Source organism: Erythrobacter litoralis, assembly GCF_001719165.1.
In the GTDB taxonomy this organism is placed as follows: domain Bacteria; phylum Pseudomonadota; class Alphaproteobacteria; order Sphingomonadales; family Sphingomonadaceae; genus Erythrobacter; species Erythrobacter litoralis.
The window spans coordinates 2,889,736-3,001,346 of record NZ_CP017057.1 but is presented as its reverse complement, the minus strand read 5'-3'; the positions used below and the strand labels follow the sequence as shown (position 1 = coordinate 3,001,346).

The 111,611-nt window shown below is 65.7% G+C and carries 111 protein-coding genes and 1 tRNA gene (1 of these 112 running past the window's edge); 56 read left to right on the top strand and 56 right to left on the bottom strand.

From position 1 onward, the window contains the following. The 4 genes from Ga0102493_RS14300 to dcd all read left to right on the top strand — a co-directional run. A protein-coding gene (locus tag Ga0102493_RS14300; protein WP_034902167.1) for a TraB/GumN family protein crosses the window boundary here: on the top strand, positions 1-494 show its 3' portion. It extends 439 nt beyond the left edge of the window; 494 of the gene's 933 nt are visible here — the last part of the coding sequence; its start codon lies off the left edge, out of view; it ends in the stop codon at positions 492-494. Positions 495-760: 266 nt separating this feature from the next. After that, positions 761-1,279, top strand: coding sequence for a hypothetical protein (locus Ga0102493_RS14295; protein ID WP_034902166.1), 519 nt, complete (start codon positions 761-763; stop codon positions 1,277-1,279). A gap of 165 nt (positions 1,280-1,444) precedes the next feature. Next, entirely contained in the window at positions 1,445-2,335 is an 891-nt protein-coding gene (locus Ga0102493_RS14290) for an alpha/beta fold hydrolase (protein WP_034902165.1), read from the top strand. Positions 2,336-2,411: 76 nt separating this feature from the next. Next, positions 2,412-2,966, top strand: coding sequence for a dCTP deaminase (dcd, locus tag Ga0102493_RS14285; RefSeq protein ID WP_034902164.1), 555 nt, complete (start codon positions 2,412-2,414; stop codon positions 2,964-2,966). 82 nt (positions 2,967-3,048) lie between these two features. On the opposite strand, the gene Ga0102493_RS14280 is transcribed toward dcd, so the two are convergent. After that, positions 3,049-3,405: a PilZ domain-containing protein gene (locus tag Ga0102493_RS14280; RefSeq protein WP_161490077.1), complete on the bottom strand. Its 357-nt coding sequence runs from the start codon at positions 3,403-3,405 to the stop codon at positions 3,049-3,051. Positions 3,406-3,596: 191 nt separating this feature from the next. Between Ga0102493_RS14280 and Ga0102493_RS14275 the strand changes: the two genes are divergently transcribed. The 4 genes from Ga0102493_RS14275 to Ga0102493_RS16200 all read left to right on the top strand — a co-directional run bounded on the left by Ga0102493_RS14275 (position 3,597) and on the right by Ga0102493_RS16200 (position 6,013). Then, on the top strand, positions 3,597-4,064 hold the full coding sequence (locus tag Ga0102493_RS14275) for a hypothetical protein (protein ID WP_034902161.1): 468 nt from the start codon (positions 3,597-3,599) through the stop codon (positions 4,062-4,064). Between the two features lie 136 nt (positions 4,065-4,200). After that, positions 4,201-5,376, top strand: coding sequence for a saccharopine dehydrogenase family protein (locus Ga0102493_RS14270; protein ID WP_034902159.1), 1,176 nt, complete (start codon positions 4,201-4,203; stop codon positions 5,374-5,376). 101 nt (positions 5,377-5,477) lie between these two features. Further along, positions 5,478-5,690: a hypothetical protein gene (locus Ga0102493_RS14265; RefSeq protein ID WP_150132492.1), complete on the top strand. Its 213-nt coding sequence runs from the start codon at positions 5,478-5,480 to the stop codon at positions 5,688-5,690. Positions 5,691-5,779: 89 nt separating this feature from the next. Then, the gene (locus Ga0102493_RS16200) at positions 5,780-6,013 is read left to right on the top strand and encodes a hypothetical protein (protein ID WP_051697752.1); all 234 of its coding nucleotides are present in this window, start codon (positions 5,780-5,782) and stop codon (positions 6,011-6,013) included. A 36-nt stretch (positions 6,014-6,049) separates the two neighbouring features. On the opposite strand, the gene Ga0102493_RS14255 is transcribed toward Ga0102493_RS16200, so the two are convergent. Both Ga0102493_RS14255 and Ga0102493_RS14250 read right to left on the bottom strand, forming a co-directional pair. After that, entirely contained in the window at positions 6,050-8,242 is a 2,193-nt protein-coding gene (locus tag Ga0102493_RS14255) for a TonB-dependent receptor (protein ID WP_034902155.1), read from the bottom strand. A 166-nt stretch (positions 8,243-8,408) separates the two neighbouring features. Next, positions 8,409-8,483 (bottom strand) — tRNA-Gly (locus Ga0102493_RS14250). Between the two features lie 228 nt (positions 8,484-8,711). Between Ga0102493_RS14250 and trxA the strand changes: the two genes are divergently transcribed. From trxA to Ga0102493_RS14235, 3 genes are all read left to right on the top strand, one after another. After that, entirely contained in the window at positions 8,712-9,644 is a 933-nt protein-coding gene (gene trxA / locus Ga0102493_RS14245; RefSeq protein ID WP_034902153.1) for a thioredoxin, read from the top strand. A gap of 7 nt (positions 9,645-9,651) precedes the next feature. Further along, the gene (locus Ga0102493_RS14240; RefSeq protein WP_034902151.1) at positions 9,652-10,263 is read left to right on the top strand and encodes an LON peptidase substrate-binding domain-containing protein; all 612 of its coding nucleotides are present in this window, start codon (positions 9,652-9,654) and stop codon (positions 10,261-10,263) included. 179 nt (positions 10,264-10,442) lie between these two features. Then, entirely contained in the window at positions 10,443-11,657 is a 1,215-nt protein-coding gene (locus Ga0102493_RS14235) for a vanadium-dependent haloperoxidase (RefSeq protein WP_034902148.1), read from the top strand. Positions 11,658-11,761: 104 nt separating this feature from the next. Here the strand turns inward: Ga0102493_RS14235 and Ga0102493_RS14230 are convergent, their stop codons facing one another. The 5 genes from Ga0102493_RS14230 to argB form a co-directional block, all read right to left on the bottom strand. Then, a complete protein-coding gene (locus tag Ga0102493_RS14230; RefSeq protein WP_034902250.1) occupies positions 11,762-12,400 on the bottom strand; it encodes a MarC family protein in 639 nt (212 codons plus the stop codon). A gap of 52 nt (positions 12,401-12,452) precedes the next feature. Next, a complete protein-coding gene (locus Ga0102493_RS14225) occupies positions 12,453-13,220 on the bottom strand; it encodes a hypothetical protein (protein ID WP_034902146.1) in 768 nt (255 codons plus the stop codon). Next, positions 13,217-14,113: a bifunctional methylenetetrahydrofolate dehydrogenase/methenyltetrahydrofolate cyclohydrolase FolD gene (gene folD / locus Ga0102493_RS14220; RefSeq protein WP_034902144.1), complete on the bottom strand. Its 897-nt coding sequence runs from the start codon at positions 14,111-14,113 to the stop codon at positions 13,217-13,219. The genes Ga0102493_RS14225 and folD overlap by 4 nt, the downstream gene beginning before the upstream one ends. 7 nt (positions 14,114-14,120) lie before the next feature. Next, positions 14,121-14,417: a YggT family protein gene (locus Ga0102493_RS14215; RefSeq protein ID WP_034902142.1), complete on the bottom strand. Its 297-nt coding sequence runs from the start codon at positions 14,415-14,417 to the stop codon at positions 14,121-14,123. Positions 14,418-14,534: 117 nt separating this feature from the next. Beyond that, positions 14,535-15,458, bottom strand: a complete 924-nt coding sequence (gene argB, locus Ga0102493_RS14210) for an acetylglutamate kinase (protein WP_034902140.1) — start codon at positions 15,456-15,458, stop codon at positions 14,535-14,537. A gap of 175 nt (positions 15,459-15,633) precedes the next feature. On the opposite strand from argB, the gene Ga0102493_RS14205 reads away from it, so the two are divergent. Further along, on the top strand, positions 15,634-16,149 hold the full coding sequence (locus Ga0102493_RS14205) for a thermonuclease family protein (RefSeq protein ID WP_051697750.1): 516 nt from the start codon (positions 15,634-15,636) through the stop codon (positions 16,147-16,149). 78 nt (positions 16,150-16,227) lie between these two features. Further along, positions 16,228-16,611 (top strand): DUF4870 family protein, encoded by a 384-nt coding sequence (locus Ga0102493_RS14200; RefSeq protein WP_034902138.1) that lies wholly within the window; start codon positions 16,228-16,230, stop codon positions 16,609-16,611. A 7-nt stretch (positions 16,612-16,618) separates the two neighbouring features. Here Ga0102493_RS14200 and Ga0102493_RS14195 read toward each other — a convergent pair whose 3' ends face one another. The 5 genes from Ga0102493_RS14195 to Ga0102493_RS14180 form a co-directional block, all read right to left on the bottom strand. Beyond that, positions 16,619-17,545, bottom strand: coding sequence for a sulfotransferase domain-containing protein (locus Ga0102493_RS14195; RefSeq protein ID WP_034902137.1), 927 nt, complete (start codon positions 17,543-17,545; stop codon positions 16,619-16,621). Positions 17,546-17,596: 51 nt separating this feature from the next. Continuing rightward, positions 17,597-17,875 carry a hypothetical protein gene (locus tag Ga0102493_RS14190; RefSeq protein ID WP_069297566.1) on the bottom strand — a complete coding sequence of 93 codons (279 nt, stop codon included), beginning with the start codon at positions 17,873-17,875 and terminating at the stop codon, positions 17,597-17,599. An 81-nt stretch (positions 17,876-17,956) separates the two neighbouring features. After that, positions 17,957-18,214, bottom strand: a complete 258-nt coding sequence (locus tag Ga0102493_RS14185) for a hypothetical protein (RefSeq protein WP_034902246.1) — start codon at positions 18,212-18,214, stop codon at positions 17,957-17,959. A gap of 212 nt (positions 18,215-18,426) precedes the next feature. Continuing rightward, the gene (locus tag Ga0102493_RS16195) at positions 18,427-18,573 is read right to left on the bottom strand and encodes a hypothetical protein (RefSeq protein WP_161490076.1); all 147 of its coding nucleotides are present in this window, start codon (positions 18,571-18,573) and stop codon (positions 18,427-18,429) included. Then, positions 18,566-18,841 carry a YdcH family protein gene (locus tag Ga0102493_RS14180; protein WP_034902134.1) on the bottom strand — a complete coding sequence of 92 codons (276 nt, stop codon included), beginning with the start codon at positions 18,839-18,841 and terminating at the stop codon, positions 18,566-18,568. The genes Ga0102493_RS16195 and Ga0102493_RS14180 overlap by 8 nt, the downstream gene beginning before the upstream one ends. A gap of 166 nt (positions 18,842-19,007) precedes the next feature. Between Ga0102493_RS14180 and Ga0102493_RS14175 the strand changes: the two genes are divergently transcribed. Then, positions 19,008-19,568 carry a thermonuclease family protein gene (locus tag Ga0102493_RS14175; protein WP_236922241.1) on the top strand — a complete coding sequence of 187 codons (561 nt, stop codon included), beginning with the start codon at positions 19,008-19,010 and terminating at the stop codon, positions 19,566-19,568. Between the two features lie 218 nt (positions 19,569-19,786). Here Ga0102493_RS14175 and Ga0102493_RS14170 read toward each other — a convergent pair whose 3' ends face one another. Both Ga0102493_RS14170 and Ga0102493_RS14165 read right to left on the bottom strand, forming a co-directional pair. Then, complete coding sequence (locus Ga0102493_RS14170) at positions 19,787-20,080, bottom strand: DUF1294 domain-containing protein (RefSeq protein WP_034902133.1); 294 nt, start codon at positions 20,078-20,080, stop codon at positions 19,787-19,789. Positions 20,081-20,286: 206 nt separating this feature from the next. Further along, complete coding sequence (locus tag Ga0102493_RS14165; RefSeq protein ID WP_034902132.1) at positions 20,287-21,333, bottom strand: ribonucleotide-diphosphate reductase subunit beta; 1,047 nt, start codon at positions 21,331-21,333, stop codon at positions 20,287-20,289. Positions 21,334-21,699: 366 nt separating this feature from the next. Between Ga0102493_RS14165 and Ga0102493_RS14160 the strand changes: the two genes are divergently transcribed. Continuing rightward, positions 21,700-22,068: a hypothetical protein gene (locus tag Ga0102493_RS14160; protein ID WP_034902129.1), complete on the top strand. Its 369-nt coding sequence runs from the start codon at positions 21,700-21,702 to the stop codon at positions 22,066-22,068. Between the two features lie 4 nt (positions 22,069-22,072). Here the strand turns inward: Ga0102493_RS14160 and Ga0102493_RS14155 are convergent, their stop codons facing one another. The 11 genes from Ga0102493_RS14155 to Ga0102493_RS14105 form a co-directional block, all read right to left on the bottom strand. After that, a complete protein-coding gene (locus Ga0102493_RS14155; RefSeq protein WP_034902127.1) occupies positions 22,073-22,363 on the bottom strand; it encodes a hypothetical protein in 291 nt (96 codons plus the stop codon). A gap of 2 nt (positions 22,364-22,365) precedes the next feature. Then, a complete protein-coding gene (locus tag Ga0102493_RS14150; protein WP_034902125.1) occupies positions 22,366-22,548 on the bottom strand; it encodes a hypothetical protein in 183 nt (60 codons plus the stop codon). A gap of 158 nt (positions 22,549-22,706) precedes the next feature. Further along, complete coding sequence (locus tag Ga0102493_RS14145; RefSeq protein ID WP_081845573.1) at positions 22,707-23,057, bottom strand: PilZ domain-containing protein; 351 nt, start codon at positions 23,055-23,057, stop codon at positions 22,707-22,709. Positions 23,058-23,680: 623 nt separating this feature from the next. After that, on the bottom strand, positions 23,681-24,514 hold the full coding sequence (locus Ga0102493_RS14140) for a hypothetical protein (protein ID WP_150132490.1): 834 nt from the start codon (positions 24,512-24,514) through the stop codon (positions 23,681-23,683). Continuing rightward, complete coding sequence (locus tag Ga0102493_RS14135; protein ID WP_069297565.1) at positions 24,511-24,693, bottom strand: hypothetical protein; 183 nt, start codon at positions 24,691-24,693, stop codon at positions 24,511-24,513. Before Ga0102493_RS14135 ends, Ga0102493_RS14140 begins: the two co-directional genes overlap by 4 nt. Positions 24,694-24,866: 173 nt before the next feature. Then, positions 24,867-25,352 carry a hypothetical protein gene (locus Ga0102493_RS14130; RefSeq protein WP_034902119.1) on the bottom strand — a complete coding sequence of 162 codons (486 nt, stop codon included), beginning with the start codon at positions 25,350-25,352 and terminating at the stop codon, positions 24,867-24,869. Beyond that, positions 25,339-26,523: a hypothetical protein gene (locus tag Ga0102493_RS14125; protein ID WP_034902118.1), complete on the bottom strand. Its 1,185-nt coding sequence runs from the start codon at positions 26,521-26,523 to the stop codon at positions 25,339-25,341. Before Ga0102493_RS14125 ends, Ga0102493_RS14130 begins: the two co-directional genes overlap by 14 nt. Continuing rightward, entirely contained in the window at positions 26,445-27,335 is an 891-nt protein-coding gene (locus tag Ga0102493_RS14120) for a hypothetical protein (RefSeq protein WP_034902115.1), read from the bottom strand. The genes Ga0102493_RS14125 and Ga0102493_RS14120 overlap by 79 nt, the downstream gene beginning before the upstream one ends. After that, positions 27,332-28,867 carry a hypothetical protein gene (locus Ga0102493_RS14115; protein WP_150132489.1) on the bottom strand — a complete coding sequence of 512 codons (1,536 nt, stop codon included), beginning with the start codon at positions 28,865-28,867 and terminating at the stop codon, positions 27,332-27,334. The genes Ga0102493_RS14120 and Ga0102493_RS14115 overlap by 4 nt, the downstream gene beginning before the upstream one ends. A 175-nt stretch (positions 28,868-29,042) precedes the next feature. Further along, a complete protein-coding gene (locus tag Ga0102493_RS14110) occupies positions 29,043-30,314 on the bottom strand; it encodes a tyrosine-type recombinase/integrase (RefSeq protein ID WP_069297564.1) in 1,272 nt (423 codons plus the stop codon). Between the two features lie 124 nt (positions 30,315-30,438). Further along, complete coding sequence (locus Ga0102493_RS14105) at positions 30,439-32,475, bottom strand: ribonucleoside-diphosphate reductase subunit alpha (RefSeq protein ID WP_034902111.1); 2,037 nt, start codon at positions 32,473-32,475, stop codon at positions 30,439-30,441. 617 nt (positions 32,476-33,092) lie between these two features. Here Ga0102493_RS14105 and Ga0102493_RS14100 point away from each other — a divergent pair. Together Ga0102493_RS14100 and Ga0102493_RS14095 are read left to right on the top strand one after the other, a co-directional pair. Continuing rightward, positions 33,093-35,096, top strand: a complete 2,004-nt coding sequence (locus Ga0102493_RS14100; protein WP_161490075.1) for a TIR domain-containing protein — start codon at positions 33,093-33,095, stop codon at positions 35,094-35,096. Positions 35,097-35,128: 32 nt separating this feature from the next. Further along, positions 35,129-35,401 carry a hypothetical protein gene (locus tag Ga0102493_RS14095; RefSeq protein ID WP_069297563.1) on the top strand — a complete coding sequence of 91 codons (273 nt, stop codon included), beginning with the start codon at positions 35,129-35,131 and terminating at the stop codon, positions 35,399-35,401. Between the two features lie 45 nt (positions 35,402-35,446). Here the strand turns inward: Ga0102493_RS14095 and Ga0102493_RS14090 are convergent, their stop codons facing one another. Then, positions 35,447-37,714: a trypsin-like serine protease gene (locus Ga0102493_RS14090; protein WP_081845572.1), complete on the bottom strand. Its 2,268-nt coding sequence runs from the start codon at positions 37,712-37,714 to the stop codon at positions 35,447-35,449. Positions 37,715-37,890: 176 nt separating this feature from the next. Between Ga0102493_RS14090 and Ga0102493_RS14085 the strand changes: the two genes are divergently transcribed. After that, entirely contained in the window at positions 37,891-39,855 is a 1,965-nt protein-coding gene (locus Ga0102493_RS14085) for a hypothetical protein (protein WP_034902106.1), read from the top strand. 30 nt (positions 39,856-39,885) lie between these two features. On the opposite strand, the gene Ga0102493_RS14080 is transcribed toward Ga0102493_RS14085, so the two are convergent. Together Ga0102493_RS14080 and putA are read right to left on the bottom strand one after the other, a co-directional pair. Next, a complete protein-coding gene (locus tag Ga0102493_RS14080) occupies positions 39,886-40,347 on the bottom strand; it encodes a hypothetical protein (protein WP_236922240.1) in 462 nt (153 codons plus the stop codon). Between the two features lie 124 nt (positions 40,348-40,471). Continuing rightward, entirely contained in the window at positions 40,472-43,591 is a 3,120-nt protein-coding gene (gene putA, locus Ga0102493_RS14075) for a bifunctional proline dehydrogenase/L-glutamate gamma-semialdehyde dehydrogenase PutA (protein ID WP_051697745.1), read from the bottom strand. A gap of 297 nt (positions 43,592-43,888) precedes the next feature. Between putA and Ga0102493_RS14070 the strand changes: the two genes are divergently transcribed. The 4 genes from Ga0102493_RS14070 to Ga0102493_RS14055 are packed head-to-tail and all read left to right on the top strand — an operon-like array spanning position 43,889 to position 46,535. Continuing rightward, positions 43,889-45,103, top strand: a complete 1,215-nt coding sequence (locus tag Ga0102493_RS14070) for a class I SAM-dependent methyltransferase (RefSeq protein ID WP_034902102.1) — start codon at positions 43,889-43,891, stop codon at positions 45,101-45,103. Further along, entirely contained in the window at positions 45,100-45,468 is a 369-nt protein-coding gene (locus tag Ga0102493_RS14065; RefSeq protein WP_034902243.1) for a hypothetical protein, read from the top strand. Before Ga0102493_RS14070 ends, Ga0102493_RS14065 begins: the two co-directional genes overlap by 4 nt. 48 nt (positions 45,469-45,516) lie before the next feature. Continuing rightward, positions 45,517-46,209, top strand: a complete 693-nt coding sequence (locus Ga0102493_RS14060; protein WP_034902101.1) for a hypothetical protein — start codon at positions 45,517-45,519, stop codon at positions 46,207-46,209. A gap of 11 nt (positions 46,210-46,220) precedes the next feature. Beyond that, positions 46,221-46,535 carry a DUF1330 domain-containing protein gene (locus tag Ga0102493_RS14055; protein WP_034902099.1) on the top strand — a complete coding sequence of 105 codons (315 nt, stop codon included), beginning with the start codon at positions 46,221-46,223 and terminating at the stop codon, positions 46,533-46,535. On the opposite strand, the gene Ga0102493_RS14050 is transcribed toward Ga0102493_RS14055, so the two are convergent. From Ga0102493_RS14050 to Ga0102493_RS14020, 7 genes are read right to left on the bottom strand one after another with little or no spacing between them, the layout of a single operon-like run. Continuing rightward, the gene (locus Ga0102493_RS14050) at positions 46,516-47,106 is read right to left on the bottom strand and encodes a VOC family protein (protein WP_081845571.1); all 591 of its coding nucleotides are present in this window, start codon (positions 47,104-47,106) and stop codon (positions 46,516-46,518) included. The genes Ga0102493_RS14055 and Ga0102493_RS14050 overlap by 20 nt on opposite strands. Further along, positions 47,103-48,284 (bottom strand): CaiB/BaiF CoA transferase family protein, encoded by a 1,182-nt coding sequence (locus tag Ga0102493_RS14045; RefSeq protein WP_034902094.1) that lies wholly within the window; start codon positions 48,282-48,284, stop codon positions 47,103-47,105. Before Ga0102493_RS14045 ends, Ga0102493_RS14050 begins: the two co-directional genes overlap by 4 nt. Continuing rightward, positions 48,281-49,201 (bottom strand): hydroxymethylglutaryl-CoA lyase, encoded by a 921-nt coding sequence (locus tag Ga0102493_RS14040; protein ID WP_034902092.1) that lies wholly within the window; start codon positions 49,199-49,201, stop codon positions 48,281-48,283. Before Ga0102493_RS14040 ends, Ga0102493_RS14045 begins: the two co-directional genes overlap by 4 nt. Then, the gene (gene leuD, locus Ga0102493_RS14035; RefSeq protein ID WP_034902090.1) at positions 49,198-49,848 is read right to left on the bottom strand and encodes a 3-isopropylmalate dehydratase small subunit; all 651 of its coding nucleotides are present in this window, start codon (positions 49,846-49,848) and stop codon (positions 49,198-49,200) included. Before leuD ends, Ga0102493_RS14040 begins: the two co-directional genes overlap by 4 nt. Continuing rightward, positions 49,845-51,224, bottom strand: a complete 1,380-nt coding sequence (locus tag Ga0102493_RS14030) for a 3-isopropylmalate dehydratase large subunit (RefSeq protein ID WP_034902089.1) — start codon at positions 51,222-51,224, stop codon at positions 49,845-49,847. Before Ga0102493_RS14030 ends, leuD begins: the two co-directional genes overlap by 4 nt. Positions 51,225-51,232: 8 nt before the next feature. Continuing rightward, positions 51,233-51,739: a hypothetical protein gene (locus tag Ga0102493_RS14025; RefSeq protein WP_034902087.1), complete on the bottom strand. Its 507-nt coding sequence runs from the start codon at positions 51,737-51,739 to the stop codon at positions 51,233-51,235. Beyond that, positions 51,740-53,122, bottom strand: coding sequence for an alpha/beta fold hydrolase (locus tag Ga0102493_RS14020; protein ID WP_051697744.1), 1,383 nt, complete (start codon positions 53,120-53,122; stop codon positions 51,740-51,742). Between the two features lie 189 nt (positions 53,123-53,311). On the opposite strand from Ga0102493_RS14020, the gene Ga0102493_RS14015 reads away from it, so the two are divergent. Genes Ga0102493_RS14015 through Ga0102493_RS13975 form a run of 9 tightly spaced genes read left to right on the top strand, consistent with a single transcriptional unit; the run spans position 53,312 to position 60,664 of the window. Then, the gene (locus Ga0102493_RS14015) at positions 53,312-53,995 is read left to right on the top strand and encodes an isochorismatase family protein (protein WP_034902085.1); all 684 of its coding nucleotides are present in this window, start codon (positions 53,312-53,314) and stop codon (positions 53,993-53,995) included. Continuing rightward, positions 53,995-54,888 carry a polysaccharide deacetylase family protein gene (locus tag Ga0102493_RS14010; RefSeq protein WP_034902083.1) on the top strand — a complete coding sequence of 298 codons (894 nt, stop codon included), beginning with the start codon at positions 53,995-53,997 and terminating at the stop codon, positions 54,886-54,888. Before Ga0102493_RS14015 ends, Ga0102493_RS14010 begins: the two co-directional genes overlap by 1 nt. Next, on the top strand, positions 54,885-55,799 hold the full coding sequence (locus Ga0102493_RS14005) for a polysaccharide deacetylase family protein (RefSeq protein WP_034902078.1): 915 nt from the start codon (positions 54,885-54,887) through the stop codon (positions 55,797-55,799). Before Ga0102493_RS14010 ends, Ga0102493_RS14005 begins: the two co-directional genes overlap by 4 nt. Then, positions 55,781-57,214: an aldehyde dehydrogenase family protein gene (locus Ga0102493_RS14000; RefSeq protein ID WP_034902076.1), complete on the top strand. Its 1,434-nt coding sequence runs from the start codon at positions 55,781-55,783 to the stop codon at positions 57,212-57,214. Before Ga0102493_RS14005 ends, Ga0102493_RS14000 begins: the two co-directional genes overlap by 19 nt. After that, a complete protein-coding gene (locus Ga0102493_RS13995; protein ID WP_034902074.1) occupies positions 57,214-57,675 on the top strand; it encodes a hypothetical protein in 462 nt (153 codons plus the stop codon). Before Ga0102493_RS14000 ends, Ga0102493_RS13995 begins: the two co-directional genes overlap by 1 nt. Further along, the gene (locus tag Ga0102493_RS13990) at positions 57,672-58,199 is read left to right on the top strand and encodes a DUF1330 domain-containing protein (RefSeq protein ID WP_034902072.1); all 528 of its coding nucleotides are present in this window, start codon (positions 57,672-57,674) and stop codon (positions 58,197-58,199) included. Before Ga0102493_RS13995 ends, Ga0102493_RS13990 begins: the two co-directional genes overlap by 4 nt. After that, the gene (locus Ga0102493_RS13985; RefSeq protein ID WP_051697741.1) at positions 58,196-59,380 is read left to right on the top strand and encodes a class I SAM-dependent methyltransferase; all 1,185 of its coding nucleotides are present in this window, start codon (positions 58,196-58,198) and stop codon (positions 59,378-59,380) included. Before Ga0102493_RS13990 ends, Ga0102493_RS13985 begins: the two co-directional genes overlap by 4 nt. After that, positions 59,377-59,628, top strand: coding sequence for a hypothetical protein (locus tag Ga0102493_RS13980; protein ID WP_034902071.1), 252 nt, complete (start codon positions 59,377-59,379; stop codon positions 59,626-59,628). The genes Ga0102493_RS13985 and Ga0102493_RS13980 overlap by 4 nt, the downstream gene beginning before the upstream one ends. Position 59,629: 1 nt before the next feature. After that, positions 59,630-60,664, top strand: coding sequence for a zinc-dependent alcohol dehydrogenase family protein (locus Ga0102493_RS13975; RefSeq protein ID WP_034902070.1), 1,035 nt, complete (start codon positions 59,630-59,632; stop codon positions 60,662-60,664). On the opposite strand, the gene Ga0102493_RS13970 is transcribed toward Ga0102493_RS13975, so the two are convergent. The 7 genes from Ga0102493_RS13970 to Ga0102493_RS13940 form a co-directional block, all read right to left on the bottom strand. Further along, the gene (locus Ga0102493_RS13970) at positions 60,661-61,386 is read right to left on the bottom strand and encodes a DUF3108 domain-containing protein (RefSeq protein WP_034902069.1); all 726 of its coding nucleotides are present in this window, start codon (positions 61,384-61,386) and stop codon (positions 60,661-60,663) included. The two genes, Ga0102493_RS13975 and Ga0102493_RS13970, sit on opposite strands and share 4 nt — an antisense overlap. After that, a complete protein-coding gene (locus tag Ga0102493_RS13965; RefSeq protein ID WP_236922239.1) occupies positions 61,386-62,444 on the bottom strand; it encodes a nitrilase-related carbon-nitrogen hydrolase in 1,059 nt (352 codons plus the stop codon). Before Ga0102493_RS13965 ends, Ga0102493_RS13970 begins: the two co-directional genes overlap by 1 nt. A gap of 98 nt (positions 62,445-62,542) precedes the next feature. Continuing rightward, complete coding sequence (locus Ga0102493_RS13960; RefSeq protein WP_034902068.1) at positions 62,543-64,105, bottom strand: FAD-binding oxidoreductase; 1,563 nt, start codon at positions 64,103-64,105, stop codon at positions 62,543-62,545. Further along, positions 64,105-65,403, bottom strand: coding sequence for an MFS transporter (locus tag Ga0102493_RS13955; RefSeq protein WP_051697737.1), 1,299 nt, complete (start codon positions 65,401-65,403; stop codon positions 64,105-64,107). Before Ga0102493_RS13955 ends, Ga0102493_RS13960 begins: the two co-directional genes overlap by 1 nt. After that, positions 65,404-66,600, bottom strand: coding sequence for a serine hydrolase domain-containing protein (locus tag Ga0102493_RS13950; RefSeq protein ID WP_051697735.1), 1,197 nt, complete (start codon positions 66,598-66,600; stop codon positions 65,404-65,406). Continuing rightward, the gene (locus Ga0102493_RS13945) at positions 66,590-67,633 is read right to left on the bottom strand and encodes a VOC family protein (RefSeq protein WP_034902067.1); all 1,044 of its coding nucleotides are present in this window, start codon (positions 67,631-67,633) and stop codon (positions 66,590-66,592) included. Before Ga0102493_RS13945 ends, Ga0102493_RS13950 begins: the two co-directional genes overlap by 11 nt. Continuing rightward, on the bottom strand, positions 67,633-70,197 hold the full coding sequence (locus Ga0102493_RS13940) for a TonB-dependent receptor (protein ID WP_236922238.1): 2,565 nt from the start codon (positions 70,195-70,197) through the stop codon (positions 67,633-67,635). Before Ga0102493_RS13940 ends, Ga0102493_RS13945 begins: the two co-directional genes overlap by 1 nt. Positions 70,198-70,437: 240 nt before the next feature. On the opposite strand from Ga0102493_RS13940, the gene Ga0102493_RS13935 reads away from it, so the two are divergent. Together Ga0102493_RS13935 and Ga0102493_RS13930 are read left to right on the top strand one after the other, a co-directional pair. Next, on the top strand, positions 70,438-71,115 hold the full coding sequence (locus Ga0102493_RS13935; protein WP_034902065.1) for a hypothetical protein: 678 nt from the start codon (positions 70,438-70,440) through the stop codon (positions 71,113-71,115). Between the two features lie 145 nt (positions 71,116-71,260). Continuing rightward, entirely contained in the window at positions 71,261-73,774 is a 2,514-nt protein-coding gene (locus Ga0102493_RS13930; RefSeq protein ID WP_034902063.1) for a TonB-dependent receptor, read from the top strand. A 72-nt stretch (positions 73,775-73,846) separates the two neighbouring features. On the opposite strand, the gene Ga0102493_RS13925 is transcribed toward Ga0102493_RS13930, so the two are convergent. Further along, positions 73,847-74,791 (bottom strand): DUF1838 family protein, encoded by a 945-nt coding sequence (locus Ga0102493_RS13925; protein ID WP_034902061.1) that lies wholly within the window; start codon positions 74,789-74,791, stop codon positions 73,847-73,849. Positions 74,792-74,949: 158 nt separating this feature from the next. Here Ga0102493_RS13925 and Ga0102493_RS13920 point away from each other — a divergent pair, with 158 nt between their 5' ends. Genes Ga0102493_RS13920 through Ga0102493_RS13900 form a run of 5 tightly spaced genes read left to right on the top strand, consistent with a single transcriptional unit; the run spans position 74,950 to position 79,856 of the window. Continuing rightward, entirely contained in the window at positions 74,950-75,774 is an 825-nt protein-coding gene (locus Ga0102493_RS13920) for an HpcH/HpaI aldolase/citrate lyase family protein (protein WP_034902059.1), read from the top strand. Further along, positions 75,767-76,276 (top strand): MaoC family dehydratase, encoded by a 510-nt coding sequence (locus Ga0102493_RS13915; protein ID WP_034902057.1) that lies wholly within the window; start codon positions 75,767-75,769, stop codon positions 76,274-76,276. Before Ga0102493_RS13920 ends, Ga0102493_RS13915 begins: the two co-directional genes overlap by 8 nt. Positions 76,277-76,302: 26 nt before the next feature. Beyond that, the gene (locus Ga0102493_RS13910) at positions 76,303-77,487 is read left to right on the top strand and encodes an acyl-CoA dehydrogenase family protein (RefSeq protein ID WP_034902055.1); all 1,185 of its coding nucleotides are present in this window, start codon (positions 76,303-76,305) and stop codon (positions 77,485-77,487) included. A gap of 14 nt (positions 77,488-77,501) precedes the next feature. Beyond that, positions 77,502-78,734, top strand: coding sequence for a CaiB/BaiF CoA transferase family protein (locus Ga0102493_RS13905; RefSeq protein ID WP_034902053.1), 1,233 nt, complete (start codon positions 77,502-77,504; stop codon positions 78,732-78,734). A gap of 21 nt (positions 78,735-78,755) precedes the next feature. Beyond that, on the top strand, positions 78,756-79,856 hold the full coding sequence (locus Ga0102493_RS13900) for a CaiB/BaiF CoA transferase family protein (RefSeq protein WP_034902051.1): 1,101 nt from the start codon (positions 78,756-78,758) through the stop codon (positions 79,854-79,856). Between the two features lie 8 nt (positions 79,857-79,864). Here Ga0102493_RS13900 and Ga0102493_RS13895 read toward each other — a convergent pair whose 3' ends face one another. After that, positions 79,865-80,620, bottom strand: coding sequence for a GntR family transcriptional regulator (locus Ga0102493_RS13895; RefSeq protein WP_236922237.1), 756 nt, complete (start codon positions 80,618-80,620; stop codon positions 79,865-79,867). 38 nt (positions 80,621-80,658) lie between these two features. Here Ga0102493_RS13895 and Ga0102493_RS13890 point away from each other — a divergent pair, with 38 nt between their 5' ends. The 10 genes from Ga0102493_RS13890 to Ga0102493_RS13845 are packed head-to-tail and all read left to right on the top strand — an operon-like array spanning position 80,659 to position 89,636. Then, a complete protein-coding gene (locus Ga0102493_RS13890) occupies positions 80,659-81,885 on the top strand; it encodes an MmgE/PrpD family protein (protein ID WP_051697733.1) in 1,227 nt (408 codons plus the stop codon). After that, the gene (locus Ga0102493_RS13885) at positions 81,882-83,180 is read left to right on the top strand and encodes an MmgE/PrpD family protein (protein WP_034902049.1); all 1,299 of its coding nucleotides are present in this window, start codon (positions 81,882-81,884) and stop codon (positions 83,178-83,180) included. Before Ga0102493_RS13890 ends, Ga0102493_RS13885 begins: the two co-directional genes overlap by 4 nt. After that, positions 83,177-84,544 carry a phenylacetate--CoA ligase family protein gene (locus Ga0102493_RS13880; protein WP_034902047.1) on the top strand — a complete coding sequence of 456 codons (1,368 nt, stop codon included), beginning with the start codon at positions 83,177-83,179 and terminating at the stop codon, positions 84,542-84,544. Before Ga0102493_RS13885 ends, Ga0102493_RS13880 begins: the two co-directional genes overlap by 4 nt. A gap of 4 nt (positions 84,545-84,548) precedes the next feature. Then, a complete protein-coding gene (locus Ga0102493_RS16295) occupies positions 84,549-85,694 on the top strand; it encodes an amidase (protein WP_051697730.1) in 1,146 nt (381 codons plus the stop codon). Positions 85,695-85,697: 3 nt separating this feature from the next. After that, the gene (locus tag Ga0102493_RS13870) at positions 85,698-86,006 is read left to right on the top strand and encodes an REDY-like protein HapK (protein WP_034902045.1); all 309 of its coding nucleotides are present in this window, start codon (positions 85,698-85,700) and stop codon (positions 86,004-86,006) included. Position 86,007: 1 nt separating this feature from the next. Further along, positions 86,008-86,808 carry an SDR family NAD(P)-dependent oxidoreductase gene (locus Ga0102493_RS13865; protein ID WP_034902043.1) on the top strand — a complete coding sequence of 267 codons (801 nt, stop codon included), beginning with the start codon at positions 86,008-86,010 and terminating at the stop codon, positions 86,806-86,808. Continuing rightward, the gene (locus Ga0102493_RS13860; protein WP_081845567.1) at positions 86,808-87,680 is read left to right on the top strand and encodes a polysaccharide deacetylase family protein; all 873 of its coding nucleotides are present in this window, start codon (positions 86,808-86,810) and stop codon (positions 87,678-87,680) included. Before Ga0102493_RS13865 ends, Ga0102493_RS13860 begins: the two co-directional genes overlap by 1 nt. Continuing rightward, entirely contained in the window at positions 87,677-88,435 is a 759-nt protein-coding gene (locus tag Ga0102493_RS13855; RefSeq protein WP_034902042.1) for an enoyl-CoA hydratase/isomerase family protein, read from the top strand. The genes Ga0102493_RS13860 and Ga0102493_RS13855 overlap by 4 nt, the downstream gene beginning before the upstream one ends. Beyond that, positions 88,432-89,334 (top strand): VOC family protein, encoded by a 903-nt coding sequence (locus Ga0102493_RS13850; RefSeq protein WP_034902040.1) that lies wholly within the window; start codon positions 88,432-88,434, stop codon positions 89,332-89,334. The genes Ga0102493_RS13855 and Ga0102493_RS13850 overlap by 4 nt, the downstream gene beginning before the upstream one ends. Further along, the gene (locus Ga0102493_RS13845; RefSeq protein ID WP_034902038.1) at positions 89,331-89,636 is read left to right on the top strand and encodes a YciI family protein; all 306 of its coding nucleotides are present in this window, start codon (positions 89,331-89,333) and stop codon (positions 89,634-89,636) included. Before Ga0102493_RS13850 ends, Ga0102493_RS13845 begins: the two co-directional genes overlap by 4 nt. On the opposite strand, the gene Ga0102493_RS13840 is transcribed toward Ga0102493_RS13845, so the two are convergent. The 3 genes from Ga0102493_RS13840 to Ga0102493_RS13830 are packed head-to-tail and all read right to left on the bottom strand — an operon-like array spanning position 89,587 to position 91,738. Beyond that, complete coding sequence (locus Ga0102493_RS13840) at positions 89,587-90,138, bottom strand: YybH family protein (protein WP_081845566.1); 552 nt, start codon at positions 90,136-90,138, stop codon at positions 89,587-89,589. The genes Ga0102493_RS13845 and Ga0102493_RS13840 overlap by 50 nt on opposite strands. Then, entirely contained in the window at positions 90,135-91,112 is a 978-nt protein-coding gene (locus Ga0102493_RS13835) for a quinone oxidoreductase family protein (protein ID WP_034902034.1), read from the bottom strand. Before Ga0102493_RS13835 ends, Ga0102493_RS13840 begins: the two co-directional genes overlap by 4 nt. Next, positions 91,109-91,738, bottom strand: coding sequence for a hypothetical protein (locus Ga0102493_RS13830; RefSeq protein ID WP_034902032.1), 630 nt, complete (start codon positions 91,736-91,738; stop codon positions 91,109-91,111). Before Ga0102493_RS13830 ends, Ga0102493_RS13835 begins: the two co-directional genes overlap by 4 nt. 64 nt (positions 91,739-91,802) lie before the next feature. Here Ga0102493_RS13830 and Ga0102493_RS13825 point away from each other — a divergent pair, with 64 nt between their 5' ends. Continuing rightward, a complete protein-coding gene (locus tag Ga0102493_RS13825) occupies positions 91,803-92,555 on the top strand; it encodes a hypothetical protein (protein ID WP_051697729.1) in 753 nt (250 codons plus the stop codon). Positions 92,556-92,558: 3 nt separating this feature from the next. Here Ga0102493_RS13825 and Ga0102493_RS13820 read toward each other — a convergent pair whose 3' ends face one another. The 3 genes from Ga0102493_RS13820 to Ga0102493_RS13810 are packed head-to-tail and all read right to left on the bottom strand — an operon-like array spanning position 92,559 to position 97,463. Beyond that, positions 92,559-94,445 carry a hydantoinase B/oxoprolinase family protein gene (locus Ga0102493_RS13820; RefSeq protein ID WP_034902030.1) on the bottom strand — a complete coding sequence of 629 codons (1,887 nt, stop codon included), beginning with the start codon at positions 94,443-94,445 and terminating at the stop codon, positions 92,559-92,561. 4 nt (positions 94,446-94,449) lie between these two features. Next, entirely contained in the window at positions 94,450-96,501 is a 2,052-nt protein-coding gene (locus Ga0102493_RS13815) for a hydantoinase/oxoprolinase family protein (protein WP_034902028.1), read from the bottom strand. Positions 96,502-96,542: 41 nt separating this feature from the next. Continuing rightward, positions 96,543-97,463: a hydroxymethylglutaryl-CoA lyase gene (locus Ga0102493_RS13810; protein ID WP_034902027.1), complete on the bottom strand. Its 921-nt coding sequence runs from the start codon at positions 97,461-97,463 to the stop codon at positions 96,543-96,545. A 156-nt stretch (positions 97,464-97,619) separates the two neighbouring features. Here Ga0102493_RS13810 and Ga0102493_RS13805 point away from each other — a divergent pair, with 156 nt between their 5' ends. Beyond that, positions 97,620-98,801: a CaiB/BaiF CoA transferase family protein gene (locus Ga0102493_RS13805; protein ID WP_051697727.1), complete on the top strand. Its 1,182-nt coding sequence runs from the start codon at positions 97,620-97,622 to the stop codon at positions 98,799-98,801. Positions 98,802-98,804: 3 nt separating this feature from the next. On the opposite strand, the gene Ga0102493_RS13800 is transcribed toward Ga0102493_RS13805, so the two are convergent. Continuing rightward, complete coding sequence (locus Ga0102493_RS13800; RefSeq protein ID WP_034902023.1) at positions 98,805-99,476, bottom strand: GntR family transcriptional regulator; 672 nt, start codon at positions 99,474-99,476, stop codon at positions 98,805-98,807. A 253-nt stretch (positions 99,477-99,729) separates the two neighbouring features. On the opposite strand from Ga0102493_RS13800, the gene Ga0102493_RS13795 reads away from it, so the two are divergent. Next, complete coding sequence (locus Ga0102493_RS13795) at positions 99,730-102,264, top strand: TonB-dependent receptor (protein WP_034902021.1); 2,535 nt, start codon at positions 99,730-99,732, stop codon at positions 102,262-102,264. Positions 102,265-102,310: 46 nt separating this feature from the next. Next, positions 102,311-102,949 (top strand): isochorismatase family protein, encoded by a 639-nt coding sequence (locus Ga0102493_RS13790; protein ID WP_034902019.1) that lies wholly within the window; start codon positions 102,311-102,313, stop codon positions 102,947-102,949. Here Ga0102493_RS13790 and mtnP read toward each other — a convergent pair. After that, positions 102,946-103,818 carry an S-methyl-5'-thioadenosine phosphorylase gene (gene mtnP / locus Ga0102493_RS13785; RefSeq protein WP_034902018.1) on the bottom strand — a complete coding sequence of 291 codons (873 nt, stop codon included), beginning with the start codon at positions 103,816-103,818 and terminating at the stop codon, positions 102,946-102,948. The genes Ga0102493_RS13790 and mtnP overlap by 4 nt on opposite strands. 43 nt (positions 103,819-103,861) lie before the next feature. Further along, on the bottom strand, positions 103,862-104,569 hold the full coding sequence (locus tag Ga0102493_RS13780; RefSeq protein WP_034902016.1) for a glutathione S-transferase family protein: 708 nt from the start codon (positions 104,567-104,569) through the stop codon (positions 103,862-103,864). 204 nt (positions 104,570-104,773) lie between these two features. Here Ga0102493_RS13780 and Ga0102493_RS13775 point away from each other — a divergent pair, with 204 nt between their 5' ends. The 3 genes from Ga0102493_RS13775 to Ga0102493_RS13765 all read left to right on the top strand — a co-directional run bounded on the left by Ga0102493_RS13775 (position 104,774) and on the right by Ga0102493_RS13765 (position 109,054). Continuing rightward, positions 104,774-106,201 carry an aldehyde dehydrogenase family protein gene (locus Ga0102493_RS13775; protein ID WP_034902014.1) on the top strand — a complete coding sequence of 476 codons (1,428 nt, stop codon included), beginning with the start codon at positions 104,774-104,776 and terminating at the stop codon, positions 106,199-106,201. A 214-nt stretch (positions 106,202-106,415) separates the two neighbouring features. After that, positions 106,416-107,756 carry a phosphotransferase gene (locus tag Ga0102493_RS13770; RefSeq protein WP_034902012.1) on the top strand — a complete coding sequence of 447 codons (1,341 nt, stop codon included), beginning with the start codon at positions 106,416-106,418 and terminating at the stop codon, positions 107,754-107,756. Next, positions 107,756-109,054: an acyl-CoA dehydrogenase family protein gene (locus tag Ga0102493_RS13765; protein ID WP_034902010.1), complete on the top strand. Its 1,299-nt coding sequence runs from the start codon at positions 107,756-107,758 to the stop codon at positions 109,052-109,054. Before Ga0102493_RS13770 ends, Ga0102493_RS13765 begins: the two co-directional genes overlap by 1 nt. Here Ga0102493_RS13765 and Ga0102493_RS13760 read toward each other — a convergent pair. Together Ga0102493_RS13760 and Ga0102493_RS13755 are read right to left on the bottom strand one after the other, a co-directional pair. Next, positions 109,051-110,331, bottom strand: a complete 1,281-nt coding sequence (locus Ga0102493_RS13760) for an APC family permease (RefSeq protein WP_034902008.1) — start codon at positions 110,329-110,331, stop codon at positions 109,051-109,053. The genes Ga0102493_RS13765 and Ga0102493_RS13760 overlap by 4 nt on opposite strands. A 118-nt stretch (positions 110,332-110,449) precedes the next feature. Then, on the bottom strand, positions 110,450-111,085 hold the full coding sequence (locus Ga0102493_RS13755; protein ID WP_034902006.1) for a sigma-70 family RNA polymerase sigma factor: 636 nt from the start codon (positions 111,083-111,085) through the stop codon (positions 110,450-110,452). Between the two features lie 103 nt (positions 111,086-111,188). Here Ga0102493_RS13755 and Ga0102493_RS13750 point away from each other — a divergent pair, with 103 nt between their 5' ends. Continuing rightward, a complete protein-coding gene (locus Ga0102493_RS13750; protein ID WP_034902005.1) occupies positions 111,189-111,506 on the top strand; it encodes a hypothetical protein in 318 nt (105 codons plus the stop codon). Positions 111,507-111,611: the final 105 nt, after the last annotated feature.

The window sequence follows — 111,611 nt, the reverse complement described above, 5'->3', positions numbered from 1 at the left end:
ACCTGCTCGCCCGCCAGCTCGATTTCGACGACGACACATTGGACGATGCGACCGAGGTGGTCGAGGAATCCGCCGAGGATGCGGACGTCGAAATCATCCGCCCGCCGCGGTTTCGGGGTGAGGATCTGCTCGACAGCCTGTCCGAAGCCGACCCGCGCACGCAGATCCCCTGCCTCGAAGCGGCCATGACCGCCGCCGAGGCGGGGCCGGAGATCATCGAGGCGCGGGGCAATGCGTGGCGGCGGTTCGACATTCCCGGCGTGATGCAGAACCCCCTCGAGGTCGCGCTCGGATCATGCTGGCCCTGGGCCGATCCGCAACTGGGCGAGGAAATCCGCGGTATCTGGGTCGAATCGATCACCCAGGCAATGGGCGAGGACGGAGTAAGCGTCGCAGTCGTCCCCCTGCGCGTGCTGGCCGAGCCGGAGGGCGTGCTCGACATGCTCGAAGGGGAAGGCGCGATCATCATGGGGCCGGACTGGCGGAGCGAGTGAACCTTGCGCTCTCTGCGCTCGTCGAGAGCGGTGTGTCATTTATCGTCGACAGATAGGGTTCCAGCGAAATAAAACGTCGCTCGGCGATCTTTCGTTGATTGATCCGTGCGACGTGCGAGATTCATTGTTGACGTCACGGCGTCCGGTGAAACGGAGGCGCGACGTCGGATCGACCATTGCCGCCGACGCTTGCGGGTATGGGCTGATGCCCTGCTGCTCGACGCTGAACGGCCGATCCTCCTGAACGAACCGAGGAGGATGATCCAATGACCCGATATACCTACAAACCCCTGCGGCATCTCGCCGTCCCCGTTCTCGCGCTCGGCCTTTCGCTGCCGATGGTCGCTTCACCGGCGCTGGCCGGCGACCAGGAGCAGATCGAGGTCACGTCCAAGAGCGAAATGAAGCGCTGGCAGGACAAGGCGACGCGCAAGCTCAACAATGCGCTGCGCCAGGCGCCCGGTCGCCACAGCGTCGTGCCCGGAAACGGTATAGTGCAGATCGCTTTCCGCATGGGCGCTGACGGGCGGCCAGAACAGTTGGAGGTCCATTCCAACAGCGCCGACTGGAAGGCGGAGAGAATGGCGAAATACGCGGTGAAGCGGCTCGGCAACATTTCCGACGTGCCGGTCGGCAACGCGGACGGTGCGCGCTTCGTGGCGAACATCATCTTCGCCGCCGACCAAATCCAGCACAAGGAGCTCAAGCTTGCGCTTGCCAGGTCCGAGCGCGCCCGGCTCGCTGCCGGTGAGGCGGAGAGCGAGACGATCGTTCTCGGGGGTTAGCAGCCCCTTCCCCCTGACGCCGACAACCGGCTGGAGCGGCCGTCCCTCCTCTCCGGGCAACCCGCCCGGGGCAGGCAGGGGCGGCTCGCGCGCAGGTGGAGCGCTTGCGCCGGCGGGTGCGCGCCGATAGGCACATGGCAACCGAGCCCTGCATACGGACCAGCCATGCCCGCGATCACCACGCCCAATACGCAAATCGAGCTTTTCTACGAGGATCACGGCGACCCCGCGCATCCGCCGATCCTGCTGGTGATGGGACTTGGTGCGCAGCTGACCTTGTGGCCGGACGAATTCGTCGAGGCGCTGGTGCAACGCGGTTTTCGCGTCATCCGTTTCGACAATCGCGATATCGGGCTTTCACAGAAGATGGCGGGCGAGCGGCCGCCCAAGGTGGTGTGGCAGGTGCTGTGGACGAAGCTCGGCTTTCCCCCGCGCGTGCCCTACACGCTCACCGACATGGCCGACGACGCGGCCGGGCTGCTCGATGCGCTGGCGATCGATCACGCGCATGTCGTGGGCGCCTCGATGGGCGGGATGATCGCGCAGCTGATGGCGGTGCACCATCCCGAACGCCTGCTTTCGCTCACGTCGATCTTCTCGACCACGGGCAATCCGAAACTGCCCCAGGCGGAAAAACACGCGATGGAGGCGCTCACCGCGCCGCTGAAGTCGCTCGAGGAGGAGGCGGTCGTCGCCCACGGCATGCGGGTCCAGCGCGCGATCGGCAGTCCGGCCTATCGGCCGAGCGATGAAAAACTGCGCGAACGGGTGCTGAAAACGGTCCGTCGCAGCGTCTATCCCGACGGCCTGCCACGCCAGCTCGCGGCGATCATCGAGGATGGCGACCGGCGCGGGCGACTCGGCGCGGTCACCGCGCCGACGCTGGTGCTGCACGGCGAGGACGATCCGCTGGTCAAGGTCGAGGCGGGGGAGGATACCGCCATGGCGATCCCGGGCGCACGGCTGGTCACGATCCCCGGCTGGGGGCACGATCTGCCTCTCGAACTGACGGACCGGCTTGCGCAAGAGATCGCCGCTCACGCGAAGGCCGCCTGATCGACGGCAAGACTATCGCCGGATAAATCGCCGCGCCTGCTTGCCGCCCGGTCGCCCATGGGGAATCACTGGCATCATGGCGATTCTTTCCGACAAGTGGATCCGCGAGCAGGCGCTCGAAAATGGCATGATCGAGCCTTTCGTCGAGGCGCAGCGGCGCGAAGGCTGCATCTCCTACGGCCTGTCCTCCTACGGCTATGACGCGCGCGTCGCGCCCGAGTTCAAGATCTTCACCAATGTCGACAGCGCGATCGTCGATCCGAAACAGTTCGATGCAAACAGCTTCGTCGACCGCGAGACCGACGTCTGCGTGATCCCGCCCAATTCCTTCGCGCTTGCCCGCACGGTCGAATATTTCCGCGTGCCCGAGGACGTGCTGGTCATCTGCCTTGGCAAGAGCACCTATGCGCGCTGCGGGATCATCGTGAACGTCACCCCGCTGGAGCCGGGCTGGGAGGGGCACGTGACGCTGGAATTCTCTAACACCACCCCGCTGCCCGCGCGCATCTATGCCAATGAAGGCGCGTGCCAGTTCCTGTTCCTGAAAGGCAACGAACGCTGCGAGACGAGCTACAAGGACCGCGCGGGCAAATACATGGGCCAGCGCGGTGTGACGCTGCCGCGTCTTTAGAGCCTAAGCGCCGATCTGCAGCATCGCAGGCGCTTTCGACCCAGCATCCGTTGGTCAGCCTGGTGACGACTATCTAGGCCGGCTAGCGGCCCGAAGCCGTCCGACGAATCCGGATTGTGCGTCGGCTCACCTCGATTGGTTCCTCATCCTCCGGAATCAGATCGGGCCGGTAGTTGCGCGGCGCTCCGACCCGCAGACCCATGGCCGCGAATTCATTCCATGTTGCATTCTGGAGCGGCCGTTCGAAGCGGATGCCGGCCCAAGCGCCCCTCTGCCAGAGAACCTTGCCTGCGAGATCATGGCCGCGGCACGACAGACGCACCTTGTCTCCCGTCTTCGGGGTGTCGGTCGTCTCTATCAGCGCTCCGCCCTCCGAGATGTCCCTGACGCGCACGGCGAGCGTGCCCTCGGCCCCTTCAAGCGTGCCGTCGATGAGCACCCGTACCCGCTTGGGTTTCCGCTTCGGTTTCGTAATCAGCATCGCCGACCTCCGTTGCCCGGCGCAAGTTTCCAACCCTTACCTTTAATTATCTTTAACGCACCCCGGAGGCGCTCTTTTCGCAACGTTCCGGGGCGCTTGCGGCAAGCATTCTCACTGGACAAGGTTAATTTACAGATTAAGCTTCACCAATGGGGGATTGGAGCCTGCTTCGCCTCACCTTTGCGGCTGCGCTGAGCTGCGCTTTTGCGCTCGCCTCCGCGCGTGGCGAAGCAAATCCCATTTCGGTCGAATATATCGGAGGCGATCGGATCGGAACGTTCCTGGCCCACGAAGTGACCGAGGAAATCGCCGGCAGCGCCGCCCTCTCTGTCGGCCAGGCGGATGAGGACGGGTGGAAGCTCGTCCTCCTTACTACTGAGAGCGGACGGGTCGCCTTCTATTCGGTCATTCTGGTCAGGAAGAGATTCGCGGAAGTGTTCGACCAATACGTGGTCGCCTTCAACGGGTTCTGCAGCGCCACCAGGTTGAGATACTGCGCGCGTGAGATCGTCGGCCGAGTGAAAGACCCAATCGATCAATTCGAAAGCAACTGGCGCGAATTGACGCTGCCTGAGAACACGGCGGCTCCAGAAGAGGCAAGCGAGAAAGCCGGTTGATCCGTCCAGCAGTGTCGGTGAGCCTTCTCTCCGCAGCGCTCCGTGAAGCCAACTCGCGCTGGCATCTCCGGCGGAATGGCCTTACCCGTTCCCGCAGGTCCAGTTGAAGCTGGAGTAACGCATCGAGAGGACTGTCATGGCTGAAACCGACTTTGACATCATCGTCTATGGAGCGACCGGCTATACCGGCCGTCTCGTGGCGGAATATCTGAGCAATCACTATGGCGAGCGCGAAGATGGTCCGAATTGGGCGATGGCAGGTCGCAGCCTCGACAAGCTCGAGGCCGTGCGCGACGAAATCGGTGCACCCGCCGATACCCCGCTGGTGGTGGCCGATGCCGACGATCCCGCTTCATTGAAAGCGATGTGCGAGCGCACGAAGGTCGTGCTGACCACGGTCGGGCCTTACCAACTGTATGGCGACAACCTGCTCGCCGCCTGTGTGGAGACCGGAACCGATTATGCCGACCTGTGCGGCGAACCGGCGTGGATGGCCGAAAAGATCGAACAGCACCACGCGAAGGCGAAAGAGACCGGCGCACGAATCTGTTTTTCGTCCGGTTTCGATTCGATCCCCTTCGACCTTGGCGTGATGATGGCGCAGGAAGCTGCGAAGGCGCGCTTCGGCGCTCCCGCCCCGCGCATCCGGGGCCGGGTGCGCTCGATGCAGGGGACGTTCTCGGGCGGCACTGCGGCGAGCCTTGGCGCGACAATGCAGGCCGCGATGCGCAAGCCGGCGATCATCTCGCTGCTGCGCGATCCCTTTGCCCTCACCCCCGGCTTTGAGGGGCCGGACCAGCCTTCGGGCATGGTCCCGCGGCACGAGGAGGACCTCGGCAAATGGGCCGCGCCCTTCGTCATGGCGCCGATCAACACCAAGAACGTGCACCGCACCAATTTCCTGCTCGGCCACCCCTATGGCGAGGATTTCAAATATGACGAGATGGTGCTCACCAGCCCCGGCGAAGCGGGCCGCAAGATGGCCGAGGCAGCGCAGGAGATGATGAAGAACCCGTTCGGTTCGAAACCGCCCAAGCCGGGCGAAGGTCCGACAAGGGAAGAGCGCGAGAACGGGTTCTACGACGTGCTGTTCGTCGCTGAGATGCCGGGCGGCGAGACGCTGCATTACGCGGTCAAGGGCAAGTATGACCCGGGCTACGGTTCGACCAGCCGGATGCTGTCCGAAACCGGCATGGCGCTGCTCGACTGCAAGGCGGATGGCGGGATCGGGACGCCCGGCTCCTTCCTCGGCAAGGCGCTGGTCGACCGGCTCCAGGAACATGCCGAGATCAGTTTCGCGGCGGAGGACTGAAAGGGGCGGGAACGCGCGGGCGGCCTTGCGGATTGATCGGCCGGAGGGAAACGAGCAGCGGAGACAGGCGCATTTCACTCCCTTCGGTCCAGGCGATGCTGATGATCTTCAGCGCGACGTCCATCCTGTCCTCGGCCTGGCTGGTCCTGCATGCGCGCGACGTCGCGCTGATCCTGCGCCACATCTTGCCGATCGATCCGGGACTGGGAAAACGCCTCGCGAGCTTCCGGCAGGTCTGCGCGATGATGACGCTGTTCGGCTTTTCGGTCAGCGCCGAAGTCCTGATCGTGCTGCGCGTCTCGCTCGGCCGCTGACAGGCGCGCGCGGCCGCACATTTCGGAACCGGGCGGGCAAGAGCGCCATTGAATCTCCGTAAGCAACGGAATTGCCAACGGAGGCGAACATGCCGCTCATCTACATGCAGGCCGGAATCTTCCTTATCGGGTTCGTCACGCTCGTCAGCGGGGCGTGGCTGCTTATTCATGCGCGCGACGTCGCGCGGCTGTTCCGGCGGGAGCCCGACGTCGCCGTCGGGCCCGGACGCAAACAGGCGAGCAAGGCCACGACATGGGCCATGCTCGCCGTCTTCAATGCGGGCTGGATCTTTGCCCTCATTTTCTGGTCACTGACGATCTAGGCGTCAATCCAGACGACCGTCAGGAGTCGATGCGATTTAGAAGGACAGTCGCACGCTTGCACGGAAATTGCGCCCGATCAGCGGCACGAAGTCCTTTGTGAAGCTCGCATGGCGGCGGCCGTTGACGTCGAAGATGTTGTCCGCTGCCACCAGTACGGTAACGTTGCGATTATCTGCCAGCGGACGCCACGCCACCATCGCATTGACGAGGGTGAAGCCATCGGTGGGGGTTTCGAAAGTGGTCACGTTGTCCTGATCGTCAAACCACTGCACTTCGCCGCGCACGTCGAAGGCGCCGGTCTGCGCTTCCAGTGCGCCTAGCAGACTGAGCGGCGGGATACGCGGAACGGCGGTGCCATCGGCGAGATCCGCCTCGATATAGGAGCCGCGCAGGTCGGTCAGTAGGCGGAAGCTGCCGGTGTCGATGACCGGATAGGAAAAGTCCGCCTCGATCCCGAAGAAGTCGGCATCCCGCTGTAGATATTGGAAGGCTGGCAGACCGTCTTCCTCAAACCCGGCGTCCTCGAGAAAAATGTAGTTGTCGAACCACTGCTTGAAGACAGTCAGGTTAAACGTTCCGGCACCGATGCTGCCGCGGGCATAGGCCTCGAGTCCGAGGGCGCTTTCGGTGTCGAGGTCGGGATCGCCGATTTCGAAGGCCTGGGTTGCGATATGCGGGCCGTCTGAGAACAGCTCCTCCGCACTCGGCGCGCGTTCGGCGCGCGAGCCGTTGAGACCGATGCGAATGCCCTCGATCCCTTCATAGACCACGCCGAGTGCGCCCGAGAAGGTATCATAGTTGCGCGCGATACCGAGGGTCTGGGCCTCGACGTCGGTGAACTCGGCGCGGCCGGCAGCTTCAATCTGGATCGGTCCGGTACCGAATTCCTGGAGCGTGAAGATCGCCACCTGGTCGGTCAGGTTAGGCGGAACGTAGGCTTCCGCACCCACGGCGCTGAAATCGCGGTGGAGATACTGGATCCCGGTCGCGCCGCGCAGCATGCCTTCGGCATTCTGCACCAGTTCGGCGCGGGCTTCCACGCTTGTGCTGTCGAACACCGTGCCGACTTCGCCGGGGCCTTCGAATTCGGTGTGGGTGTAGTCGGAATAACCGACCCTCAGCTTGAGCCGCTCGAACGCGCCGTCGCCCAAATAGATGTCACCCTTGAAGTCGGCGCGGAACTGCTCGAGGTCGATGCGGACGTTCTCCTCCTCCGCTTCGCCTTCGCCGCCTTCTTCCTCCTCTTCCTTTTTGAGGCCGGGCCGTTTGATAACACCATAGTTGGTGTCGTAATAGCCGAGCGAGGCGCCGAAGGTGCTTTCGCCCAAGATCAGGCCGAGGCCAGCATTGACGGTCCAGCTGCGCATATCGCTGTTCGGAATGAAACCGCGCTGGGCGGCCGTTTCGCGAAACTCCTCGGCTTCCGCAGGCTCGCCGTCGGCCTCCTTTTCGGCCGCTTCCTCGAGTAGTTCCTGGCGCAGTTCGGGCGCGATCTGGAAACCGCCGATGTCCACGTTCCCGGTATCGCGCCACGAACCGTCGACGTGGAACACGAGATTGTCGGTGAAGCCGACATCCAGCGAGGCCGCGCCGGTGAGAAGGTTGCTTGCGCTATCGACCCCAGCGAAGGCATCGAGGTGGAAATCTTCCTCGGGCATGCGGGTCGGAATACGCTTGTCGATCACGTTGACCGCGCCGCCGATCGCTTGGCTGCCGTAGAGCAGGACCGCCGGACCGCGGAGTACTTCGATCCGCTCGACCGTGATAGGTTCGATGGTGGTGGCATGGTCGACCGAGGTGTTCGAGACGTCCGCTGTGCCGACCCCATCGACCAGCACGCGCACGCGCTCGCCCTGCTGGCCGCGCAGGACGGGCCGCGAGGCGCCGGGGGCGAAACTGGTCGCCGAGACACCAGGGATTTTGGTCAGCAGTTCGCCGATCTGGCCGGTCACCGCCTCGCGCTGAATTTCGGGCGCTTCGAGCACGTTGGTGCCGGCCAGCACGTCGAGTTCACGAAGGCCCGAGGCGCTGACGATGATGTTGTCTTCGCTCTGGCGGTTATGGAGATCGTCCTCGACCTGCGCCGCGCCACCGGTGGGCTGGGCTGCGTCCTCGGCCGCTTCGTCGGCATTGCCTTCGGCAATGGCAGGGGTCGCCGTGACGGCCAAGCCGAGCGCGGCGGCAAGGGCGATATGGGAGGGCGCGATGCGCGAGGTGTGAGAGATCATGGAGTCTTCCGTATATTATATGAGATAACGTCTCACGCAGCTAGCAGCCATTATGTTGGATGCAAGGGCCAAAGCATGGCGCGCAGGATTTTGGCTGGCCGAGTGCGGCACAATTGCGACAGCCACGCGCCGCACAAGGCGGTAATCTGGGCAACTTCTTGAAAACTGGAGCGGGCGAAGAGATTCGAACTCTCGACCCCAACCTTGGCAAGGTTGTGCTCTACCCCTGAGCTACGCCCGCTCACTGGCGCCGTGACAGGAGGGCGGTGCCGCAACCTCTCTGCCGTGGAGGCGGCGCGATTAGCAGCGAGGTGCGGCGCCTGCAAGCCCAAAAATGGAGCATTTAGCACTTGATCGCATGCGCGCGAGGCTCCAGCGCAAATGGGCGCTTCACAATCCCCCAAAACGTCCCACATTGTGGCATACAGCCACGATCCAGCCAGACGACAGGAGCAATCACTTGGCCAGCATGGGTCTCAATCTCGACGAACAGAAGGCGGTCGACCGCTTCCGCAAGAACGTGGTGGAACCATCCCAGTCGAAGCTCGTCATTCTCGATTTCTGGGCCGAATGGTGCGGTCCGTGCAAGGCGCTGGCGCCGATGCTCGAAAAGGTCGCCGCCGAATACGCCGACAAGGGCGTGGTGCTCGCCAAGGTCAATGTCGACGAGGAACAGTTCATCGCGAGCCAGTTTCAGGTTCGCTCGATCCCGACCGTCTACGCGATGTTCCAGGGCCAGCCGGTCGCCGACCTGACGCAGGCGCGCAGCGAATCGCAGATGAAGCAGGTGCTCGACCAGCTGCTCCAGCAATTGCCGGTGCAGGCCGGCGCGGACGGCGCCGACGGGCAGCAGCAGGGGCCTTCGGCCGAGGAAATCGCCCAGTTCGTCCAGATGGGCGAGGATGCGCTCACCGGCGGCGATGCCCAGCGCGCGGCGGGGATTTTCGGGCAGGTGACCGAATTCGCGCCCGACAATGCGCAGGCCGCCTCGGGGCTCGTGCGGGCGCTTGTCATGCTCGACCAGGTGGACGAGGCGCGGCAGGTGTTCGAGGCGATGATGAACGATCCGCGCCTCGCCAATGATCCGGCGATGGGCGCGGCCAGGAGCGCGCTCGACCTGGCCGGCACCAAGGTGGACGAGGGCGAACTCGCCGACCTCAAGTCCAGGGCCGAGGCGTCGCCGGACGACATGGACGCCCAGCTCGCCTATGCCGAGGCGGCCTTCGCCGCGGGGCGCCGCGACGAGGCCGCCGACACGCTGCTCGCCATGGTGGAGAAGGACCGCGAATGGAACGAGGGCGCGGCGCGCACGCAGCTTCTCAAGATGTTCGAGGCGATCGGGCTAGAGGATCAATGGGTCGTCGCCACCCGCCGCCGCCTTTCCAAAATCCTGTTCGGGTAAGGCGCGCATGCCCCTTCGCCTTTCCATCTTTCCCCTGCCTGGCGCGGTCCTTTTCCCGGGGCTGCAATTGCCGCTCCACATCTTCGAGCCGCGCTACCGCGCGCTGGTGGGCGATGCGCTGGTGCGCGACCGGCGGATCGCGATGATCCAGCCGCAGCGCCCGCTCGAGGGTGCGCCCCTCTACACCGTGGGCTGCGTCGGGCGGATCGGCGAGATCGAGGCAATGGATGACGGGCGCTACAACCTCATCCTCGAAGGCGAATCGCGCTTCCGCCTGATCCGCGAACTCGACGTGACCTCCGCCTTTCGCCAGGTCGAGGGCGAATTGATCGAGGACGACGAGGACGAAACTCTGACCCACGCCCAGCGCGGCGGATTCGAGCGCGAGGCGCGCCACTTCGCCGACAGCCAGGGCTATTCAGTCGACTGGGATTCTGTCGAGCGGCTCGACGACCAGTCGCTGATCAACGGCGTATCCCAGATCGCCCCGTTCGATCCGGCCTCGAAACAGGCGCTGCTGGAGGCGGAGAACCTTTCGGCGCGATGCGAGCTGCTGGTCCAGCTGATGCAGTTCTACGGCCGCCGCGACGGGGGCGAGGAGATCATGACGCTGCAATAGGATGAGGCTGACCGAGGCCGGCTGCGGATAACAATGGGCGCGATCGGGCGGTAGGTCGATCGGCGACATCGGGAATTCTGCCGATAACTCTCCAACGCTGCCACTGCCCATGATGTCTTGCGCCGCTATCGGGCGCCTCTATGGTGCGAGCGATCAAAGAGCGGGACCCGGGGGGCATAATGGTGAAAACGGTCGTAGGTGCGCTGCTGGCGTCATGTTTTCTCGCGATGCCGGTGCGGGCCGAGGTCGTGACTGACTGGGCCGGACTGGCACAGGAAATCGCCGCCGTGGACAGGACCCCGTGGTCGGTTGAACGCCACCATATCAACGTGCGCCTTGGTCTTGCCATGTTCGAGGCAGCCAACGCGATCGATCACAAATACGAGAGCTTTCTCGCACTTGATCGGGAAACGGGCGAAGCCTCAGTCGAGGCCGCCGTCATGACCGCGGCACGTGAAGTGCTCTCGACCTATTACCCAGATCACAAGCAGGAAATCGATCGCAGTTACGAGCTCGCGCTTGCCACCTTGCCGGATGCCGGGAAATCAGCGGGCGCTGCAATCGGAATTGCAGCCGCAGAAGCGGCGATTGCCATGCCGGCTACCCGCGAAGGCGCGACTTTCGTGCGATATCGACCTGTCACGACCCCGGGAACCTACGTGCCCGGGGCCTTGCCAGCCTACGCTGACGAAATGTCTACCCTTGTGACCTTGTCCTATGGCAATTTCGAGGAATTGATGCCGCCGCCCCCTCCCTCGCTCACTAGCGTGATCTGGGCGCGCGATTTCAATGAGGTGAAATCGCTCGGAGCGCGAGACAGCACGGCCCGCGATCCGGTGCAGACGGTGATGGCGCGCTATCGCATAACCCCGGTGACCATTCCCGCCCTGCGCAGCATCGCCGATCGCCCCGGCCGCAGTACGGTCGACAATGCGCGGCTCTATGCGCTCATCAACATTGCGGATGCGGACACATCGGTTGTCACCGGGATGGCCAAGCTGCGCTACAATTTCTGGCGACCGATCACCGCCATTCGCAATGCGGACAGGGACGACAATCCGGGAACCGAGATCGACGCAGATTGGCAGCCATTGCTCAACACCCCCAATCACCCGGAATACCCTTGCGCCCATTGCAGCTGGACTGCAGCCGTCGCCGAAGTGTTCAAGGCCGAGGTCGGCAATGCTCCGGAAGGCGGTGTGAAGGTGGGTTCGCGCTCCCTTGAGCTTGCTGCCACGCAGACCCTTCCGACATTCGACAAATGGGTCGAAGAAGTGTCTTACTCGCGCATATTGGGCGGGGCTCACTTCCGGTTTTCGAACGAAGCGGGTGAGCGTCTGGGGCGCCAGGTAGCGGCACGCACGCTTACGCTGTTACCGCCGATCGAACCCTGACGGTCTGGCCTTCCAGAGGGCACTTGGTCGATAGTCCGCTCAAGGGACGGATATCGGGCGGACGCGCTTCGGGGGTCGTCACGGAAATGTCGGCCCGTGGTCACTCAGCCGCCAAAGCTGCCCTTCACACCGTCGATCACGTATTGCGCCGCCAGTGCCGCTAGAAGCACGCCAAGCAGCCGCGTGATCACCGCCTCGACCTTGTCGCCGAGCAGACGGATGATCGGCCCGGCCGCGACCAGCGCCGCCGCGGTGATCGCCAGCACCGCGCCCAATGCCACAAATACCTCGATCCGCTCCGCCGCGCTTTCCGCCTCGTTCATCAGCAGCATGATCGCCGCGATCGCGCCCGGCCCCGCCAGCATCGGCATCGCCATCGGAAAGACCGACACGTCCTCGATCTCGGGTCCGGAACCGCTTTGCGCGGCGATCTTCTCGGCGCGTTCCTCGCGGCGCTGGGTGCGCTTCTCGAACACCATGTCGAACGCGATCCAGAACAGCATCAGCCCGCCAGCGATGCGAAAGCTGTCGAGCTCGATATGGAGCGCGGAAAGCAGCGGCTCGCCGAAAAAGGCGAAGATGAGGAGGATGATCGCGGCGATGAAGGTCGCGCGCAGGGCCATGCTTCGCGACTGCGCTGCGCTCGCCTGCTTGGTCAGGCCGGCATAGATCGGCGCACAGCCGGGCGGGTCGATCACCACGAACAGGGTGACGAAGGCCGAGATGAAGAGTTCGGAAAAGATCACGTCGGTTCGAACCTATCGGGAAGGAAGGCGGCGGGCGAGCCGCCCCTCATCATTCCTGAGCCGGAGATGCAAGGCTTTCCTCGATCGCGGTGACCCATTCGCCTTCGTAGAAATAATCGACCGCGACCTGTTTGGTGCCGTCGGCGCCGTGCTCCCAGCGCCAGCGCAGGGTCCCGTCGGAGGACAGCCGTGCATCGCCTGCGCCCTCGCCGATAGACACCGCGGGCGGCGCGGGCACCTCGAGCCCCCTCGGCGGGCAGCTCGCGACGAGGCCAAGGATCGAATCCATCGCGGTGACGACGATGTCGCCTTCCTCCGGCTCCGGTTTCGGCGGCGGCTGCGGATCGTCGCGCCCGGCGACGTCATAGGCCCATTTGTAATCGCCGTCGGATTGCCGGACCCAAGTCGTGACGTAATTGCCGACGAAGCCTTCCTGATCGCGGAAGCGGCCCGCACTGACGGCGAGCGCGCCGTCGCAGCTGATGACGACCGTGCGCGGGGCCCATTGCACCGCCTTGGGAGGATCTTCGAGCGCACCGGAGATGGCAGCGAACGATACCGGCCCGTTGCGCCCATGGAGAAGCGCGGTTGGGGCGGCGAATTCGCTCATTGCGGTATATTGGCCTCTTTCGCGGGCGGCGCGCGCATAGGCGACCTCGGTCGCGACGACGAGGCTCGGCTGCGCTTCGCCCGGCGCACCGGTGAGCACCCGCTTGATGACCTCCGGCGAAGGTCCGCGCCGCTGGCCCGATGCGCAGCCGGCCACGGCGAGCGCGGCGGTGGCGAGAAGCAGTGCCGCGGCGGTGCGCCTTCTCACAGGCCCTCCGGCGGGGCGAGCCCTTCATTGCGATGCGCCGCGACGAGCGTGTTGCGCAGGAGAACGGCAATCGTCATCGGCCCGACCCCGCCCGGCACCGGGGTGATCGCCCCTGCGACCTCTGCCGCCTCGTCATAGGCGACATCGCCGACCAGCCGCCCCTTTTCCCGGCCCGGCTCGGGCGGGAGGCGATTGATGCCCACGTCGATCACCGTCGCACCGGGCTTCAGCCAGTCTCCCCGTATGATCTCGGGCCGACCGACCGCTGCGACCACGATATCGGCGCGGCGCACGGTTTCGGCGAGATCCTTCGTCCGGCTGTGGGCGATGGTGACGGTGGCGTTCGCATCGACGAGAAGCTGCGCCATCGGTTTGCCGACGATGTTCGAGCGCCCGATGACGACCGCGTCCATCCCCGACAGGTCGCCGTGAAGGTCCTTGAGCAGCATGATGCAGCCGAGCGGCGTGCAGGGGACGAAGCCCGCCTGCCCGACACTCAGACGCCCGGCATTGATGACGTGAAAGCCGTCGACGTCCTTGTCCGGGTCGATCGCGGCGATGACGGCCTGTTCGTCGATGTGATCGGGCAGCGGCAGCTGGACAAGGATGCCGTCGACCGCGTCATCCGTGTTGAGCGTCTTGACCAGCGCGACGAGGTCCGCCTCGCTCGTGTCGGCGGGCAGGCGATGTTCGAAGCTTTCCATGTTGGCGGCAAGGGTCGCCTTGCCCTTGCTACCGACATAGACCTGGCTCGCCGGATCCTCGCCCACCAGCACGACGGCGAGCCCCGGCTTGCGCCCGGTCCTTTCGGCGAAGCGATGTGCATGTTCGCCGACCTTTTCGCGCAGGCGCGCGGCAAAGGCCTTGCCGTCGATGCGGGTAGCTTGCGTCATGCCGGGGTCAGTATGCGCTTTGAATCAGGGCCTGGATCACCCGCAGCAGGATCTGCAGCAGGATGATCAGCACCAGCGGCGAGAAATCGATCGTGCCGGTATCGGGCATGATCCGCCGGATCGGCCGCAGGATCGGATCGAGCAGGTTGTTGATCGAGGTGTAGAACGACATCAGGAACTGGTTGGACGGGCTCACCACGTTGAACGCGAAAAGCAGTCCGATCACGAACTGGATGATGATCAGCATCACCAGCGCGCTGGTTAGGATCGAGATGATGTCGTAGACTGCGAGTAATCCTTGCATGGGTCTGCCTGTTATCCGTTTGGCGCGCATCGCAGCGCGGATGGTCGTCCCTCGGGGCGTGTTAGACGGGCAATACAGCTTGCGCCAGTCCCGCGAAAGGGGGGATGCATCTCCTAGTTAGGGATTGCCCGCCGCGCGCACCAGCGTTCCCGCACCGCGTGCGGTGAAGAATTCGAGCAGCATGGCATGCGGAACCCGCCCGTCGAGCACCACCGCTGCCTCGCAGCCGGATTCGACCGCCGCGACGCAGGTCTCGAGCTTGGGCACCATGCCGCCGCTGATCACGCCGTCGTCGCGCAGCCGGGCTATGGCGGGGGGAGTGAGATCGGTCAGCAGTTCACCCTCCGCATCGAGCACGCCCGGAACGTCGGTGAGGAGGAACAGCCGGGCCGCGCCCAAAGCGGCGGCGATCGCTCCGGCCATGGTGTCGGCATTGATGTTGTAGGTCGCCCCGTCCGCTCCGGGCGCGATCGGGGCGATCACGGGGATCATCCCCGCGGCGACCGCGGTGTCGATGACGCTGGTGTCGACCGCCTCGGGTTCACCGACGAAACCGAGATCGACGACGCTTTCGATTAGGCTGGTCGGGTCCTTGGTGGTGCGCTCGACCTTGCGCGCGATGACGAGGCCGCCATCCTTGCCCGACAGGCCGATCGCCTTGCCGCCCGCGCCTGCGAGCCAGCCGACCAGTTCCTTGTTGATCGCGCCCGACAGGACCATTTCCGCGATCTTGGCGGTGGCCTCGTCGGTCACGCGCAGCCCGTCGACGAAGGTGCTTTCCACCCCCAGCCGGCGCAGCATGTCGCCGATCTGCGGCCCGCCGCCATGGACCACGACCGGGTTGATACCGACCGCCTTCAAGAGCACGATGTCCTCTGCGAAATCGCGCGCGGCCTCGGCGTTGCCCATGGCGTGGCCGCCATATTTCACCACGAAGGTGCGCCCGGCATAGCGCTGGAAATAGGGCAGGGCTTCGATCAGCACTTCGGCCTTGGACAGGCCCCGGGCGAGGTCCCCGCCATTTTCCCCATTCGCGCTCATCGTGCCGCCTCTCAACCTGCCTGCGAGCGCGCCGCTTAGCGGCTCGCGGGGCCGATGCAAAGCGCTGATGAGGCGCGAGTGGCGGGAACCGGCGCGCTTTGCTAGCCCGTATTCCCAAATGCCGCCCCGCTTCCGCTCACCGCTGCGCCGCGATCCTTCCGGCCCATCTGGCCGCATGCTGACATGGTGGATGCTGTGGCGCGTGCCCGCTCTGCTCGGCATCGTCATGGCGGCCTGGTGGTTCGGCGTTCGCCCGGTGCTGGAGGAGCGCGGCTGGGTCGCGATCGACGCGACGTTTGCGCTTTGTGGCGACGATAGGGGCGGCGGCGATATGGGCGGCCGCACTGGCTGCGTGGTCGATGGCGATACCGTCGTTCTTTTCGGCGCCGGGGACGCACTGCGCCGCATCCGCCTCACTGGCTTCGATGCGCCCGAACTCGACGGTGCGTGCCAGGCGGAGCGCAAGGCCGCGCTGCGGGCGAAGCGGGCTTTGCACGAATGGCTCGCCGAGGGTGCGTTCGAATGGAACGGCGGTGCCGAGCCACCGCGCGACCGATTCGGCCGGGAACTGCGCCGGGCGCGCCGGGTGGCGCCCGACGGCACCACGCAGAACCTCGCCGAGGCGATGGTCGCCCGGGGTCTTGCAGCGCGCGACGGATGGGGCGAAGCGCCGACCGATTGGTGCGCCTGAAACCGCAACCGGGCTTGCCCCTGAGGCCCGCCCGTCCCTAATGTCTCCTGCATCGCAACAAAGCAGGGGGATCCGCGCATGACCACGACCGAACCGACCGAACCGTCAAGCGGCGGCCCGCCCCAGGGATCGGGATTCGATTTCAACCAGCCGACCGTCATCGCGCTGCTCTACCTGCTCAGCTTCGCGACCGGTATCTCCGGGCTGATCGGCATCGTGCTTGCCCATGTCTGGCGCGGCGACAACCGCGAGGCATGGGCGGATTCGCATTTCGGCTATCTCATCCGCACCTTCTGGTTCGGCCTCATCGCGAGCCTGATCGCGGGCCTGCTCAGCTTCGTTCTGATCGGATTCCTGCTATTCCCGGTCATCGCCGTCTGGGCCGGGGTGCGCAGCGTGCTCAGCCTCGTCAAGGCGCAGAAGCGCGAACCCATGCCGGACCCGGCGACGCTGCTGTTCTGACCGCCTGTCAGCCGTGAGCGGCATCGACCTCGGCGGCGAGCGAGGCGAAGTCGGCATGGCCTGTGACCGGCGCGACCCGTTCCGCCCACATCGCGTCGATCGTCTCGGCGATGGCGGGCGGAAGCGCATCGAGAGTGCTGCCCGTCGCCTGCACCTTCGTTGAATCGCTTGTCGCCGGAACGCCCGCCTTTTCCTCGAGGATCCGGCAGATCATTCCGTCGTCGAAGCGGTCGCGGTGCGCCGCCATGAATTCGCGCGAGGTCCGCTCGTACACCAGCGCTTCCTCGGTCGGCCCGATCGCGATGTCGCAGAAATCCGCGAGCCGCCGGATCGCCGCCGCGCGGTCCCGCACCACGGCGCGGTAGGTCATCACCAGCGAATCCGCTTCGCCAAGACGGGCATGCCAGCTCAAAAGGTGCGTGAAACAGTCGCAACCGCCCGGCCCGCCGCCCAGCCAGAGCGGCATGAAATCCTCCATCGTCACCGCGCCGCGTTCCAGATGCCAGCCATCGAGGAAACGGTAATGCGAGACGAATGTCTCTTTCGGATCGCGCAGGGTGACGACGTAACGCTGGCCTGCGGGCAGGCGTTCATATTCCCTGTGCGACTTGAATCCCCGGGGGGCGGCGCGCTGGGGCGCGGTCATGTCGAAATCGAGCAGATAGGCGGTGTCGTCCCACGGCACGACGCGGCTGATGTCGTCGAAATCCATGTCCCCGCCCGCAGACGCGGTGCGCAACTGGTGGAACATCTGCTGCATCAGCGTGGTGCCGCTTTTCGCCCAGCTGGTGATGAAGACGTCCTTAGGCCCCTGGCCGAGCGGTTCGTAAGCGCGGTGGTGGGGCCGTTCGCCCCGCATGGCGGCATCCATGATCGCCCCGACCCCATCGGTGCTGCGCGCCGGGCCGGGCAATGCTGCGGCGTCCTGTGTCATATCCCCCCCTTCGGCGCCCGGGAAGGCGGGACGCTCTCCAGCCGGATATGCCTATTCGATTTCCACGTCTATCCCGTCGTCGCGGTCGGGACCGGTCTGGTTGATGAGCGGCGGCCCCTCATTCGTGGGATCGTTGATCGCCTCGGGCGATTCGCCCTGCTCGTGGTCATCGACCGGCTCGGACCCGACGATGTCCGCCTCGGCGCTTTCACCGAGCGGCGCGGTCTCTTCGGTTTCGGGACCGCAGGCGGCGAGCGCCAGGATCGAGGCCAGCGCCAGGGGAACGAGCGCAGCGCGCTTCGTTTCGGTATCGTTGCGGGCGTGGTTCATCGTCATCTCCTTCGATGACCTTACGCGCCTCGCCGCTGCCCGTTCCGATCCGCGGCCCCCGCATAGGGGGATGCGGGCGGTCTATTCGTACGAAGCTCCCTGTTCCATCGCCCCCTGTTCCATCGCCTCGGCTTCCTCGGGCGGGACATTGGTCATTTCGACCTCGGGCACATCGACCGGGACTTCGTTCGGATCGGGTTCGCGAACCTGCAATTCGCCGCCCGACAGGTCCTCGGCATCGACTTCGTAATTGCGTTCCTCTTCTTCCCCGGCGCAGGCGGCGAGCGCGAGCGCAAGTGCGGGAACGAGCGTCAGGGCGGGGCGGGCATTATAAGTCATGGCGGCATCCTCCTTGCTGCGCGCGAATGGGTAACGCAGCGCAAGGGGGGAGCGAAAGGGGAATCTGCGGATTGCGGGCACGAAAATGGGGCGGCGCATCGCCTCATGCGCCGCCCACAGGCCTGCCGCTCCGTGGGATCTTCGGAGTGCAGACCCCCCGTTTCTTCAAAGGCGACGGGGAAGGGATGTTCTTTCGCGCGCGCCCGGCGGGCCTAGGCGCGGGCGCGTTTCATGACCGTGCGCGCCAGCATCGCGCTGCCGACGAGCGCCATCATCGCCGCGCGGCGGCGGTTCTGGCGGCGGATGCGGCGTTTCAGGCCCGATAGCGGCCCGCGCGCACGGCCAGGCAGGCTAGGCATGGGCGGTTTCCGGGGCGAACCTGCCCTCTGCCCTTTCGACCATCAGCGCGATCTCGTCGAGCAGGGCAAGGCGCCGGCGCTTGAGCTGTTCGGTGTATTCATCGCTCGCCGGTTCGATCTCGCTTTCGACCCGGTGGATCGCCCGGTTTACCGCGTGATAGCGCGAGGCAAGGCTGTTGAAATGCGCATCGCCCAGCTTGAGCCGGTGGAGCACGTCGGCATCGTGCGGAAATTCGTCGGCGAGTTCGTGCGGCGTGTGAGCGGACATGCGTGTTCTCCCCTATTGGTGGTGATGAGGATGCTATGCCGGGGCTGGCAGGGCGTCTTTGACATGGGTCAAGCCGGTGCGCCGAATATCCGCCTTGCGAATGCTCCCGCATTTCGCGTTCAGTCAATCTTGAGGATTTCGCGGCCAGACCCAAGCCATGTCGGACATGGGATCATTCGGCAAAGGTTCGCGGCGCAGCCACCTGCGCCTCGTGACCTCGAACAGGCAGCCTCGCGGGCGCTGGTTCGGGGCGGTGATGGTGGCGCTTCCCGGAGCGGCGTTCCTGGGCCTCTTCTTCGCCCCCGGCCCGGGCGGGTCGAACGATGCCGGGGCGCAGGTTTCGGCGGGCATGCCCGGTGCTGCCCGCGGGGCCGAGCGCGCCTTCTTCCCGATCTGCGCCGGATCGAGGCGCGTCACCTGCGTCGTCGACGGGGACACGATCTGGTATCGCGGCACGAAGATCCGCATCGCCGACATCGACGCGCCCGAGGTTTCCCGCCCCTCCTGCCCGCGCGAGGCGGCGCTGGGCGAGCGCGCGACGCGGCGGCTGCAGGAATTGCTCAATGCGGGCGAATTCACCCTCGCCCCCAGCCCCTCGGGCCGGGAGACGGACCGTTATGGCCGCGCGCTTCGCGTGGTGCTGCGCGATGGCAAAAGCCTGGGCGAAGCGCTGGTGCGCGAAGGCCTCGCCATGCGCTGGGGCGGCCCGCGGCGCGAATGGTGCTGAAGGCGCGTTCTAGGCCCCCGCGCGGCGGAGCTGTTGGGCGTTGGTTCGCGTCGGTCATGCGCCCTGCCGAAGGGGGTGGTACGGGCCGCGCCGCGTGCGGGAGGGGTGCCGGGTTGGATTGGACTCTCGGGGAGTCCGACAGGAGGCTGTGTAGGGTTTCGGGGTGGGTTGGACGATGCGTTGAGGCGATTGGCGCGTGGCGGGCGTGGTGTTGAGCGCTACCACAGGTAGACGGTCATGAACGCCGCCGCGCACAGCTGGAGCCCGGCGATCATGTGAAGCTGGTTGCTGAACGGCTGCTTTCGCGTTTTGTGCCGGAACAGCTCCCGCCCGGCATAGGCCCCCGCGACCCCGCCGAGGAAGGCCAGCTGGAGCAGCGTATCCTCGGAAATCCGCCGCATCCCCTGCCCGGCGGGCGCCTTGTTGATCCCGAAGGCGGCGAAGGCGAGGACGTTCACCGCCACTACGGCGACGGGGATATTGGCCGGCGTGAGCAGCGCGGTGAGGTCCATCGCCGGGATTTTCGGGCGAAGCGGTTTAGGAATGGTTGCGCGTGGGATGGTGCCGCAATCTCCCTTCCTCGCGTGAAGGGAGGACTGTGCCGCTCCCACCAACGTGATCCGCGCGAAAGCGGGAAGGCCGGGGAATGAGGTTCAGCCGAAAAGATGAACTTTGGGCTGCCCTGTCTGATTCAATATAATGCTTTGTATACAAAGCCCTACTCCGCAGCCTCAACTCCGAACATGTCCGGGCCGTCGCCCTCGACGCCGTCCTCGTTGACCGCCTTTGCCTTCTGGCGCTTGTCGAAGCTCGACCACACGTCGTTCCAGTTGCCGCGCGTCGCGCCCTTGGAATATTCGGTCGCGCGCGTTTCGAAGAAGTTGGCGTGCTCGACCCCGTTCAGCAGCGGCGCGAGCCACGGCAGGGGGTGGTCCTCGACCATGTAGATCGGCGGCAGGCCGAGCTGGTTCAGGCGCCAGTCCGCGATGTAGCGGATGTACTTCTTGATCTCTTTCGGGCTCATCCCGTCGACCGGGCCCATCTCGAAGGCGAGGTCGATGAAGGCATCCTCCAGCCGCACCGTCTTCTGGCAGATGTCGATGATGTCCTCCTTCACCGCCTTGGTCAGGCAGCCGCGTTCCTCGCAGAAGGCGTGGAAAAGCTTGATGATGCCTTCGCAGTGGAGCGATTCGTCGCGGACCGACCAGCTGACGATCTGGCCCATGCCCTTCATCTTGTTGTGGCGCGGGAAGTTCATCAGCATGGCGAAGGACGCGAACAGCTGCAGCCCCTCGGTGAAGCCGCCGAACACGGCGAGCGTGCGGGCGATGTCCTCGTCGGTGTCGACGCCGAACTGCTGGAGGAAATCGTGCTTGTCCTTCATCTCCTCGTATTCGAGGAAGGCGCTGTATTCGCTTTCGGGCATCCCGATCGTGTCGAGCAGGTGCGAATAGGCGGCGATGTGCACCGTCTCCATGTTGGAGAAGGCGGCGAGCATCATCTTGACCTCGGTCGGCTTGAACACGCGGCCGTACTGGTCGTGGTAGCAGTTCTGCACCTCGACGTCGGCCTGGGTGAAGAAGCGGAAGATCTGGGTGAGCAGGTTGCGCTCGTGATCGGTGATCTTCTGCGCCCAGTCGCGGCAATCCTCACCCAGAGGGACTTCCTCGGGCATCCAGTGGATCTGCTGCTGGCGTTTCCAGAAGTCGTATGCCCACGGATATTCGAACGGCTTGTAGGTCTTGCGGGCTTCGAGCAACGACATCTTGTGTCCCCTGAGTTTGAGTGCGCTTCCTATGTAGGGAAACAAACTACGGAATCGAAGGCAAGCGCGTATGATTCGGTGGGGATAAGCCGTGCATTTCCTGAGTCGAATCGAGTCCGGGTAAAGCGGTGCGCCTCGTCCGATGCAGGGCACGCATCATCGCGCGGTGCGCGGCGTGCAAGTGAGCGGTCGGATCGGCGCGGATCGGGCGCTGCCCATGCGCTGGCCATGCGCTGGCCATGCGCCGGGCCTGCGCACTTGCGCCGCGTTCATGGCCGATATCCATGATCGCAAGCGACTTTCTCGGAACGCCGTCCTCCCCTGCCGGATTGATTCGACGACAAACACATCGACAGGAGAACACCAATGGCGAAGAACGATCCCGTAACCGGCCCCTTTCCGGATGGGGATTCGCGCAACATCACGCTGACGCCTTCGACCCATCCGATGGAGCCCGAGCGCAGCGGTCCGGCCGAACCGGGCTATCGCCGCGAGGGCGCGCCCGACAGCGTCATGGGCGATCTCGCGCCCGGCGAATACAAGCCCGGATACAGGCAGGAAGCCCGCGACGACGGAGACCCCGACCGACAGGATGCCGCAGACGACGCCCCGGCGGCCGAAATGGGCTTCGGTTCGGTCGGCGGAGCGATCGATCCGGTCGCCCTGGGCAACAGCGAAGACGACCCCGCGACCCGCGTGCGCACCGATGCGGCGCGCCCGCTCGGCGGGAAATAGGCATCTAGTCCTTGCGGGAGCGGGAGCCGAAGAAGCTCCCCCCGCCAAGGACGGTGATGCCGACGAAGAAGCCGAAATCGTACCACCCGCCCCGGTTGGGGACGGCGTAAACCGCGATCTGGTCCGAGAACAGCGAGCCGATCCACGCCCATGGGAAGATGAAGCCGTGCCACAGGCCCCACCAGAAACCGGGCGTGCCGGCGGCTTCGCTGACCCCCGCATCGACCTGCCGCGCGCAGGCAGACACCAAGAGTGCAAGCGCCAGGGCGGCGATCAGGCGGGGGGCGGCGCGCATGGTCACATGTAGGCGAGAATGATGACGAGGCAGGCGGGAAGGAACAGTCCCGCCATGCCGACATGGATCATCGCCGCGTTGCGCAGGTGACCTTCGCGGTTCCGGCGCAGTTCGAGCCATGCGCGGATGAGAAAAACGATCGAGACGACAGCACCGAAAACACCCGCCCAGAACGGCAGACCCATGGCATTCCTTCCCCTTTGTCACGCCGCGCAATTTCAGCGGCGGCGAAACTATGTCACAGGCCGCAGGGCTTGGCGAGTGCATGCGGCGCATCGCGAATTGCGCGCCTTTTCGCGGTGATCCCGGAAAGGCAGGCGTAAGGGCAGGCCTGGAGGCAGGCCTAAAGGCAGGAACGCCGCGCGAAGCCGAAATGGCGCGGATCGGCGAGGGCGTGCTTTGCATCGTCCCAGCGTCCCTCGGCGAGGAGGGCGAAGATCCGTTCGGGCAGCGGGGTCTGGAATTCCAGCCCCACGCGGCTGCCCTGTCGCCATGCGACTTCGGCGATATGCGGCCCGGTCCCGGCGATGAACAGGCGGACGAATTCCCCGAGAGCCATCCCGCCGCGCGGGTCTTCCACCCGGCAGCCGCCGCAGGACAGGTCTTCGAGGTGGATGTCCCACTGCATCCCGCGCGCCGTCCGGCACGAGCCGGTGGCGCTTGTCGGAACGCGCTGGGAACGGCGGTTTCTCATGGCGCGCGATCCTAGCAGGTGATGGTAAACAAAAACCCCGCCGGGCCATGCGGGGCCGGGCGGGGTTTTGGTTGCCGAGGGCAGGAGCGCAATGCCTACTGCCCGATGCTTACTGGCAGCTCTTAGTTAGAATGTGAGGGTATCTCACTGCGCAATTGCGCACCTGCCGGGTGCATTTGTGCAACGGGGTGTTCATTGATCTTTCTCCTGTCATTCGATCGGTTGGGCGGAGAATGACTTTCATCCTGATTCTAGGACAAGGTCGCCAGTTCTCCAAGGTTAAATCATGGCTTCTCTGTCTCACTCCGCCCTCCGGAATTCGTCGGGAAACGGCAGTGAAGTCCGGCGAGAGCGAAGGTAGAGAACGCTTCTTCCGTCGGCATCGGTCGTGATGTCGTCGACGGTCACATCATCGATATCGGCCAGATCGGGTTGATCGAGGACTTCGAGGTGGGCACGTCGAAGCACCGCGGAGGCGAGGGCCTCCGCGGGAAGACGCGATGTGTGTTGTTGGGGGCGGTTCGCTCCGATCCTCGCGGAGAGTATACGGAGCCGACTTTCAAGCGAGTGTTATGCGGTCAGACAGCCCGGAACTGAGACCGCCGTCGATCTCGCACTTATGGTTATCGAGGAATGCCTTGCCCCATGGCGACCGCTGCCATCTGGTTGCGATCCCTTGCCTGACGGGCGGAAATGTCGGTGATCATCCGTTTGAGCTGATTTTCTCGATAGCGTTCGTCCAGCCTCGGATCGCCTTCAAAGGCCCTTATGACACCTAGCGGGTTGTTCTTCATCCGCATATGTAGACGGCGACCTACGATATCGGTCTGGAGGTATGCGTCGAGGGACTTCAGGACCGACGTGGCAACGCGCGTTCGATTAGGGTCCGACCCATCGCCCAAGGCCTCGGAGATGTATTCGCGAAGCACGATTGGTGCGGCATTCAGCTGGCGTTTTGCGACATCGTATTTTCTTCCCAAGGTAATCACGTTGGCAGCCCTGCTCTGGAGGCAGTGTAGAGGATGCATGACTGCGAGGGCTATGGCGGTCTCATCGCCGCCGGACCGCATTGGAAAGTCCATGATCACCATCTGCTTGAGTAGCTTGTCGGCAGGTGGACCTATGACGTTCGACAGGATGTCGATCTCGAGTTCGTGACCCTCGATTGTTGCATGCACGACTGCTGCATTCGGTGTATGGTCGTTCTCCTTGGGATACTGGACGCGGCCACCGAGTCTTTCGGCGATCTTTGCCGCGACGGTCCCGGTTCCGAAGAAATCGATATCCTTCGAAACGAATGGAGCATAGTCCGACAGTTCGGGAGCCTTCTCGCTGTAGCGCTCGGCCCAGAAATTCAATGCCTGACCTCCGACCAGCAGCGCGCCCTCCACGGGAGCGGTCAGGTCCATGACCTTCTCCACGATGCTCTGTGGAAGGACGTCAGGCATGGCGATCAATCGATCTCATTCCATTGACGGACTCTTGCGCGCCGAGCGAGGTTACGAGGGATGAAACCGTTGCGCTCTTGGAGCGAAGCTACATCGATGCGTCCGGCGACGAGATCGCGTTCATCGAGGTCGCGCGCGGCCTGCTTTTCCCTGGCCCTGTCGGATTGGCTGAAACTCTGATCCGCCATGTGAGAGCCTCCTCTTTTCTACGTTGCGTTCTTCATCACGGATATAGGGCGATGAACTGGAATCTTCTATGTCTGGATTCCCCACGGCACCCCTTCGGTACTGACGTCAGGCTGCAGGGGTGCCTTTTCCCTCCTCCTAACCTTTTACCCGTGACATCTCCTGCGATCCGGTCTCATTCCGGAGGCTTTCTAAGCTCGATCATGCGCGGCAGCGAATCCTCTCCCATTGCCGAAGCCACCAGTAGGGATAGCGCATGGATGCGCTCCACGAGGACGGCTTCGGTATTGCGGTGTCGCGCGCGTTCCGCCTTCGCCGCTTCGCGTTCTGTTGCCAATTCGCTCCGTAGGCGTTTCAGCTCTTCGCGCGCGCCGCCGTGCGGAGCCGATGCGCCAAGATTCTGGAAGAGTTCGAGTTCGCGCTTGTAGCGATAAAGCGTTGGTCGGGGAACGCCGGTCTCCTCGACCAAGTTCACGACCGTCCAGGAGCCGTCCGTCTGCGTCGTCCCGCGGCAGAAGCGATCGATGCCGGCCCGGATCGTCCTTTCGGTCGATTCCGTTCCGCGAAGGTCGCCTCCTCCCGCCAGGACATCGAGTTCGTGAAGGCGGTCCGCATTGTCCTTCCTGAGGTCCTCGAAGGAGGTCTGGTCAATCTTTTCCATTCTCACCTCCCTGTGCCTTGGCGATCACCCCTTCGTATCTTTCGATGGCGATCCTGAGTGACTGTTTCTGCGGCCCGCTCCGGGCGGTTCCTGACAGTCTCTGGACCTCCTCCAGCAGTCCCTGCCACTTCGGAACGTGACAGGGCGCGATCACTGCGTTGGCGCATTTATCCGGAGAGCACATACTTATCGCCGGGGATGCGCCCGGTGAGGACTTTGCCCGTTCCGTCAGGCAGAGCGCGTTGCTCACGTTGAACACGCAGTAGCTCAGGCTGCCGACATGGACCGTCTGGACGAGCTTGCGCACGCTGTTGTCGAGAACCGCCCCCTTCGAGGACGTGTCAACCACGGCCGCAGCGAGCCCCACTTCGCGCACGTCCTCCCATTCAGCCAGCACGCGGCTGGCGCCCGGACCGGCCCGCCAACCTGCCTGGGCATCGCTCCTCATCTCCTCGAGAATGTCGATGCCCGCGAGGATGCGCTCGTCTTCGACATCGAGCGCGAAGGTGTCGGAGATGGAGCCCGCGTATCCTTCGAAGACGGCCGTGGAGACATGATGATAGTGGAGGCGCCCTGCGATGATGCCGAAGGGCTGCCTCGCGATGAACCTCGCGAGCGTGCGCCGGAACTGGCTCGGCTTGATGTGATAATCGGGTGCCTGGGTGAGGCTCGCGTCTGTCTGGGCGATCGCGTCCCGCTGCCATCTCGCCCGTTCGTAGAAGAGGTTGATCAGGCTTCCGATGGACGTGACGGACAGTGGATAGCCGGTCTTCGATGAACGCAGCAGCTTCCTGTCTCGCGGCTTGGGCTTGCGTAGGGCATCCTTGCTCAGCATGAGCAGATCCGACCCGTGCATCGTGCGGTATGGCGCCAGTAGCTTCTGCAGCATCTGCACGGCCTGGGCGACGATATCGGGGACCACCCAGTCGACGGGTGGCGGCTTGCCCTCCTTGCCCTTGCCGCGTTTCTTCAGCGGAATGCCGCTTATGCGCCAGCGGTCGCGGAGGCCGGTAGCCTTGTCGACTGGACGGTCGAGGCAGTCGGAACCGAGGTTGCTGGCCTCCCCCGGCCTCATTCCGGATAGGTAGAGGATCACGACGAGGCAGGCGGCGACGAGATGGCCGAGTTCCTCGCGGTAGAGATGGTGCGCCGCCTTCTTGCGGTCCGGCATCCAGGTGATGCCCGTCTCAGGGCAGGTGCCAGGTGATGTCTTCCAGCCGGAAAATCGGCTCTGCCATCATCCCAGAATGCGTGCATCTCCATCCTCATCGCAAGGACGGTGGGGGCATAGTGCTCGAGATAGCGTCGCGCACAGTCGATGAGCGTCGCGATGACCTTGTCCGGAAGGGGTTCGGTCGTGTTCTCCTCGCTGGTCTCGCCGGCGCCGAGCATCTTTGCGGTCAGGTTGCCGTCATAGGGAGAGAATGGCAGCGGGGAACTCAGGCGTTCACGGAAGACGTCGAGCGCCTTGATCGGGAGGAGATAGCTCCAGACGGTCTGCGGACTGCAGGAGGAACCCGTCCGCACGTTCGCGCCGGATGCGGGGACCGCATCTTCCGGTACATGGTTTTCCAACCATACCCGATATTCGTGGACGTGCCGCTGGCGGAGGTCCTGAGGACCCGCGACATCGGGATGCTTGACGTCCAGCCAACGCAGGAACCGCTTCATTCTCAGCTGTTCGCGGGAGGCATGGTAGCTGCCGATCGTCTTCTGCGTCGCCAACGGCGTGTTCAGCCGGTGCCAGCACAGTTCCTTGCAGATTGCGAGCCAGCCCGGGTGGTTCGCGCCGACGTCGTTCCAGTCGATCCGGCAGATCGATTCGGCACGGCCGGAATGGTGATCCGTCTCCGTCAGATCCCAGATCATCGCTTGGAACCGACCAGTGAGGTCGGGACGACGCAGGAGGATGGGCGATTCGCTGTAGGGCGACCGCTGGCCTCGCTCATCGTGAGCCCGGATATGGCCGGAATGCGCGTTCATTGCAGCATCTCGGGAGGAAGATGCATATCCAGACCCTTGGCGATCGTTTCCGCCTCTGCGACGGTGCGTTTGTCGAACTGGGGTAGGATGGCATGGGTGATCTCACGCCACGCAGCGCCGTAGAGGGCCTCCCACTCGGGCGACCCCATCTCGTCGCGGCGCCGCTCCACGTGCGCCCGAAAGCCGAGGATCGCGGGCAGGGATCGACGCGTGATCAGAGCGTTGGGACAGACCACGCAGCCGAAGAAGGCCTTCGAGCAGGGTGTCCCCGGCTTGTCGAACGGGGAATTCGTGAAGTCGCGGCAGCTGGCGAGCCACAGGTCCTGCTCGCCGGACAGCGCGGTTGCGATGTCGTTCTCGGCGACTTCGGCCTTCCGTGCGGCTGCGGATACCTGGTCGTCGGATGCGTCGTTCGGAAGATCGATGACCCTCCTGGAAAGCGCATGGTCCCAAGCCTGCGCCTGCGCGTCCAGGACCGCGTTCTCGAGGAAGGGTCGGATACGGTCGTTGTCGAGATAGTGCTTGGCGCGCACGTCGGCCGAGTTGTCCGACCTGTCGATTGACAGTCGGCCTCCATGCCTGATCGTGCGCTGGGTGCGCCATGTCGGGCGCAGCCTGTTCCTAACGATCGGCAATCGCCCGCCGTGATCGTCTCGTAGGCCGCTTTCGTTGAGATGGTCGCTGATTGCCCTGAAGGCATCGGCGGCGCAGTGGAAAGTGAACAGCGGTGTCGCGTCGTCGGTTCCGCCATCCTCGGCCTGCCTCTCTCTGGCTCGATCCCGTAGGAGAGCGAGGACCCCAGCGGCTTCCCGAAACGAGGTCCCGTCCGCGATGGCCTCCTCCTCGGTGTCGAGGCCTCCGTCGCTCGGGTTGGTTGTCCGGCTCTTGCGGAAACCGTTCCCGCCACCGCCGCGTCGCTTGATGTAGCGCACCTTGATGCGCCGCCCATCGGTCTTGAGGTTCGCAAGGGTGAGCGCGGGAAGGCATTCTAGTTCGATCCCGAGCTTTAGGCCGATGATGACGAAGGCGGCGATCTCCATGACCGCCCTGTCCCCGGGGTCACCACTATCGTGGGTTCGGTGCAGTATGGCCGCGCAGGCGCTGATGATGCGCTGCGATTCGGCGAGCGAATAGGGCGCGTTGGGCTTCGTATCGTCAATCCGCTCGCCGGGAAGGAAGTCCTCGTCGCGCCAGCCCGGGCCGAATACTGCCGGGTCCTCGAGATAAAGCTGTCGCAGGATCCGCAGCGGCGCGGCCTTGTAGGCATAGGCGGTGGTGCCGGTGACTTCCCCCAGCGTCGCACGCAGGTCCATGGCTATGCGGAAATCTTCGACGATCTGGGGACCGAGGATGGTGTCATCCTTGCCGGGCTCCTGACCCCGCGCGTCCTTTTCGGTCTCTGCCAGCCAGAGGAAGAAGGGCTTGCTCTGTGTCTGGTAGGCCAGGGCCGTCGATCCGGTGGCGATGGCCTTGCCGGGTCCGGACATCCTGTGGACCGCATCGAGCATGGCCCTGCCGAGGGCGGGACGCACCGAAGCGAAGTCCCAGTTCAGTGGGTTCTTCCGTTCGAAATGGCGATGCCGCCAATCGCTTGGATTTGATCGGGTGGGGAACTGGAGGACTCCACCCCGGTCGAGCGTCGGGACTTTTCGTCGCGGCCGCCCGAGCCTCGGCGGGAGACTGTCATCGGACGCTTCGTTCCTGTGGTCAGCGGATGAGGTCAAGGTAGTCCTCCTCCGATCCGAGGGTGTCCTCGAAGATCCGCAGCGCCTCGTCGATGACGAAATCGTCGGCGCTGAGGATGTCGAGGTAGATGAAGGTCGTCTCGTAGTGCTTGTGGCCCAGGAGACGCTGGAGGGCGCGGAGGGGGTCTCCGAAGATCGTCGCGTAGACATCGCTGCGACCGCCTTCTGTGAGGCGCCTGACGTCGTCCTTGATCTTCATGCTGTCATGATGACGACGCAGGAGCGCACAGAGCATGTAGACCGCGAAGGTGTGCCTGAGGGTATGCGGCGTCACCTTGACGCCCGATCGTTCGGATGCGTTCTCGAAGACCTTCTCCCAGCCGCCGATCCCCATGAGGCCACCGGATTGGTTGAGCCACAGCGGAGTTAGGGACGCCGAAAGCCCCTTGCGTTCGAGCGCCGGCAGTCGCTCGAGTTGCTGATATGCTTGAAGACGGCGGAAAGCGTGGATGCCGACTGGCACTTTCCGGGCGCGGTGGCCCTTCCCGTCGATCGCAGGGACCGGATAGGTGAAAGCTCTACCGCCATTGTTATCGTTGCGAGGAGGAACAGCCGTGGCAGGCATCCTGCTGCATTCGTAGAGACGCATGCCGGACGTCAGGATGGTTTCGGCGAAAGCGGCGTTGCGCAACGGCGATCTGGTCACCATCAGACCGTCGTCCCGGAAGATGCGGAAGCGGTCGAGCGTGATGAACTTCGGTTCTTCGAACATGGCTCCGGCCCCCTTGTAGGACCACTGCAACGCCGGATGCTCTGTCGGGTTATCCGGACGCAGACGCAGGAGGACGGCCGCATCGAACATGGTCTTCAGCGCGGCAGCCTCGGAGTTCCAGGAAACAGGATCCAGGGACTTTCCCTGAGGCGTTGCGCTCGCCAGGCGGCGAGCCCGGTATTGGGAAAGGTATCCCGGATCGACAGTCGCCAGATCTCCACCATCCTCGGCTAGCGTAGCGACGAATCTGAGGACGTGCTGACCATAGGTCCGCATGGTGGTCCGCCCGGGCACTTGTTCGGTCATCTTGCGTAGGACGCTGGAGGACTGAGGATGGATTTGAGGAGGATTGGAATACTGGTCGAGGACGAAGGGGACTCGTTCAGTGATCCCGATCCTGGCGTAGAGTGACTTCGCCAACGGGCTGGCCCGATCATGCCAGAACCGTTCGAGCTCATCCGGCATGAGCGCCTCGTCGACCGATTGATCGAGAAGATCAGGATTGACGAAAGCCAGACGCAAGACGGTGTGTCCTCATGGGTTACGGGGTTTCCCGCTTCATGAGGACACACTCTCTCACTTTTTCAAGTTATTTATTGACCGCAGTCCCATCCTGTTCCATAGAATGAGACACAGCACAACATTACTATTGACAGCTCAGGCACTCCTCGTAATCGGTCTGTTCGCCGGCCGCGTTCAGTTCGAACTTCGACAGTTCGGCGGTGTTGTCCGCTTCGACCCCGCCGGCGAAGCCTGCGCGCTGCACGCTCTTCGACCGCAGGTAATAGAGCGACTTGATGCCCTTCTCCCACGCCTGGAAATGCAGCATCATCAGGTCCCACTTGTCGACGTCGGCCGGGATGAACAGGTTCAGCGACTGCGCCTGGTCGATATAGGGCGAACGGTCGGCGGCGAATTCGAGCAGCCAGCGCTGGTCGATCTCGAAGCTGGTCTTGAACGTCGCCTTTTCCTCAGCGGTGAGGAATTCGAGATGCTGGACCGAACCGCCCCGCTCGAGGATCGAATTCCAGACATTGTTCGAATTCTTGGATTTCCGGTCGAGCAGCTTTTCGAGATAGGGGTTCTTCACCACGAAGCTGCCCGAAAGCGTCTTGTGGGTGTAGATGTTCGCCGGGATCGGTTCGATGCACGCGCTTGTCCCCCCGCAGATGATCGAGATCGACGCGGTCGGCGCGATCGCCATCTTGCACGAAAACCGCTCCATCGCGCCCATTTCGGCGGCGTCGGGGCAGGGTCCGCGCTCCTGCGCGAGCAGCATCGAGGCTTCGGATGCCTTGGCCTGAATGTGCTGGAACATCTTCAGATTGTGCGCCTTGGCCATGGCGCTTTCGAACCCGAGCCCCTTCGACTGGAGGAAGGAGTGGAAGCCCATCACGCCGAGCCCGACCGAACGTTCGCGCATGGCCGAATACTTGGCGCGGGCCATCTCTTCGGGGGCGCGGTCGATATAGTCCTGCAGCACGTTGTCGAGGAAGCGCATGACGTCCTCGATGAAACGCTTGTCGGAATTCCACTCGTCCCACTTTTCAAGGTTCAACGAGGACAGGCAGCACACCGCCGTGCGATCGTTGCCGAGATGGTCGATGCCCGTCGGCAGGGTGATTTCCGAACACAGGTTCGAGGTCGAGACCTTAAGGCCGAGATCGCGGTGATGCTTGGGCATCATGCGGTTCACGGTATCGTTGAAGACGATGTAGGGCTCGCCCGTCGCGAGGCGGGTTTCTACCAGCTTCTGGAACAGCGAACGCGCATCGACGGTGGCGCGCACTTCGCCGGTCTTGGGGCTCTTGAGGTCGAACTTGTCGCCCGCGCGCACCGCTTCCATGAATTCGTCGGTGACGAGAACGCCGTGGTGCAGGTTCAATGCCTTGCGGTTGAAGTCGCCCGAAGGTTTGCGGATTTCGAGGAATTCCTCGATCTCCGGGTGGCTGATGTCGAGATAGCACGCCGCCGATCCGCGCCGCAGGGACCCCTGCGAAATCGCGAGCGTCAGGCTGTCCATCACCCGCACGAACGGGATGATGCCGCTGGTCTTGCCGTTGAGGCCCACGGGCTCACCGATGCCGCGGACATTGCCCCAATAGGTGCCGATGCCGCCGCCCTTGGAGGCGAGCCAGACGTTCTCGTTCCAGGTGCCGACGATCCCGTCGAGGCTGTCGGACACGGAATTGAGATAGCACGAAATCGGCAGGCCGCGCGCAGTGCCGCCGTTCGACAGCACCGGGGTCGCGGGCATGAACCACAGGTTCGAGATGTAGTCGTAGAGCCGCTGGGCGTGTTCCTCGTCGTCGGCATAGGCATCGGCGACGCGGGCGAACAGGTCCTGGTAGCTTTCGCCGGGCAGGAGATAGCGGTCGGTCAGCGTTTCCTTGCCGAAGGCGGTTAGGTTCGCATCGCGGGCTGGATCGGTGCGGATCGTGAAACGGCGCGGATTGACGCTCTTGCTGTCGGGTTTGGCGGCCTGCTTCATCGCATTGGCGACGGCGCCGGCCATGGCTTCGCCCGCCTTTTCGGCGATCAGTTCGTCGCTGCCGGTGTCGGCTTTCTTCATGCTCACGGCCTTTTCATTCGCCTGTTTATTCGCCTGCGGGTGTTCCGCAGTGCCGGTTTCGGTGTCGTCGATAACTTCGTTCGGCACGCTGTCGCTCGTCTTGAAATCCATTGTCACCCCGTTGTCCCCCGAATCGCCCCATGGCCGCAAGGGCCAATGTTCCAATTCTGTTCTTTACCGGCCCATCCACAGGCTGTCCCCGGTCCGGCCACAGGCCTGTCCTCCGGATACAGCTCTTCTGGTCTCCTGCCAGGTTCATCCGGGACCCTTCGCCGGAGACTCCGAACCCATGCCCGACCCGAAGGGCCGGAGGGGGGATTCACCATGGCTGGGGGGTCCGCCGCAGACCTAACCACTAGATCATGAATCGCACGCGGGTCCGCGTCAACGGGCGATTAACCCTTAAAACGGCGCCTTGCGCATGTTCGGAGCGCAGCGAGACCGCGCGACGCGTGGACCAAGCTTGAGTCGTGGAACGCGCAAGGGGCAAAATGAATCTGTGAAGAAAAATTTGGTGATTGAATCATGTGAATCAATGCCTGAATCTTTCGCTCGGGCGGCGGCAAGATTGTTGCGCCATCGGGCCCGCAAAGGCCGGCGGCGGGCGCCGCAACGTCCGGCGTTTTCGCCCTTCCGGCCCGCCACGCACACGCCACTAGCCAGTCCGGGCGAACCCCTCTAGGTTCGGCCTCGCAGGCGCTTCAGGGGCGATGGACATGGCAGAGGACATGGCGAACGCTCACGAGCCACCGGACCAGCGCCAAGCCTCCGCTCCACGGCTGTTCCTCAGTTACACCCGCACCGATTCCGAAGCGGCGAAGCGGATCATCGCGGTGCTCGAAGAGGCCGGGTTCGATGTCTGGTGGGACGGCCTGATCGAAGGCGGCGTCAATTACCTGCCCATGACCGAGGCCGCGTTGGAGGAAGCGGATTGCGTCGTCGTGCTGTGGTCGCGGCAGGCGGTCGAATCCGGATGGGTCCGCGACGAGGCGCAGCGCGGCCGCGAACGCGGTTGTCTCGTCCCGGTTTCGCTCGACGGCACGATGTCGCCGCTCGGTTTCCGGCAGATCCAATTGCTCGACATCAGCGGCTGGTCCGGCACGCCCGATGCGCCCGAAATGGCGCGGGTGCTGGCGGCGGTCAGGCGGACGGTCTCGGGCGATGGAGATCCCCCGGACCGCCGGGCCATGCCCGCGCAGGCCGCGCCGCCGGCAGCGCCGCCATCGCCGCGTGCCGCCCTTGCAGGCGGCGTTTCCCGGCGCGGGCTGGCGATCGGTGGCGGGGCGGCCCTGCTGGCGGGCGTCGGCGTGCTGGGCGCATGGCAGGCCGGCCTTTTCGGAGGCGCTGGAGGCGGTGCGGTTTCGATGGCTGTCCTGCCCTTCGCCAATCTCACCGGCGACGAGGAGCAGGGCTGGTTTTCCGCGGGTCTTTCCAATGAACTGCGTCAGGCTCTCGCGCGCAATCCGCGCCTCAGGGTGTCGGCGCCGACCAGTTCGGCAGCGGCCGCGGACGGCGACGAATTCGCGCTTGCCTCACGGCTCGGCGTCGAGAACATCCTGCGCGGATCGGTCCAGCGCGCCGCCGACATGGTGCGCATCTTCGTCGAACTGGTCGAGGTCGACGGCGGTGTCGTGCGATGGTCGGAAAGCTATGACCGGTCCTTTGCCGACGTGTTCGCGATGCAGTCCGAAATCGCCGAGACCGTTGCGCTTTCGCTGGTCGCGCGGATTGCCGGACGCGAAGGCGCGCTTCGGAGCGTGGAGCAGCAGCGGGGCGTGGGCGGGACCGAGGATCCTGCCGCCTACGAGGCCTATCTGCGCGGACTGGCGCTTTCCACTCTTTCTGCCGGGATCAACAGCGATCGCGCCGCGCTGACCCAGTTCGAGGCGGCGATAGCATCCGACCCTGCCTTTGCAGCGGCCCATGCGATGCGCGCGAGAATGCTGGCCGCGGTCGCCAATGCGAGCGCGTCCGCCGAGGAGGTCGAGCGCTTCTACGATCTTTCCATCGCCGCTGCCGAACGCGCGATCGCGCTCGCGCCCGAGCTCGCTCGCGGCCATCTCGCGCTCGGCTTCGCGCTCAATAACGGGCGGCTCAACCGGGCCGGGGCCGCTCCGCATTACCGTCGCGCGCAGGAGCTTGCACCGGGCGATGCCGACGTGCAGGCCTCGGTCGCGATCTTTTATGCCTATGGCGATAAGCAGCCGCTCGCCATGCAGATGATCGACCGCGTGCTCGAACTCGATCCGCTCAATCCCCTCGCCTTTCGCACTGCCGGGTTCATCGCGCTTTTCGCGCGCGATTATTCCGCCACGATCAGCCGCATGATGCAGGCGCTCAAGCTCAATCCGGGGCTTGCCAGCGCCCATTTCGCGATCGGCAATGCCCGGCTGATGCAGGGCGATCTTGCAGGGGCGCAGGCGGCGTTCGAAAAGGAACGCGTGCCGATTTTCAGCCAGGTCGGGCTTGCGATCACGTTCGCGCGGCTCGGCGATGATGCGCGGGCGCGCGCGGCGCTGGCGGAATTGGTCGGGACCTATGGCGATGCCGGGCTCTACCAGCAGGCGCAGGTGCATGCGCAATGGGGCGATGCCGACCGCGCGCTCGATCTCCTCGAGAGGGCCTATGACATGCGCGATCCCGGGATGCTGTTCGCGCGCAACGATGCGCTGCTCGACCCGCTGCGATCCTCGCCCCGGCTCGAACGATTGCTATTGCGGCTGTCCTCGTGATAATCGACCGTTCCACTGTGGGGGAAATCGAGATGAAGACCTATTTCACGGCGCTGCTCGCGGCGGGCTGCGCTCTGGCGCTTGTCGGTTGCAATGGCGGCGAGGAAGCGGCCGAAGAAACCACCGGAGCCGAGGCCCCGATGGAAGAGGGCGCGATGGAAGACGGCGCCATGGAAGACGATGCCATGGAAGACGGCGCCATGGCGGGCGAGGCGGAAATGACCGAAACCCCCGAGGAAGACGATCCTCTCGAAGGCACGGGCAATCCGATCGGCCCGATGGCGCCCGCTTCCGACGAATCGTGATGCGAAGCCCGGCGGACCCTTGAGGGGGCGCCGGGCCGGGTCGTTTCAGCGCGCGGCGGCGATTGTCCGTTCGATCCACTCGCGCGCCCGGGCGACGCGGGTGTAACGGCTCGCCTCGCCCGTCGTGCCGCATTTCCGGCCCGAACTGACCACACCGATCACGCGCGCCCGCCTGTCGGCATCGCCGTAATAGATCAGCGGCCCGCCGCTGTCCCCGTAGCACGCCTGTTCCCCCTCGCTGCCCGCCGCGCACAGCGCCGCATTGAGCAGGTTGCCGGTGTAACCGGTAATCTCGGTGCATTTCTCGAGCGTTTCGAGCTGCATTTTCGCGCCCATCAGCACGGTCGGCATGACCACTCGTTCGACCTCGGTGCGCCCCCAGCCATAGGTGTAGACGTCCATGTCGGGGGCGATCCTGCGCCGCAGCAGCGGTGTCTCGTCGAGGCCGATCAGCCTGATCGCATTGGTCGCAGCGCCGCTCTGCCCGCGACTCGGGTCGTAGCGGATGAGCGCGATGTCGAAAGCGTAGGTGCCCAGATCGAAGAACGGATGCTCGTGGACTTCGAGGATCGGGTAGCTTATCCCCTCATCGCCCGCCGGTCGGTGGACGCCCAGCCTGATGCGATAATCGGCGCTGCGGATCGGAAATTCTTCGCCCGTCTCCAGCCTGTCGACGAGGCAATGCGCCGCCGTCAGCACCCAGCCGCGCCGGATCAGCGCTCCGCCGCACAGGACACGCTGCTTGGCCGACAGGGGACCAAGACCGTTCGGCAGGGTCCGCGGACGCCACAGCAGCGCCTGCCACGGCGCCTGGCCGGGTTCCAGCGGATAGCCCCTGTAGACCCGCCGCTCCGGATCGCACACCAGATCGCTGTAGAGCTGGCCGCGAAATTCGAGCGTGCTGGTCGAACAGGGCGAATATTCCATCTGGGCCCGGCTTGCCTCGGGGATATGGGACAACAGGGTCTCCCGGTCGTCGGGCTCTATCGGCGGGACGAAGTTCCGGCCTGCCACGGCGAGCGGCAGGTCGGGATATGTGGCAAGGTTCTGGCGCAATGTCTTGCAGGCGGACCACCATTCCGCTTCGCACAGGCGCACATAAAGCGCCTGGGCGCGCGCGATGTCCTGCGCCAGCGCATCGCCCCGGTCGAGCGCACTGGCGAGCCGGTTGCACGCGGCAAGGTCGCCCGCATCGCAGCCCGTGACGAGCAGGGTCTCCGCCTTTGCGGGATCGACCGTGAGCGCAAGATCGCCGGCACGCGCGCATGCATCGCTTATCCCGGCAAAACAGGCAGCCGCCAGCAATTCGCGGGCCCTGTTGGCGTCTTCGAGGGGCGTGGCGGTGCTGTCGTGAATCTCCCCCAGCCTCGCGCAGGCGGCCATGTCGCCGCTCTCGCAGCCTTCGGTCAGGCCGGGCCATTCGCGCAGCATCGCGGCGGTTTCGCATTGCACCTCGTCGAGCGCGCAGGCGCGGTCGTAGAGCGCGAACGCGTAATCGCGGTCCTGAACCGTTCCATTGCCGACAAACGCGCGGTCGCCGAGCTGCTTGCAGCTCCAGTCGCTCCCGCCCGAGCAGGCATTGTGTAGGATGATTGCCTCCGACGGCCTCCCGGCGGTGCCTTCCTCGAGGCGCAGCAATTCCTCGCATGCCTCGGTATCGAGCGCGTCGCATTGCCCGGTGAGCAGTTCCAAGGCTTCGGCCATGCGTTCGCCCGTCGGCTGCGTCGCAATCATCGCGGCGCCGAGCTCGCGGCACGCCGCGCCGGCGCCTGACCGGCAGGTTTCGCGCCACAGGGCCTCGGCGCGCTGTTCGTCGCGCGGCACGCCGACCCCCCTGTGGAGGAGCCGCGCATAAGCGATGCAGCCCCCCGCCGAGCCGAGTTCGCACGCCCGCGCGAAAGGCGCTGCCGCCTGTTCCGATGCGCTTTCGTCGCGCAGTGCGGTCGTCACCCGGCCGAGCCCTTCGCAACCCCGGGCCACATCCGCCTCGCAGGTTTCGCGGTAGAGGATGGCGGCGATCGGGCGGTTCTGCGGCGTGCCGAGGCCAAGCTCGTATGCTTCGCCCAGATCGCTGCAGGCCGCGCGATCGCCGCTGTCGCAGGCGGCCTCGAGCATGCGGAACCGCGCCGCTTCGCGCTCGATTTCGGCGGCCGGCTTGTCCTGCGGCGCGCGCGGGGTTCCGGAGGTTTTGTAGACAGGGTGGTCGGCGGCCGGGATTTCCGGTTCCTGCGCGCGCAGATCCGCGGGACAGGTCATGGCCGCGGCAAGGAGGCTCGCCAGCATGGCCATCGCCCCAACGGTCCGGTGTGTCATCGCCCGCCTCCCTCGCGAGCGGAGGGTTCTGCCACTCGCACCCCCCTGTCAAGGGAGGCGGTGCCGCCCTGGGCGCACAAACCGTGCTTGTGCCCGTCTTTGCCTTGCGGTTAAGGTCCGCGGTGCAGGGGGCGCTGTCCCTGCCGCGAACAGCAGGCTGGGGGAAGACGCAGGACATGGCCCACGACCCGGCCCACGACCCGGCTGCCGGCTGGAAACCTCACGTCGCCATCGGGATCACCGGCCACCGGCCGGACAATCCCGCCCTGTCCGGCAATCGCGAGGCGGTGCTGCGCGCACTCGAAGACGCTCTCGGGGCGATCGACCGGCTGGCCTGCGAAGCGGCGGGCGAAGGGCGGGAGATCAGGCTCTTCACCCTGCTGGCGGGGGGAATAGACCAGTCCGCCGCCCGCATCGCTCTTGCCAGGCGATGGTCGCTGGTCGCGCCTCTGCCGTTCGGGGCGGGCCTCAATTGCGCGATCAATGCGGGCGCTGCGACGCGCGGGGACGTGGCCGCGCTGTGCAGCGGCGGACAAGCGGCCGATCCCGAGGTCGAAGCGCGCGCGGCGGCGATCCGCACGCTCGCCGACAGCGCGCACCTGTTCGAAATCGCCGACCGCGACGAGGAAATCCGCGCCGCGCTCGAATGCAGTCTCGCCGATCCCGCGGACGGCCAGGCCGCGCGGCGGCTGGACGCGCTGTGTTCGGCCAATGTCGAGCTTGCCGGGCGCGTGATGATCGAACGGATCGACCTTCTCGTCGCGGTCTGGGATCGCACGCGGACCGACCTTGCGGGCGGCACGGGGCACACCGTGCTTGCCGCGCTGGAGACCGGGACACCGGTCCTTGTGATAGACCCGGCGCGGCCCGAAAGCTGGACGATCCTCACGCGCCCCGAAGAGCTCGGCCATCTCGACCCCGGCGCGGCGGCCGGCCCGGATCTTGTCCGGCTCGAGGCGATCGTCGCCGGCGCGCTCGCCCCCATGGCGCACAGCGTCGAGCGCATGCGGCGGGAAAAATGGCGGCCCAGATCGTCTTTCGGTTTCGGGATCTATCGCTGGATCGAATGGCTGTTCGGCGGGCGCACCGCGAAATCGGGCACGATCCAGACCCGTTTCGAAGCGCCCGGCAGCATCGCCGCGGGAAGCGCCGCCGGATTGCTCGATGTCGCGCGCGCCGCGCTCGGGCCGGAGGATCGCGTCGTCGCCCGGATCGAACGCGAATTGCTGCCGAACTTCGCCTGGGCCGATGGCGTGTCGAGCCGCCTTTCGGATGCCTATCGCAGCGGCATGTCGGTCAATTTCATGCTCTCCGCGCTCGCGATCATAATCGGCATCGCCTATCTGCCGCTCGGCCTGCCGGAGCTCAAATGGGTCTTTGCGCTGATCGAGCTGGGACTGCTGCTCGCCATTCTCGCGATCACCTATGTCGGGCACGCACGGGCATGGCACCGCCGCTGGTTCGAGACGCGGCGCGTGGCGGAATATCTGCGGTTCGCGCCTGCCATCGCGATCACGGGCGTCGCCCGTCCGGTCGCCCGCTGGCCGCGCGGGGGGCGGGGCGAATGGCCCGAACGCTTCAGCCGCGATGCGCTGCGCGATGCGGGGCTGCCCGAGGCCCGGATCGACCGTGCCTTCCTGCGTCGCGCGCTCGAGGGGATCGTCCTGCCGCACATCACCGGCCAGCGCCGCTATCACGAAGCCAAGGCCAAGCAGCTCGCGCGGGTCGACCGCCGCATCGACCGGGCGGCGGAGAGCTGTTTCCTCGCCGCGGTGGTTTCGGTCTCGATCTGGCTCGCCATCGCGGCGGCGGCGGCGGCCGGGCTGGTCCCGGCGTCATGGCCCGATGCGACCGCCAAGCTGTTCACCTTTCTCGGCGTTGCTTTCCCGACGCTTGGCGCGAACCTTGCCGGGCTGCGCTATTTCGGGGATTTCGAACGCTTCGCCGCGATCTCGCGCGCGACTTCGGGCAAGCTTTCCTCGGTCGAGGAGCGGACCGGCCTCCTGATTTCCGGCGACGAGCAGCGCCTGACCTTTTCGTCCGCGAGCGACCTCGTGCGTGCCGTCGACGAGATCATCGTCGGCGAAATCGAAAGCTGGCAATCGGTCTATGCCGCAAAGCATCTCGGCCTGCCGGCGTGATCTGCCGGGCATTCCGGAAGACGCCGCTTCTCAGTCGATGATTTCCGCGTCGAGCTCGGGATTGAGCACGGTGACGCGGTTGAGCCATTTCTTGGGCCGGCGCAGCATGTCGCCGGGATATTCGACCTTGAGGCCGAGGATTTCCGCCATCCGCCCGACGAAGTGGATGCAATTGCGCTTTTCCAGGTCGTTATACTTGCCCGGCGCGTTCTGCCAGGCGCGCACCTCGGCGACGATGCGGCGATATTGCCGGTCGGTCAGCGTCAGGGTGAAATGGCGGTTGGTGTTCTTCACGTTGCGTTCGGTTTCGGCCAGCACCATGTGTTCGACCGGGCCGGACAGGATCGTGGGCGTCACCGTGCGCGCGGAAAAGCCGTAATTCTCGTTCACCGCCTCGCCCGTCTCATCGAGCGTGCCTTCGAGCACGATTGAGGTGTGCGGATAACGCCCCCACAGGACCGAGCCGTCGAAGCTGTGGAAATGGATCCGCACCTCGGCAAGCGCCGCACTGCTCTAGGCGAGCATGAAAAGCGCGAGGAAATGGACCGCGAGACGGGGGAGGCGCGTCAGCATGGGAAGCGACATACCGCCCCTCTCGCGCGGCTGGCAAGCGCCGTCAGGCCTGGAGCAGGGTCGCATTGCCGCCCGCCGCCGTCGTGTCGATACAGACCGCGCGCTCGACCGCGAAACGGGCGAGGTAATGCGGGCCGCCCGCCTTGGGACCGGTTCCCGACAGGCCCTCTCCGCCGAAAGGCTGGCTTTCCACGACCGCGCCGATCTGGTTGCGGTTGACGTAGAAATTGCCCACGCGCACGCGCGCCTCGACGAACCGCCGGGTCGCGGCGATGCGGCTGTGGAGGCCCAGTGTTAGGCCGTATCCGGTCGCGTTGATGTCCGCGATGACCTGCCCGAGATCCTGCGAGCGGAATCGCGCGACGTGGAGCACGGGACCGAAATTCTCGCGGGTGAGCTCTAGGATCGAATCCACCTCGATGATGGTCGGCGCGACGAAACAGCCCCTGGCCGTATCGTCGGGCATGGGACAGCGCATGACGTGCCTCCCGCTCGCCTCGCTGCGCGCGACGTGCCGTTCGAGCGCGGCCTGCGCGTCGGGATCGATCACGGGCCCGACATCGGTCGAGAGATGCGCGGGGTCGCCGACATTCAACGCCTCGAACCCGCCGCGGATCATCTCCAGCATCGAATCCGCCACGTCCTCCTGCAGATAGAGCACGCGCAGCGCCGAACAGCGTTGACCCGCGCTCTGGAAGGCGGAGGCGACGACATCGCGCACGACCTGTTCGGGCAGCGCGGAGGAATCGACGATCATCGCGTTCTGCCCGCCGGTCTCCGCGATGAAGGTCGCGATCGGACCTTCGCGCCCGGCGAGCGTGCGGTTGATCGCGCGCGCGGTCTCGGTCGACCCGGTGAAGGCGACGCCCGCAAGCCGCGGATCGGCGGTGATGAGCTGGCCGACCTCGCCCGCGCCGGGGAGAAGCTGGAACGCTTCGGGCGGGATGCCCGCCTCGTGGCACAGCTTCACCGCGAGTGCGGCGATCAGAGGGGTCTGTTCGGCGGGCTTGGCGATCACCGCATTGCCCGCGGCCAGCGCGGCCGAGGCCATGCCGGTGAAGATCGCGAGCGGGAAGTTCCACGGCGAAATCGTCGCGAACACGCCGCGCCCGTGAAGCGAGAGCGTGTTTTCCTCTCCCGTAGGCCCCGGCAGGCGGATCGGCGGGCCGAACTGGCGGCGCGCCTCGGATGCGTAATAGCGCAGAAAATCGACCGCCTCGCGCACTTCGAGCACGCCGTCGAGCAGGGTCTTGCCCGCCTCGCGCGTGGCGAGGCTGAGGAATTCGGCCGTATGCGCCTCGAACAGGTCGGCCGCTTCCTCGAGCAGGAGCGCGCGCCTTTCCCCGCCGAGCGAATCCCAGCCGGGCTGGATCGCGCTCGCCCGGGCGAAAGCGTCCTCGACTTCCTGCGGGGTCGCATCGCGGCGCTTGCCCACTTCGACCGTCAGGTCATGCGGCATAGTAATCGGGGCGATCTCGCCGCTTTCGGGGCCGGGGAAGGTCGGTCCGGCGTAATATTGCCTGTCCGCCAGCCGGTCGATCTCGGCCTGCAGGGGGCCAAGCACCAGCGGGTCCGACAGGTCGGTGCCCGCGCTGTTGAGCCTGCCGCCGCGATCCGCGCCGAAAATGTCCTTGGGCAGCGCGATCGCCGGATTGCGGCGCGGCTTCATCGCGGCGAGTTCGGCGACCGGATCGGTGACGAGCTCTTCGGCCGCCACGTCGGCATCGCCCATGCGGTTGACGAAGCTGGTGTTCGCCCCGTTTTCCAGCAGGCGGCGCACGAGATAGGCGAGCAGTTCCTTGTGCCCGCCCACGGGGGCGTAGATGCGCACCGGGGTCCGGGCATTGCCTTCGACTTCGTGGAGCGCCTCGAACACTTCCTCGCCCATGCCGTGGAGACGCTGGAATTCGAAGGGTCTGGATTGTGCCAGCTCCTTCACCACCGCCACGGTGTAGGCGTTGTGGGTCGCGAAGGCGGGGTAGATCACGTCATCATGTTCGAACAGGCGCGCGGCGCAGGCGAGGTAGGACACGTCGGTCGCGATCTTGCGGGTGAAGACGGGGTAATCGTCGTAGCCGCCGACCTGGCTGATCTTGATCTCGCTGTCCCAATAGGCGCCCTTGACCAGCCGCACGAACAGCTTGCGGCCATGGCGGCGGGCGAGCTTGGCGATCCAGTCGCACAGCGGCACGCCCCGCTTCTGGTATGCCTGGATGGCAAGGCCGAAGCCTTCCCAGCGGCTCCCGTCGGCGCGCGTGAAGATGTCGTCGTCGCGAATCAGCGCCTCGATTATGTCGAGCGAGACTTCGAGCCGTTCGGCCTCTTCGGCGTCGACGGTGAAATGGATGTTGGCATCGCGCGCCTTCATCGCCAGCGCCTTGACGATCGGCGTGATCTCGGCGCGCGCCTGTTCCCTGTGGAAATGGGTGTATTTGGGATGCAGCGCGGACAGCTTGACCGAAATGCCGGGAGAGGAGCCGATTGCGCCGGTGGCTTCGCGCGCAAGGCGTTCGATCGCGCGTTCATAGGCGACGCGGTAACGTTCCGCATCGGCATAGGTCATCGCCGCCTCGCCCAGCATGTCGAAACTGTGGGTGAGGCCCTTTGCGCGTTCGGGCGCGGCGCGCTTCAGCGCTTCTTCGATCGTGCGGCCGAACACGAATTGCCCGCCCAGAATGCGCATCGCCTGCAAGGTGGCGCGGCGGATGACGGGTTCGCCGAGCCGGTTCATCGCGCTTTTCAGCGTGCGGCCCATGCCCTTCTGGTGTTCCTCGGGCCGCTCCAGCACCTCGCCCGTCAGCATCAGCGAGAAGGTCGCGGCATTGACGAAGGTCGACGAGCTTTCGCCGAGCCGCTCGCCCCATTCGATCTCGGCGATCTTGTCGCGGATCAGCGCATCGGCGGTGCGCGCGTCGGGCACGCGCAGCAGCGCTTCGGCCAGGCACATCAGCGCGATGCCTTCATCCGTGTCGAGCCCGTATTGCTGCAGGAAGGCGTCGATCCCGCTCGCGCTCTGGGCGCGCGCGCCCTCGATCAGGCGGATCGCTAGCGCGGCTGCCTCGCCCGACAGCTTGCGCGCGGGGGCGGCCTGTTCGAGCCGTTCGGCGATGCAGGCTTCTTCCTCGGCGCGATAGGCGCGGCGAAGTTCGGCGCGGTCGAGCATGTGGGTCGTGCTTTGCGGGATGTCGGGCGTAGTCAAGTCGTGGGGGATCCTTCATTTCGCGAAGATTCGCGGTGTTGACAGCAAAATCGCATAGGGGCGGGGGCGCGATCAAGCTTTGTGGAAGAGAAGCGTTTGAGCGCGATCAAGGTTTCCGGCACCGGAACGCGCGATGCAGGCCCCGCATTGATAGGGCGCCCCCGGCAAGCCGCATCGCGAATACGGGCATCGGACAGGCGATCATTGACAAAGCCAGCGCTTCGGGCGAAATTTGTCCGGACAAATTCAAAGGGTGACATCATGGCCAGCGATCTTCCTCCCCCGTATACCGCGCTCACCCGGCACGAGATGATGCCGCGCACGACCCATGACGAGGCGGCGCGGTTCAATTTCCTCACCCATTTCAATCGCTACCTTTCGGGCAGCATCGGAAGCGGCAACAAGCTCGCCTATGAAAAGCGCGTCCTGCCCGCCTTTCGCGCCGAACACGGGCGCGATCCGGACCATCGCTATGAAATCCGCGATGCCATGAACCGGGATCAGTGGCACCGGATGTGGTCGGCGCTGAAGCGCAATTCGATGGAGATGCGCCAGCATTTCGGGCGGCAGGTGGTGCTGCGCCAGCTCGACGAACTCGATGCCATGGCGCGGCAGTACAACGAACATTCCGGGATGCTCGAACTCGATGCGAGCGTGGAGCAGCCCTCTTACCAGACCGCGGTCGACATCCACTGCCAGCCCGGCGGCTATCACGGCGGGGAGCGCGCGGGCGATGTCGCGGTCGGCGCGAATTACGATGTCGGCCTGTTCGCGACTGTCGGCGGCGCATTGGGCGGGCTCAACGATGGCGGCGGTCAGGCCGTGGTCGACTGGGTCAAGGCCGAGCGGCCCGATTGGAAGCCGCGCCGCATTCTCGATATCGGCTGCACGATCGGCCACAATGCCGTGCCGATCGCGCAGGCCTTCCCCGAGGCGGAAGTCATCGCGATCGACACCGCGGCGGCGAGCTTGCGCTATGGCGCGGCGCGCGCGGCGGCGCTGGGGGTGAAGAACATCCGTTTCGTCCAGGCTTCGGGGGAGGACCTGTCGCGCTGGGCCGACGGGCATTTCGACTGGGTCCAGACGACGATGTTCCTGCACGAGCTTTCGGCCAAGGCCATGCCGCGCATCATGGAAGAGGCGAACCGCGTGCTCGCGCCCGGCGGGCTGATCCTGCATATCGAGCAGCCGCAATATTCCGATGACATGCCGCTGTTCGAACAGTTCATGCGCGACTGGGACGCCTTCAACAACAACGAGCCGTTCTGGTCCGCCATGCACGGGCAGGATCTGAAGGAGGTCATGGCGAAGGCCGGCTTCCCGCGCGATGCGCAATTCACCGCCGGGGTGCGCGCGGTGGTCGATCCGGAAATCTTCCCGCCCTCGCCCGATGACGGGGAAGAGGATTTCGGCCGCGCCGCGATCTGGAACGCCTATGGCGCGTGGAAACCGATCGCGCAGGAGCAGGCCGCGTGAGCGAGGACGGCGAGCCGTTCGACTGGGTCGCGGCATCGGGGCGCAAGGCCAGGGGCAAGCGGCCCGAATATTTCGACGACCCCGCGCTCGACCGGCTCTATTCCACCGTCTTCGCGCTCGCCGCAGAGGTATCCGCCCTGCGCGAGAGGCAGGATACGGTCGAACGCCTGCTCGATGAAAAGGGCACGATCAGCCGCGCGGACATCGAACGCTACGAGCCCGACCGCACCGCCGCCGAAGAGCGCGGCCTTGCAACGCGCGCCTATGTCGCGCGGATCATGCGCGGTTTCCAGCAGGAGGTCGAGGCGATGGAAGCCTCAGACCCGCCGATCATGGACATCGTGGAGAAGCTTTCGCGCGAATAGTCCCCCGCGGCCCGGCCGCTCTTTCATCGTTCACCTGGGGAGGGGGACATGGAATTCCTGTATCTCAATGAGCTGTCCATCCTCAGGTGGATCCACATCCTCGCCATGGTCTACTGGCTGGGCGGGGAATGGGGCGTGTTCCAGACGAGCTATCACGTCACCAATCCCGCGCTTTCGCTGGAAGAGCGGCGGCGGCACATGGAAACCGCCTATCGCATCGACATCCTCGCGCGCACCGGCATCGTCCTGCTGCTCCCGCTGGGGCTGCACATGGGCAAGATCTACGGCTTCGTGCCGCTGCTCGAAGGGGCGGGCGTGTGGCTCATGTGGCTGTTCTTCGCCGTCTGGCTGGCGATGACCTGGACCGCCTTCATCAAGCGCGAGACCGATATCGGCATCAAGGTCACCCGCGCCGAGGAATTGCTGCGCTACCCGCTGATCGCCGCCCTGTTCATCTTCGCCGCGATGGCCTTTGCCGGGACCGGGCCGATCCAGTCGGGCGAGGGCAATGACTGGTATCCGGCTAAGATGGCGCTTTATGCCTTCGCGCTCGTCATCGGGCTGTTCCTGCGGCTTGTCATGCGGCGCTGGACCGAAAGGTTCCGGGTGCTCGCCGCCGGTCCGGACGCGGCGCAGGAGGCCGCGCTGGCGCAGGAGATCGGCCTCGCGCGGTGGTCGGCCTATGTCTACTGGATCACCATCGCCTCGGTGTGTTTCCTCGGGGCCGTGAAGCCCTTCTGAAGGAGAGAGCAATGCCCGCCTACATGATCGTCACCGCCTCGATCCGCGACCGCGAGGCCTTCGTCTCGGGCTATGGCGCGCGCGCGGCCGAGCTGATCGGGCAGTTCGGCGGTGAATATTTGCTGCGCGGGCCGGGCGCCGAATGCCTCGAGGGCGATTTCGGAGAGGGCGCGAGCATGGTCATCTCGAAATGGCCCGATCGCGAGGCAGCCAGGCGGTTCTGGAATTCGCCCGAATACGCCGAGGCGAAGAAGCTGCGCGAGGGCCTCGCCGACGTGCAGGTGCTGCTGATCGACGGGCCGGATATCAGTCCAGTATCTGATTGAGCTCGATCAGGATGCCGTCCGGGTCGAAGAAATTGCACCCCATCACCCGGATCTCCGCACCCCCGTCGCGGCCCGGATAGACCTGCAGGCGCGGTTCGGCGGTGAAGGTGACGCCGGGAACGTCCTTGGCCGCGGCGCAGCGCCCCTCGACATCGTCGGTGTTGAGCACCAGCACGACATCGCCCGGCCCCATGCGCTTGGGGTAATCGTCCGCCGGGATGGGGGGGCTGGTCCATTCCATCAGGCCGATCCAGCCGACCCACGGGTCATTGGCGTTCAGCAGGACGAGCCGAGCGGTCGCCCCCGGCTCACCTGCGGGCAGGGCGACGCCGCTGGTGGTGACGGTGGTGTCGTAATTGACCTCGAGCCCGATCACGTCGCGATAGAGGCGAAGCGATTTCTCCATGTCGCGCACGATGATCGTCGCACGGCGCACATCGGTCGGCAGGCGCTCTTGCGGAGCCTCCACCCCGGCGGCGCGCGGGGCGCTGGCTGGCGGCGGCGTTTCGTTGCCGATATTGACGCTGCATCCCGCCAGCAGCGTGGCACAGCCCAGCACCACCATCCTCATGCGCTCTCTCCCACTGCGCCGCCCGCGATCAGCGCGGCGATCCTGTCCTCGTCATAGCCGAGGCCTGCCAGCACCTCGCGCGCGTCGCGCCCCGGTTTGGGCAGGTGCTGCGGGGCGCCGATCCTCTTGCCGTCCATCTCGAGCGGGATGGTCGGCAGGCGGACCTCGGTCCCGTTGTCGAGCGTCACGTCCTCGAGGCCCCCTTGGGCAAGGTGCGGATCGTCGAACATGTCCTGAGGCTTGCCGATCGGCGCGAAGGGCAGGCCCGATCCGTCGAGCTTCGCGATCACCTCTTCGCGCGTCATCGTCGCGACCAACTCGCGGATGACGGGCAGGATGCGGTCGCGCGCATCGACCCGCGCGTTGTTTTCGCGCAAGCTTTCGTCCGCCCACAATTCGTCGAGGCCGAACAGCTTGCAGAACTTCTCCCACAGCGCATCGGTGACGACGCCGATGAAGACGGGCTCGTCCTTCGTCTCGAACACGTCGTAGATCGCCCAGGCGGAAACGCGCGCGGGCATGGGCGCGGCGGGCGTGCCGGTCACGGCATACTGCGCCATGTGCTGGCCGACGAGGTAGATCGTCGTCTCGAACAGGCTCGCGGTGACTTTCTGCCCGCGTCCGGTGCGGTGGCGTTCCTCCAATGCGGCGAGAATGCCGATGACGCCGAACATTCCGCCGGTGACGTCGATCACGCTCGCCCCGGCGCGCAGCGGCTTTCCGGGAGGGCCGGTCATGTAGGCGAGCCCGCCCATCATTTGCGCGACCTCGTCCAGCGCCGTGCGCTGTTCGTAGGGTCCGGGGAGGAAGCCCTTTTCGGAAGCATAGATCAGGCGCGGATTGGCCTTTGCGCAGCTTTCGTAATCGAGGCCCAGCCGGTCGAGCGCGCCGGGGCGGAAGTTCTCGACCAGCACGTCCGCCCCCGCGACGAGGTCCTTCGCCACCGCGATGCCCTCCTCGCTCTTGAGGTCGAGGCAGATCGAGGCCTTGCCCCGGTTGTACATCGGGAAATAGCCCGCGCCCGAACCCTTCAGCCGCCGCGTGCGGTCGCCTCCGATCGGCTCGATCCGCACGATCTCGGCGCCGAGGCCTGCGAGGATGTGCCCCACCGTCGGCCCCATCACCATGTGGGTGAATTCGACGACCTTGATGCCCTTCAGCGGCTGGGGAGCGCTCATGCCGCGGCCCTCTGCTTGTAATCGAGCATCGGCCCGGCATCGGGGGTGAAGCCGTAGAGCGGCTCGCCCGGCAGCGCCTCTTCGACGATTCTGCGCACCTCCAGCAGTTTTTCGAGGTCGATCCCGGTCTTCAGCCCCATCGCATTGAGCATCAGGACGAGGTCCTCGGTCACGAGATTCCCGCTCGCACCGGGCGCAAACGGGCAGCCGCCGAGCCCGCCCAATGAGGCATCGAAGGTGGTGATCCCTTCCTCCAGCCCGGCCACCACGTTCGCGAGGCCAAGCCCGCGGGTGTTGTGGAGGTGGAGCGTTGTCAGCCTGTCCGCGCCCACCGCCGCGCGCACCTTGCGGGTGAGCCTGCGGACCTGCGCCGGGTCGGCATAGCCGGTCGTGTCGGACAGGGAGAGTTCCTCGGCCCCCGCTTCCACCGCCTTTTCGGCGAGGCGCACGACCTGATCCTCGGCAACCGCGCCCTCCATCGTGCAGCCGAATGCGGTGGACAGGCCGACCGCGAAATGGATGTCATGTTCGCGCGCGATGGCGGACGCCGCCGCGATCTCCGCGATCATGGCGGGATGGTCCTTGCGCACGTTCTTGATCGAGTGCGTCTCGCTCATCGAGAAGGGGATGGACATGGCGTGCACCCCTGCCTCGGCGGCGCGGCTCGCACCTTTGGCGTTGGGGACGAGCGCGACGACGTTCAGCCCCTCGATGCCGCGTGCAAAGGCGACCAGTTCGGCGGTGTCGGCCATCTGCGGGAGCAGCTTGGGCGGCACGAAGCTGCCGACCTCGATCTCCTTCACGCCCGCCGCCGCTTCGGCCGCGATCCAGCGTTTCTTGGCTTCCAGGGGCATCACCCGGTCGATCGATTGCAGCCCGTCGCGCGGGCCGACCTCGGATACGAGGATGTCGGTCATTGCGTTCTCTCCAGGTATACCCACGGGCGCGCCTTGCGGTCGGCCCCGGTCCATGCATCTATCGCCGCGCCCTGCGTCAGCGTGAGGTCGATCGCGTCCAGCCCATCGGCCAGCATCCGCTTCGCTTCCGGGTCGATCTCGAAGGGGTGGACCTCGCCCCGGCAGCGCACTTCCTGCGCGGCGAGATCGATTTCGACCACTTGGCCCGCGATGCTCTCCAGCACCTCGCGCGGGAGGGCGACGGGGAGGACGAAATTGCGGATGCAATTGCCGCGAAATATCGGCGCGAAGCTTTCGGCCAGAACCGCGCGAAAACCGTATTCGGCAAGCGCCCAGACCGCGTGTTCGCGGCTCGACCCGCAGCCGAAATTGCTGCCTGCGACGAGGATGGTCGCGTTGCAATATTCGGGGCGGTTGAGGACGAAATCGGGATCGGGCGTGCGCGCATCGGCATCGCTGTAACGCCACGGCGCGAACAGCCCGTCCGCCAGCCCGGTGCGCCCGGTCGAGCGCATTTCGCGGCTGGGAATGACCGCGTCGGTGTCGACATTGTCGGCGAGCCCGCCGACGTGATTGGGGTTGTCGGCGAGCCTGTCGAGATGGAGCGGCGCGGCAATGCCCGTCAGCGGTTGGGGGAAGGCGGTCATGCCGGTTCCTTCGCGCGCGCATATTCGCGCGGGTCCGCAATGACGCCCGCAATCGCGCTCGCCGCGACGGTTTCGGGCGAGGCGATGTGGGTGCGGATGCCGGGGCCCTGACGCCCTTCGAAATTGCGATTGGTGCTTGAAATCACGCGCGATCCTTCGGGGAAACCCTCGCCGCCGGCATAGAAGCACAGCGAACACCCGCTCATGCGCCATTCGAACCCGGCCGCGGCGAAGATCGCGTCGAGCCCCTCCGCCTCGGCCGCGCGCTTGACCGAAAGCGAGCCGGGGACGACCAGCGCCTTCCTGATCGAGGGGGCGATATGGCGGCCCTTCAGGATGGCGGCGGCCCGCCTGAGGTCGCTGAGGCGCGCATTGGTGCAGCTGCCGATGAAGGCGGCATCCACCGGCGTCCCGGCGAGCGCTCTGCCCGCTTCAAGGCCGATATAATCATGCGCGCGCGCCGGGCCCTGCGGGACGGCGGCGGTGACGGGGATGGTATGTTCGGGGCTCGTCCCCCAGCTCACCATCGGGGCGATGTCGGCGGCCTCGATCACGATCTCGCGGTCGAAGGTCGCGTCCTCGTCCGAGCGGAGCGTCTGCCAATAGGGATCGTCGAAATTGTCCGGCGCATAGGGCCGCCCCGCGAGATATTCGAAAGTCGTCTCGTCCGGCGCGATCAGGCCGGTCATCGCGCTGAATTCGGTCGCCATGTTGCACAGGGTCATGCGCGCTTCCATGTCGAGCGCGGCGACCGCTTCCCCGGCGAATTCGACGACATGGCCCGCGCCCCCGCCCGCGCCGTGGCGGGCGATCAACGTCAGGATCATGTCCTTCGCCGTCACGCCGGGCGCAAGCGCGCCCTTGAAGGTCACGCGCATGGTCTTCGGCTTTTCGAGGCGGAGCGTGCCCGTCACCATCGCGTGTTCTGCCTCGCTCGATCCGATGCCCCACGCCAGCGCGCCGAAGGCTCCTTGCGTGCAGGTGTGGCTGTCGGGCGCGACGAGCGTCAGGCCGGGCAGGACGATCCCCTGTTCGGGCGAGATCACGTGGACGATGCCCTGCGCGCTGTCATTGACGTCGAACAGGGTGATGCCAGCCGCGCGGCAGGCGGCGCGGGTTTCGGTGATGAAGCCCTCGCCGCCCGGCATCAGCGTGCCGTCGCCGCGCCCGGGGCGGGTGTCGACGATGTGGTCCATCACGGCGAAGACCCGCGCGGGGTCGCGCACGGTGCGCCCCATCTCGGCCATGCGGGCGAGCGCGGCGGCCCCGGTGCGTTCGTGCAGGAACACCCGGTCGATCGCGACCAGCGCCGCTCCGCCCGCCGTGTCGGCGACGAAATGCGTGTCCCAGACGTGATCGAACAGGGTGCGTCCCATGACTGTCCTCAGGCGCCGTGTTTCGCCTTCATTTCCTCGTCAATTGTCTTCCAGTCCTTCGTCACGAAATGCTCCTGGATCGCGGTGCGCGTCTCCAGCTTTCCGTCGCGGATCCAGTGCCAGGTGCGGCAGCGATTCTTGCCGTCGTCGCTGATCTGGATCTGCTCGTAAAGGTAGAGCGAGGGATCGCCGGTGCGCTGCCAGTAGAGCATCATCGTGCGGTTCTTATCATCCAGCGGCACTTCGGCGGCCCAGCCCTGGATCAGTTCGTTGTCCCACCAGATGCGCCCGTCGCGATAGGACGCGGGGAAATCGCGCACTTCGGTCCTGCCGTCGGGCCAGGTGTAGTAATTGGTCTGGTGATAGGGGATCTCGTCGTCGCCCGTCATGCGGCACAGCAGGCGGCTGGCGTGTTCGTCCACCTTTTCGTTGTCGGCGTTGAAATAGGTGTAGGTCCCGTCCCACACCCCTTCGTGGCGGGCGAGGAGCGGCATTTCCTTGGCCATGTCGATCATTCACGTCTCTCCTTGGATTTGGGCAAGTGTGTCGTGCCAGCGGCGCGCGGCATCCCCGGCCCTGACCCGGGCGAGGGAGCGGGCGTGGACCGCCGGGGTGGCGATGGCTTCGGGGCTGAGCGGGACCGCGTGGGTCGCATTCGCTTCGTACCATGGTTCGAAAAAGGCCTCTGCCCGCGCGGTCTGCCATGCCCGCTGGAGATAGAGGCCGAACCGGTCGGGCGTCATGTCGGGATAGAGGGCTTCGGGGTCGCCCGGCGGCGGTGCGGGCCAGTCGATCCCCTGCGCGCCGAGCGCGTCGGCGGCGGCTTTGACGGCGGCGCGCATGTCGGCGAAATCGCTCGACTGGCCGTGGCCGGGCACATCGATGGCGAGCGCGCCTTCGCCCGGATCGGCCAGTTCGCGCGCCGGAGCGTGGAGCTGGAGCCGCCCGCCGCGCTTGCCTTTCCAGTGGATGAGGCCGTCATCCAGATGAAGCCAGCCTTCGTCCGCGTCCTCGGGCAGGGCGCCGCAGGGTGCATCGCCGACATGCTCCTGAAGGAAGGCGAGGCTCGTGTCCTGGTGTTCCTTCGGCGTCGCGACCTTCCGCGCGCTCCAGCTCGCGGGCATTTCGCCCAGCCGGTCGATATGCGCCTGGAGCGGGTCGCCGCCATAGGCGCTGATGAGGCAGGGCGGCACGTCTTCCCCTGCGGGCGGAATGTCGCGCGGCGCGCGCAGCACCGCGCCATAGCCCGCGCGGTAATGTTCGCCCGCGTCGAGCATTTCCGAAACCGTCTGCGCCACCTGCGCGACATCGGCATGGGCGATCGGCAGGCGCGCTTCCTCGCGCGTGTCGAACCACGGGAAGACCCAGCTCTGTTCGAGAATGCGGTTCCAGATCCAGGCCAGGTGTTCGCCATAGGGTTGCGGCACGAATTCGGGCAGGTAGCTTTCCCCGAAGATGCGCATTTCCTCCGGCGTCCAGATGGCATAGCCGCCGACCGCGAGACAGCGGAACGCCTGCGGCCTGCGCTTGATCGCGGTGACGAGGATGATGCCGCCCGAATGGAAGCCGTAAGCGGGGCAGGGCGCGATGCCGAGCGCGTCGGCGAACTCCATGATCGCATCGGCGAAGTCGCCGATTTCGGGGTTACCGGGGAGCGGATCGGACTGGCCGAAGCCGGGCGTGTCGGGCGCGATGCAGGTGAAATGCGCGCCCCATTCGCGCATCAGTTCGGCGTATTCGGCCGATGAGCGCGGGCTCTGGTGGACCATCAGCAGCGCCGGGCCGCTGCCGCAGCGGCGATAATGCACCTTTCGCGCCGGTTTCGGTCCGCGCGCAGGAATGGTGAGGACGTGACGGGTGATCTGGCGGGTGATCTGGCGGGTGATCTGACTGGGCAAGGAATCCCTCTCGCGGCTCGCGGGCTCAAGTTGTCCGGACAAATTTCACTCGACATGGCCTTACGCGGCTTTATTGTGCGCTGTCAAAGCGTAAAAACCGCCAGTCGGACACGTTCGTGGCGAGCCTCGTTCGCGTGTCGGATACGCGCCTATCGCGCCGACAAGGCACTGACCGCAGAGGGGAGCTTCATGACGGAACTCGTGGGAACCAAGATGGTCGAGGACGGGCGCACGGCGCGCGCGATCTTCGAAGAGGTGATGGCGAACCCCGCGCGCAAGAAATTCGGCTTCGGAGAGAAGCTCGCCATCGTCAATGTCGACGTGCAGCAGGCCTATACCCGCACCGACCTGTTCAAGACCGCCTACGAGACCGATCCCGATCAGATCGAATACATCAACACGATCAGCCGCCTTGCCCGCGAAAAGGGCATGCCGGTGATCTGGAGCCGCGTCGCCTACAAGGCGGACGCGGGCGATGCGGGCGTGTGGGGCACGCGCACCGATACCGAGGATTCCTTGCAGAACATCAAGTACGAAAGCGAACGCCACCAGTTCGACCCGCGCTGCGAGATCGACGGGCACGACCTGCAATATACCAAGCGCATGCCGAGCGCGTTCTTCGAAACCCCGCTCGCCAGCTATCTCGTCTGGCACAAGGTCGATACCGTAGTGGTGACGGGCGGCAGCACGTCGGGCTGCGTTCGGGCGACCGCGGTCGATGCGCTCTCCCACGGATATCGAACCATCGTTCCGATCGAGACCTGCGCCGACAAGCACGAAAGCTATCACTTCGCCAATCTCACCGACCTCCAGTTGAAATACGCCGATGTCGAGCCCGTGCAGGCGGTGATCGACTGGCTGGAGGCGCGCTGATGCAGGAAGGCGCGCCCGATCCCGGGCTCTACGATTACCACCCCAACAAGGGCCGCCCCAAGATCGAGTGGCCGGGCGGCAAGACCTGCGCCGTATGGGTCGCGCCCAATCTCGAATATTACGAGATCGACCCGCCGATCCATCCCAAGCGCAATCCCTGGCCGCATCCTGCCCCCAGCGTCGTCGGCTATTCCCACCGCGACCATTCCAACCGCGTGAGCCACTGGCGCATGGCCGAGGTGATGACCCGCCACGGCTTTCCCGGCTCGGTCAGCCTTTCGGTCGCCTTGTGTCAGCATCACCCTGAAGTGGTCGCCGACGCAGTCTCCCGCGGCTGGGAGTTCTTCAGCCACGGCATCTACAACACGCGCTATTCCTACGACATGACCGAGGAACAGGAGCGCGCGATCATCGAGGATTCGATTGCGACGGTCGAGGCCGCGACCGGCCAGCGCATCCGCGGCTGGCTCGCGCCGGCGCTGACGCATACGCCGCGCACGCTCGACCTACTCGCCGAATACGAATTCGACTATACCTGCGACCTTTATCACGACGATCAGGTGCAGGAGGTGAAGGTGGCTGAAGGCCTCTTGGCCTCGATCCCCTACAGCCTCGAGGTCAACGACCATTACGGCTTCTTCGTCTACAACATGAGCGGACGCGAATATGCCGAGACGCTGGTCAAGCAGTACGAAAGGCTGGCGGAGGAAGGCGCGAATTCGGGCACCGTCATGTGCATTCCGCTACACGCCTACCTGATCGGCCAGCCGCACCGGATCGGCCCGTTCGAGGAGGCACTGGAACACATCGCGAAGGACGGCCGCGCATGGCTCGCCACCGCGGGCGAGATCGTCGATGCGTGGCGTGAACAAATGGGGAGGGCCCAGCAATGAGCACCTTGCCCGAAAGCTACACCCAATACCCGAAGCGCCGCGAGGGCTATGACCACGACCTTTACGAATGGTCGAACCTGCATGAACGCCCGCCGGTCAAATGGCCCAAAGGCTCGGTCGCGGTGTGGCTTTGCGTCAGTCTCGAATGGTTTCCGATTGTCCCCGGCGGCCCGTTCAAGGCGCCCGGCCACATGGTCACCCCCTATCCCGATTACCGCCACTACACCGCGCGCGATTACGGCAACCGCGTGGGCGCATGGCGGATGCTCGAGGCGTTCGAGACAACGGGCGTGAAGGCGAGCTTCGCGACCAATGCCGCGATTGCCGAACGCTATCCCGAACTCATCGAGGCGGTGCAGGCCGGCGGGCACGAGATCATCGCTCATTCGACCGACATGAACGGCACGATCGATGCGAGTCTCGGCGACAAGGCCGAGCGCGAGCTGATCGGCGATGCGATGACGCGGCTGGAGACAGCGACCGGTGCGAGGCCAAAGGGCTGGCTTTCCATTGCGCGCCAGCAGAGCTTCCATACGCTCGACATCCTCAAGGCCGAGGGGCTGACCTATTGCTGCGATTGGGTGAATGACGAAATGCCCTATCGCTTTTCCAATGGCCTCATCGACCTGCCGCTGAACCACGAACTGTCCGACCGCCAGATCGTCACCGTCCAGCAGAAAAGCGCCGACAGCTGGGGTGAAAGCATGCGCGACGCCTTCGACTGGCTCGCGCGGGAAGCGAAGGAGAAAGGCGGCGGGCGGATGCTGCCGATCCACCTCACGCCCTACATCATGGGCCTGCCCTATCGCATCCATGCGTTCGAAAGCCTGCTTGCCGACCTGACGGGACGCGAAGAAGCATGGTTTGCGCGGGGCGAGGATATCGTGTCGGCATGGGAGCAGCAGCAATGAAGGCCCGCAATCCGCGCACCGGCGAGGAGGATTACGACTTCCTCGAAAGCTCGCGCGAGGAAATCGCCGCGACCGCCGCCCGGCTGCGCGAGGCGCAGGGCGAATGGGATACGATCGGCCCCGCCGGGCGCGCGGTGGTGCTCACCCGCTTTGCCGATGCGATCGACGCGCATGCCGCCGAAATCGCGGGCGCGCTCGCCGTCGATACCGGGCGCGGGACTGTCTCGATGATCGAGGTGCAGGGCTGTGCCGGGAACATCCGCCGCTGGGCGCAGCGCGGGCCGGAGCTGTTCGACCGGCTCGATGTCGAGGCGCATCCTTCGGCCACCCCCGGCGTGGAGATCGTCACCAATTACTCCGCCTTCCCGCTGTTCGGCGCGATCGCCCCGTGGAATTTCCCGGTGATCCTCAGCCATATCGACGCCGTGCCCGCTCTGATGGCGGGCTGCGCCGCGCTGGTGAAACCGTCCGAGGTTACGCCGCGCTTTGTCGAGCCGATGCGCAAGGTCCTTGCCGAAGTGCCCGAATTGCCGCTCGCCTATGTCATGGGCGCAGCCGATGTGGGGCAGGCATTGATCGAGGAGGTGGACTATGTCTGCTTCACCGGATCGACCGCGACCGGGCGCAAGGTCGCCGAGGCCGCGGCGCGCGCGCTGATCCCGGCCAATCTCGAACTCGGCGGCAAGGACCCGATGATCATCACCGCCAGTGCCGAGCCGGACTGGGCGGCAGGCGTGGCTTTGCGGGCAAGCGTCGTCGCGACAGGACAGGCCTGCCAGTCGATCGAGCGGGTCTATGTAGCCCGCGAAATCGCCGAACCTTTCCTGAAAGCGCTGGTCGCCGCGGCGGAACGGGTCGAACTGACCTGGCCCGATGCCGCGAAGGGCCATCTCGGCCCCTTCATCTTCGCCGCGCAGGCGGACAAGGTGCAGGCCCATATCGACGATGCGCGCAATCACGGCGCGCGGGTGCTGACCGGCGGCGAGGTCGAGGTGCTGGGCGGCGGCAAGTATCTGCGCCCGACCGTGCTCGCCGATGTCACGCCGCAGATGACGGTCATGCGCGAGGAAACGTTCGGCCCGGTGATCCCGGTGACGATCTATGACGATATTGAGGACGCGATCGCGCAGGCGAACGACACCGAATACGGCCTTTCGGCGGCGGTGCTGGCGGGTTCGCTCGACGAGGCGACGGCGGTGGGCGTGCGGCTCGATGCGGGTGCGATCTCGCTTCAGGACGGGGCGATGACGAGCTTTGTCGGCGATGCCACCAACCAGTCGCGCGGGTGTTCCGGCCTCGGCCCGAGCCGCATGGGCGACACCGGCATGCTGCGCTTCCTGCGCGAACGGGCGCTGATCCGCCAGATGGGCGATCCCCTGCCGATCGATGCCTATGCGGAGCGCGGGGAAGGCTGATGGGCAACCGCGCGGCGCTCGAAGCGGCGATGCCCGCAATGATGCTCCACGAAGGGTGGTGGGACGGCTGGTATCGCCATTACGACGCCGACGGCGCCTTGATCGACGCTCACAAGGTGAAGACCCATTGCGAATTCCCCGATGCGGGCGAGTGGCATTACATCCAGCACAACTGGCTGAGCTGGGAGGACGGGCGCCAGGCGACCTACGAATTCGGCGGCAGGCTGGAGGGCGAACGATTGTTCTGGGCGACCGACCGGTTCTCGGGCCATGGCTGGCAGACGGACGAGGACACGCTGATGCTGAAGCTCGACCGGCTGGACGTGCCGGGCGCCTGTTATGTCGAGATGATCAACATCGCCCCGGACGGACAGAGCCGCGCGCGGACCTGGCAATGGTTCCGCGATGGCGCCCCGTGGAAACGCACGCTGTGCGACGAGGAAAGGATCCCCGCCCCATGATCGCCGCCGCCTTCCTTCTCATCCTGCAATCCGCCCCGGTCGAGGCGGGCGTCGATGCGGGCGCTGCCCCGCCTCCGCCCGCATCGACATGCGATGCGCCCGTCTACATGGTGGTCGAAGGCCGCACGCTCGATCGGACACGCATGATCGCCTATGGCCGTGCGATTGCCGAAAGCCGGCTCTACGAACAGCTCGGCGGCTATTACGTCACCGTGCCGCGCCCGCTGGAGGTGTTCGAGGGCGAGGTCGCGCCGGACTACGTCAATCTGACCGTGCGCTTTCCCTGCATCGAGAATGCGCGGGCCTTCTGGAACAGCCGCGCCTATCGCGAGGATATCCTGCCGATCCGACAGGATCCCCCGGCGGGCGATTACACCGTCACCATCTATGCCGAGGCGCCGCTGCGCGAGGATATGGTAGGACGCGTGGGCGACAACCGTTTCACCGCCGATTTCTCGGGCGCCGAAATCGAGCAGGTGGATGAGCCCGTGGTCGGGCCGGAAGCAAGAGGAGACAGCGAATGAGTGTCGAACTCCAGCACCCGATGAAGGCGCAATCGACGCCGGACGAGATCGCGCGCGGGCGCTTCGTGTCGGGGATGCGCAGCCTCATATTGAACGACCTCGCCGCCGACATGGGCGCGGCCTATGAACGCCGCGCCGCCCCCGCGTTCCGAAAGGCGCACGGGCGCGATCCCGAAACCAGCCGTGAGGCGCACGAGGCGCTGCGCGGCGATCCGGCCTTCAACATCTATTCGGCTATGCGGGTGCAGGCGCAGAAGATGGTCTGGGCAAGCGTCGCCGACAGCGTCGAGCGCGAGGCGGAGCGGCTCGCCGAGGAGGCGCGCAAGGCAGAGGGGCCGGGCTCGCTCACGCTCGATCCCACGCTCGAGGTTCCCAGGAACGTCCACGCGATCGACGTCCACCTCATGCCGGGAAGCTATGTCCGGGGCGAGGACAGCCTAGAGGCGGGCGCGGTATACGACCGCGGGCTTGCCGTGTTCTCGATGGGGCTGATGGGGGCCAATCTCGACGATATCGGCCTTTCGATGAGCCGGTATGTGCAGCAGCGCTTTCCCGATTTCGCGCCCTCGCGCATCCTCGATACCGGCTGCACGATCGGCCACAACACCCTGCCGTGGAAACAGGCCTATCCCGAGGCGCAAGTGATCGCGATCGACGCCGCGCCCGGCCCGCTCGCCTATGGTTCAGCGCGGGCCAGGATGCAGGGCCAGGAAGTGCATTTCCAGCAGATGTGCGCCGACGATCTCGCTTTCGAGGACGAAAGCTTCGACGTGGTGTGGTCAAGCATGTTCCTGCACGAATTGTCGAAGAAGAGCCGCGCAAAGTGCTTTGACGAAGCCTATCGCGTGCTCAGGCCCGGCGGACTGATGATCCACATGGAATTGCCGCCGAACGAACAGATGGGCGCGTTCGAGGGATTCTATCTCGACTGGGACAGCTATTACAACAACGAGCCCTATTACAAGGGCTACCGCGACGAGGTCCCGCGCGACTTGTGCACCCGCGCCGGGTTCGGCGAGGAGGACTTCTTCGAATTCGTCGTGCCCTCGATCGGCATCTATGGCGAACAGGCGGTCACCGATGCGGCGAAGGGCGACCGCGCGGAGGGCGTCGGCCAGCAGACCACCGGGCGGCTTGCCGAAGGGGTGATGTGGTACGGTTTCGGAGCGTTCAAGAAGTGAGCGACGAACAACTCCGCCCCGAGGATGCCCCGCCGAGCCTTTATGACGAGCACGGCAACCCGCGCTTCTTCGCCGATCCGGCGATGGACCGCTTCGTCGCGGTGGTGATGAACCTCGCGCAGGAGGTCTGGGTGCAGGAGGAACGCCTGCTCGCGCTCGAGGAAGCGAAATCGGGCGAGACGGTGGATCGAGACGCGAAGGCGAAGGAATTCATCGACCGCGTCTTCGCGCCGATCCGGGGCGCTTGAGATGAAGGCCTGGGAAATCGGACCGCGTGGAGGCGTCGGCAGTCTGCGAATGGTCGACCGCGCCGATCCGGTCGCCGGGCCGGGCGAGCTGCTGGTCCGCGTGACCGCCGCCGGGCTCAATTACCGCGACCTGATGATCCTGCGCGGACACTATGGCTCCGACCTGCCCGAAACGCGCATTCCCCTGACCGACGGGGTCGGCGTGGTCGAGGCGCTCGGCGAAGGCGTCGAGGGCTTCGCGCCCGGCGACCGGGTCGTCGCGGCGAATTTCGTCGACTGGGATCCCGAAACGGGTTTCGGCTTCCACATCTTCGGGCGCGATATCGGCGTGACGATGGACGGCTGGCTCGCGGAAAAAATCGTCCTCCCGGCCAAGGCGATGGTGAAGCTGCCCGATGCCGTGTCCGACACGACCGCCGCGACGCTTGCGGTGGTCGCGGGGACCGTGTGGCACGCGATGATCGCCTTCGGGAACGCCGGGTCAGCCGACCTAACGGGCAAGCTCGTCCTCGCGCAGGGCACGGGCGGGGTCGCGGTCTTCGCGCTCCAGCTGGCAAAGGCGCTGGGGGCCGAATTCGCAATCACCTCGTCGAGCGACGACAAGCTCGCCCGCGCGCGCGAAATGGGCGCGGATTACACCGTCAATTACCGCGAGAGGCCCGATTGGGGCGCGGCGCTGACCGAGGCGACCGGCGGGCGCGGGGCGGATATCGTGGTCGACACGCTCGGCTTCGGCGCGTTCGAACAGACGCTTGCCGCGACCGCGCCCGAGGGGCGGATCGGGACATTGGGCGCATTGTCGGGATCGCCGCAGGACAAGGCCGATTTCGCGCAAGGGCCGATTCTGGGAAAGAACATCACGATCAAGGGCATCACCAGCGGCCATCGCGGCATGTTCGAGGCGGCGCTTGCGGCCATGGCCGAACACGGCGTCGAAACGCTGGTGGATGCCGATTTCGCGTTCGAGGACGCGCCCGCCGCCTATCGCCACCTCGAAGCGGGCGCTCACATGGGCAAGGTCATGGTGCGGGTCTAACGCTCCAGCTCGACCAGTTCATAACGGTTCATCATGTAACCGTCGATCGAGCCGTAGACGAGCACGTTGTCCTCGTCCGCGGTGACCCACATGTCGTAATCGGGGTGGGTTTTGCCGCCCATTCCGTCGGGCGCATCGTCGATGAAGCGGAAATGGCGGCAGGCGAAGGTCCCGGCGGCGACGGTCTTCTCCTCCTCGCCGACATATTCGAGCGTGATGAACACCTCGGAAATCTGCGGCGGGGTCGCCCCGCGATGGTCGGGTGAGGGGAGAAAGACGCGCAAGCGGCGCTTGTGGGGGCCTTTCGAGACATCCATGATCTTGGTCAGGAACCCGTCGCCCACGACCGGGTGCGTGCCGAAGCCGTCGAATTCGCCCACATCCTCGCGCACTTCCGAATTGCGCCCGATCGAAGGGCCGTAGCTTTCGCAGGAAATCGTGCCCGCCTGCGCATCGTGCCGCATCCAGCCCGAGCCGAGGAATTCATCGCCCAGCGTCAGGTGCACCAGCAGGTTCTGCGGCACCATGCCGGGGCCGATATGATAGGTGATGTTGCGCAGGACCGTGGGATCGGGCTCCTCGATCTCGCATTGCGCGCTCATGATGATCGAGCCGTCCGAATGGTGCGAGAAATTGAACCATTCGCGCCCGCGTTCCTTGCCCTGCCATTCGGGCTTGGTCGAGGTGTAGCTGATCCGCCCGCGAACGTTCCTGTGCTTCATCAAATCACTCCTGCCTTCATCAGCCGCTCGATCACCTCTTCCTGCGCGCGGGCGAAATAGTCGCGGTTCGGGATCGCCGGTTTGCCGTCCTCGATCATGCCGTCCGGCCCCTGAAAGGGTTCGGCGGCGGCGGCGTAGGCGGCGGCGAAGAGCGCGGGGCGCTGGCGGGCGAGGTAATTCGTCATCGCGGGCGTGCGGCGGGCATCTCGCAGGGAACCGAGGTCGATCGGCGCGAAGGCGGTGAAGGTTTCCCCGTCGCCCGATTGCGCGACCACGCGGCCCTTCCAGTCGACCACCTGGCTGTTCCCTTCAGCGCTCGACAGCGGCATCGCCGTGCCCGAAATTCCCGCCGTGTTGGCGCTGACGACAAAAGCGAGGTTCTCGAAGGCGCGCGCCCGTTTGGCGATGTCCTTGTTGGTCGCGAGCGGGGAGCCGATTTCCGACGAGCAATGGCAGAACACTTCCGCCCCGCGCAGGGCGAGCGCGCGGGCGATTTCGGGATAGAGGATTTCCTCCGACGCGATGGCGGCAAGGTTGCCGATCTCGGTGCGGGCGACGGGGAAAACGCCCTCCAATCCATACTTGTCGAGATAGGCCTCCCATACGTCGTGCGGGCTGGGCGCGAACATCGAGAGCAGGCGGCGATAGCGCAGCACCACCTCGCCATTGGGGGCGACGATGAACGAGGTCTGGAAATAGAAATCCGGGAAAGCCTCGTCGGTCTCGTAGGAATTGCCCGCAAGGAAGACGCCGAGCCGCTCCGCCACGCCGCCCAGCGCCTCGTATTCGGGGCCACCTGCGGCAAAGCCGACCTTGGCCGCGAAATCGGGGATGGAAATCCGAACCGGATAGGAGGTGAAGAGATATTCGGGCAGCACGACCAGCTTCACCGGCTTTCCGGCATAGCCCGCGACGAAGATAGCGCTGGTCCTGATCTGCCCCTCGATCTCGGCGATATGGTCGAGGATCGCGGCGCGCGCATCGTCGCTGCCGAGCCGTTCGAGCGAGCGCGCGGTCAATTGCATCGCCATGGCCGTATAGGTGCCGGTCTCAGTCACTTCGTGTCCTTCTGCTGCCCCGAACGGCATGGCCGCTGCCACGCCTGCGCACAATCCTGCGGCCAATGCCCGCCTGCGGTCGAGGTCGGGCCCCATTCCTAAAGTTCGAGCGAACCCGGGTTCATCATGCCCCTGGGATCGACCTGCTGCTTCAGCGCCTCGAGGATCGCCCAGCCTTCTGGCGAATGGCTCGCCTTGAGCGGATAGGTCCGCGCCACCTGCAGGTGGATCGCGCCCATTTCGCGGAAGATCGCGATCACTTCGCCCTTGAGCCTGTCGACCAGCGCGTTCGCCTCCGGACTGTGCGGCGCGGGGCTGAGTTTGGCGAGGTGGTCCGGCTCGACCGCGTGGCGGTGAAGCGGATTGTGCTCGCCCGGCCAGAAGAACACCGGTTCGATCAGGCAGGAGGTGCGCCCCGTCGCCGCGATCAGCGCGCCGGTCTCGACGCCGAGCCGTTCCATCTCGCCCGCATTCGCCGCCCACAGGTCCTGCAACCGCTCCCACGCCGCGACCAGTTTCGAATGCGGCAGGAAGCCGTGGACCGGAACCCAGCGCTCGCCTTCGGGGCCGAGCATGGAATTGGGCGGGGGGAAGGGATTGGCGCGCAGGATCTTGGGTATCGAGTTCTCGACCGGCTCGCCGCCCTGGTCGCGCACGATTTCGGTGATGCGCTTCATGTCGGCATCGACGCCCGGCTGGTGCCGCCCTTCGGCGATGCAGTGGAGGCTGAAAGGCACGTCGTCGAGGAAGGAGCGCCCCGCCAGCGCGACCTTCGCGCCTTCCTTCAGGGCCTTCAGCACCCCGCCCGATTTCGCCTGCGACATCATCATGTTGCCGAGCTGTTTCGCGTCCTTGGTGAGCGTGTCGCGCTTCATCCGCTGGGCCTGGAGGAAGGGATCGAAGGCGAAGCTTTCGCTTGCGAGTTCGGCCCGCGCGATCTCGCTCATCGCGCCGAGCAGCGCAGCGTGGTCGGCGAAGCTGAACGAGCCATAGGCGAACGCGTTCGCCTCGCGCACCAGTTTCAAGGTCACGCGCGCCTTGACCCCGAAGGCGCCGCAATCGGCGGCGAACAGGCTGGTGAGGTCGGGGCCATAGGGGCGGAAGAAATCGGAGCCCGTCGAAAGCACCGTCCCGTCCGCCAGCACCACGTCGAAGCTCACCGCGCTGTCCACCGCGGTCCCGTTCCTTGCGCCCCAGAACACGCCGTTCTGGCTCATCCCCCCGCCGACGCTGGCGCGGATGCCCGACAGCGTGCCCCATGCAAGGACGCGCAGGCCCTTGGGTGCGAGGGTGCGGTGGAGCGCGTCCCAGCTGATCCCGGCCTCGACCGTTACGGTCATGTCGGTCTCGTTCACCTCGATCACGCGGTCGAGCGAGGCGGTGTCGACCAGCAGGAACGGCCCGCCTTTGTAGAGGTATCCGCTGGTATAGCTCATGCCGCCCCCGCGCGGGACGATCGCGATGCCCGCCGCCGTCGCCGCACCGATCCCGGCGGCGAGCTGATCGACGCTTTCGGGGCGGAACACGGCGAGCGGTTCGGCGCCCTTCGACAGCACGTCATGGCTGTAGAGCGCGAGGCTTTCTCTATCGGTCAGCAGCGCCTCGTCGCCGACCGCCTTGCGGACCGGGGCGAGCGGATTGTCTGAGGCGAGCGTTGCCATCAGGCGGGCTCCATAGTGGCTCCGGGGGTGTCGTCTTCGGCTTCGGGAAAATCGGTCGGATAGCGCCCGAGCAGCAGCAGCAGCGCGCCGCCGGCGATGAACATGAAGATCGAGATCTCGAGGATCGGGTCGTAGCTTCCCGTGCGGTCATAGACCTGCGCGTAGATCACGGGCGAGGCGGCGCTGAACAGGCCGAAGGGCATGTAGAGCATCCCGTAGATCTTGCCGTAATTCGCCATCCCGAAATAGCGCCCCGTCAGGTAGGCGATGAGATCGCTTTCCGCCCCGGCCGCGAAACCGAGCAGGAAACCGGCCAGCGCCGCAGCCGGAAAGGCAAGGCTGTCGCCGAGCAGCAGCCACGCCGAAATCGCCGGCAGGCAAAGGAGCGGGAAGGCGACGAAGCCCTGCCAGAACCGGTCGAGCAGCGCGCCCGTCGCCAGACGGCCGACGAAGATGCCGATGCCGAGAATGCCCATCACGGTCGCGGCTGTCTGCGCCTCGACACCGCGCAGGCGCAGCATTGTCGGCATGTTGATGAAGGCCCCGCCGAACGCCGCCGCGATCAGCCCGATCGAAACCCAGATCACCCAGAAGCGGTAATTGGTGAGCGCCGATCCCAGCGTCACCCCGGTCAGCCGCCCGCTCGCGCTCTCGATCGCGCTGGGCCGTTCCTCGGGGCGCGGTTCGCGGAACAGGAAGAAGGCGACAACCAGCGCGACCGCGGGGAACAGGGCGACGGCCGCGAACATCGAGCGCCAGCCATAGGTCTCGATCACGAAGACCGCGAATTTCGGTACGACCATCGCCGCAATGCTGGTCCCCACCAACAAGATGCCGAGCGCGAGCCCGCGATGCTTGAAGAACCACAGGTTGATCGCGCGGCTCCACGTCACCGGGGTCGATCCGATCCCGACCAGCCCGACCACGACCCAGAAGCCGTAATAGATGTAGAGCGTTTCCGGCTCGTTCGCGGTCGGGGTCAGCGCAATCGCGGCGAAGGCGAACGCGAAGGCGGCCAGTGACCACAGCGCGACGGGCCTTACCCCGTAACGATCCGCCATCCAGCCGAAGACAGGGGCAAGGAAGCTCGCGATGACGCCGAACAGGGTGATCGGCACGAGAACCTGCGTCTGGCTCCAGCCGAATTCGGCCTTGAGCGGCTCGGCGGTGAAACCTATCACGTTGTAGGGGATGGGCGATGCGCCGCACATCACCCCGATCACGCCGGCGAAAAGGACCGTCCAGCCTTTCGAGAACTCGCCGCTTGTGGCGGCGTCTGGCGCGGGGCTGGAACTCACTCAGGTCTCTCCCTTGGCGGACGTGCCCCGCCATATCACGTTTGGCAGCAGCGCGTCGTCCCAGCTTTCGGGCCATTGGCGCGCTGCTCGCACAATGACCAGCCGCTTGTCCGGCATGGCATAGACGCGCTGGCCGCCATGGCCGTGGAGAAGCACGACCCGCTCGGCTGCGAACGCCTCGCTCTGCCACGGCACCAGCGGGACGCGCGGCGGGCGTTCGCCGCCGATCTGCTGATTGCCGGTCCACACCTGGTAGCCGTATCCGGGATAGCCGGGCGAGGGTTCGAGCATTTCCTCGATCCAGTCCTCCGGCACGACCTGCTTGCCGTCATGCCGGCCGCGGTTCACGAACAATTCCCCGATCCTGAGCCAGTCGACCGCGCGCGAGAGGATGCAGCAGCTCGTGATGGCCATTCCGCCTTCGCGGTCCAGCGGCATGGCGGCATCGGCAAGACCGAGCGGCTTCCATAACCGTTCGGAAAGCAGCGCCTCGTAATCCGCGCCGCCCGCGCGTTCGAGCACGATGCCGAGCAGCTGGTTGACGTTGTTGTTGTAATCGAAGGTCTCGCCCGGCGCGGCCACCGGCTCCAGCGAAAGCGGCAGCCGGGTGTAATCGCTCCCCAGGCTGTGGCGCACCACCGGGTTTTCGGGGGTGACCTCATAGCCATAGCCGTCGTCGCCCTGTTCGAGCCCCGAGGCCATGTGCAGCATCTGCCTGAGCGTGATCGCGCCGCGCTTCTCGCCCGCCCATTCGGTGAGGTAATCCGAGACCGGATCGTCGACCGAGGTTACCTCGCCGCGCTCGATCGCGATGCCCATGAGGAGTGCGAGCACGGTCTTGGACATGCTCTGCGGGTTGAAACGCGTGTCGCGGCCCGAGCCCTGCCAATAGCGTTCGAACACCAGATTCCCGTCGCGCGCCACCAGCAGCGCGGTCGAATTCTGCGCCTCGGCCCAGACCGCCGCCGCCGCGAGCGCGGTCGGGGCGATGCCGGCCTCCTGCGGTGTCACGGTCGCGACTGGGCTGGGCGCGCCCTCGACCTCGGCCACCGGATCGTACCAGTCGACGGGGATGGTGAGCGGTTCGTATCCGCCGGCAAGCACGCTTTGCCAGCGCCTCTCGAACAGCGGATCGTCTTCGGCCGCGAGCGGCACGGCGAGAACCGCGAGCGAAAGGGCGACGAGGCTAGGGCGCATCGTAGAATTCGGTCAGATTGCCGTCGGGATCGCGGAAGGCGGCGATCGCCACGGTCCCGATGCCCGCGATCGCCACGGCCTTGCGTTCAAGTTCGGGTTCCAGCCCGCGCGCGGCCAGTGCCTCGAGATAGGTGCCGAGATCCGCCACCGGATAGCGCAGCGAGACGATGCCGAGATTGGGCGGCGAGGCGTGCTGCGAAAAGTCGCGGCCTGAAAAGCCCTCGAATTCCATCACTTCCACGCGCCCCGTCTCGCCCGGCTGGACCGGTTGAAGCGCGGCGGCACGGCGCACCAGCGAGGTCGCGAGATTGGCGGGGACGGAGAAATTGTTCGCCCGCGGCTCGGGATCGGTGAAGGGCGCATCGAACAGCACGCCGAAACCGAGCAGGTCGCGGTAGAAGGAAACACTCGCCGGCTGGTCCCTGACCATGCGCATGGCGTTGAAAGCCCGGCTCAGTGGGCCGACCGGGAAGGCATCGAAAGGCGGCGCCTTGCGTTCGTAGAGCGCATAGCCCACGCCGTGCGGGCCGCGCACCACGACATTGACGAGATCCGAATCCCCGAACGTGAAGGCATAGGGCTGGCTTTCCGCCCACCATCCGCGCGCGATCGCCGCGTCGAAGGCTTCCTGCGCGTCCTCGGTCCGCAGCATGATCGAGAAGATGCCGCCGGTATCCCATGGCCGCGCGGCAAGGCGGATCGGGCGCCGGTCGCCGGCGCCGTCGAAGCGGACATAGCGGATGCAGCCTTCCTCGGCCCCGGGCGCGCAGATTTTCAGGAAGGCGCCGGAAACGCTTTCGGGGAGGTTCCAGTATGCGATTTCGGAGGGGTCGAGCGGGCCGCGCGCCACTTCGCGCCAGCCGCCGTGATCGACCAGCCAGCCCGCGCTTTCATCGAGGTCGGTGACGCTGACGATAGCCTCGCTCCACGGGCCCACGCCGTCATCGGCAGCGGGCTGGGCGGCGAGCGGCGGGAAAGGGAGAAATGCGGCGGCGACGGCAAGGACCGCCGCCGCCGCCGTTTGTCGAAGCATCAGAAATCGTACCTGGCCCTGACCATCCAGGTGCGCGGAGGGTTGAGATAGGCGTAGTTCGCAAGGCTGCTTTCGACCGCTTCCTCGTCGAAACAGTTGCGGCATTCCGCGACCAGCGCCCAGCCGGCAACGCTGCGCAGCGTGAGCGTGCCGTTGACGATCCAGCGCGCCGGGCTGAACGATCCGGTCGCCGGGTCGATCGGATCGCCGAGGCCGAGCGTGTTGGTCGGATAGACCGTGCCCGAATTGCCCGTCACCGGTTCGTCGAAGAAGGTCACCTCGCTCGTCCCGACTTCGCTGTCGCTGCGCCAGTTGGCGTTGACCGCCGGGATCAGCGAGAAATCGCTGCCGAGGCCGATTTCGTAGCTGCCGCCGATCGAGACCGTCCAGTCCGGCGTGCGGACCGGGGTCGAGATCGAACCGTCGGGCGAGACGATGCCGACCCCGCACGCGCCCGCCTCGTCCGCGCCGCCGCCGACATTGGGCAGCAGTCCGGCGGCGAGCTGGGCAAGGCAGTCCTGCTGCTGCGCGGCGACCGATTGCACGCCGAATTCGTCGAGCGCGGCGGCATTGGGATCGATGTTGTATTCATCGTCCTGGTACCCGATCGCGGCGAACAGGTTGAGCCCTTCGACAGGCACCGTGGTGATCTCGACCTCGACGCCCTTGTTTTCATAATCGGCGAAGTTGCGGGTGATGAAGGTCAGCGACCCGTCTGGCGCGACGAAGGCCGACGGGGTCTGCAGGTCCGCCACGTCGAGCCAGAAGCCCGTGACGTTGAAGCGCACGAGATTGTCGAACAATTCGGTCTTGGCGCCCGCTTCATAGCTCCACGCGGTTTCCGGGCCGAACGGGAAAAGCAGGCTCGGCGTCGTGCCGCGCGCGTTCCAGCCGCCCGACTTGAAGCCGCGCGTCGCGCTCGCGAAGAGCAGGATCTCGTCGGTCGGCGCGTAATTGATGGCAAAGCGCGGGGTCCACAGGTCGACCGATTGCTCGGTCGGGATCGGCGTCCCGTTGCCCGCGACGAGATTGGCGTCCTCGATGCAGGGCGTGGGGCCGAACTGGTTGGCCGCGATGCACAGATTGCTCGCGCCCACGCGGCCGCGATTGTCGCGGATCGAGAACGTCTTGGTCTCGTCGGTGTAGCGGACGCCCGCCGTCAGCGTCAGCTGGTCGGTGATGTTGAGGTCGGCCTGGAGATAGCCCGCCCAGGCTTCCGCCGTGTTGGTGAGTGTGCGATCGGCCAGCAGGAACGGGAAACCGTCAGGCGGCGGCGCGAAGGGAAGCGTGAAGATGTCGGCGACATCGGTCGTGTTGTCCTCGTGGAAGTAGAACACGCCGCCCACCACGTCGAGCAGGCCGTCGGCGATCGAGCCGGTGAACTTCACTTCCTGCGTGAACTGGGTGTGGTCGCCGTCATTGACGATGCTGAAGCCGCCATAGGTCCATCCCACAACCGGCGGGACCGGGTTGGCGGCGGTCGGCAAAGCGCGGCCATCGGCAAAATCGAGCGCGAATTGCTGCCCCAGATCGACGAAGCCGGTGATGAAATTGACCGTCCAGTCGGGCGACAGCTCGACTTCGAGATTGGATGAGATGAAATCCATCCGCGCCCGGTTGCCGAGCCCCTGATTGGCCTTGTCGCCCGCGACCAGCGGACCGAAGGCGGGGCTGATGAAATTGCCGCCCTGCGTCAGCCCGGTCGCGGTGAAGCGTCCGTCGCAATTGGTCGGATTGGTGGGGTCGCAATCGAAATTGAGCAGGTTTACCGCCTCGGAGACGGTGTGGATGTACGACCCCGTCCAGCGCACGCTGTCCGACAATTCGCCGCGCATGCCAAGACGCACGCCCCAGCTGTCGCTTTCATTGGTGCGTTCGCCGGTGAGATTGTTGATCGCCCAGCCATCGTCGTCCTGCCAGTAACCCGACACCTTGACCGCAAAGCTGTCCGACAGGGGAAGGTCGATCGACGCGCGCCCCAGTTTCATGTCGTAGGAGCCGTATCCGATCTCGGCATAGCCGCCGATCTCGTCGCCCGGCTCCGAAAGGAAGACGTTGATCGCGCCGCCCGTCGTGTTGCGTCCGAACAGCGTGCCCTGCGGCCCGCGCAGCACCTCGATCCGCTCGACATCGAACAGCGACAGGTTGTTGGCGTTCTGGCGCGAGAGGTAGATGTCGTCGACATAGGTGCCGATCGGCGGGTCGAAGGTCGCGATGCTTTCCGAATTGCCGATCCCGCGCAGGTAATAGGAATTCGCGGTGCCGATCCCGGTGTTGTTGAGCCCGACGAGGTTGGGCACGAACTGCGCGACGTCGAGCGCGGTGAACGCGCCGCGGGTCTGGAGTTCCTGCTGATCGAAGGCCGAGATCGCGATCGGCACGTCCTGAACGCTTTCCTCGCGGCGCTGGGCGGTGACGATGATCGAGGACACGCCGCGCTGGGGCTCTTCCTCGGCGACCTCCTGGTCCGGGTCCTGCGCGTGGGCGGTGGCGGGAAACGCGGCAAGGGCGAGACATGAAGTCATGCCGAGCAGCGCGAGCTTCTTCGTGTTGCGAGAAGTCATGCGGATTTCCTCCGTGGGCAAGGGCGTGGGCAAAGGGTGATGCCGGCCTCCCGCCAGTCTGTTGTTCCCAACCTGCGGGGGAAAGTTGTCCGGACAAACTCTTGCTTGTCAAGCGCGGAAGTGCAAATTGTCCGGACAAATTGTCCGAATCTGTCAACATGCGTGCCGTTTGAGCAACAGTTTTGCGGGGCGGATGTCGCCGCGAGAGTTTTGCTGCGAGGGTTCGCTGGAAGGGGCCTCATGTCCGAATTTGCCTATCCGGTTCTGGTTTATGTCCACCTGCTGCTGTTCGTGCTGTGGCTCGGCGCGGATGTCGGGGTGTTCGTGCTCGGCCAGCATTTCAGGAAGCGCGACAAATGGTCGCTCGACCAGAGGATCGCCCTCCTCACCCTTCTGGTCGAGATCGACATGGTCCCGCGCAGCGCCTGGGCGCTGATGGTGCCGCTTTCGCTTTCGGTCGTGGACACGGGCGGCTGGTGGGACGTGCCGACCTGGCTGCTGGCGGGCGCGTGGCTGGTCGGCCTTTTCTGGCTCGCGCTGGTGTGGGATTCGCACATGCACGACCAGACCCCGCGCGCGGCGCGCAATCGCCGGATCGAAGGCATCTTGCGCTGGCTGATCGGGGGGTTCTACCTCTGGCTCGGCGGGCAGAGCCTGGTGCTGGGCGCGCCGCTCGCGCCGGACTGGCTGGCGTGGAAGGCGCTGATGTTCGGGCTCATCTTCGTTGCCGCCATCATGATCGACGTGACCTTCAAGCCGGTCGGCGCGCAGCTTGCGGCGGTTATGCAGGAAGGGTCGAGCGATGCGACCGAAATCCCGCTCAGGCGCACGATGGACCGCACCAGGATCTGGGTGTGGACGGTCTATCTCCTGCTGCTGGTCACCGCGTTCCTCGGCAACGTGAAACCGTTGCCCTGATTCCTCACATGCCGGGGTCTTGCCGGCCTCCCGCAAAATTTGTCTGGACAAATTTCGGCCGATTGGCAGGAATGGGGAGCAGGGACGGTAAGAAGAGTTTCGCGCCGGCTGCGCTGCGGCCCGCGCATCCAACGGGAGGGTATCGATGAGAAAGCTTGTCAGTTCGGCACTGCTGGCCGCGACCATGCTCACGCCGAGCGCGCTCGCTGCGCAGGAGATCGACGAAAGCGAAGAGGAAATGCAGGAAGTGGCGGGGGTCGGCCAGACCATCATCGTCACCGCGCGCAAGCGCGAGGAATCGCTCCAGTCGGTTCCCACCAGCGTCGCGGTCGCCACCTCCGAGACGATCCAGCGATTGAACCTCAACAACCTGACCGACATCGCCAACACGACGCCGGGGCTCATTTTCGATGAAAGCTTCGGGCGCAACGGCAATCGCCCGGTGATCCGCGGCCAGGCGAACATCCTTGGCGAAAGCGGCGTCGCCTTCTTCATCGACGGGATCTACTACACCGGCAGCCTCGCCGATTACGACGTCGACACGATCGAACGGATCGAGGTGGTCAAGGGGCCGCAGAGCGCGCTTTACGGACGCAACACCTATTCGGGCGCGATCAACATCATCTCCAAGATGCCGGGCGACACCTGGGAAGGCCGGGTCACCGCCGACATCGCCGAACATGACCGCTACGAGCTTACCGCCGGCATTCGCGGACCGATCAGCGAAGGCCTCTCGCTCGGCGTGAACGGGCGTTTCTACGATTTCGGGGGCGAATTCACCAACCAGTTCGACGGGACCAAGATCGGAAAGCAATCCTCCTGGTCGGCTTCCGGCGTGCTCGACTGGGACAATGGCGGACCCTTCACGGCCACCCTGCGCGGTTATTACAACCGCACGGATGACGGCCAGCCCGCGATTTTCCACCAGAACGCCAACCAGAACAACTGCCTGTTCGACGACGGATCGCTCTATGCCGGGCGCGGGCGGTATTTCTGCGGCGTGATCGAGCCGGGCGAGGTCAATTCGGACTACACCGTCCAGTTCGGCGATGCCGACATGGTCGGGATCGAGGCGGACACCTACAACGTCTCGCTGCGCATGGAATACGAACTTGGCGACAATCTCACGCTCGTCTCGCTGACCGGTTTCAACGATCGCTCCGAGACGCAGCTGACCGATGGCGATTACAGCCCGAATAGCTTTCAGACCGCGGTCTTCGCGCGTTTCCCGGCAGGGGCGCCGATCGGGTTCGGTCCGGCCGGTCCGATCTTCCCGTTCGGCTTCGTCGGCTCGACCATTGATTTCTCCTTCGCCAATCTGCGCGAAACGCAGGACTGGTCGCAGGAACTGAAGCTGCTCTACGAAAGCGACGCCTTCGACCTCATCGTGGGCGGCTATTACTTCGACCAGAGCGACGACAATTTCGTGATCCGCGACGTGCCTGCCAATGCGGCCGCGCTTGCCGGGGCCAGCTTCGGCGCCCGGCTTGCGCAGGAACAGGCGCGCTGCGCGGCGAACCCGATCTGCGGCACCACTTTCCCGCTGTTCGGACCGTCGACGCCGAACGATCGCAGCGAGAACCTGCTCGATATCCAAAACGTCGCCGTCTACGGCGCGATCAACTGGCACATCACCGATACGCTCAATCTCGGGATCGAGGGACGCTATGCTGAGGAATCGATCGACCAGACCGTCTTCAGCTTCGCCGAGGGCGATGCGCGACCCGCGCCTGTCCTCGCCGATGCGACGTTCAAGGCCTTCACCCCGCGCGTGACGCTCGACTGGCAGTTCACGCCCGACAACATGTTCTACGCGATCTATGCCGAGGGGCAGAAGCCGGGCGGGTTCAACGGTGCGCTGGCCATCACCGCCAATGCGATCGATCCCAATCTGGGGATCGAGACCTTCGCCGAGGAAGAGAACAAGTCGTACGAAATCGGTTTCAAGAACAGCTTTTTGGACGGCGCGGTGATCTTCAACCTCGCGGCCTATTACACCGAGATCGACGGCTATCAGCTGACCCAGAACGTGTCGGTGCCGCCCAACCAGATCAGCGTCGTCACCAATGCGGGCGAGGCGGAGATCTGGGGGATCGAGGCCGAGCTGGTCGGCGAACTCTCGCGCGGGCTGACGCTGACGGCGAACTACGCGCTTGCCGATACCGAGTTCACCAGCGGGGTGGACGAGAACCAGGGCGTGCTCAACGATGTCGCCGACGATGGCCTCGTCAATTGTTCGACCGGGGACCAGTTTCCCGACATTTCCGGCTGCCAGAGCCTGTTCGGATCGATCGCCGGGCAGTCGATCCCGCGCGCCCCGCGCCACCGTGCCTTCGCCGATCTCGACTACCGTTCCTCGACCGGCATTGGCGGGGGGACGTGGGACTTCTTCGCGGGCGGCAACATCACATACACATCCTCGAGCTTCGCGCAGGTCCACAATCTCGCCCGGACCGGCGATGCGACCGAGGTCGATGTTCGCATGGGGATAGAGAACGACCAGTTCCGGGTCATGCTCTACGCCAACAACCTGTTCGACGAGGACGCGATCCAGCAGATCATCCGCTATGCCGATGCGAACAACGATCTGCGCCGCAGCTTCATCGGGGGCCTGCGTCCGGGCCGCCGGCTCGGCATCGTGCTGTCCGCCGGGTTCTGATTTTTCGCGATCATTCACGAAAAGGGGGCGGGAAGCGCATCGCTTCCCGCCCCCTTTTCGTTTCGGTCGGGTCTACTCGCCTTCGGCCATGCCCGCAGCTGCGCCTTCGCCGCGCTTGGCTTCGGTGAGCTTGCGGAACTTGGTCCAGGTCGTTTCATTGCGGCGCATGTCGTCCTTGGGCGGAGCGCTTTCGTAGATCGGGTAGTTCTCGCGGATCTCGTCCTTGAGCACGTCGGGCAGTTCCTCGAACCCGCCCGGCAATTTCCGCCCCATCGCGTTGAAGACCATCTGCCCGGGCCGCCCGCCCATTTCCATCCACGGCGCCCAGGGCGAAATTCGCACCCAGCTGATCATCGGATAGGCGGTCGGCGTCGAGGCGTCGAAGAGCTCGTCCTTGAGCGCGGCGAAATCGAAGATCTCCATGGCGTGATACATGTTGCCGACATATTGCTGATACTCGCCCGCAAGCGGGTTGGGATAGAACAGCGGCGCCTCGAACGGCATGAAGACGTAATCGCCCGCGATCCGCATCGAGGACAGGCGATAGGGTTCCCCATCTGCGCCAACCGCGAAATTGGGGCGGCCGTTCACCGGATCATTGTGGATGTGCATCACCTCGACCGTCTGGCCGGTATAGGGATTTTCCCAGCTGTCGAGCACCTCGCCCGTTTCCGGGTCGAGCATCAGCATGACCTCGCGGCTGATGAGCCGCCAGCCCTTGCCGCGCGTCGGATCCTCGACCTCGACGCAGCGGCGGATGTTCATGCCCTCGCCCTTGAACAGCAGCGTGTCGCGCACGCCGGGCGAGCGGCCATAGATATTGCCCGACCAGTGATAGACCGCCGGCTCGTCGGCCGAGATGCCGCATTGCAGGCGCTTCGAAATCTCGAGCGCGTCCTGCGGATCATCGGGGTCGAGCATCTGCGCCGAAGCGGGGGCGGCCCCCGCCATCCCGGCGAGCCCGATCGTGCCCGCAAGCATGCTGGCTGCAACCAAAAGCGACTTCATCGATTTCATGAACTTGACCTCCCGCGCTGTTGTCCGCTCTACGGATAGGCCGGCGCGATTGTCCGGACAATTCCGCAATTCGTCCTTGACTTTAGATTTGTCCGGACAAATTGTGAAGCCTCAAATTGCCCGTCCGCCGGGCCGCAACCGGGACATCCCTTTTCGCCATGTTCGTCGCCGCCAGCCTCCTGTTCGTGCCCGGTTCGCGGCCCGACCGTTTCGCCAAGGCGAAGGCGGGCGGGGCGGACCTCACCGTCATCGATCTGGAGGATGCTGTCGCGGCCGAGGACAAGGCCAGCGCGCGCGGCGCCGCGCTGGCGCAGGTCGCGGAAGGCCCGGCGGGATGGGCGGTGCGCATCAACGGCGTCGCGACGGCATTCGGCGTGCGCGACCTTGCCGCGCTCAGCGAATGCGGGACCCTGCCCGAAACCGTGCTCGTGCCGATGGTCGAGACCGCCGCCGAGCTCGACGTGGTCGCGGGCGCGCTGGGCGATGACTGCCCCGATCTCGTCCCCCTGATCGAAACCCCGCGCGGGCTTCGCCATGCGCTCGAGATCGCCGCGCATGCGCGGGTTGCGGCGGTGATGTTCGGCGGCGGCGATTTTTCCGGCGAACTCGGCGTCGATCTCGCCTGGGAACCGCTGCTTGCCGCGCGCCACCACGTCATCCTGGCCTGCGCCGAGGCGCGCAAGCCCGCGATCGACGTGCCATACATCTCGCTCGACGACGAGACGGGGCTTGCCGATGAATGCGGCCGCGCGCGCCGCCTGGGCTTTTCGGCCAAGGCCGCGATCCACCCGCGCCAGGTGCCCGCGATCAAGGGCGCCTTCGCCCCCAGCGCCGCCGACGTCGCCGAGGCTCGCGAGGCGCTGGACGCCTACGAGGCGGGCGGCGGGCGCGCGATCCGGTTCAAGGGCCGCATGCTGGAGGCGCCCTTCATCAAGAAATACCGCGCGGTGCTGGCGCGGCATGAGGAGCAGACGAATGCGTGACAGCTATATCGAGGTATCGCCGGGCCGCTTCCGCGAGGTCCAGGGGCGCTATTTCGACGATTTCGTGGTCGGCCATGTCTATGAACATCGCCCCGGGCGCACGATCACCGATGCCGACAATGTCTGGTTCACCCTGCTGACCATGAACACCCATCCGGCGCATTTCGACTACGAACTGTCGAAGGACACCGAATTCGGCAAGCCGCTCGTGGTAAGCCCGCTTACCATCGCGATCATGACGGGCATGAGCGTGTCCGACACCAGCGGCAAGGCGATCGCCAATCTCGGCTGGGACGAGGTGCGCATGGTCAAGCCGCTGTTCGTCGGCGACACGATCTATTGCGAAAGCGAAGTGCTCGACAAGCGCGAGAGCAAGAGCCGGCCCGAACAGGGCATCGTCACGTTCAAGACCACCGCGATGAACCAGCACGGCGATGTGGTCGCGCATTACAAGCGCACCGTGCTCGTGTGGAAGCGCGGGCACGGCAATCTCGACAACTGAACACCCGAACCTTCAAGGAACCCGTCATGGCCACCGCCGCAAAGATCGACCAGATCCGCACGATCGACCCCGAGGAAGAACGCGCCTTCATGGATGCGATCGACCGCTGGATGGAGCGCGAGGTGATCCCGGTCATAAAGCACCACGATCACAACGACCTGTGGCCCGCCGAACTGGTCGAGCAGATGGCCGAGATGGGCCTGTTCGGCGCCACCATCGGGCAGGAATATGGCGGGCTGGGCCTGCCGGCGACGACCTATGCCAAGATCGTTATGAAGATTTCCAGCCACTGGATGGCGATCACCGGCATCTTCAATTCGCACCTCATCATGGCCGCCGCGGTCGAACGTTTCGGCACGGCGCAGCAGAAGGCGAAATGGCTGCCCAAATTCGCCACCGGCGAGATTCGCGGCGGGCTTGCCCTGACCGAACCGAACGCGGGGACCGACCTGCAGGCGATCCGCACGGTCGCCCGGAAGGACGAGAACGGCGACTACATCCTCAACGGCACCAAGACCTGGATCTCGAACGCGCTCAACGGGTCGTGCTTCGCCCTGCTCGCCAAGACCGATCCCAAGGCCGAGCCGCGCTACAAGGGGATGAGCCTGTTCATCGCCGACAAGCGCGACGGCCTGAGCACCGGCAAGAAGTTCGACAAGCTCGGCTACAAGGCGATCGACAGCGCCGAACTCGTGATGGAGGATTACCGTATCCCCGCCGACCAGCTGATCGGCGGCGAGGAAGGGCAGGGCTTCTTCCAGGCGACCGGCGGGCTCGAACTGGGCCGCATCAATGTCGCCGCGCGCGGGGTTGGCCTTGCCGAGGGCAGCCTCAGGCTCGCCACCGAATATTCCCAGCAGCGCGAAACCATGGGCAAGCCGATCGCGCAGCACCAGGCGATCCAATTGAAGCTCGGCGAGATGGTGACGCGGGCACGCGCCGCGCGCCTCCTCACGCTCGATGCGTCGGAAGCCTATGACCGGGGCGAACGCTGCGACAAGGAAGCGGGCATCGCCAAGTATTTCGCCTCCGAAGCCGCGGTCGAGAACAGCCAGGAGGCGATGCGCATTTTCGGCGGCTATTCCTATTCCAAGGAATACGACATCGAACGCTTCTATCGTGATTCCATGCTGATGTGCATCGGCGAGGGAACGAACGAGATGCAGCGCATCATCATCGCCAAGCAGCACCTGAAAGAGAACCAGATCTGAGCGGGGTCGGCGCGGTGCATTGTCCCCCGGATCGCCTGCCCCTCAAGGGCTTTCGCGTCATCAGCGCCGAGCAATATGGCGCAGGGCCCTATGGCACGATGTTCCTCGCCCAGATGGGGGCGGAGGTCATCAAGATCGAACCGCCCGGCACGCCCGGTCCCGACGGCAAGCGCCGCGGCGGGGGCGATACCGCGCGCGCGGTCGGCCCGCATTTCCTGCGCCCGGGCGAAAGCACCTATTTCCAGAGCTTCAACCTCAACAAGCGCTCGCTAACGCTCGACATGCGGACCGACGAAGGGCAGGCGATCCTGAGGAAGCTCGCCGCTTCGGTCGATGTCGTCGCCAACAACATGCGCGGCGACCTGCCCGCGCGGCTGGGGCTCGACTATGCCTCATTGAAGGACGTGAACCCCGCGCTCGTCTGCGCGCACCTGTCCGCCTACGGCCGCGACAACGAGCGCGCGAAATGGCCCGGTTACGATTACCTGATGCAGGCCGAGGCGGGCTATTGCCAGATCACCGGAGAGCCGGGCGGCGATCCGCAGCGCATGGGGCTTTCCATGGTCGATTTCATGACGGGCACGATCTTCTGCATCGGCCTGCTCGGCGCGCTGGTCGATGCGCAGCGCACGGGCGAGGGGCGCGATGTCGACACCGATCTTCTCGCCGCCGCGATCCACCAGACGAGCTATCCCGCCCTGTGGTACATGAACCACGGCGACGAGACCCAGCGCACGCCGAGAAGCGCGCATCCCACCGCCACGCCGAGCCAGATGTTCAAGGCGGCCGATGGCTGGATGTTCGTGATGTGCCAGCTGCCAAAATTCTGGGACATCCTCGTCACCCGCATGGGACGCGGCGATCTGAAGGACGATCCGCGCTTCGCCGACAATGCCGACCGGCTGGCGAACCGCGAGGATCTGACCCGCATCCTCGACGAGGAATTCGCACGGCAGCCCATGGCCCATTGGCAGGAACTGCTGGCGGGCCATGTGCCGGTCGCGCCGGTCTACACGCTCGGCGATGCGCTCGACAATCCGTGGCTGCGAACCGTGGGCATGCGCGAGGAGATCGAGCATCCCGACAAGCCCGATCTCCAGATCCTTGCGAGCCCGCTGAAATTCGACGGCAAGCGACCGCCGAACCGCGCTGCTCCGCTGCTGGGAGCAGACAACGATTCCATCCTCGCCGATCTCGGCTATGACCCCGAGGCAATCGCGGACCTGCGGACCCGCGGCGTGGTCTGAGCGCAGGCGAGAGGGGAGGAAATGGGCAAGCTTTCAGGGATCAGGGTCGTCGACCTCACGCAGTTTCTCCCGGGTCCGATGATGACGGTTATGATGGCCGATCACGGCGCGGAGGTGATCAAGGTCGAACCCGAAGCCGGCGATCCGGCGCGGGTGCAGGCCCCCTTCGACAGCTATGGCGGGAACGAACACTCCGTCTGGTTCGCCAATCTCAATCGCGGCAAGAGCAGCGTCGTGCTCGATCTCAAGAGCGAGGACGGCAAGGCCGCCCTGCGCGATCTGATCGGCGGGGCCGACGTCTTCGTCGAGGGCTTCCGCCCGGGCGTGATGAAGCGCCTCGGTTTCGATTACGAGGCGGTGCGCGCGATCAATCCGGCAATCGTCTATTGCTCGATCTCCGCTTTCGGGCAGGAGGGCGCGCTCGCGCACCATCCCGCGCACGACATGGCGGTCCAGGCGCTCGCCGGGTTCCTCAGCGTCAATGACGGGCCGGACGGGACCCCCGTTGTGCCCGGAGCGCCGAGCGCCGATCTCGCCGCCGGGCTGACCGCGCTTTCGGGCGTCCTGATGGCGCTGGTCGGGCGCGAGCGGACGGGCGAAGGCGCCTATATCGACTGCGCCATGTTCGACAGCCTGCTGCCGTGGTGCGCGCACACCGCCGGCAGCGCGATCGCAGGCGGAGAAAGCCCGAAATCCGCCTCGCAGCGCAGCCTCGGCGGGGCGGGCTTCTACCAGGTCTACAAGACCGCCGACGGGCGCCATGTCGTGCTGGGCGGGCGCGAGATCAAGTTCGCGAAGAACCTGCTGACGGCACTGGGTCGCGAGGACCTGCTGCCGCTTGCCGAGGCACCGGCGGGCGAACAGGGCGAACTCATCGCCTTCCTGCGCGAAACCTTTGCCGCGAAGACCCGCGGGGAATGGGTCGAGTGGTTCGAAGACAGGGACGTCGCCTTTTCCCCCGTGCTCGATTTCCGCGAGGCCTTCGACGAACCGCATGTTGCCGAACGCGGCCTGATCGTCGAGGCCGAAGGCGGCGGGCGGCACATCGCGCCCCCGATCCGCTTTGCAGGCGAGGTATGGAAACCCGCCCCGGTGCCCGCGAAAGGCGGACATCCGGGATGAGAGAAGCGCTACCCTTCGACGTCGATATGCATCGCGTAGGCGAAGCGGTCGCCGGGGTGGTGGCTCACCGAAATCTCGAAGATGCGCCCGTCGGGGTCGTAATAGCAGCGCAGGATCCTGAGGACCGGGCTTGCCTCGTCGATCTTGAGGGCGCTTGCCGTCGCCTCGTCCGCCGGGATCGCCTGGATGTCCTGCGTGACCTTGCCGATGCGCACGCCGGCGAGCCGCTCGATCTGGCTGAACAGCGTTCCCGCCGAAAGATCGAGCTCGCGGGGCGCTTCGCCCAGATATTCGTGGAAATAGGCGTCGGTCACCGCGATCGGAAGGTCGTCTTCGGAATGGCGCCGGGTGCCGCGAAAGCACATCCAGTCGCCTTCGACGCTTTCGCCGATCTGTTCGGCGACATCCGCCGGAAGCGCGCCGCATTCGACCTCTTCATAGATCACTTCGCTGTCGCGGGCATATTGCAGCAGCTCGCCCACGTTCGAAAGCGGCTGGTGCAGCGCCCCGCCGCGCGCGGCCGCCGGCTGGACGGTCGTGCCCGAACCGCGGCGGCGCTGGATCAGACCTTCGGCCTCGAGGCGCCGCAGCGCCTCGCGCACGGTGAAGCGGCTGACATCGTATCGGGCGCACAGCGCGGTTTCGGTCGGGAACTGCTTGCCGCCCGAAAACTCGCCCGCAAGGATCGCCTCGCGCAATTCCCCCGCCAATTGCAGGTAGCGCGGCGTGCGCCGGGCTTTCTTGTCCGTGGCAGTGATTGCCAAGTGCTGCTCCATCGACCCTTCATCGGCCAGGCGGCGTCATGAGCGAGCCGCTGCTGACCTTGCTTGCCGCGACACTAGCGCGGCCTCCCGGTAAAAGCGAGCGAGAGCGCGCGCGGTTCCACCTGCTCGACTGGCTCGCCTGCGTCGCGGGCGCGAGGCAGGAGGAGGCCGGGGCGCTGGGCGCGACGATCTCCTCGCGCGGGTGGGAAAAGGCGACCTATCTCGGCAACGTGCTCGAGATGGACGACGTGCACCGCACCAGCCTGCTCCATCCCGGCCCGGTCGTGTGGCCTGCCGCGCTCAGCCTCTCGACCGCGGACATGGAAACCCGGCTGGATGCCGCAGTGCGCGGATACGAGGCGATGATCGCGGTCGGCGCGGCCTTCGATGCGCATCATTACGCCCACTGGCACCCGACCGCGACGATGGGCGTGTTCGGCGCATGCGCCGCCTTCGGCTCGCTGCTCGGCTTCGCTCCGGTCGAATACGCCAATGCGCTGGGCAATGCGGGTTCGGTCGCGGGCGGGCTGTGGCACATGCGGCACGACGACGTGCTGACGAAGCAATGGCACATCTTCCACGCGGTAAGCACGGGCCGCAATGCGGCGCTGCACGTGCATTACGGGGCGACGGGTCCGCAAGGCTTGCTCGAAGGGCCGCAGGGGCTGTTCGCCGCGATGACGAAGGAACCGGGCGAGCTTGCCCGCAACGGCGAAGGCTGGCTGATCGACACGGTCAGTTTCAAGCCCTTCGCCGCCTGTCGCCACGCCCATCCGGCGATCGACGCGGCGATGGAATTGCGCGCGCGCGGCAGGCTCGATCCGCCCTTTGCGGTCGAGACCTTTCGCGATGCGCTCACCTTCTGCGACAGGCCCGATCCGAAAACCGAGCTGGAGGCGAAATTCTCGCTTCAGCACGCGGTCGCCGTGGTCGCCGACGGGCGCGAGGCGGAGCCTCAGGATTTCACGAAAGAGGCCATCGCCGCGCTCGCCGATCTGCGCGCGCAGGTGACGTTGGCCGAGGGGGAGGATTTCACCGCCCGCTACCCGGCGCATTTCGGCGCGCGGGTGAACGGGCTCGAACTGGTCGATACGCTCGGCGATCCCGAAAGGCCGGTGAGCGAGGAGCGGATCATCGCCAAGATGCACAGCCTCGCGCGCTGGGGCGGCCTGCCGGAAAGCGAGGCGGAGCGCGCGGTGCATCTCGCGCTCGAAGGGGATGACGCGGCGGCGATCGACACCATGCTCGAGGACTGGATCCGGTGAGCGCTACCTTGGACCTTATCGCCTTCGCGGGCGCGGACCACGTCCTGCCCGAACGGGTCCGCGCCGATGCCGAGCGCCTGCTGGCCGACACGCTCGCGGTCGGCGCGGCGGGAGCGATGGCTCCCGGCGCGGAGGCTATCCGCGAGGCCGCCGAAGCGATGGGCGCGGGCGGCGACGCGCGGCTGATCGGATCGCCCGGTCGCCTTCCCGCACCCGCCGCCGCCTTCGTCAATGGATACCGCGTCCACTGCCTTGAATGGGACGCGGTGCACGAACCCGCCGTGGTCCATGCGCTGAGCACGGTGGTCGCCGCACTGGGCGCGGCGATCGACCGGCGCGGGGGATGCGAGGCGGACGAGGCGCTGGCAGCGCTTGCCGTGGGCGTGGACATCGCCTCGGGCCTCGGCCTTGCGGCGACGAGCGGGCTGACCTTTTTCCGCCCCGCCACCGCCGGGGTGATCGGCGCCGCGCTCGCCGCCGCGCGGATCGACCGCGCGCCGCTCGCCGACACGCTGGGCCTTGCCTATTCGAGCGCGGCGGGCACGATGCAGCCCCATGTCGAGGGGCTGGCGACGCTGCCCTTCCAGATCGCCAACGCCGCCCGCGCCGCGGTGACGGCGAGCGATCTTGCGAAAGCGGGCTTCCCCGGCCCCAAGGACGCGCTGGAAGGCGAATTCGGCTATTTCCGCCTGTTCGATTCCGGTGACCTTTCGACCTATACGAAGGACCTCGGCACGATCTGGCGCATCAGCGAAGTCAGCGTCAAACCCTTCCCCTCGGGCCGGGCGAGCCACGCCGCGCTCGGCAAGCTGCAGGACCTCGCGCTCGATACGGGCGCGGTGGAGCGGATCGAGCTTGCCTGCCCGCCGCTGATCCGCAGGCTGGTCGCGCGCCCGTTCCAGCCCGACATGACCCCCGCCTATGCAAGGCTTTGTTTGCAATGGCTGGCTGCGCTGATGCTGGTCGACGGTGTCATCGACCCGCGCCGCTTCACGCCGGAGCACATGGCGGACGAACGCCTCGCCGACCTCGCCCGCCGGATCGCGCTGGTGCCGGATGCGAACGAGGATCCCAACGCGCTTTTTCCGCAGCGCCTCACGGTGAGCTTCACCGATGGCCGCAGCGAGAGCCACGAGATCGCCCACACGCTCGGCAGTCCGGGCAATCCGCTTGCCCCCGCGCAGAGCCAAGCGAAGCGCGACCTCGCCCGCGACCTCGCGCCCCATGATGCCGACCCGCGCATCTTCGATGATCCGCTCGCCTATTTCACGGGCCAATCCACGGGAACGCCATGACCTATCCGACCTATTTCGAAGCGCTCGATCACCGGCAGCTGCTGAAGGATTACCCCATCGGCGATGCCTTCACCGCGCGCTACAGGGCCATGAGCCGCGACGAGCTTTTCGCCATCCAGGACGCGCAGTTCCGGCGGCTGATGGAGCGCGGCTGGCAGGTGCCGTTCTACCGCCGGCTGTGGGGCGAAAAAGGCATCGAGCCGGGCGATATCCGGGGCCTTGCGGACATCGGGAAACTCCCCGTTTACGACAAGAGCGACCTGATGGCCTCGATCGCCGAGTACCCGCCCTATGGCGACTTTCACGGCATGGGCGATCCCGCGACGCGCGCGCCCACCATCTTCCACACCACGTCCGGCACCACCGGCAAGCCGCAGACGCTCATGTTCGGTCCCAAGGGGCGCGAGGTCGGCAACCTGCTGGTCGGGCGGATGTATCGCTGGATGGGGCTCGAGCCGTCCGACGTCGTCCATTCGGTCTATGGCCACGGCATGATCAATGGCGGGCATTACATCCGCGAGGCGGTGACGCATTTCACGAACTCGGTGTTCCTGTCGGCCGGCACGGGGATCGAGACCCGCAGCGTCAACCAGGTCCGCCTGATGGCCGATTTCGGGGTCACCACCATCGTCGGCTTCGTCGACTACATCCGCAAGCTCGCCGAGACCGCCGAGGCCGAGGGCCTGTTCGATCAAATAGACATCCGCATGATCATCGGCCACCTCGGGACCGAGGACCGCGCGTCGACCGAGGCGGCCTGGCACGGCGCGAAGGCCTATGACTGGTACGGCGTCGGCGACACCGGGACCATCGCGGGCGAAGGGCCGGAACGCGACGGGATGTATGTCTGGGAGGACGCGCAATTTCTCGAACTGCTCGATGTCGACACGGGCGAGCCGGTGGGACCGGGCGGGACCGGGGACATGGTCGTCACCTGCCTCTACAAGGACGACATCGCCCCCTGCATCCGCTTCAACACGCATGACGTGACGCATGAACTCGATGGCCGGGGCGAGATCGTGTTCAAGCGGATCGCGGGCTTCAAGGGCCGCAGCGACAACATGGTCAAGCTGCGCGGCATCAATGTCTTCCCCCACGCGATCGGCGCGATCATCGAGAACCGCAGCGACCTGACGGGCGAATATGTCTGCCATTTGAGGCGCGATGCGAGCCAGAAGGACACGATGACCGTGACCCTCGAAAGCCGGGGCGGGAGCGACCGGGGCGAACTCGTGGAGACATTGCGCCGCGGGCTGGGGGTCGAGGTCGATGTGGTGCTGGTCGAACCGGGCGGCACGGCGAAGGCGACCGAGATCGACACCCGCCAGAAACCGCTGCGCCTGATCGACGAGCGGGGGCTCTAGAGCCGTGTCCGACCGCTACAACGCCTTCCTCTATCGTGACGAGACCGCGACCGGCGGTGAGGGGCCGCTTTCGGGCATGAGCGTGGGCGTGAAAGCGAACATCGCGGTGAAGGGAATGCCTTTCCATGCCGGGATCGGCGCCTGGAAGGACCGCGTGGCGGGCGAGGATGCAGAAGTGGTGAAGGCGCTGCGCGAGGCGGGCGCGGCGATCACCGGCATTCTCAACATGGAGGAAGGCGCGCTTGGCGCGAAGACCGACAACCCGCATTTCGGCCCTGTCCAAAACCCGCACCGCCACGGCTTTTCGCCCGGCGGATCGTCGGGCGGCAGCGGCGCGGCGGTCGCGGCCGGGCTGTGCGATGTCGCGCTCGGCACCGACACGATGGGTTCGGTCCGTATCCCGGCGGCGCATTGCGGGGTCTATGGTTTCAAGCCCGCCACCGCCCGCGTGAGCCAGCAGGGCCTCGAACCGGCCGACCTGTCATTGGATGCGATCGGCCCGTTGGCGCGCGATCTCGACACGCTCGAACGGGTCGCGCGGGTCATGAGCGATTTCCGGGAAGGCGCTATAGACGGTCCCGGCGCGACACTCGCCGGGCACGGCGTCGAGATCGACCGCGAGGTTCTGCGGGTTTTCGCCAAGGTCGTGCACGACATGGACGCCGAGCCGGAGGTCGAGAGCCTTTCCGAGCCGTGCAGCCGCATCCGTTTTGCAGGCTTCATCCGGGTGTCGTGGGCGATGGCCGTCCATCTCGAAGGGGTGGCGGTCTCCGATCACCTCGCCAGGCTGCTCACCTATGGTCCCGACCGGCCGGAGAAGAAGCTGGCGGAGGACATGGACGTGCTCAACCAGGCGCTGTTCGAAGTCCGCCACATTGTCGCAAAGCACGGCTTCCTCATCCTCCCCACCGTGCCCAACCCGCCTTTCCCCCGTGCGACACGCGAACCCGCCGCGCAGGCCGATTTCACTTGCCTTGCCAATATCGCGGGGCTTCCCGCGCTCAGCCTGCCCGCCGGATGGACCGAGAACGGCCTGCCCGTCGGCGTGCAGATCGTCGGGCCGGAAGGGGCGGAGGCGGGGCTGTTCGCGCTCGCCCGCACACTCGACCAGAAAATGGGTGCATACCGCCCGCCCAAGCAAGGAGCCTGAACCATGCGCATCATCTGCCTGTTCAACCTGAAGCCCGGAGTCGACGTCGCCGAATACGAGGAATGGGCGAAGACCCGCGACCTGCCGACGGTGAACCGCCTCGGCTCGGTGACGAGCTTTACCGTGCACAAGTCGGTGGGCGTGTTCGGCGACGAGAATGCGAGGCCGCATTTCGACTATATCGAGATCATTGACGTGACCTCCATGGACGTATTCGTCGCCGATATCTCTACGCAAGATTTCCAGGCCGCCGCCGCGCCCTTCCAAGGCTTTGCCGATGCGCCGCAATTCATCCTGACCAAGGACCTGTAGAATGGCGCGCTTCGACGGGAAAACGGTCGTTGTCACCGGATCGGGCAAGCACAAGGGGCTCGGGCAGGGCATATTGCAGGCCTTCGCCGACGAGGGCGCGAACTGCGTCGTCTCGGACGTGACGATCGACGCCGAGGCCGAGGAAGTCGCCGAGGAACTGCGGGGACGCGGGGCCAAGGTCCTGACGGTCGCCTGCGACGTCTCCGATGCAGGGCAATGCCGCGCGCTGGCCGCCGCGGCGGTGAGCGAATTCGGCGGCGTCGATGTCTTCGTCAACAATGCCGGGATCGGCTTCAAGATGAAGCCCCTGCTCGAAGTCGACACGGCGGAGGAATGGGACAAGGTCATCGCCGTCAACCTGTCGGGCGCGTTCTACGGCACGCAGGCCGCCGCGCGCGCCATGGTCGACCGCGGGCAAGGCGGGCGGATCATCAACATTGCCAGCCAGGCGGCGAAATCGGGCTTCCCGCACCTGCCCGCCTATGTCTCTTCCAAGCACGGCATGGTCGGCCTGACGCGGGCGAGCGCGGTCGAACTCGGCGCGCACGGCATCACGGTGAACGCGGTGTGCCCGAACCATGTCACGACAGGCCTCGGCGCCAAGCAGAACGAATACTTCTCGAAGCTGCTCGGCTTCGAGACCGTAGAGGCCTACCTCGCCAACATGAGCGCGAAGAACCCGATGGGCCGTCCGGGCCTTCCTTCGGACACGGCGGCGGCCTGTCTGTGGCTCGCGAGCGAGGATGCCTTCTACGTGACGGGCGAGGCGCTCAACGTCTCCGGCGGGGAGGAGATGCACTGATGCCGCTCACCGAGGAACGAATGGACTGGCCCGCCGGCGCGAAGATGGCGCTTTCGGTGGTCGTCAATGTCGAGGAAGGCAGCGAGATGACCATCGCGCGGGGCGACCGCGGGATGGAGCCGGTCGACGAGCTGGGCGTCTTCGTGAAGTCGAAGATGCGCAACTATTCGAATGAATCGAACTACCTCTACGGGATCAAGGCGGGCGCGCCGCGCATCGTCAAGCTGCTGAAACGCTATGACATCATGGCAAGCTGGACGGTCGCCGCTCTCTCCCTTGAAAACCACCCGGAGATCGCGGAGGCCATCGTCGAACTCGGCCACGAACCGGTCAGCCATGGCTGGCGCTGGGTCCACCAGTTCAAGATGGACGAGGAGGCGGAACGCGATTTCATCCGCAAGGCCGTGACCAGCATCGAGACAACCTGCGGGCAGCGTCCGCATGGCTGGTTGTCGCGCTATCTCCTGACCGACAACACGCGGCGGCTCCTGAGCGAGGAAGGCTTTACCTACCACATGGACGATTACAGCGGCGACGTTCCCTACTGGGACCGCGACACGGTGCCGGGAAGGCCCATGTGCATCGTCCCCTACCAGCTCGACAACAACGACATGAAGATGTGGACCGACCCCGCGCTCACCCCGCATCAATGGCTCGATTATGCCAAGGCCAATTTCGACCAGGTCTACCGCGAGGGCGAGGAAGGGAACCCGAAGATGATGAGCCTCGGCCTGCATTTGCGGATCATCGGACGCCCCGGGCGGGTCTGGGCGCTGGAGGAATTCTTCCGCCATGTCCGCAAGCATGACGGCGTGTGGGTGACGACGCGCAAGGCCATCGCGGATCACTTCATGGAAACCCACCCGGCATGAACGTGCGGCTGGAAATCGAGGGGCGCGTCGGCCACCTGCTGATCGACCGTGCGGACAAGCGCAACGCCTTCGACATGGCGATGTGGGAGGCGCTGCCGGGCCTGCTCGATGAAGCGGCGGCGAACCCGGACCTGCGCCTTGTCGTGGTGCGCGCGGCCGAGCCGGACGGGGCGTTCTGCGCGGGCGCGGACATCCGCGAGCTTCTGGCGAACAAGGACGATGCCGGTTGGCGCGCGGCGAACCAGCGCGCTATCAACCGGGTGCAGTACGAACTTGCCCGCCACCCCCTGCCCACTCTCGCCTTCATCGAGGGCGACTGCATCGGCGGGGGCTGCGGCATCGCGCTAGCCTGCGACCTGCGCGTGGCGACGGACAGGGCGCGTTTCGGCATCACACCTGCAAAGCTCGGCCTCGTATACCCGCTGCACGACGTGAAACTGCTGACCGATCTGGTCGGGCCGGGACAGGCCAAGCGCATTCTCTACACCGGCGGGCTGCTGTCGGCGGAGGAGGCGCTGCGGATCGGGCTGGTCGAGACGATCGCCCATGACCCTGCGACCCTTATCGAGCAATTGCTTGCCGCGAGCCCCCATTCGATCCGCGAGACCAAGCGTTTCGTGCGCCGCGTGCTTGACGGGCAGGCCGAGGACGATGCCGACACGCTGCGGATCTTCGCCGAGGCCTTCACCGGCCCGGATTTCCTCGAAGGCACCAGCGCCTTCGTCGAGAAGCGCAAACCGGAGTTCGGCAAATGACCATCCTTCACGGCACGATCATGGGCGGGCTTTCGACCCTGCCCGATCTCGAACGCGGCCTTGCCGCCTATCGCGATACGCTCGGCCTCGACCTCGTCGAGCGCGGCGAGCTTCCCGAAGGGCTCGCCGCAAGCTGGGGCTGCCCCGGCAATGCCGGTTCGCCCTATGCCGTGCTGCGCCCGAAAAGCGGCGCGCCGTGCTGGTTCCGGCTGGTCGAACAGGCAAACCACCCCGATTTCAAGCCGACCACGACCTATGGCTGGGCCGCGTTCGAGACCACGGTCGAGGATGTCTGGCACTGGCCCGAGGCGCTTCCCGCCGACCTCTTCACCATCGTCGGCCCGCCCAAGGTGCTCGAGAACATAGAACCCGCCTTCATCCCGATGCAGGCGCTGGGGCCGGGGCGCGAGATGGTCTATCTGAATCAGGTCCTTGGCGACCTGCCCGACACCGACCTGCCGCGCGCGGGATCGCGGGTGGACAGGATCTTCATCGTGGTGCTGGCGACCCCCGACCGCGAGGCCAGCATCGCGTGGTATTGCGATCGCCTCGCCCTCAGGCGGGGTGAGGATTACACGCTTCCCTACAGCATGATCAACGACGCCTTTGGCCTTGCGCCCGACACGCAGACGACGATCACCATGGTGAGCCATGGCCGCATGCCGATCGTCGAAGTCGACGATTACCCGGACGAGGCGGCCCCGCGCGCGCGCCATGACGGCAAGCTCCCGCCCGGCAATGCTCTGGTCACGCTGGCGGTCGAGGACCTCGACGACTGCACCGCCGAATGGCTCGCCCCGCCATCCCCGCGCGAGGGGGCGCTCTACGAAGGCCGCCGCGCGGCAACAGCGATCGGCGCTGGCGGAGAGCTCGTCGAATGCGTAGAAACGGGGGCATGAAACTTTACGCCTTCTATTGCCGCGACGGGGAACAGGGCGAGGCATTGCGCAGCCGCCTGCTCGAAGACCATCTCTCCCATGTGGAGGCGCATATCGGCGATTACGCGGTCGCCGGTCCGCTCAGGCAGGACGGCGCGACGGTCGGCTCGCTGCTGGTGATCAAGGCCGAGGACGAGGTCGGCGCGCGCGCGATATTCGAAGCCGATCCCTATTTCCGCGCCGGGGTGTGGCAGGCGATCCGGGCGGACGAATTCATGGCTGTAGCGGGCGACTGGGTCGGCGGCGCTGCGTGGAAGAAATAGCCTGGCGCGCGAAATCCTGCGGCGTCACGTCGGGCGCGAGATTGTCGATGTCGCGCCACAGCTTCCACATGCCGTCCTGCCATCTGTAGACGAGGAAGCTGCGCCCCACGACCACGCTGGGCTGCTTGCCCGGAAAGGCGATGTCCATGCGGTATTTCGCCGTGACGAAGCCCGTTTCGCCTTCGACCACCGCCTCTTCCGGCTCGAAACGGAATGCCACCTGCGCACCGGCTTCGGGCAGTCGCTGCAGGAAGGCGAGGATCGCGTCCGCCCCTTCGATCCTGGGCTGGCCCTGCGTCATCAGGACCGCGTCGTCGGCGTAGAGCGTGCGCAGTTCGGCCCATTCGCCCGCTTCGTAGAGCACCTGCCAATGGGCCCCCGCCTCGATCAGCCCGGCGCTCGAGCGTTCATTCGTCGGGGTGGCGGCGACCGGCGGTTCGATGCCCACGCAGGAGACAAGCGCGAGCGCGGCGAGCGGCGCGAGCAGGCGGGACAACCTCATGGGACGAGCACCGTCGATCCGGTGGTCCTGCGCGCCTCGAGATCGCGGTGCGCCTGTGCGGCCTCGCCAAGCGGATAGGTCTGGCCGACCGTGACCTTGACCTTGCCGCTTTCGATCATCTCCCACACCCGGCCCATGCCCGCCTCGCGCTCCTGCGCGCTCGCGTAATAGTGGAACAGGGTCGGACGGGTGACGAAAAGCGAGCCCTTCTGCGCAAGCACGCCGAGATTGACCCCGTCGACCGGTCCGCTCGCATTGCCGAAACTGACGAGCAGCCCGCGCGGGGCGAGGCTGTCGAGCGAGGCCATGAAAGTGTCCTTGCCCACCCCGTCAAGGACGGTCGGAACACCCGCCCCATCGGTGATCTCGCGCACGCGCGAGGCGATTTCCTCCTCGTCATAGCGGATCACGTGGTCGCAGCCCGCTTCGCGCGCGATGTCCGCCTTGGCCGCCGTCGAGACGGTCCCGATCACGCTCGCCCCGATCGCTTTCAGCCATTGCACCATGATAAGCCCGACCCCGCCCGCTGCGGCATGGACCAGTACGGTGTCGCCCGCCTGCACCTTTGCGCAGCGATCGACGAGGCCTTCGGTGGTCGCGGCCTTGAGGATCGCGGCAGCGGCGATCTCGTCCGAAATGCCGTCCGGCACCTTGAACAGGGCGGAAGCGGGCATGACCCTGTGCGTCGCATAGGCGCCGAGGCCGGGGCCCATATAGGCGACACGGTCGCCCTCGGCATAACCGGTCACGCCTTCGCCCAGCGCGACGATCCGGCCCGCCGCCTCGAGCCCGAGGCCGCTCGGCAGTTCGACCGGATAGAGCCCGGTGCGGTGGTAGGTGTCGATGAAATTGAGCCCGACGGCCCCGTGTTCGATCAGAACCTCGCCGGGGCCGGGCGCGGGGGCGTCCTCTTCGACGAAGGCAATGACTTCGGGGCCGCCATGTTTGCGGATTTCGGCGCGGGTGGATTTCATCTCTGTGCCTCTCCTTGGTCGAGCGAACAGCTTGCCTGCACCCAGCGCAGGTTGATGCCGACAAGGCTCGCATCGGGCGAGGCCCAGGCATAGCTCTCGGCCCGCTCGGGGTCGTCCTTGTGCACATAGAGCACGAGGCTGGGTCGATTGCGACTGCCTTTCGCCCAGGTGACGTTGCGCATTCTCAGCGTGATGTCGGGCGCTGCGCCCTTGCCGGGGACGATCACGCGCCCGCCCTGGTCGAACACGCTCAGTGCGCGCGCGAACGTCCAGTCTTCGCTGCCGTCGGGCTTGTCGGCGAATTTCCGGGCGGAAAGCCAGCAGGCGAACATCCGCGCGCGCCGCAGCTCGCTGCCCTCGACCTGCCAGCCCGAGCCGGTTTCGCGGCGCTCGAGGCCGGGTATGGGCCCTTCGCTCCAGTCGCCCTGCGGCACACCGAAAGCGTCCAGCGCACGCCAGCTTCCATCGGCGGCAATTTCGAAGGCAAGGTCCGACGCGCGCTCGCGGCCTTCCTCCTCGGCGAAATAGCTGTCCTCGGTGTTGGTCCAGATGCCGGGCGCGAGCCGGTCCTCGGCGAACGCCGGGGCAGCGGCGACAAGGACGATGAGCGCGGCCTGCCTGATCATCCCGCTTGCCTAGCCCAGCGCGCCATGCTTGGTAAAGATGTCCGGACAAATCGGGAGTGCAAGGATGCGGCGGGTTCTGGAAATCGGTTTGGCGCTGCTCGCGGCAGCGATTGGCTTTCCCGCAGCGGCCGAGCAGCCTGCCCCGCGAGCCATTCTCGAACGGGCGGTGGAGGCGCATGGCGGCGATGTCTGGCTCGCCCCGCGTACGCTTGCGCTGTCGGGCGAGGCGACCTTCTATGACCGGGAGACGGGCGCGGTCCGCTCGCGCGCGGACGATTACCGGATGTGGCGCGCCTTCGATCCCGACCGGGCCAGCGCGCACGAGGCGTCGGGCAAGGTGCGGATCGTGGCGAAGTCGGGCGAGCGGGTGCTGTTCGAGATCGGCTATGACGGCGAGACGACATGGACCGAGCGCGGCATCATGGCGAAGGAACGGGCGGACGAATACTGGGCGAACAATTTCGGCTTCGGCGTGGTGCGGCAGGCGCTGGGCGAAGGCTTTACCCTCCACCGCGCGCCTTCGCGCGACATCCTGGGGCGTCCGACCGACCTCGTCCGGATCGTCGACCCGCAGGGCGCGGAAACCCTCTTCGGGTTCGACGCGGAAAGCGGCTTCATCACCTATCTCGCCTTCGACACGCCGCGCGGGTTTCACGAACGGCTCTATGCCGATTTCGTGAGGCTGCCCAATGGCTGGGTGCAGGCGCGCGAGGTGACGCTGCTCTATGACGGGATCAAGAGCAATATCGTGCTGTGGACCGAGACGAAGGTGGACGAGCCGGTCGACCCGGCCCTTTTCACCCCGCCATCGCAATAGCGCCTATTCGGCAGCTTCCGCGAGATCGCCCCATTCGGGCTGGCGCGGCGCGGGAAGGCCGGTTTCGGTCTCGCACGCGGCGCGCAGTTTCTCGATGCCGGGGCCGTAATCGAACAGCGGCAATTCCCCGCGCGAGGCCTTCATTTCCTCGCGCAGCTTCGTGGTCGCGTCCGCATCGACATTGCCCTTGTCGTCCGCCACGACGCCATAGGCCTTCGCGCCGTCGCTGGTGACGAGGCCCTGCCGGATTTCGAGGCCGACGAGTTCCGGATCGCGTTCGAGCGGGTCGCCCCAGCCTCCGCCGCCCCAGGTGATGAAATGGAGGAGGTCTCCGGCGCGCACCTCGACATCCTCGACCTTGTTGCCGACGATCTCGGCCGTCCCATCGACACGCTCGAGAACCTTCTTCGCGCGCATGCCGGGATGGCCGCCATTGACCCCCCAGGGCGGCACGAACCAGCGATCGTCATGGATCGCGATATTGCCATCGGCGAGGAAGCGATAGGTCATATGGATGCCGTTGCCGCCCCGGTGAAGCCCCGCCCCGCCGCTGTCGGGCTCGGTCGAATAGCGCTCGATCCGCAGCGGGAAGTACCGCTCTAGGAATTCGTTGGGCACGTTCGTGAACCCCGGCCACAGTGAATGCCCGTCCGGCCCGTCGCCCAGCGGCCGGCCCGGAATGCCGCCGAAGCCGATCTGGAAAAGCTGGAACCACTCGCGCGTGTTCTTGCGATTGTCCCATCCCGAATAGAACAGGTGCGGGGAGGACGAGAACCCGGCGGCATTGAGGAATTCGGGCGTCTTCTGACCGAGCAGCCCGCCCAATATGTCGAAGATCCTGCCCAGCGCATGGGTGCGGCCCGACAGGGCGGCGGGGAATTTCGGCTTCAGCAGCGATCCTTCGGGGATGCGCACTTCGATCAGGTCGTAGAACCCGTCATTGAACATGATCTGCGGGTCGAAGACCATGATCATGTAAATCCCGAAGAACATCTTGAACATGTTCTCGTTGAGGTAGAAATTGATCGAGGCCGCGCTCTGCGGGTCGGTGCCGTCGAAATCGAGGATGACCTTGTCGCCCTCGCGCCGCATCGTGCACTTGATCCGGTAGGGGCCGAAACCCTTGCCGTCGTCGCAGATGTAATCCTCGAAGCTCACCGGCTCCTCGGCCACGGCCATGGAGATCAGCGCCTTCATCGCGCGGTGGTTGCGATCGAGCAGTTCCTGCGTGGCGGAATAATAGACATCGTCGCCGAAACGCTCCGCCATCTCGATCACCCGGCGGCTGGCGACGCGGCACGAGGCGATGAGCGCGTTGAGATCGGCCTGGCACCAGTCGGGCTTCCTCGTCTGGTGCATCACCAGCTTCATCAGGTCGTGGTTGTATTCGCCCTGCTTCCAGATCTTGACCGGCGGGATGCGCACGCCTTCCTCGAAGATCGAGGACGCGCCGATTGGCATGGAGCCGGGGACCATGCCGCCGATGTCGGACTGGTGGCCGAACATCGCGGTATAGGCGATCAGCCGCCCGTCCTTGAACACGGGGAGCAGGACCAGCCAGTCGTTCGAATGGCTGATCGCCCCTTCGCAGGAATAGGGGTCGGACAGAAGGATGAGGTCGCCATCCTCCAGCGTATCGTCGAAGCCTCTCAGGAAGCCGTCGATGAAGCTGCCGAACTGGCCGACGATCATCTTGCCCGCAGGGTCCGCGATCATCGGGAAGGCATCGCCCTGTTCGCGGATGCCGGGGCTCATCGCGGTGCGAACCAGCGTCGCGTCCATCTCGATCCGGGCGTTTCGCAGCGCGTTCTCGATGATGTCGAGCGTGACGGGGTCGATCGCGACCTTGTTGAACGGCGTGTCGTTGGTTTCGACGATGCGTGCAGGCATGATGTCAGCCCTCCGGATTGATGAGGATGTTACCGACCGCGTCGATCGTGGCAATGCAGCCGCTTTCGACGAGCGTGGTCGAATCCATTTCGGTGATGATGGCGGGGCCGGGGATGCGGTCGCCCTGCCTGAGCTTCGAACGGTCGTAGATCACGGCCGACTGTTCGCGCCCGTCCATCCAGAGCTTGTGGTCGCGGATCTTCGCACCGCTCGGATCGCCGTCGCCCTTGGGCAGTTCGGCCGCTGGAAGGGAGGGGGGCTGGCCCAGCGCCACGGCGCGCAGGTTCACGATCTCGTGCGGCGTTTCCATGTTGAAGGTGAACAGGCGCAGGTGCTCCTCGTCGAACCGGGCAAGGATGCCTTCGATCCCGTCCTTCTCCAGCACGACCTTGTCGATGGTGAGCGGGACCTCGAAGGCCTGCCCGGCATAGCGGATGTCGACTTCGAATTCGGTGGTTATCTGGTCCTCCGCGACCCCGTCCGCGATCAGCTCGCCGCGGGTCTGCGCGGCCATTTCATCGAGCACCGCGTGGAGATCGGAAATCGCCGTGTCCTTCGCGAGGCGCGAAAAGCTGCGCGCGGTCTCGGTGCGCATCCGCGTCGTCGCATCGCCCAGCGCGCACAGCACGCCGGGGGAAACGGGCGAGACCGCGGGCCACGAACCCATCAGCCGCGCGACCGCGTTGACATGGAGCGGACCGGCGCCGCCGAAGCCCATCAGCGCGAATTCGCGCGGATCGTAACCCTGCTGGACGCTGATCATCCGCAGCGCGCCGAACATGTTTTCATTGACGATGTCGATGATGCCGCGCGCCGCCTCCATCAGGCTGACGCCGAGCGCATCGGCAATGGTCTGCACCGCCACCTTCGCCGCCTCGCGGTCGAGCCGGAAGCTGCCGCCGAGAAGGTCTTCGGGAAGGTAACCGAGCACGACGTTGGCATCGGTCACGGTCGGCACTTCGCCGCCCTTGCCGTATGCCACCGGTCCGGGCACCGCGCCCGCGCTTTCCGGGCCGACGCGCAGCGCCTTGGTCAGTTCGGGCACGTGCGCGATCGAGCCGCCGCCCGCGCCCACGGTCTTCACGTCGAGCGATGAGGCGCGCACCGACAGGTGGCCGACATCGGTGGTGCGCTCGCGCCGCGGCTCAAGTCCCTCGATCAGCGCGACGTCGGTCGAGGTTCCGCCGACATCGAGCGTCAGGATGTTCTTGAGCCCCGCATTCTTCGCCACCCACAGCGCGCCGGTGACGCCGCCCGCGGGGCCGGACATAAGGATGTTGACCGGATGCTCCTCGGCCTTCTCGCTGCTCATCAGCCCGCCATCGGAACGCAGCAGCGAGAGCCTGCCGCCGAAACCTTCGTCCGAAAGCTTGGTCCGCAGGTTCGAGACATATCTGCTCACCACCGGGCGCACCGCGGCGTTGGCAACGGTCGAGAGCGTGCGTTCGTATTCCTGCATTTCGGGCAGGACCTCGTGGCTGAGCGAAACCGGAATGCCGGGCAGTTCCTCGGCCGCGATCTCCCCGATCCGCTTTTCATGCGCGCCGTTGACATAGGCGTTGATGAGGCTGACCGTCAGCGCCTCGATCCCCTGGCCTTTCAGCTTTTGCAGGACAGCGCGCACCGCGTCTTCGTCGAGCGGGCGCACCTCGTTGCCGTCGGCGTCCATCCGACCGGGCACTTCGAGCGTGTCCTCGAGATGGGCGAGCGGCTGCGGCTTGGGCCACACGATCCATGCCGCAAGCCCGCCGGGGACGAAGCTGCGCGCGATCTGCATGACGTCGCGGTAGCCCTCGGTCGTGATCAGCCCGACCTTGGCGCCCTTGCCTTCGAGCACGGCATTGGTCGCGACCGTCGTGCCGTGGAGGAAATAGACCACGTCCTTCAGCGAGACGCCCGCCTGTTCGGTGATCGCCTTGACGCCGTTCAGGATCCCTTCGGAGCTGTCGTGCGGGGTCGAGGGCGTCTTGTGCCGCCAGAAGCGCCCGCTGTCCTCGTTGAACAGCAGCAGGTCGGTGAAGGTCCCCCCGACATCGACGCCAAGCCTGTAAGTCATGCAATCTCCCCTGTTGCCGCATCGGCGGCCGGAATGTTCCCCTAGGCCGCCCGCGCCACGCGCGAGGGCAATTCGCGCCCCAGCACCTGGGCAAAGGCGCGGTTGGCCGCGATCGCCGCTGCGAGATCGATATTCGTGGCTATGTGCGAATTGTCCATCATGTAGACGAGATCCTCGGTCGCGATATTGCCCGTTGCGCGCGGGGCGAAGGGGCATCCGCCGAGCCCGCCCAGCGAGGCGTCGAAGGTGCGCACGCCTGCCTCATATGCCGCCCAGGCATTGGCGATGCCGGTCGCGCGCGTGTCGTGGAAATGGCAGCGCATGGGTATCCGCCCCGCGAGCATTTCACCGAGCCGCCCGAACAGGTCCGTGACCTGCGCGGGAACGCCCACGCCCACCGTGTCGGCGAGCGCGATTTCGGCCGGGTCCTCGGCGGCGAGCTCCTCGGCAATGGCGAGAACCGTCTCAGGCTTCACCTCGCCTTCGAACGGACAGCCGAATGCGGCGGAGATCGTGACCTGCGCCGACAGCCCTTCGGCGCGGGCGAAGCGCAGCATGTCGCGTGTTTCTGCGATGCCTTCGGCGATGGACTGGCCCTGGTTCTTCTGCCCGAACGTGTCGCTTGCGACGATCACGCAGCCGGCCTGGTCGACGCCGCGCCCTTTTCCGTCTTTGGGGCCGCCCTCGCGGGTGGCGAGCGCGCGCATGATCCCGCGCTTGTTGAGGGTGAGGCCGATATACTGCACGTCCTCGCGATCGGGCAGGGCGGCGATGACGTCTTCCGCATCGGCCATCTGCGGCACGCGACCCGGATGGACGAAGCTGGCCACTTCCAGCCGACGCGCGCCATATCCGATCATCGCCCCGATCAGCGCGAGCTTGTCAGCGGTCGAGACGATCTCCGCCTCGTTCTGGAGCCCGTCGCGCGGGCCTACTTCGAGGATCTCGATGGGGTCGGACATGAAGGCTGCACGCTCGCTCGGCTGGAATCGGTCATTGGCTCGATACGCAAATTGTATACAAATGCAAATTCGCTCTGTATAGGCCCGATCTCAGCGCGGGGGCCGCCACCGGGTCTTCGGGCGCGACATGCTTTGCCACCAGAAGAAAGGGATCACATGGCCGAGGGCGCTCTGTCGGGACTGCGTTTGATCGAGATGGGCCAGCTTATCGCAGGACCTTTCTGCGGCCAGTTGATGGCCGATCACGGGGCCGAGGTGATCAAGGTCGAACCGCCGAAGGTGGGCGATGCGATGCGCAATTGGGGACAGGGCGTCCCGCTGTGGTTCTCGGTCGTTGCGCGGGGCAAGAAGTCGATCACGCTCAACCTGCGCGAAAAGGAAGGGCAGGCGATTGTCAGGCAGCTCGCCGCCAAGGCCGATTTCCTGCTCGAGAATTTTCGCCCGGGCACGCTGGAGCGCTGGAATCTCGGCTGGGAGGAACTCTCCGCGATCAACGAGGCGCTGATCATGATCCGCGTCTCGGGCTACGGCCAGACCGGCCCCTATTCCTCGCGCGCGGGCTATGGCGGGATCGGCGAGGCGATGGGCGGGATGCGCTACATCGCGGGCGAACCCGACCGCCCGCCGAGCCGCGCGGGACTTTCCATCGGCGATTCGCTCGCCGCGACCTATGCCTGTCTCGGTGCGCTGATGGCGCTCGAACACCGGCATAGGACGGGCAAGGGGCAGGTGGTCGATTCGGCCATCTACGAAGCGGTTCTGGCGATGATGGAATCGACCGTGCCCGAATACACCGTGACCGGCCACATCCGCGAGCGGACCGGATCGATCCTGCCCAAGATCGCGCCCTCCAACGTCTATCCGACCAAGGACGGCAGCGTTCTGGTCGCGGGCAACCAGGACAGCGTGTGGAAGCGCATGGCGACGATGATGGGCATGGCCGAACTGGGCGATGATCCGCGCTACAACAGCCATGTCGCGCGCGGTGAGCGGCAGGCCGAACTCGACGACATGATCGGCGAGTGGACGAAGCAGCGCACCAGCAAGGAAGTGCTTGAATTGTGTGAGGAACACGGCGTTCCAGCGGGCAATATCTACCGCGCTCCGGAAATGCTCGATGACCCGCATTTTGTCGCGCGCGAGGCGATCGTCGAGGTGCCGCATCCCAAATACGAGAATTTCAGGATGCAGAACGTCGCCCCGAAACTTTCGGCGACGCCGGGCGGCATCGAATGGGTCGGACCAGAGCTCGGCCAGCACAATGAAGAAGTCTATGGCGAACTGCTCGGCATGGACAGCCGCGCCATGTCCGACCTTGCCGAACGCGGGATCATATAGGCCCTATTCGGCCGCGTCCTTCGCAGCCCCGCCTTCCGCCTCCGCCGCATCGGCGAAGGTGTGGAAGGCGCGGCGCAGGTGGCTCTTCATCACCGCCTGAGCCCAGTCGGGATCGCCTGCCCGGAAGGCGGCAATCAGCTCGTCGTGGTCGCGCGCGGACTGGCGCAGGTCGCGCACTGAATAATGCCGCGCCGTGCGCACAAGCACCGGCTGTTCGACCAGCATGGCAAGCACCTGTCCCAGCCGCGGCGAGCGCGCCGCCCCGGTGATGATGTCATGGAAACGCCTGTTGGCCTCGAGAAAGCGCACGATGTCGGGCGGTTCGCCCGCGATCGCCTCGCGCAGGGACCCGTTGACCGCTTCCAGCCGGTCGATCTCCTGCGCGGTGAGCCGCGTTGCGGCGCGCTTTGCTGCGTGGCCCTCCAGCATCTGGCGCAGCGTGAACATCTCGTCGATGTCGTCGCGCGACCAGTCGGCGACGAAGATCCGCTTGGACGGGCTGCGCACCAGCAGAAGTTCGTTCTCGAGCCGGCGCATCGCCTCGCGCACCGGGGTCCGGCTGACCCCGGCGATCTCGGCGAGCCGTTCCTCGGTCACCTGTTCGCCCGGATGCGCGCCGCCGCCCAGAAGGAAGGCGCGGATCTTGGCATAGGCCCTGTCCGACGCGCGCGTCACCGGGCCGGCCCGGCCGAGGTGTTACCCGAAATCATCACTTGCGCCCTTCCCGTGAACCAACGTGTCAGCGCTACCAATTTTCCTTGACGCGCGCAAATTGTATACAATAAGCCTCTCCAATCCGGGGGAGGCGGCATGGTTCGGGGCTTGTCGGGCGCCGTGCCGCGCCCCCTCGTGCAGCACCGGGCCGGGCAGCCGGCCGGTACCCGCCGGGCGACCGCAATCGCCCGGACTTATAGGGGAGTCGTCGCAAATGAGGAATTTCAGGACCATTCTCGCCGGGAGCGCCGCATGGGGCGCGTTGCTGTGCGCGGCTCCGGCCATGGCGCAGGACAGCGAGGCCGAGCGCGCCGAGGCGGAGGAGCCGGGCGCGATCATCGTCACCGCGCGGCGCCAGTCGGAAACGCTTTCCGAAGTGCCCGCCGCGGTCACCGTCTTCACCGCCGAAACGCTGCAGCGCACCGGGATCGAGCGGGCCGACGAATTCGTCCAGCTCACCCCCGGCGTGACCATCGTCACCGGCACGGCCGAGGCGGGCGACACCCAGATCAACATCCGCGGCATCAACGGCGCGCGCGACGCGGAAAGCTCGGTCGCGCTGGTGGTCGACGGCATTCTCAAGACCAACACCGCCCAGCTCAACCAGGACCAGGGCACGCTGCGCCAGATCGAGATCCTGAAAGGTCCGCAGGGCGCGCTTTACGGGCGCAACGCCGCGGCCGGCGCGATCGTCATCCAGACAGTGAAGCCCGGCGACATCCTCGAAGGCAGCGTGCTGGTCAGCGCGGCTGAGGACAACACCTATCGCGCCAACGGCTATATCTCGACGCCGATCGGCGAGAGCGCGGGCCTCGTCCTGTCGGGCAGCTATTTCCACACCGACGGGTTCTTCTTCAATCGCTTCCTCGACGGCGATTTCGTCGACAACCAGGAAATCTGGTCGGTCGACGGGCGCTTCGTCGCCGATCTCGGTCCCAGGACCGAGCTCGACATCAAGGCGCGCTATGCCGATCTCGACGGCGCGTCGATCGCCTACAACACCTCGTTCCACTTGCCCAATTTCGCGGGCGTGGACCCCGCCTTCTACGAGGACGTGAACGAGCATCCCTTCGATTTCTACGGCAATATCCGCCCGATCAACACGCAGGAGACCTTCGAGGTCTCGGCCAAGATCGAGCATGAATTCGACTTCGCGACGCTGACGGCCTGGGCGCTCTACAGCGATGTCGACCAGTTCCTCGTCGCCGACGGGACTTCGGCGGACTTCGCGCGCTTCACCTTCCCCGGCGCGACCCCGGCCTCGGTCGCGGCGTCGAATGCGTGCTTTGCCAGCACGGCTGAACTGACCGGCTTCCCGCTCAACGCGCCGACTTTCATCGGCCAGACGCCGGTGCCGTTCATCTTCGATCCCGCCACCGGTTCGACCTTCGGCGCGTTCAGCCCGACGACGTGCGACGGGACCCAGCTGCAGGTCCGCAACCAGAGCGATATTTCGGGCGAAATCCGCCTTGCCTCGAACGGCGACGGACCGCTCGAATGGCAGGTCGGCGCCTATTATCTCCACATCGACCGCGAAGTCGGGGTCAGCATCGGTGCCGATCTCGGCCAGGGTGTCATTCCGCAGCTCTACAACGGGCCGGACACGATCAATCCCACCAGTCAGCTCTACAACGACGCTTTCGACACCGATGTCTATGCCGCCTTCGCCTCGCTCGATTACGAAGTGAGCGACCGCTTCGAGATCGGCCTTGCCGGGCGCTACGACATCGAGGAACGGCGCGCGACCAGCCTCGTGCCGGCGGTGTTCGATCCCTTCACCGGCGGGCCGATCAATCCCGGCCAGCAGGTCGTGAACGGGGTGGTCCAGCCGCTCCCGGATCAGCAGGAAACCTTCCGCCAGTTCCAGCCCAAGGTTTCGCTTCGCTATGAGCTCAGCGACGACGTTAACCTTTACGCCAACTGGGGTATCGGCTTCAAATCGGGCGGGTTCAACAACCAGGGCTCGGCCGCAATCGTCGACCAGGCGTTCAACCAGTTCATCGGCACCAACGTGCTGATCGAAGACGTCTATGACAAGGAAGTGTCGAGCGCGTTCGAGGCCGGGATCAAGGGGTCCGCGCTCGGCGGCCGCCTGACCTTCGATGTCGCGGGCTATTACACCCAGGTCGACGACATGCAGTTCTTCGAATTCTTCGTCGGCGGTTTCGGCCTGCTGCGCGTGGTTTCGAACATCGACGAGGTTGAGCTTTACGGGGCCGAGGCGAACCTTGCCTTCGAGATCATCGACGGCTGGGACATCTTCGGTTCGGCCAACGTGACCGAGAGCGAGATCAAGGCGAATTCCTCGCGCCCGAGCACGATCGGCAATGAAAGCCCCTACACCGCCGATTACACTGTCAACATCGGCACCCAGGTTGTGCAGCCGATCACCGACGCGATCGATTTCGTGGTCCGCGCCGATTATCGCCTGACGGGTCCGACGTGGTTCCATACGGTTCAGGACGATGCCAACCCGACCCTGTTCAGCGGTTTGCTGCCGGGATCGGCCCTGCAGCTTCCGGCCGAGGTCGGCGATGCCGAATATTCGGTCACCGAGCGCGACGAATTCGGCATTCTCGACCTGCGCGTCGGGATCGAGACCGGCAGTTTCCGCGTCACCGCCTTTGCCGAGAACCTCACCAATGAGCGCTATCTCAACGAGGTCATCCCGGCGGTCGAATTCGGCGGCTCGTTCCTGTCGCCCGGCGGCCTGCGCCGGTTCGGGGTGGAGCTCGGCTACAACTTCTGACGGTAAGCGGCCCGATCCGGCCGAGCATGCGAAAGGAGCCCTTCGGGTGGGTGAAAAGGAAGACGCAAAGAGCAATTATGCCGGTGTCTTCGAAGGCCGGATCGGTTTCGGGGAGCGTCCCGCTCTCATCATCATCGACATGGTCGAAGCCTATTTCGACCCCGGCAGCCCCCTCCACGCCGGGGTCGAAGACACCCTTGCAGCCGCGATCGAACTGCGCGCGGCGGCAAGGGCAGCGGGCGTCCCGGTGATCTACACCAATGTCGTCTTTCACCCCTCGATGCGCGACGGGGGCCGCTTTGCCCAGAAGGTCGGCGCGCTCGCCAATTTCGTGCGCGGAAACGCCATGGGAGCATGGGCCAAGGGGCTGGAGCCGGCCGAGGACGAACTCGTCGTCTCCAAGCAATATGCAAGCGCCTTCTTCGGCACCTCGCTCGCCTCGACCCTGACCGCGGGCGGGCATGACAGCGTCCTGCTGGCCGGAGTGTCCACCAGCGGCTGCATCCGCGCAAGCTGCGTCGATGCCTGCCAGCACGGCTTCATTCCGCTGGTGGTCGAGGAAGCCGTCGGGGACCGCCACGAGGGCGTCCACCGCGCCAACCTGTTCGACATGAACGCGAAATACGGTGATGTCGTGCGCCTGGCCGAGGCGAAGGAGCATTTCGCGCAAATCGCCCGGAACTAGCCTTCCGCGAACAGCCGCCCGGCGACCGCGTCGAGCTTCGTCAGCAAATCGGGATCGTGTTCGTCCGGCGCGGTGATGACGGCATCGTCCAATGCAGTGTCGATCGGGGATGGCTCGCGCTTGCCGGGCAGCGCCTCGACGAAGCGCCGCACCGCCTCGCGCGCGAGCTTGCCGTTGGCCTGCATCTGCGCGACGACCTCGGCAACTCCGACCGCTTCGCCTTCGCGCCAGCAATCGTAATCGGTGACCATGCCGACGAGCGCATAGGGCAGCTCCGCCTCACGGGCGAGCTTGGCCTCGGGCAAAGCGGTCATGCCGATGATGTCGGCGCCCCACTGGCGATACATCCGGCTTTCCGCGCGGGTCGAGAATTGCGGGCCTTCCATGGCGAGATAGGTCGCGCCGACCGCGACCTTGCCCTTTGCCGCGCTGATCGCCTTCGCCATCATGGTCGAAAGGCGCGGGCAGGTCGGATCGGCCATCGACACGTGCGTGACGAAGCCGCTGGTGAAGAAGGTCGAGGGGCGATTGAACGTGCGGTCGATGAATTGCTCGACCACGGCGAAGCGGCCCGGCTCGATCTCCTCGCGCAGGGAGCCGACCGCCGACAGGGCGAGGATGTCGGTGCAGCCCGCGCGTTTCAGCGCGTCGATATTGGCACGCCCGTTGAGCTCGGTCGGGGAAATCGGGTGCCCGCGTCCGTGGCGAGGGAGAAAACGTAGCTTCACCTTGCCGATCCGCCCGCACAGGATCTCGTCCGAAGGCTCGCCCCAGGGCGTGTCGATCGCGATCCACTGCGCGTCTTCGAGCCCATCAATGTTGTAGAGCCCGGACCCGCCGATGATCCCGATGCACCATTCGCTTGCCATGCTGACCGCGTCTTTCCGTTGAACCCCGATTGGGTCCAGAGCCTTAGGTCAGGTCGAAGCGCTCGGGCAAGGCCTTGCGGATCGCGCGGTCAGCCTGCGCGTAAGGCCCGGCGATCGACGGGCGCTTCTGCATCGCCTCGTAATGCGCGGCGAGGGCAGGCCAGATGTCGAGCGGCACATGGGCGACGAGCGCGATCTGCATGAGGATCGTCGTCACCGAAATGTCGGCGATGGAAAGCGCGTCCCCGGCGAAGAAGTCCCGCCCGCCGAGCGCGCTTTCGAGATAGTCGAACACCGGCGGCATCTGTTCGGCCCATGTCGCGCGCGCCCGCTCGACGTCCGGCTCCTCGCCCTTGGATACGGCAAAGAAGATCGGACGGAAGATGCCGAGCCCGCCCGCCGGGGCGAGCGCGGTGTCGGCATATTCCTCGATCCAGATTGCGCGGCCGCGGGCATGGGGATCCGCCGGGTAGAGCGCCGGTTCGGGATGCTTCGCCTCGATCATCGCGCAGATGGCGGAACTGTCGGCGATGGTCCCTTCCGGTCCTTCCTCGGCGACGGAGCGGTCGCGCAGGACGGGAATGCGCTTCATCGGCGAGATGTCGCGGAACCATTGCGGGGGATTGAAGACGTTGACCTCCTCGATCTCGAAGGGAACGTCCTTTTCGATCGCCACCCCGGCGACCTTGCGAACGAAGGGGGAAACGGGGCTGCCATAGATGACGAGATCGGGGCGGTCATTGTCGTTCATGCGGGTCGGTCTCCTCAGTTCGGCTTCGCGTGCATAGAGCCTTGCCGCGATAGCGCAATCGATAGGCGCGCCCGCCCGCCGCCGCGATTAGTCTCCCCGCCCAAACGGGAATTGCGTTTTGAGTTGCAACACGTCACTTTCGCCTGCGCACCGACTCCTCCGCGAGGCGTCGGACTGGGACTAGCGACAGAGAGAGGAAACACCATGGCGAAGCAGTACAGGAACCTGATCAACGGCGAGATGATCGAGACCGGGGAATGGCTCGACGTCGTCAACCCGGCGAACGAGGAAGTGATCGGCCAGGTCCCCGCCTGCGGCCAGGACGAGCTCGACAAGGCCGTGGCCGCCGCGCGCGCCGCTTTCAAGACCTGGCGCAAGACCCCGATCGACGAACGCCGGGCGGCGATCATGGCGATCTCGGGCGCGATCAAGGAAAATGCGGACGAGCTGTTCCGCCTGCTCACCAGCGAACAGGGCAAGCCCCACAACCAGGCGCAGCAGGAAATCTACGGCGCGGCGGCGATGAGCGCGGCCCAGTCGACGCTCAGCCTCGAGGACGAGATCAACGAGGACAGCGATGCGCGCCTGTCACGCACCCGCCGCGTGCCGGTGGGCGTGGTCGGCGGGATCGTGCCGTGGAACTTCCCCGTCATGATGGCGATCCAGAAGATCGTGCCGGCCATGCTGTCGGGCTGCACCATCATCCTCAAGCCCAGCCCCTTCACCCCGCTCACCACGCTGCGCATCGCCGAACTGATCGCAGACAAGGTGCCGGCCGGCGTCGTCAACATCATCACCGGCGAGGATGACCTCGGCCCGATGATCACCGCGCACCCGGACATCGACAAGATCACCTTCACCGGATCGACCGCGACGGGCAAGAAGATCATGGAAGGCGCCAGCGCCGACCTCAAGCGCATCACGCTGGAACTGGGCGGCAATGACGCCTCGATCGTGCTGCCCGATGCCGATCCCAAGAAGGTCGCCGAACAGCTTTTCTGGTCGAGCTTCTCCAATGCCGGCCAGATCTGCATCGCGGCTAAGCGCGTCTACATCCACGAGGACATTTATGACGAGCTGTCCGCCGCGATCGTCGAATACGCCAAGAACGTGAAGGTCGGCGACGGCGCCCAGCAGGGCACCGGGGTCGGTCCGATCCAGAACAAGAAGCAGTACGAACGCGTGCTCGAACTGATCGAGGACGCCAAGGACAAGGGCTACAAGTTCCTGCTCGGCGGCGACAAGGACCCGTCGGGCACCGGCTATTTCGTCCCCCTCACCATCCTCGACAACCCGCCCGAAGACGCGCGGATCGTCGCCGAGGAACAGTTCGGCCCCGTCATGCCGCTGATGAAGTTCAAGACCGAGGAAGAGGTCATCGCCAAGGCCAACAATTCCGAATACGGCCTTGCCGGCGCGGTGTGGACGGCGAACCCGGACAAGGGCGTCGAGATCGCCGAACAGCTCGAGACCGGGACCGTCTGGGTCAACGAATTCCTCCACCTCTCGCCCTTTGCTCCGTTCGGCGGGCACAAGCAGTCGGGCTTCGGCGCGGAATACGGCAAGGAAGGCCTCAAGGAATTCACCTATCCGCAGGTCATCACGGTCAAGAAGGACAACGTCCCGGCCTGACCCCTGCCGCCCCTCTCCAACCCGCGCACCGCGTTTCGGGAGCCGCAAGGCCCCGATTCGCGGCGCTGTTGGAGAGATAGTTCGCGTCGTGCAGACAGGAGGATGCCCGGCGGGCGTGCCTGACGGGCTCGATGCGCGGTTTTGACGTGAAAAGACCCGATGCGAAGCTAGCTCGCGGTTTTCGGGTAGGAAACCCGGCTCAAGAGGCGCTTTGATGATCGACGCCGAGACGCTTTCGGAAGGCCTCGCGAAGGCCCTCGCAAGGGCCGGGATGGAGGCTCCGGACGGGCTCCGCCGCCTTACCGGCGGGGCGACCATGGAGAGCTGGCGGTTCTCTTCGGGAGCTGAGGATTTCGTCCTGCGCCGCGCGCCCAGCCTCGAATTCATGGCGGACCGCCCCTTCGGCCACGCCACCGAGGCCGCCGTCATCCGCGCCGCGCGGGCCGCCGGGGTTACGGCTCCCGAGGTGGTGGTCGAACTCGCGCCCGAAGACGGCATCGGATCGGGCTTCGTCATGCGCGCGCTGCCGGGCACGCCGAACCCGAAGGACATCTTCGCGATGGAGGACCCCGCGTGCCTGCTGCGGCAGGTCGCGCGTGACCTTGCGCGCATCCATTCCCTGCGCCCCGCGGACCTGCCCGAAGACGTGCCGGTGATGGACTACCGCGAGGCCATCGCCGATCTGCGCGCGCAATTCATCGAAGCGGGCGGCGACCGGCCGATCATCGCATTGGGCCTCAAGTGGATGAAGGACAATTGCCCGGAGGCCTGCGAGCCGGTCCTCAATCACGGCGATTACCGCATGGGCAATATACTCGCCCAAGACTCGCAATTGACCGGCGTGCTCGACTGGGAACTCTCCCATTTCGGCGACCCGCACGAGGACCTCGCTTTCGGCTGCATGGCGGTGTGGCGCTTTGGCCGCTACGACCGGCCCGCCCTCGGCCTCGGCAGCCTCGAGGACTATTTCGCCGCCTACGAGGCGGAAAGCGGGCGCCGCGTCGACCGCGAGCGGTTCCGTTACTGGCTGGTCCACCGCACCGTCTGGTGGGCGATGGGGTGCCTCAGATGCGCGAAGGTCTGGCGCGACGGCTCCGACCGGATGCTCGAACGCGTGGTTATTTCGCGCCGGACGAGCGAGCAGGAACTCGACCTGCTGATGCTGCTGGAGGAGGATGCCCCGGAGGCGGAGCGCCGGGCGAGCGCCGATCCCGACATCGAGGCGCCAGCGCCGACCGGTGAGGCGACCTCGGGCGAGATCGCTCTCGCCGTGTCCGAATGGCTGGCCACGCTCAAGGACAAGGTCGAAGGCCACGACCGTTTCCAGCTTGCCGTGGCGCGCAATGCGTTGGGCATGATCGCGCGCGACGATGCGATCGTGCCGATGCTGGAGGATGCGGACCTGGCGCAGGAAATTCTCGGCGGCGGGGTCGGGCTGGACGAGCCGGGCCTGCTGGCCGAACTCAAGACTGCGGCGCTCGAAAAGCTCGCCGCCGACGTGCCGAAATATCCCGCGCTCGAAGCGGCGTGGGCAAAATGGGTGGGAGAGGATTGATGGACTTCGCTATCCCTGCGGACCTGCAGGCTTACCTCGATGAACTGGACGCCTTTATCGCAGCCGAGATCAAGCCGCTGGAGCAACAGGACGACAACATCCGCTTCTTCGACCACCGCCGCGAACATGCGCGCACCGATTGGGACAAGGACGGCCTGCCACGCGAGGAATGGGAGGAATTGCTGAAAGAGGCCACCCGCCGCGCCGATGCGGCGGGCCACTGGCGTTTCTCCGCGCCGAAGGAATACGGCGGCAAGGACGGCTCGAACCTCTGGATGGCGGTCATCCGCGAGCATTTCGCGAGGAAGGGCCTCGGCCTTCACAACGACCTCCAGAACGAGCACAGCATTGTCGGCAATTTCCCCTTCGTCGCCATGTTCGAACAATGGGGGACCGAGGAACAGAAAGCCGAATTCATCACCGGCGGCTTCGAGCGCAAACGCCGCGTCGCCTTCGGCCTGACCGAACCCGATCACGGATCGGATGCGACCCACATGGAAACCCGCGCCGTGCGCGAGACGCGCGATGGCGTGGACGGCTGGCTCATCAACGGTGAGAAGATGTGGATCACCGGGATGCACGTCGCGACCCATTGCGCCATGTTCGCCCGCACCTCCGGCGAGGCAGGCGATGCGAGCGGGATCACCTGTTTCCTCGTGCCGAACCCGACACTCGGCCTCGAAATCGAGGAATGGCTGTGGACCTTCAACATGCCGACCGACCACCCGCGCCTGTCGGTCAGGGACGTGTGGGTGCCGAACAGTTCGATCCTCGGCGTCGAGGGGCGCGGCCTCGCTCTGGCGCAGAGCTTCGTCCACCAGAACCGCATCCGGCAGGCCGCGTCGAGCTGCGGGGCGGCGCTGTTCTGCATCGACGAAAGCGTGAAATACGCGCGGGCGCGCAAGCCCTTCGGGCAGGAACTCGCGCGCAACCAGGCGATCCAGTTCCCGCTGGTGGAACTGGCGACGCAGGCGGAAATGCTGCGCCTCCTCATCTTCAAGACCGCGTGGGAGATGGACAACATGGCCCATGAAGAGATCGAACGGACGATCTCCGACAAGGTCTCGATGTGCAATTACTACGCGAACCGGCTGTGCTGCGAGGCGGCGGACCGGGCGATGCAGGTCCATGGCGGCATCGGCTATTCGCGGCACACGCCTTTCGAACACATCTATCGCCACCACCGCCGCTATCGGATCACGGAAGGGTCGGAAGAGATCCAGATGCGCAAGGTGGGAGCGTATCTGTTCGGCTATCTCGGGCCCCGAAAGAAGCAAATGCAGGGGATGGTCGGCTAGGCGCGCGCTTCGGGCAGGTCGATGCCTTCGTGCTCCACTCCGCTGCGGCGCGAGATGACGTAGAGGACGAAGCCGACTCCGACGTAGAGCGCGGTCGAGAGCGCCGCGTCCCACGACACCTTGCTCAAGAGCCACAGCACCACCCCGCTCGCAAACGGCAAAATGAAAAGCCAGCGTGCGTCCATCGCCCGTCTCAGCCCGGCATCGTTGCGCTGCCACATCACGACGAGCGCGGTGATGCTCATGGCGAACAGGGTCTGCTCGACGCTCACGAGCAGCACGGCGAGCGCCTCGAAACTGCCCGACAGGGCGAGCAGGGCGATGATGCCGCCATACATCCCGATCGCGGCGACCGGGGTCTGGAAGCGCGGCGAGACGAAGGCGATCGGGCTCGGCAGCAGGCCGCGCCGCGCCATGCCGTAGAAGATGCGCGGGATCGCGACGAAGACGTTGAGCTGGAACACCGTGACCGAGATTATCGCGGCACAGCTGATCATCAGCGCGCCCCAATCGCCCATCACCACCTGCGCGGCGGCGGCGAGCGGGGCGTCGACCTCGCCCGGGTCGGGCGCGATCGCGATATAGGCCCACTGGATGAGCGCATAGAACACCGCCACTCCGCCGAGCGTGGTGAAGATCGCGCGGCGCATCATCCTGCGCGGGTTCTTCATCTCGCCCGCCGCCGCAATGGCGAGGTCCGCGCCCGAAAAGGCGAAGGCGAGCAGCAGCGCGATCGATTCGAACTCGGAAAAGCGCGGCAGTTCCACCTCGGTAGGAAAGCCGTTGGTGGCGAAGCCGACCACGCACAGCAGCGCCAGCGGGGAGAGCTTGAGCACGGTCCCGATCCCGATCAGCCGCACCGCGCGCGCCGTTCCGCTCATGCTGATCGCGGTGAAGGTGGCGATCAGAACGGCGATGCTGGCGAGCCGCATGAGCGGATCGGCGAAGAACGGAAAGATCGCGGCGAGATAGGAGACGAGGACATGGAAATTGGCCGAAGCGCCCGCCATGTTCGCCAACACCGACAGCCAGCCTGCCTGGAAACCAACCGCCTTGCCGAAAGCGTGTTCTGCGAAAAGCTGGTGCCCGCCCGATTGCCGGAACACGGTTGTGAGCTTGGCCACCACCGCCATGAGGCTCGCATAGAGCACGGCGAAGGTGAGGATCGCGAGCGGGGAGAACGTCCCCGCCGCGGCGAACAGCAGCGCGGGCAGGGCGAAGATACCCGACCCGATGACCGCGTTTAGATTCATCAGGATGGCGCCGGTCAGCCCCACGACGCGCGGCGGTTTCTGGTCAAGTGCGATGGTACGTTCCTTCCCCCAGGAACGCGGCCCGAAATATGGAGCAGATACGATGCGGGCGGGAAAGTCAATTCGCGCGCGCCCCGCGCCCTCAGTCATTCGCCTCCATCATTGTCTTGAGGTCCTTCAGCGCCTTGGCCCGCAACTGGTGGACGCGCGGGACGCTCACGTACAGCACGGCGGCGATTTCGGTCAGGTTCAATTCTTCGACGCAGAAGAGTTGCAGCACCAGTTTCAGCCGGTCGGGAAGCTCGCCCAGCGCCTCGGCCAGACGTTCGCGGTCCTCCAACGCGCACAGCGCCTCGAACAGGTCTGGATCCTCGCTCGCGAAGGCGGTGTTGCTGTTGTCATCTTCCTCGCTGATCGAGGAGACGGTGACCGCGCTCGCCTCGATCTGGACGAGTTCGCCGTCGCTGATGTGGAGCGCGGCGGCGATTTCCGCCCGGCTCGGTTCGCGGCCCGTTTCCATGCGAAGGCGTTCAAGAGCGCGTTCATAGGCGGCGCGGCGTTTCCTGGCATTGCGGGTGTCGTTCAATTGCCGCCGGATATGGTCGAGCATCGCGCCGCGCACGCGGATCTTGGCAAAGGCGGCAAAGCCGTCCTCCCTCGGGCCCGCATGTCGGCGCGCGCATACCGTCAGGGCCATGACGCCCGTCTGGACGAGGTCCTCGATCTCAAGCCCTTCGCGCCCCATGCCATGGACATGCCACTCTGCGTGGTGGACCATGGGGAGAAGCGGCGCACCCAGTCCTCGACCTCCGAAAGCGTGCCGGGCAGCGCTTGAGACCAGACGGGCTTAAGGACGCGGGGCGCGGGCCGTTCTGGGGGGCATGGACAATCCCGGCGCATACATCCATTCGGCACTAAATGGCGGCAGCGGCGAAAATTTCATCCTGCTTGCCAATGACCTCTCGGCGGCGACCTTCGCTCTCCAGCGCGTCCAGCTCCAGCGTCAGGCCGAGCAGCTCGAGGCGTGCATTTCTGCCGCCGCGCTGATCCGCTCTTCGCTTTCCGGGTTTTCGAACGCGCTGGGCGACCGCATCCACAGCGGCGACTTGCACCGCGCGCTTCGATCGGCGGCCCTTCTTTCGCGCGTATCGCAACCACTCCGGGCGTCGCGCCCTCGGTCAGCTTCTCGCTCGAAGTGACTCAGCAAGCCGCCGCCCAGACGCTGGTCTCTCCGACTGATTCCAGCGGCTATGACCTCGTCGGCGAAGAAACGCTCACGATCCGTTTCGGCACGGTCTTAGGCA

Bases quoted from the DNA above. Each gene is read 5' to 3' on its own strand.
- Ga0102493_RS14295 (WP_034902166.1), top strand. From the start codon at position 761: ATGACCCGATATACCTACAAACCCCTGCGGCATCTCGCCGTCCCCGTT.
- Ga0102493_RS14290 (WP_034902165.1), top strand. From the start codon at position 1,445: ATGCCCGCGATCACCACGCCCAATACGCAAATCGAGCTTTTCTACGAG.
- dcd (WP_034902164.1), top strand. From the start codon at position 2,412: ATGGCGATTCTTTCCGACAAGTGGATCCGCGAGCAGGCGCTCGAAAAT.
- Ga0102493_RS14275 (WP_034902161.1), top strand. From the start codon at position 3,597: ATGGGGGATTGGAGCCTGCTTCGCCTCACCTTTGCGGCTGCGCTGAGC.
- Ga0102493_RS14270 (WP_034902159.1), top strand. From the start codon at position 4,201: ATGGCTGAAACCGACTTTGACATCATCGTCTATGGAGCGACCGGCTAT.
- Ga0102493_RS14265 (WP_150132492.1), top strand. From the start codon at position 5,478: ATGATCTTCAGCGCGACGTCCATCCTGTCCTCGGCCTGGCTGGTCCTG.
- Ga0102493_RS16200 (WP_051697752.1), top strand. From the start codon at position 5,780: ATGCCGCTCATCTACATGCAGGCCGGAATCTTCCTTATCGGGTTCGTC.
- Ga0102493_RS14255 (WP_034902155.1), bottom strand. From the start codon at position 8,242: ATGATCTCTCACACCTCGCGCATCGCGCCCTCCCATATCGCCCTTGCC.
- trxA (WP_034902153.1), top strand. From the start codon at position 8,712: ATGGGTCTCAATCTCGACGAACAGAAGGCGGTCGACCGCTTCCGCAAG.
- Ga0102493_RS14240 (WP_034902151.1), top strand. From the start codon at position 9,652: ATGCCCCTTCGCCTTTCCATCTTTCCCCTGCCTGGCGCGGTCCTTTTC.
- Ga0102493_RS14235 (WP_034902148.1), top strand. From the start codon at position 10,443: ATGGTGAAAACGGTCGTAGGTGCGCTGCTGGCGTCATGTTTTCTCGCG.
- folD (WP_034902144.1), bottom strand. From the start codon at position 14,113: ATGACGCAAGCTACCCGCATCGACGGCAAGGCCTTTGCCGCGCGCCTG.
- Ga0102493_RS14215 (WP_034902142.1), bottom strand. From the start codon at position 14,417: ATGCAAGGATTACTCGCAGTCTACGACATCATCTCGATCCTAACCAGC.
- argB (WP_034902140.1), bottom strand. From the start codon at position 15,458: ATGAGCGCGAATGGGGAAAATGGCGGGGACCTCGCCCGGGGCCTGTCC.
- Ga0102493_RS14205 (WP_051697750.1), top strand. From the start codon at position 15,634: ATGCTGACATGGTGGATGCTGTGGCGCGTGCCCGCTCTGCTCGGCATC.
- Ga0102493_RS14200 (WP_034902138.1), top strand. From the start codon at position 16,228: ATGACCACGACCGAACCGACCGAACCGTCAAGCGGCGGCCCGCCCCAG.
- Ga0102493_RS14195 (WP_034902137.1), bottom strand. From the start codon at position 17,545: ATGACACAGGACGCCGCAGCATTGCCCGGCCCGGCGCGCAGCACCGAT.
- Ga0102493_RS14190 (WP_069297566.1), bottom strand. From the start codon at position 17,875: ATGAACCACGCCCGCAACGATACCGAAACGAAGCGCGCTGCGCTCGTT.
- Ga0102493_RS14185 (WP_034902246.1), bottom strand. From the start codon at position 18,214: ATGACTTATAATGCCCGCCCCGCCCTGACGCTCGTTCCCGCACTTGCG.
- Ga0102493_RS16195 (WP_161490076.1), bottom strand. From the start codon at position 18,573: ATGCCTAGCCTGCCTGGCCGTGCGCGCGGGCCGCTATCGGGCCTGAAA.
- Ga0102493_RS14180 (WP_034902134.1), bottom strand. From the start codon at position 18,841: ATGTCCGCTCACACGCCGCACGAACTCGCCGACGAATTTCCGCACGAT.
- Ga0102493_RS14175 (WP_236922241.1), top strand. From the start codon at position 19,008: ATGGGATCATTCGGCAAAGGTTCGCGGCGCAGCCACCTGCGCCTCGTG.
- Ga0102493_RS14170 (WP_034902133.1), bottom strand. From the start codon at position 20,080: ATGGACCTCACCGCGCTGCTCACGCCGGCCAATATCCCCGTCGCCGTA.
- Ga0102493_RS14165 (WP_034902132.1), bottom strand. From the start codon at position 21,333: ATGTCGTTGCTCGAAGCCCGCAAGACCTACAAGCCGTTCGAATATCCG.
- Ga0102493_RS14160 (WP_034902129.1), top strand. From the start codon at position 21,700: ATGGCGAAGAACGATCCCGTAACCGGCCCCTTTCCGGATGGGGATTCG.
- Ga0102493_RS14155 (WP_034902127.1), bottom strand. From the start codon at position 22,363: ATGCGCGCCGCCCCCCGCCTGATCGCCGCCCTGGCGCTTGCACTCTTG.
- Ga0102493_RS14150 (WP_034902125.1), bottom strand. From the start codon at position 22,548: ATGGGTCTGCCGTTCTGGGCGGGTGTTTTCGGTGCTGTCGTCTCGATC.
- Ga0102493_RS14145 (WP_081845573.1), bottom strand. From the start codon at position 23,057: ATGAGAAACCGCCGTTCCCAGCGCGTTCCGACAAGCGCCACCGGCTCG.
- Ga0102493_RS14135 (WP_069297565.1), bottom strand. From the start codon at position 24,693: ATGGCGGATCAGAGTTTCAGCCAATCCGACAGGGCCAGGGAAAAGCAG.
- Ga0102493_RS14130 (WP_034902119.1), bottom strand. From the start codon at position 25,352: ATGGAAAAGATTGACCAGACCTCCTTCGAGGACCTCAGGAAGGACAAT.
- Ga0102493_RS14125 (WP_034902118.1), bottom strand. From the start codon at position 26,523: ATGCCGGACCGCAAGAAGGCGGCGCACCATCTCTACCGCGAGGAACTC.
- Ga0102493_RS14120 (WP_034902115.1), bottom strand. From the start codon at position 27,335: ATGAACGCGCATTCCGGCCATATCCGGGCTCACGATGAGCGAGGCCAG.
- Ga0102493_RS14105 (WP_034902111.1), bottom strand. From the start codon at position 32,475: ATGGATTTCAAGACGAGCGACAGCGTGCCGAACGAAGTTATCGACGAC.
- Ga0102493_RS14100 (WP_161490075.1), top strand. From the start codon at position 33,093: ATGGCGAACGCTCACGAGCCACCGGACCAGCGCCAAGCCTCCGCTCCA.
- Ga0102493_RS14095 (WP_069297563.1), top strand. From the start codon at position 35,129: ATGAAGACCTATTTCACGGCGCTGCTCGCGGCGGGCTGCGCTCTGGCG.
- Ga0102493_RS14090 (WP_081845572.1), bottom strand. From the start codon at position 37,714: ATGACACACCGGACCGTTGGGGCGATGGCCATGCTGGCGAGCCTCCTT.
- Ga0102493_RS14085 (WP_034902106.1), top strand. From the start codon at position 37,891: ATGGCCCACGACCCGGCCCACGACCCGGCTGCCGGCTGGAAACCTCAC.
- putA (WP_051697745.1), bottom strand. From the start codon at position 43,591: ATGCTCGACCGCGCCGAACTTCGCCGCGCCTATCGCGCCGAGGAAGAA.
- Ga0102493_RS14070 (WP_034902102.1), top strand. From the start codon at position 43,889: ATGGCCAGCGATCTTCCTCCCCCGTATACCGCGCTCACCCGGCACGAG.
- Ga0102493_RS14060 (WP_034902101.1), top strand. From the start codon at position 45,517: ATGGAATTCCTGTATCTCAATGAGCTGTCCATCCTCAGGTGGATCCAC.
- Ga0102493_RS14055 (WP_034902099.1), top strand. From the start codon at position 46,221: ATGCCCGCCTACATGATCGTCACCGCCTCGATCCGCGACCGCGAGGCC.
- Ga0102493_RS14050 (WP_081845571.1), bottom strand. From the start codon at position 47,106: ATGAGGATGGTGGTGCTGGGCTGTGCCACGCTGCTGGCGGGATGCAGC.
- Ga0102493_RS14045 (WP_034902094.1), bottom strand. From the start codon at position 48,284: ATGAGCGCTCCCCAGCCGCTGAAGGGCATCAAGGTCGTCGAATTCACC.
- Ga0102493_RS14040 (WP_034902092.1), bottom strand. From the start codon at position 49,201: ATGACCGACATCCTCGTATCCGAGGTCGGCCCGCGCGACGGGCTGCAA.
- leuD (WP_034902090.1), bottom strand. From the start codon at position 49,848: ATGACCGCCTTCCCCCAACCGCTGACGGGCATTGCCGCGCCGCTCCAT.
- Ga0102493_RS14030 (WP_034902089.1), bottom strand. From the start codon at position 51,224: ATGGGACGCACCCTGTTCGATCACGTCTGGGACACGCATTTCGTCGCC.
- Ga0102493_RS14025 (WP_034902087.1), bottom strand. From the start codon at position 51,739: ATGATCGACATGGCCAAGGAAATGCCGCTCCTCGCCCGCCACGAAGGG.
- Ga0102493_RS14015 (WP_034902085.1), top strand. From the start codon at position 53,312: ATGACGGAACTCGTGGGAACCAAGATGGTCGAGGACGGGCGCACGGCG.
- Ga0102493_RS14010 (WP_034902083.1), top strand. From the start codon at position 53,995: ATGCAGGAAGGCGCGCCCGATCCCGGGCTCTACGATTACCACCCCAAC.
- Ga0102493_RS14005 (WP_034902078.1), top strand. From the start codon at position 54,885: ATGAGCACCTTGCCCGAAAGCTACACCCAATACCCGAAGCGCCGCGAG.
- Ga0102493_RS14000 (WP_034902076.1), top strand. From the start codon at position 55,781: ATGGGAGCAGCAGCAATGAAGGCCCGCAATCCGCGCACCGGCGAGGAG.
- Ga0102493_RS13995 (WP_034902074.1), top strand. From the start codon at position 57,214: ATGGGCAACCGCGCGGCGCTCGAAGCGGCGATGCCCGCAATGATGCTC.
- Ga0102493_RS13990 (WP_034902072.1), top strand. From the start codon at position 57,672: ATGATCGCCGCCGCCTTCCTTCTCATCCTGCAATCCGCCCCGGTCGAG.
- Ga0102493_RS13985 (WP_051697741.1), top strand. From the start codon at position 58,196: ATGAGTGTCGAACTCCAGCACCCGATGAAGGCGCAATCGACGCCGGAC.
- Ga0102493_RS13975 (WP_034902070.1), top strand. From the start codon at position 59,630: ATGAAGGCCTGGGAAATCGGACCGCGTGGAGGCGTCGGCAGTCTGCGA.
- Ga0102493_RS13970 (WP_034902069.1), bottom strand. From the start codon at position 61,386: ATGAAGCACAGGAACGTTCGCGGGCGGATCAGCTACACCTCGACCAAG.
- Ga0102493_RS13960 (WP_034902068.1), bottom strand. From the start codon at position 64,105: ATGGCAACGCTCGCCTCAGACAATCCGCTCGCCCCGGTCCGCAAGGCG.
- Ga0102493_RS13950 (WP_051697735.1), bottom strand. From the start codon at position 66,600: ATGCGCCCTAGCCTCGTCGCCCTTTCGCTCGCGGTTCTCGCCGTGCCG.
- Ga0102493_RS13945 (WP_034902067.1), bottom strand. From the start codon at position 67,633: ATGCTTCGACAAACGGCGGCGGCGGCGGTCCTTGCCGTCGCCGCCGCA.
- Ga0102493_RS13940 (WP_236922238.1), bottom strand. From the start codon at position 70,197: ATGACTTCTCGCAACACGAAGAAGCTCGCGCTGCTCGGCATGACTTCA.
- Ga0102493_RS13935 (WP_034902065.1), top strand. From the start codon at position 70,438: ATGTCCGAATTTGCCTATCCGGTTCTGGTTTATGTCCACCTGCTGCTG.
- Ga0102493_RS13930 (WP_034902063.1), top strand. From the start codon at position 71,261: ATGAGAAAGCTTGTCAGTTCGGCACTGCTGGCCGCGACCATGCTCACG.
- Ga0102493_RS13925 (WP_034902061.1), bottom strand. From the start codon at position 74,791: ATGAAATCGATGAAGTCGCTTTTGGTTGCAGCCAGCATGCTTGCGGGC.
- Ga0102493_RS13920 (WP_034902059.1), top strand. From the start codon at position 74,950: ATGTTCGTCGCCGCCAGCCTCCTGTTCGTGCCCGGTTCGCGGCCCGAC.
- Ga0102493_RS13915 (WP_034902057.1), top strand. From the start codon at position 75,767: ATGCGTGACAGCTATATCGAGGTATCGCCGGGCCGCTTCCGCGAGGTC.
- Ga0102493_RS13910 (WP_034902055.1), top strand. From the start codon at position 76,303: ATGGCCACCGCCGCAAAGATCGACCAGATCCGCACGATCGACCCCGAG.
- Ga0102493_RS13900 (WP_034902051.1), top strand. From the start codon at position 78,756: ATGGGCAAGCTTTCAGGGATCAGGGTCGTCGACCTCACGCAGTTTCTC.
- Ga0102493_RS13890 (WP_051697733.1), top strand. From the start codon at position 80,659: ATGAGCGAGCCGCTGCTGACCTTGCTTGCCGCGACACTAGCGCGGCCT.
- Ga0102493_RS13880 (WP_034902047.1), top strand. From the start codon at position 83,177: ATGACCTATCCGACCTATTTCGAAGCGCTCGATCACCGGCAGCTGCTG.
- Ga0102493_RS13870 (WP_034902045.1), top strand. From the start codon at position 85,698: ATGCGCATCATCTGCCTGTTCAACCTGAAGCCCGGAGTCGACGTCGCC.
- Ga0102493_RS13865 (WP_034902043.1), top strand. From the start codon at position 86,008: ATGGCGCGCTTCGACGGGAAAACGGTCGTTGTCACCGGATCGGGCAAG.
- Ga0102493_RS13860 (WP_081845567.1), top strand. From the start codon at position 86,808: ATGCCGCTCACCGAGGAACGAATGGACTGGCCCGCCGGCGCGAAGATG.
- Ga0102493_RS13855 (WP_034902042.1), top strand. From the start codon at position 87,677: ATGAACGTGCGGCTGGAAATCGAGGGGCGCGTCGGCCACCTGCTGATC.
- Ga0102493_RS13850 (WP_034902040.1), top strand. From the start codon at position 88,432: ATGACCATCCTTCACGGCACGATCATGGGCGGGCTTTCGACCCTGCCC.
- Ga0102493_RS13845 (WP_034902038.1), top strand. From the start codon at position 89,331: ATGAAACTTTACGCCTTCTATTGCCGCGACGGGGAACAGGGCGAGGCA.
- Ga0102493_RS13840 (WP_081845566.1), bottom strand. From the start codon at position 90,138: ATGAGGTTGTCCCGCCTGCTCGCGCCGCTCGCCGCGCTCGCGCTTGTC.
- Ga0102493_RS13835 (WP_034902034.1), bottom strand. From the start codon at position 91,112: ATGAAATCCACCCGCGCCGAAATCCGCAAACATGGCGGCCCCGAAGTC.
- Ga0102493_RS13830 (WP_034902032.1), bottom strand. From the start codon at position 91,738: ATGATCAGGCAGGCCGCGCTCATCGTCCTTGTCGCCGCTGCCCCGGCG.
- Ga0102493_RS13825 (WP_051697729.1), top strand. From the start codon at position 91,803: ATGCGGCGGGTTCTGGAAATCGGTTTGGCGCTGCTCGCGGCAGCGATT.
- Ga0102493_RS13820 (WP_034902030.1), bottom strand. From the start codon at position 94,445: ATGCCTGCACGCATCGTCGAAACCAACGACACGCCGTTCAACAAGGTC.
- Ga0102493_RS13815 (WP_034902028.1), bottom strand. From the start codon at position 96,501: ATGACTTACAGGCTTGGCGTCGATGTCGGGGGGACCTTCACCGACCTG.
- Ga0102493_RS13810 (WP_034902027.1), bottom strand. From the start codon at position 97,463: ATGTCCGACCCCATCGAGATCCTCGAAGTAGGCCCGCGCGACGGGCTC.
- Ga0102493_RS13805 (WP_051697727.1), top strand. From the start codon at position 97,620: ATGGCCGAGGGCGCTCTGTCGGGACTGCGTTTGATCGAGATGGGCCAG.
- Ga0102493_RS13795 (WP_034902021.1), top strand. From the start codon at position 99,730: ATGAGGAATTTCAGGACCATTCTCGCCGGGAGCGCCGCATGGGGCGCG.
- mtnP (WP_034902018.1), bottom strand. From the start codon at position 103,818: ATGGCAAGCGAATGGTGCATCGGGATCATCGGCGGGTCCGGGCTCTAC.
- Ga0102493_RS13780 (WP_034902016.1), bottom strand. From the start codon at position 104,569: ATGAACGACAATGACCGCCCCGATCTCGTCATCTATGGCAGCCCCGTT.
- Ga0102493_RS13775 (WP_034902014.1), top strand. From the start codon at position 104,774: ATGGCGAAGCAGTACAGGAACCTGATCAACGGCGAGATGATCGAGACC.
- Ga0102493_RS13770 (WP_034902012.1), top strand. From the start codon at position 106,416: ATGATCGACGCCGAGACGCTTTCGGAAGGCCTCGCGAAGGCCCTCGCA.
- Ga0102493_RS13765 (WP_034902010.1), top strand. From the start codon at position 107,756: ATGGACTTCGCTATCCCTGCGGACCTGCAGGCTTACCTCGATGAACTG.
- Ga0102493_RS13755 (WP_034902006.1), bottom strand. From the start codon at position 111,085: ATGGTCCACCACGCAGAGTGGCATGTCCATGGCATGGGGCGCGAAGGG.
- Ga0102493_RS13750 (WP_034902005.1), top strand. From the start codon at position 111,189: ATGGACAATCCCGGCGCATACATCCATTCGGCACTAAATGGCGGCAGC.